This window comes from Campylobacter sp. IFREMER_LSEM_CL2090, assembly GCF_025771865.1.
Classification (GTDB): Bacteria; Campylobacterota; Campylobacteria; order Campylobacterales; family Campylobacteraceae; genus Campylobacter_D; species Campylobacter_D lari_D.
In genome coordinates this window covers 1-115,343 of sequence record NZ_JAKMRA010000006.1, presented here as the reverse complement: position 1 = coordinate 115,343, position 115,343 = coordinate 1, and the positions used below count along the sequence as shown (strand labels likewise).

General features: G+C 29.4%; 113 protein-coding genes, 1 tRNA gene and 2 pseudogenes (1 of these 116 running past the window's edge). 32 read left to right on the top strand and 84 right to left on the bottom strand.

The features are described 5' to 3' along the window. The 5 genes and pseudogenes from L8V85_RS05055 to L8V85_RS08410 all read left to right on the top strand — a co-directional run. Positions 1-554, top strand: the 3' portion of a protein-coding gene (locus tag L8V85_RS05055; RefSeq protein ID WP_263737597.1) for a dUTP diphosphatase. The gene continues 139 nt to the left of window position 1, outside the view; the window shows 554 of its 693 coding nt (coding positions 140-693); its start codon lies off the left edge, out of view; the stop codon is at positions 552-554. After that, entirely contained in the window at positions 551-1,261 is a 711-nt protein-coding gene (locus tag L8V85_RS05050; protein ID WP_263737596.1) for an EI24 domain-containing protein, read from the top strand. Before L8V85_RS05055 ends, L8V85_RS05050 begins: the two co-directional genes overlap by 4 nt. Continuing rightward, positions 1,254-1,658, top strand: a complete 405-nt coding sequence (locus tag L8V85_RS05045) for a hypothetical protein (protein WP_263662833.1) — start codon at positions 1,254-1,256, stop codon at positions 1,656-1,658. Before L8V85_RS05050 ends, L8V85_RS05045 begins: the two co-directional genes overlap by 8 nt. Positions 1,659-1,788: 130 nt before the next feature. Beyond that, positions 1,789-2,466 (top strand): annotated as a pseudogene (locus L8V85_RS08415) (cache domain-containing protein); the annotation flags it as partial. Positions 2,467-2,670: 204 nt separating this feature from the next. Beyond that, positions 2,671-3,786, top strand: a complete 1,116-nt coding sequence (locus L8V85_RS08410) for a methyl-accepting chemotaxis protein (protein WP_404842194.1) — start codon at positions 2,671-2,673, stop codon at positions 3,784-3,786. A gap of 24 nt (positions 3,787-3,810) precedes the next feature. On the opposite strand, the gene fldA is transcribed toward L8V85_RS08410, so the two are convergent. The 5 genes from fldA to L8V85_RS05015 form a co-directional block, all read right to left on the bottom strand. Beyond that, positions 3,811-4,302, bottom strand: coding sequence for a flavodoxin FldA (fldA, locus tag L8V85_RS05035; RefSeq protein ID WP_263737594.1), 492 nt, complete (start codon positions 4,300-4,302; stop codon positions 3,811-3,813). After that, positions 4,303-4,995, bottom strand: a complete 693-nt coding sequence (locus tag L8V85_RS05030; RefSeq protein WP_133319366.1) for a hypothetical protein — start codon at positions 4,993-4,995, stop codon at positions 4,303-4,305. Position 4,996: 1 nt separating this feature from the next. Beyond that, a complete protein-coding gene (locus tag L8V85_RS05025; protein ID WP_133319367.1) occupies positions 4,997-5,314 on the bottom strand; it encodes a DUF2325 domain-containing protein in 318 nt (105 codons plus the stop codon). An 86-nt stretch (positions 5,315-5,400) separates the two neighbouring features. Continuing rightward, positions 5,401-6,534 carry a tRNA pseudouridine(13) synthase TruD gene (gene truD, locus L8V85_RS05020; protein WP_263661159.1) on the bottom strand — a complete coding sequence of 378 codons (1,134 nt, stop codon included), beginning with the start codon at positions 6,532-6,534 and terminating at the stop codon, positions 5,401-5,403. Beyond that, on the bottom strand, positions 6,503-7,324 hold the full coding sequence (locus tag L8V85_RS05015) for a thiamine-phosphate kinase (RefSeq protein WP_263661058.1): 822 nt from the start codon (positions 7,322-7,324) through the stop codon (positions 6,503-6,505). The genes truD and L8V85_RS05015 overlap by 32 nt, the downstream gene beginning before the upstream one ends. Positions 7,325-7,421: 97 nt before the next feature. On the opposite strand from L8V85_RS05015, the gene L8V85_RS05010 reads away from it, so the two are divergent. From L8V85_RS05010 to L8V85_RS04960, 11 genes are read left to right on the top strand one after another with little or no spacing between them, the layout of a single operon-like run. Next, positions 7,422-8,060, top strand: coding sequence for a DUF5644 domain-containing protein (locus L8V85_RS05010; RefSeq protein WP_133319369.1), 639 nt, complete (start codon positions 7,422-7,424; stop codon positions 8,058-8,060). A gap of 9 nt (positions 8,061-8,069) precedes the next feature. Continuing rightward, the gene (locus L8V85_RS05005; protein ID WP_220566453.1) at positions 8,070-8,774 is read left to right on the top strand and encodes a hypothetical protein; all 705 of its coding nucleotides are present in this window, start codon (positions 8,070-8,072) and stop codon (positions 8,772-8,774) included. Next, positions 8,758-9,153, top strand: a complete 396-nt coding sequence (locus tag L8V85_RS05000) for an ornithine carbamoyltransferase (RefSeq protein ID WP_133319371.1) — start codon at positions 8,758-8,760, stop codon at positions 9,151-9,153. Before L8V85_RS05005 ends, L8V85_RS05000 begins: the two co-directional genes overlap by 17 nt. Continuing rightward, positions 9,146-9,802: an RsmD family RNA methyltransferase gene (locus tag L8V85_RS04995; protein WP_133319372.1), complete on the top strand. Its 657-nt coding sequence runs from the start codon at positions 9,146-9,148 to the stop codon at positions 9,800-9,802. Before L8V85_RS05000 ends, L8V85_RS04995 begins: the two co-directional genes overlap by 8 nt. Positions 9,803-9,860: 58 nt before the next feature. Further along, entirely contained in the window at positions 9,861-10,907 is a 1,047-nt protein-coding gene (locus L8V85_RS04990; protein WP_220566452.1) for a flagellar basal body P-ring protein FlgI, read from the top strand. Continuing rightward, on the top strand, positions 10,907-11,272 hold the full coding sequence (locus L8V85_RS04985; protein ID WP_263737593.1) for a rod-binding protein: 366 nt from the start codon (positions 10,907-10,909) through the stop codon (positions 11,270-11,272). The genes L8V85_RS04990 and L8V85_RS04985 overlap by 1 nt, the downstream gene beginning before the upstream one ends. Positions 11,273-11,332: 60 nt before the next feature. Further along, positions 11,333-11,539 carry a flagellar biosynthesis anti-sigma factor FlgM gene (locus L8V85_RS04980; RefSeq protein ID WP_133319374.1) on the top strand — a complete coding sequence of 69 codons (207 nt, stop codon included), beginning with the start codon at positions 11,333-11,335 and terminating at the stop codon, positions 11,537-11,539. A gap of 42 nt (positions 11,540-11,581) precedes the next feature. Next, positions 11,582-12,016: a flagellar export chaperone FlgN gene (flgN, locus tag L8V85_RS04975; protein WP_133319375.1), complete on the top strand. Its 435-nt coding sequence runs from the start codon at positions 11,582-11,584 to the stop codon at positions 12,014-12,016. A gap of 10 nt (positions 12,017-12,026) precedes the next feature. Beyond that, positions 12,027-13,856, top strand: a complete 1,830-nt coding sequence (gene flgK / locus L8V85_RS04970; RefSeq protein WP_263664621.1) for a flagellar hook-associated protein FlgK — start codon at positions 12,027-12,029, stop codon at positions 13,854-13,856. Next, positions 13,856-14,605 (top strand): TIGR02757 family protein, encoded by a 750-nt coding sequence (locus L8V85_RS04965; protein ID WP_263737592.1) that lies wholly within the window; start codon positions 13,856-13,858, stop codon positions 14,603-14,605. The genes flgK and L8V85_RS04965 overlap by 1 nt, the downstream gene beginning before the upstream one ends. Further along, the gene (locus tag L8V85_RS04960; protein WP_263664623.1) at positions 14,590-15,342 is read left to right on the top strand and encodes a TSUP family transporter; all 753 of its coding nucleotides are present in this window, start codon (positions 14,590-14,592) and stop codon (positions 15,340-15,342) included. Before L8V85_RS04965 ends, L8V85_RS04960 begins: the two co-directional genes overlap by 16 nt. On the opposite strand, the gene L8V85_RS04955 is transcribed toward L8V85_RS04960, so the two are convergent. From L8V85_RS04955 to rplM, 10 genes are all read right to left on the bottom strand, one after another. Then, positions 15,339-16,499, bottom strand: a complete 1,161-nt coding sequence (locus L8V85_RS04955) for a type II secretion system F family protein (RefSeq protein ID WP_263660514.1) — start codon at positions 16,497-16,499, stop codon at positions 15,339-15,341. The genes L8V85_RS04960 and L8V85_RS04955 overlap by 4 nt on opposite strands. After that, positions 16,496-18,013: a GspE/PulE family protein gene (locus L8V85_RS04950; RefSeq protein WP_263665554.1), complete on the bottom strand. Its 1,518-nt coding sequence runs from the start codon at positions 18,011-18,013 to the stop codon at positions 16,496-16,498. The genes L8V85_RS04955 and L8V85_RS04950 overlap by 4 nt, the downstream gene beginning before the upstream one ends. After that, positions 18,006-18,335, bottom strand: a complete 330-nt coding sequence (locus L8V85_RS04945) for a CDC27 family protein (RefSeq protein ID WP_263660516.1) — start codon at positions 18,333-18,335, stop codon at positions 18,006-18,008. The genes L8V85_RS04950 and L8V85_RS04945 overlap by 8 nt, the downstream gene beginning before the upstream one ends. After that, positions 18,316-19,707: a pilus (MSHA type) biogenesis protein MshL gene (gene mshL, locus L8V85_RS04940; protein WP_263664625.1), complete on the bottom strand. Its 1,392-nt coding sequence runs from the start codon at positions 19,705-19,707 to the stop codon at positions 18,316-18,318. Before mshL ends, L8V85_RS04945 begins: the two co-directional genes overlap by 20 nt. Further along, positions 19,679-20,002: a hypothetical protein gene (locus L8V85_RS04935; protein WP_263660518.1), complete on the bottom strand. Its 324-nt coding sequence runs from the start codon at positions 20,000-20,002 to the stop codon at positions 19,679-19,681. The genes mshL and L8V85_RS04935 overlap by 29 nt, the downstream gene beginning before the upstream one ends. Positions 20,003-20,004: 2 nt before the next feature. Beyond that, positions 20,005-23,559: a pyruvate:ferredoxin (flavodoxin) oxidoreductase gene (gene nifJ / locus L8V85_RS04930; RefSeq protein ID WP_263737591.1), complete on the bottom strand. Its 3,555-nt coding sequence runs from the start codon at positions 23,557-23,559 to the stop codon at positions 20,005-20,007. 117 nt (positions 23,560-23,676) lie between these two features. Then, positions 23,677-24,321, bottom strand: coding sequence for an HAD family hydrolase (locus tag L8V85_RS04925; protein ID WP_263737590.1), 645 nt, complete (start codon positions 24,319-24,321; stop codon positions 23,677-23,679). A 3-nt stretch (positions 24,322-24,324) separates the two neighbouring features. Then, on the bottom strand, positions 24,325-25,311 hold the full coding sequence (locus L8V85_RS04920; protein WP_263737589.1) for an OmpA family protein: 987 nt from the start codon (positions 25,309-25,311) through the stop codon (positions 24,325-24,327). A 245-nt stretch (positions 25,312-25,556) separates the two neighbouring features. Then, positions 25,557-25,946, bottom strand: a complete 390-nt coding sequence (gene rpsI, locus L8V85_RS04915) for a 30S ribosomal protein S9 (RefSeq protein ID WP_039617655.1) — start codon at positions 25,944-25,946, stop codon at positions 25,557-25,559. A 2-nt stretch (positions 25,947-25,948) separates the two neighbouring features. Further along, positions 25,949-26,374 (bottom strand): 50S ribosomal protein L13, encoded by a 426-nt coding sequence (gene rplM / locus L8V85_RS04910; protein WP_039617653.1) that lies wholly within the window; start codon positions 26,372-26,374, stop codon positions 25,949-25,951. 173 nt (positions 26,375-26,547) lie between these two features. On the opposite strand from rplM, the gene L8V85_RS04905 reads away from it, so the two are divergent. Both L8V85_RS04905 and L8V85_RS04900 read left to right on the top strand, forming a co-directional pair. Beyond that, on the top strand, positions 26,548-27,075 hold the full coding sequence (locus L8V85_RS04905; protein WP_263737588.1) for a WG repeat-containing protein: 528 nt from the start codon (positions 26,548-26,550) through the stop codon (positions 27,073-27,075). Beyond that, positions 26,997-27,473: a WG repeat-containing protein gene (locus L8V85_RS04900; protein ID WP_263737587.1), complete on the top strand. Its 477-nt coding sequence runs from the start codon at positions 26,997-26,999 to the stop codon at positions 27,471-27,473. The genes L8V85_RS04905 and L8V85_RS04900 overlap by 79 nt, the downstream gene beginning before the upstream one ends. Here the strand turns inward: L8V85_RS04900 and L8V85_RS04895 are convergent. The 16 genes from L8V85_RS04895 to L8V85_RS04815 form a co-directional block, all read right to left on the bottom strand. Next, positions 27,470-30,214: a RecB-like helicase gene (locus tag L8V85_RS04895; RefSeq protein WP_263737586.1), complete on the bottom strand. Its 2,745-nt coding sequence runs from the start codon at positions 30,212-30,214 to the stop codon at positions 27,470-27,472. The genes L8V85_RS04900 and L8V85_RS04895 overlap by 4 nt on opposite strands. Continuing rightward, positions 30,211-32,598, bottom strand: a complete 2,388-nt coding sequence (locus tag L8V85_RS04890; protein WP_263737585.1) for a PD-(D/E)XK nuclease family protein — start codon at positions 32,596-32,598, stop codon at positions 30,211-30,213. Before L8V85_RS04890 ends, L8V85_RS04895 begins: the two co-directional genes overlap by 4 nt. Continuing rightward, the gene (locus L8V85_RS04885; RefSeq protein WP_263676374.1) at positions 32,598-33,110 is read right to left on the bottom strand and encodes a FixH family protein; all 513 of its coding nucleotides are present in this window, start codon (positions 33,108-33,110) and stop codon (positions 32,598-32,600) included. The genes L8V85_RS04890 and L8V85_RS04885 overlap by 1 nt, the downstream gene beginning before the upstream one ends. A 2-nt stretch (positions 33,111-33,112) precedes the next feature. Next, complete coding sequence (locus L8V85_RS04880; protein WP_261529512.1) at positions 33,113-33,688, bottom strand: hypothetical protein; 576 nt, start codon at positions 33,686-33,688, stop codon at positions 33,113-33,115. A 100-nt stretch (positions 33,689-33,788) separates the two neighbouring features. Then, positions 33,789-34,001, bottom strand: coding sequence for a DUF4006 family protein (locus tag L8V85_RS04870; protein ID WP_133319393.1), 213 nt, complete (start codon positions 33,999-34,001; stop codon positions 33,789-33,791). Further along, on the bottom strand, positions 34,001-34,879 hold the full coding sequence (gene ccoP, locus L8V85_RS04865) for a cytochrome-c oxidase, cbb3-type subunit III (protein ID WP_133319394.1): 879 nt from the start codon (positions 34,877-34,879) through the stop codon (positions 34,001-34,003). The genes L8V85_RS04870 and ccoP overlap by 1 nt, the downstream gene beginning before the upstream one ends. Next, positions 34,879-35,082 (bottom strand): cytochrome c oxidase, cbb3-type, CcoQ subunit, encoded by a 204-nt coding sequence (locus tag L8V85_RS04860; RefSeq protein WP_133319395.1) that lies wholly within the window; start codon positions 35,080-35,082, stop codon positions 34,879-34,881. Before L8V85_RS04860 ends, ccoP begins: the two co-directional genes overlap by 1 nt. An 8-nt stretch (positions 35,083-35,090) precedes the next feature. Continuing rightward, positions 35,091-35,756 carry a cytochrome-c oxidase, cbb3-type subunit II gene (ccoO, locus tag L8V85_RS04855; protein WP_087700416.1) on the bottom strand — a complete coding sequence of 222 codons (666 nt, stop codon included), beginning with the start codon at positions 35,754-35,756 and terminating at the stop codon, positions 35,091-35,093. An 11-nt stretch (positions 35,757-35,767) separates the two neighbouring features. Next, positions 35,768-37,234: a cytochrome-c oxidase, cbb3-type subunit I gene (gene ccoN, locus L8V85_RS04850; RefSeq protein ID WP_039617631.1), complete on the bottom strand. Its 1,467-nt coding sequence runs from the start codon at positions 37,232-37,234 to the stop codon at positions 35,768-35,770. A 108-nt stretch (positions 37,235-37,342) separates the two neighbouring features. Further along, positions 37,343-38,005, bottom strand: coding sequence for a sulfite exporter TauE/SafE family protein (locus tag L8V85_RS04845; protein ID WP_263664633.1), 663 nt, complete (start codon positions 38,003-38,005; stop codon positions 37,343-37,345). Continuing rightward, complete coding sequence (carA, locus tag L8V85_RS04840; protein WP_263737584.1) at positions 38,002-39,120, bottom strand: glutamine-hydrolyzing carbamoyl-phosphate synthase small subunit; 1,119 nt, start codon at positions 39,118-39,120, stop codon at positions 38,002-38,004. The genes L8V85_RS04845 and carA overlap by 4 nt, the downstream gene beginning before the upstream one ends. Beyond that, positions 39,117-39,668 carry a DUF507 family protein gene (locus L8V85_RS04835; protein WP_263737583.1) on the bottom strand — a complete coding sequence of 184 codons (552 nt, stop codon included), beginning with the start codon at positions 39,666-39,668 and terminating at the stop codon, positions 39,117-39,119. The genes carA and L8V85_RS04835 overlap by 4 nt, the downstream gene beginning before the upstream one ends. A 63-nt stretch (positions 39,669-39,731) precedes the next feature. Further along, a complete protein-coding gene (locus L8V85_RS04830) occupies positions 39,732-40,250 on the bottom strand; it encodes a MotE family protein (RefSeq protein ID WP_165955271.1) in 519 nt (172 codons plus the stop codon). Then, positions 40,247-40,666: a flagellar FliJ family protein gene (locus L8V85_RS04825; RefSeq protein WP_263737582.1), complete on the bottom strand. Its 420-nt coding sequence runs from the start codon at positions 40,664-40,666 to the stop codon at positions 40,247-40,249. Before L8V85_RS04825 ends, L8V85_RS04830 begins: the two co-directional genes overlap by 4 nt. After that, on the bottom strand, positions 40,663-41,913 hold the full coding sequence (locus tag L8V85_RS04820; RefSeq protein WP_133319402.1) for an adenylosuccinate synthase: 1,251 nt from the start codon (positions 41,911-41,913) through the stop codon (positions 40,663-40,665). Before L8V85_RS04820 ends, L8V85_RS04825 begins: the two co-directional genes overlap by 4 nt. 26 nt (positions 41,914-41,939) lie before the next feature. Further along, positions 41,940-42,037, bottom strand: a tRNA-Sec gene (locus tag L8V85_RS04815). Positions 42,038-42,192: 155 nt separating this feature from the next. Here L8V85_RS04815 and yedE point away from each other — a divergent pair. Both yedE and yedF (L8V85_RS04805) read left to right on the top strand, forming a co-directional pair. Next, complete coding sequence (yedE, locus tag L8V85_RS04810) at positions 42,193-43,401, top strand: selenium metabolism membrane protein YedE/FdhT (protein ID WP_263737581.1); 1,209 nt, start codon at positions 42,193-42,195, stop codon at positions 43,399-43,401. Continuing rightward, a complete protein-coding gene (gene yedF, locus L8V85_RS04805) occupies positions 43,398-43,625 on the top strand; it encodes a sulfurtransferase-like selenium metabolism protein YedF (protein WP_133319404.1) in 228 nt (75 codons plus the stop codon). Before yedE ends, yedF (L8V85_RS04805) begins: the two co-directional genes overlap by 4 nt. 21 nt (positions 43,626-43,646) lie before the next feature. Here yedF (L8V85_RS04805) and L8V85_RS04800 read toward each other — a convergent pair whose 3' ends face one another. Together L8V85_RS04800 and L8V85_RS04795 are read right to left on the bottom strand one after the other, a co-directional pair. Further along, on the bottom strand, positions 43,647-44,774 hold the full coding sequence (locus L8V85_RS04800; protein WP_263737580.1) for a mandelate racemase/muconate lactonizing enzyme family protein: 1,128 nt from the start codon (positions 44,772-44,774) through the stop codon (positions 43,647-43,649). Beyond that, positions 44,761-46,272, bottom strand: a complete 1,512-nt coding sequence (locus L8V85_RS04795) for a BCCT family transporter (RefSeq protein ID WP_220566432.1) — start codon at positions 46,270-46,272, stop codon at positions 44,761-44,763. Before L8V85_RS04795 ends, L8V85_RS04800 begins: the two co-directional genes overlap by 14 nt. A gap of 255 nt (positions 46,273-46,527) precedes the next feature. Here L8V85_RS04795 and L8V85_RS04790 point away from each other — a divergent pair, with 255 nt between their 5' ends. Genes L8V85_RS04790 through L8V85_RS04780 form a run of 3 tightly spaced genes read left to right on the top strand, consistent with a single transcriptional unit; the run spans position 46,528 to position 48,588 of the window. Then, positions 46,528-47,400, top strand: coding sequence for a formimidoylglutamase (locus tag L8V85_RS04790; protein WP_263661071.1), 873 nt, complete (start codon positions 46,528-46,530; stop codon positions 47,398-47,400). Further along, positions 47,397-47,759: a sodium/glutamate symporter gene (locus tag L8V85_RS04785; RefSeq protein WP_263737579.1), complete on the top strand. Its 363-nt coding sequence runs from the start codon at positions 47,397-47,399 to the stop codon at positions 47,757-47,759. Before L8V85_RS04790 ends, L8V85_RS04785 begins: the two co-directional genes overlap by 4 nt. Further along, entirely contained in the window at positions 47,701-48,588 is an 888-nt protein-coding gene (locus L8V85_RS04780) for a sodium/glutamate symporter (RefSeq protein WP_263737578.1), read from the top strand. The genes L8V85_RS04785 and L8V85_RS04780 overlap by 59 nt, the downstream gene beginning before the upstream one ends. 24 nt (positions 48,589-48,612) lie before the next feature. Here L8V85_RS04780 and putP read toward each other — a convergent pair whose 3' ends face one another. The 11 genes from putP to nspC all read right to left on the bottom strand — a co-directional run bounded on the left by putP (position 48,613) and on the right by nspC (position 62,953). After that, positions 48,613-50,094, bottom strand: coding sequence for a sodium/proline symporter PutP (putP, locus tag L8V85_RS04775; protein ID WP_263737577.1), 1,482 nt, complete (start codon positions 50,092-50,094; stop codon positions 48,613-48,615). A gap of 12 nt (positions 50,095-50,106) precedes the next feature. After that, on the bottom strand, positions 50,107-53,604 hold the full coding sequence (locus tag L8V85_RS04770; RefSeq protein WP_263737576.1) for a bifunctional proline dehydrogenase/L-glutamate gamma-semialdehyde dehydrogenase: 3,498 nt from the start codon (positions 53,602-53,604) through the stop codon (positions 50,107-50,109). A 138-nt stretch (positions 53,605-53,742) separates the two neighbouring features. Further along, positions 53,743-54,774: a selenide, water dikinase SelD gene (gene selD, locus L8V85_RS04765; RefSeq protein WP_263669697.1), complete on the bottom strand. Its 1,032-nt coding sequence runs from the start codon at positions 54,772-54,774 to the stop codon at positions 53,743-53,745. Continuing rightward, positions 54,771-55,349: a sulfurtransferase-like selenium metabolism protein YedF gene (gene yedF / locus L8V85_RS04760; protein WP_263737575.1), complete on the bottom strand. Its 579-nt coding sequence runs from the start codon at positions 55,347-55,349 to the stop codon at positions 54,771-54,773. Before yedF (L8V85_RS04760) ends, selD begins: the two co-directional genes overlap by 4 nt. Positions 55,350-55,397: 48 nt before the next feature. Beyond that, positions 55,398-56,126, bottom strand: coding sequence for a winged helix-turn-helix domain-containing protein (locus L8V85_RS04755; protein ID WP_263709310.1), 729 nt, complete (start codon positions 56,124-56,126; stop codon positions 55,398-55,400). A 55-nt stretch (positions 56,127-56,181) separates the two neighbouring features. Next, positions 56,182-56,751: a formate dehydrogenase FDH3 subunit beta gene (fdh3B, locus tag L8V85_RS04750; protein ID WP_133319414.1), complete on the bottom strand. Its 570-nt coding sequence runs from the start codon at positions 56,749-56,751 to the stop codon at positions 56,182-56,184. 10 nt (positions 56,752-56,761) lie between these two features. Then, positions 56,762-59,584, bottom strand: coding sequence for a formate dehydrogenase subunit alpha (locus tag L8V85_RS04745; protein ID WP_263725941.1), 2,823 nt, complete (start codon positions 59,582-59,584; stop codon positions 56,762-56,764). Between the two features lie 16 nt (positions 59,585-59,600). Further along, entirely contained in the window at positions 59,601-59,804 is a 204-nt protein-coding gene (locus L8V85_RS04740; protein ID WP_263737574.1) for a twin-arginine translocation signal domain-containing protein, read from the bottom strand. Between the two features lie 175 nt (positions 59,805-59,979). Next, positions 59,980-60,660 (bottom strand): molecular chaperone, encoded by a 681-nt coding sequence (locus L8V85_RS04735; protein WP_263737573.1) that lies wholly within the window; start codon positions 60,658-60,660, stop codon positions 59,980-59,982. 63 nt (positions 60,661-60,723) lie between these two features. Beyond that, a complete protein-coding gene (locus L8V85_RS04730) occupies positions 60,724-61,653 on the bottom strand; it encodes a formate dehydrogenase subunit gamma (protein ID WP_039627999.1) in 930 nt (309 codons plus the stop codon). Positions 61,654-61,789: 136 nt separating this feature from the next. Then, the gene (gene nspC / locus L8V85_RS04725; protein ID WP_263737572.1) at positions 61,790-62,953 is read right to left on the bottom strand and encodes a carboxynorspermidine decarboxylase; all 1,164 of its coding nucleotides are present in this window, start codon (positions 62,951-62,953) and stop codon (positions 61,790-61,792) included. A gap of 145 nt (positions 62,954-63,098) precedes the next feature. Between nspC and L8V85_RS04720 the strand changes: the two genes are divergently transcribed. Genes L8V85_RS04720 through L8V85_RS04705 form a run of 4 tightly spaced genes read left to right on the top strand, consistent with a single transcriptional unit; the run spans position 63,099 to position 66,509 of the window. Then, complete coding sequence (locus tag L8V85_RS04720) at positions 63,099-64,643, top strand: multicopper oxidase family protein (protein WP_263737571.1); 1,545 nt, start codon at positions 63,099-63,101, stop codon at positions 64,641-64,643. A gap of 11 nt (positions 64,644-64,654) precedes the next feature. Continuing rightward, positions 64,655-64,876, top strand: coding sequence for a MoaD/ThiS family protein (locus tag L8V85_RS04715; protein WP_263665582.1), 222 nt, complete (start codon positions 64,655-64,657; stop codon positions 64,874-64,876). 3 nt (positions 64,877-64,879) lie between these two features. Further along, entirely contained in the window at positions 64,880-65,326 is a 447-nt protein-coding gene (locus L8V85_RS04710) for a molybdopterin synthase catalytic subunit (protein ID WP_263737570.1), read from the top strand. 1 nt (position 65,327) lies between these two features. Beyond that, the gene (locus tag L8V85_RS04705; RefSeq protein WP_263737569.1) at positions 65,328-66,509 is read left to right on the top strand and encodes a molybdopterin molybdotransferase MoeA; all 1,182 of its coding nucleotides are present in this window, start codon (positions 65,328-65,330) and stop codon (positions 66,507-66,509) included. Here L8V85_RS04705 and L8V85_RS04700 read toward each other — a convergent pair. Both L8V85_RS04700 and L8V85_RS04695 read right to left on the bottom strand, forming a co-directional pair. Further along, positions 66,498-66,707, bottom strand: a complete 210-nt coding sequence (locus tag L8V85_RS04700; RefSeq protein ID WP_263737568.1) for a hypothetical protein — start codon at positions 66,705-66,707, stop codon at positions 66,498-66,500. The genes L8V85_RS04705 and L8V85_RS04700 overlap by 12 nt on opposite strands. Positions 66,708-66,789: 82 nt before the next feature. Beyond that, on the bottom strand, positions 66,790-67,860 hold the full coding sequence (locus tag L8V85_RS04695) for a Fic family protein (protein WP_263676359.1): 1,071 nt from the start codon (positions 67,858-67,860) through the stop codon (positions 66,790-66,792). Positions 67,861-68,040: 180 nt separating this feature from the next. Here L8V85_RS04695 and L8V85_RS04690 point away from each other — a divergent pair, with 180 nt between their 5' ends. Next, on the top strand, positions 68,041-69,123 hold the full coding sequence (locus L8V85_RS04690) for an NAD(P)-dependent alcohol dehydrogenase (protein ID WP_263737567.1): 1,083 nt from the start codon (positions 68,041-68,043) through the stop codon (positions 69,121-69,123). Here the strand turns inward: L8V85_RS04690 and L8V85_RS04685 are convergent. From L8V85_RS04685 to L8V85_RS04670, 4 genes are all read right to left on the bottom strand, one after another. Next, the gene (locus L8V85_RS04685; protein WP_263665587.1) at positions 69,120-69,572 is read right to left on the bottom strand and encodes a lipocalin family protein; all 453 of its coding nucleotides are present in this window, start codon (positions 69,570-69,572) and stop codon (positions 69,120-69,122) included. The genes L8V85_RS04690 and L8V85_RS04685 overlap by 4 nt on opposite strands. Further along, the gene (gene rrpA, locus L8V85_RS04680; protein WP_263737566.1) at positions 69,569-69,898 is read right to left on the bottom strand and encodes a MarR family transcription factor RrpA; all 330 of its coding nucleotides are present in this window, start codon (positions 69,896-69,898) and stop codon (positions 69,569-69,571) included. Before rrpA ends, L8V85_RS04685 begins: the two co-directional genes overlap by 4 nt. 226 nt (positions 69,899-70,124) lie before the next feature. Beyond that, positions 70,125-71,846 (bottom strand): GMC family oxidoreductase, encoded by a 1,722-nt coding sequence (locus tag L8V85_RS04675; RefSeq protein WP_263737565.1) that lies wholly within the window; start codon positions 71,844-71,846, stop codon positions 70,125-70,127. 3 nt (positions 71,847-71,849) lie between these two features. Then, positions 71,850-72,578, bottom strand: coding sequence for a gluconate 2-dehydrogenase subunit 3 family protein (locus L8V85_RS04670; protein ID WP_039625404.1), 729 nt, complete (start codon positions 72,576-72,578; stop codon positions 71,850-71,852). Between the two features lie 234 nt (positions 72,579-72,812). Between L8V85_RS04670 and L8V85_RS04665 the strand changes: the two genes are divergently transcribed. Further along, complete coding sequence (locus L8V85_RS04665) at positions 72,813-73,397, top strand: NAD(P)H-dependent oxidoreductase (protein WP_133319433.1); 585 nt, start codon at positions 72,813-72,815, stop codon at positions 73,395-73,397. On the opposite strand, the gene L8V85_RS04660 is transcribed toward L8V85_RS04665, so the two are convergent. The 6 genes from L8V85_RS04660 to lgt form a co-directional block, all read right to left on the bottom strand. After that, on the bottom strand, positions 73,387-75,204 hold the full coding sequence (locus tag L8V85_RS04660) for a dynamin family protein (RefSeq protein WP_263737564.1): 1,818 nt from the start codon (positions 75,202-75,204) through the stop codon (positions 73,387-73,389). The genes L8V85_RS04665 and L8V85_RS04660 overlap by 11 nt on opposite strands. Next, a complete protein-coding gene (locus L8V85_RS04655) occupies positions 75,194-77,419 on the bottom strand; it encodes a dynamin family protein (RefSeq protein ID WP_263737563.1) in 2,226 nt (741 codons plus the stop codon). Before L8V85_RS04655 ends, L8V85_RS04660 begins: the two co-directional genes overlap by 11 nt. Further along, positions 77,397-78,122, bottom strand: a complete 726-nt coding sequence (locus tag L8V85_RS04650; protein WP_012661078.1) for a fumarate reductase iron-sulfur subunit — start codon at positions 78,120-78,122, stop codon at positions 77,397-77,399. The genes L8V85_RS04655 and L8V85_RS04650 overlap by 23 nt, the downstream gene beginning before the upstream one ends. Further along, positions 78,115-80,106 carry a fumarate reductase flavoprotein subunit gene (locus tag L8V85_RS04645; protein ID WP_220566271.1) on the bottom strand — a complete coding sequence of 664 codons (1,992 nt, stop codon included), beginning with the start codon at positions 80,104-80,106 and terminating at the stop codon, positions 78,115-78,117. The genes L8V85_RS04650 and L8V85_RS04645 overlap by 8 nt, the downstream gene beginning before the upstream one ends. Beyond that, a complete protein-coding gene (locus tag L8V85_RS04640) occupies positions 80,090-80,869 on the bottom strand; it encodes a fumarate reductase cytochrome b subunit (protein WP_070255907.1) in 780 nt (259 codons plus the stop codon). Before L8V85_RS04640 ends, L8V85_RS04645 begins: the two co-directional genes overlap by 17 nt. A gap of 77 nt (positions 80,870-80,946) precedes the next feature. Further along, the gene (gene lgt / locus L8V85_RS04635; protein ID WP_263664654.1) at positions 80,947-81,762 is read right to left on the bottom strand and encodes a prolipoprotein diacylglyceryl transferase; all 816 of its coding nucleotides are present in this window, start codon (positions 81,760-81,762) and stop codon (positions 80,947-80,949) included. 72 nt (positions 81,763-81,834) lie between these two features. Between lgt and L8V85_RS04630 the strand changes: the two genes are divergently transcribed. Further along, positions 81,835-82,632, top strand: a complete 798-nt coding sequence (locus L8V85_RS04630) for a membrane lipoprotein lipid attachment site-containing protein (protein WP_263737562.1) — start codon at positions 81,835-81,837, stop codon at positions 82,630-82,632. On the opposite strand, the gene L8V85_RS04625 is transcribed toward L8V85_RS04630, so the two are convergent. From L8V85_RS04625 to L8V85_RS04600, 6 genes are read right to left on the bottom strand one after another with little or no spacing between them, the layout of a single operon-like run. Further along, positions 82,619-83,158 carry a hypothetical protein gene (locus L8V85_RS04625; protein ID WP_070255897.1) on the bottom strand — a complete coding sequence of 180 codons (540 nt, stop codon included), beginning with the start codon at positions 83,156-83,158 and terminating at the stop codon, positions 82,619-82,621. The genes L8V85_RS04630 and L8V85_RS04625 overlap by 14 nt on opposite strands. Beyond that, complete coding sequence (locus tag L8V85_RS04620) at positions 83,142-83,696, bottom strand: hypothetical protein (RefSeq protein WP_220566268.1); 555 nt, start codon at positions 83,694-83,696, stop codon at positions 83,142-83,144. Before L8V85_RS04620 ends, L8V85_RS04625 begins: the two co-directional genes overlap by 17 nt. After that, complete coding sequence (locus L8V85_RS04615) at positions 83,693-84,658, bottom strand: hypothetical protein (protein WP_263737561.1); 966 nt, start codon at positions 84,656-84,658, stop codon at positions 83,693-83,695. The genes L8V85_RS04620 and L8V85_RS04615 overlap by 4 nt, the downstream gene beginning before the upstream one ends. Positions 84,659-84,663: 5 nt before the next feature. Further along, positions 84,664-85,287 (bottom strand): lysophospholipid acyltransferase family protein, encoded by a 624-nt coding sequence (locus L8V85_RS04610; RefSeq protein WP_263676352.1) that lies wholly within the window; start codon positions 85,285-85,287, stop codon positions 84,664-84,666. Further along, on the bottom strand, positions 85,271-86,569 hold the full coding sequence (miaB, locus tag L8V85_RS04605) for a tRNA (N6-isopentenyl adenosine(37)-C2)-methylthiotransferase MiaB (RefSeq protein WP_263737560.1): 1,299 nt from the start codon (positions 86,567-86,569) through the stop codon (positions 85,271-85,273). The genes L8V85_RS04610 and miaB overlap by 17 nt, the downstream gene beginning before the upstream one ends. Beyond that, complete coding sequence (locus tag L8V85_RS04600; protein WP_070255886.1) at positions 86,566-86,808, bottom strand: HP0268 family nuclease; 243 nt, start codon at positions 86,806-86,808, stop codon at positions 86,566-86,568. The genes miaB and L8V85_RS04600 overlap by 4 nt, the downstream gene beginning before the upstream one ends. A gap of 123 nt (positions 86,809-86,931) precedes the next feature. On the opposite strand from L8V85_RS04600, the gene nusA reads away from it, so the two are divergent. Then, positions 86,932-88,023, top strand: coding sequence for a transcription termination factor NusA (gene nusA, locus L8V85_RS04595; RefSeq protein ID WP_070255882.1), 1,092 nt, complete (start codon positions 86,932-86,934; stop codon positions 88,021-88,023). Here nusA and L8V85_RS04590 read toward each other — a convergent pair. Genes L8V85_RS04590 through L8V85_RS04580 form a run of 3 tightly spaced genes read right to left on the bottom strand, consistent with a single transcriptional unit; the run spans position 88,020 to position 90,883 of the window. Beyond that, the gene (locus L8V85_RS04590) at positions 88,020-88,373 is read right to left on the bottom strand and encodes a membrane protein (protein WP_039627957.1); all 354 of its coding nucleotides are present in this window, start codon (positions 88,371-88,373) and stop codon (positions 88,020-88,022) included. The genes nusA and L8V85_RS04590 overlap by 4 nt on opposite strands. Beyond that, positions 88,370-89,743 carry a cytochrome P450 gene (locus L8V85_RS04585; protein WP_263737559.1) on the bottom strand — a complete coding sequence of 458 codons (1,374 nt, stop codon included), beginning with the start codon at positions 89,741-89,743 and terminating at the stop codon, positions 88,370-88,372. Before L8V85_RS04585 ends, L8V85_RS04590 begins: the two co-directional genes overlap by 4 nt. Before the next feature lie 9 nt (positions 89,744-89,752). Further along, the gene (locus tag L8V85_RS04580; RefSeq protein WP_263737558.1) at positions 89,753-90,883 is read right to left on the bottom strand and encodes a DUF829 domain-containing protein; all 1,131 of its coding nucleotides are present in this window, start codon (positions 90,881-90,883) and stop codon (positions 89,753-89,755) included. Between the two features lie 161 nt (positions 90,884-91,044). Between L8V85_RS04580 and L8V85_RS04575 the strand changes: the two genes are divergently transcribed. Then, positions 91,045-92,553, top strand: a complete 1,509-nt coding sequence (locus tag L8V85_RS04575) for a hypothetical protein (protein ID WP_263737557.1) — start codon at positions 91,045-91,047, stop codon at positions 92,551-92,553. Here L8V85_RS04575 and L8V85_RS04570 read toward each other — a convergent pair. From L8V85_RS04570 to L8V85_RS04480, 19 genes and pseudogenes are all read right to left on the bottom strand, one after another. Further along, on the bottom strand, positions 92,550-93,728 hold the full coding sequence (locus L8V85_RS04570; RefSeq protein ID WP_263737556.1) for a capsule biosynthesis protein: 1,179 nt from the start codon (positions 93,726-93,728) through the stop codon (positions 92,550-92,552). The two genes, L8V85_RS04575 and L8V85_RS04570, sit on opposite strands and share 4 nt — an antisense overlap. Beyond that, a complete protein-coding gene (locus L8V85_RS04565) occupies positions 93,725-95,752 on the bottom strand; it encodes a capsular polysaccharide biosynthesis protein (protein WP_263737555.1) in 2,028 nt (675 codons plus the stop codon). Before L8V85_RS04565 ends, L8V85_RS04570 begins: the two co-directional genes overlap by 4 nt. Positions 95,753-95,822: 70 nt before the next feature. Continuing rightward, positions 95,823-97,364: a hypothetical protein gene (locus L8V85_RS04560; RefSeq protein WP_263737554.1), complete on the bottom strand. Its 1,542-nt coding sequence runs from the start codon at positions 97,362-97,364 to the stop codon at positions 95,823-95,825. 10 nt (positions 97,365-97,374) lie between these two features. Then, the gene (locus L8V85_RS04555; protein WP_263737553.1) at positions 97,375-98,811 is read right to left on the bottom strand and encodes a hypothetical protein; all 1,437 of its coding nucleotides are present in this window, start codon (positions 98,809-98,811) and stop codon (positions 97,375-97,377) included. Continuing rightward, positions 98,812-99,393, bottom strand: coding sequence for an adenylyl-sulfate kinase (gene cysC, locus L8V85_RS04550; RefSeq protein WP_263737552.1), 582 nt, complete (start codon positions 99,391-99,393; stop codon positions 98,812-98,814). It lies immediately after the preceding gene. A gap of 8 nt (positions 99,394-99,401) precedes the next feature. Then, on the bottom strand, positions 99,402-101,117 hold the full coding sequence (locus tag L8V85_RS04545) for an SLC13 family permease (protein ID WP_263737551.1): 1,716 nt from the start codon (positions 101,115-101,117) through the stop codon (positions 99,402-99,404). Continuing rightward, on the bottom strand, positions 101,114-102,538 hold the full coding sequence (cysN, locus tag L8V85_RS04540; protein WP_263737550.1) for a sulfate adenylyltransferase subunit CysN: 1,425 nt from the start codon (positions 102,536-102,538) through the stop codon (positions 101,114-101,116). The genes L8V85_RS04545 and cysN overlap by 4 nt, the downstream gene beginning before the upstream one ends. Beyond that, positions 102,538-103,431: a sulfate adenylyltransferase subunit CysD gene (cysD, locus tag L8V85_RS04535; protein ID WP_263737549.1), complete on the bottom strand. Its 894-nt coding sequence runs from the start codon at positions 103,429-103,431 to the stop codon at positions 102,538-102,540. Before cysD ends, cysN begins: the two co-directional genes overlap by 1 nt. Positions 103,432-103,434: 3 nt before the next feature. Further along, positions 103,435-104,178 carry a 3'(2'),5'-bisphosphate nucleotidase CysQ gene (cysQ, locus tag L8V85_RS04530; RefSeq protein ID WP_263737548.1) on the bottom strand — a complete coding sequence of 248 codons (744 nt, stop codon included), beginning with the start codon at positions 104,176-104,178 and terminating at the stop codon, positions 103,435-103,437. Next, on the bottom strand, positions 104,171-104,932 hold the full coding sequence (locus L8V85_RS04525) for a hypothetical protein (protein WP_263737547.1): 762 nt from the start codon (positions 104,930-104,932) through the stop codon (positions 104,171-104,173). Before L8V85_RS04525 ends, cysQ begins: the two co-directional genes overlap by 8 nt. A gap of 18 nt (positions 104,933-104,950) precedes the next feature. Next, on the bottom strand, positions 104,951-106,273 hold the full coding sequence (locus L8V85_RS04520; RefSeq protein WP_263666036.1) for a hypothetical protein: 1,323 nt from the start codon (positions 106,271-106,273) through the stop codon (positions 104,951-104,953). Positions 106,274-106,352: 79 nt separating this feature from the next. Continuing rightward, entirely contained in the window at positions 106,353-107,492 is a 1,140-nt protein-coding gene (gmd, locus tag L8V85_RS04515; protein ID WP_263666035.1) for a GDP-mannose 4,6-dehydratase, read from the bottom strand. Beyond that, positions 107,493-108,860, bottom strand: coding sequence for a mannose-1-phosphate guanylyltransferase/mannose-6-phosphate isomerase (locus tag L8V85_RS04510; protein WP_263666034.1), 1,368 nt, complete (start codon positions 108,858-108,860; stop codon positions 107,493-107,495). Further along, a complete protein-coding gene (locus tag L8V85_RS04505; protein WP_263666033.1) occupies positions 108,853-110,103 on the bottom strand; it encodes a protoporphyrinogen/coproporphyrinogen oxidase in 1,251 nt (416 codons plus the stop codon). The genes L8V85_RS04510 and L8V85_RS04505 overlap by 8 nt, the downstream gene beginning before the upstream one ends. Before the next feature lie 40 nt (positions 110,104-110,143). After that, positions 110,144-111,178: an NAD-dependent epimerase/dehydratase family protein gene (locus L8V85_RS04500; protein WP_263666032.1), complete on the bottom strand. Its 1,035-nt coding sequence runs from the start codon at positions 111,176-111,178 to the stop codon at positions 110,144-110,146. A 3-nt stretch (positions 111,179-111,181) separates the two neighbouring features. Beyond that, positions 111,182-111,724, bottom strand: coding sequence for a dTDP-4-dehydrorhamnose 3,5-epimerase family protein (locus L8V85_RS04495; RefSeq protein ID WP_263737546.1), 543 nt, complete (start codon positions 111,722-111,724; stop codon positions 111,182-111,184). Then, positions 111,724-112,983, bottom strand: coding sequence for a protoporphyrinogen/coproporphyrinogen oxidase (locus tag L8V85_RS04490; RefSeq protein ID WP_263737545.1), 1,260 nt, complete (start codon positions 112,981-112,983; stop codon positions 111,724-111,726). The genes L8V85_RS04495 and L8V85_RS04490 overlap by 1 nt, the downstream gene beginning before the upstream one ends. Then, positions 112,980-115,184 (bottom strand): hypothetical protein, encoded by a 2,205-nt coding sequence (locus tag L8V85_RS04485; protein ID WP_263737544.1) that lies wholly within the window; start codon positions 115,182-115,184, stop codon positions 112,980-112,982. Before L8V85_RS04485 ends, L8V85_RS04490 begins: the two co-directional genes overlap by 4 nt. A gap of 2 nt (positions 115,185-115,186) precedes the next feature. Further along, positions 115,187-115,343 (bottom strand): annotated as a pseudogene (locus L8V85_RS04480) (alpha-2,3-sialyltransferase); the annotation flags it as partial.

Here is a 115,343-nt window from a genome sequence, read left to right as displayed (position 1 = left end):
GTGCTGAACTTATTGATTCTTTTGCTTGGAAGCATTGGAAAAGTATACACACTCCTGCAAACTGGGATAATGTATGTATTGAAATAGTAGATATATGGCATTTTATCTTGAGTTTAATTTTAGAAGAATACAAAGAAAAACAAATTAATGATAAAAATTTCATAGCAGAAGAAGTTTCTTCTGTAAGTTTTTTTGATGATTTTTGCAAAGAAACTTCTAATCCAAACGAAGCAGATATTTATGGAATTTTAAATGATATTGAGCTTATTATCCATAAATGCAGTGGATTTGATTATGATTTAGGTGAGCTTTTAAGTGTCTATTTTATTCTAGCTAGAAAATGTGGCTTAAATTTCTTTAAACTTTACAAAACATATATTGGAAAAAATATTTTAAATCAATTCAGACAAGAAAATGGCTATAAAGAAGGTACATATAAAAAAACATGGAATGGTGTAGAAGATAATGAAGTTTTAAATCAAATTTTAAAAGAAACCTTAGATTATAAAGAAATTTACCAAAAACTTCAAAATTATTACGATGAATTAAAATGAATATTTTATATCTAAGCTTGCAAAATTTTTTTAGTAAACCTTTTTTAAAATTTTCTTTTTTGCCTTTTTTTGTTAGTTTAATTATTTTAGCCTTGCTTGTATTCTACACCTATGATATCTTTTTTTCTTATATTGAAGATGTCATTAGCGGAACTTTCATGGCTTGGTTTTTTAGCTTTTCCATAGTACAATTTTCACTTACATTTTTGAGCGCCATAGGTGGATTTTTCATAGTAGTTTTTGCCTCAGTATTTTTATCCATGCTAATTATTTCTTTTTTAACGCCTTATATAGTAAAAAAAATAAATCAAAAATACTACAACTATTCCATACAAAAAGAAGTAAATTCTTTAGAAGTTTTACTCAAAACATTTAAATTTATATTGACTTTTTGCGTATTATTTATAATCGCTACTTTTTTACTAATCATACCTTTTATAAGTATTGTGATTTATTATGGAGTTTTTTATTATTTATTTCATAAACTTTTACTCTTAGATGTATTAAGCAATGTCTTGGATAAAAATTCTTTTGATAATTTTTATAAGAACTCTTCACCTTTGAACTTTAAAATAAGTACTTTAATATTTTTTATTTTATCAAGCATTCCTTTACTTGGACTATTTTTACAAGTATTTTATATAATTTTTTTAACTCATTTAAGTTACCAAAAGATCTTAAATTTAGAAGCTAAAAATAATGGATGAGAGAATTAAAAAATTCATTCATTCTCAAAAACTCTTAACCTTGAGCGTGCAAGATAATGATGAAATATATTGCGCAAGTTGCTATTATACTTTTGATGATAAAAATCTTGCATTGATTTTTGCTAGCGAAGAACATACTAGACACATTCAGCTTTCTTATAAAAATCCAAAAGTAGGAGTTAATATAGCACTAGATACAAATATTATCAATCTTATTAAAGGAGTGCAAATTAAAGCTATTTTTAGAAAAGCTACCGCAGAACAAGAAAAAATATATTATGAAAAATTTCCCTTTGCAAAACTTGCAAAAGCTTGTATTTTTGCTCTAAATATACAATGGGCAAAATATACCGATAATAAAATTCTACTTTCTAAAAAATTAGAATTTTTTATTTAAAAATATCCTAAAAATATAATATTTTTTAATAAAAATTAATTTTTTTATAATTTTTTAAATATTTTTTTAATAAAATCATACAAACCATCATAATCATGAAGTCAAATATTGACTTTGTCAAGGAGAAAAAATGCTCTCTTCTATTAAGAAATACCTACTGGGTAATTTTTCCAACAAAATAGCTTTCTTAGTTTGTATTTTTGTTGTAGTTTTGCTATGTGTTTTAGGTTTTTTTAATTATGTTAAATCTAAATCCAATAGCCATACACTGTTAGTTCAGTTTCAACAAAAGGTTGCTTTTGATGTGAGTAAAAGATTTGATTTATACGCAAGCGATAGACGCAATGTGATCAATTCTTTAACAAAATACATCAAAGAAAATAAAAATAATCTAAATTCAACACAATATACTAGTTTATTAAATTCTATAGGAAATTCTTTGGGTTTTGATTTAACCTATGTGGGTTTTGAAGATGGAACTATATTTAGATCAAATGGCAATAATCAAACTCCAGAAAGTGGTTATGATCCTAGATCTAGAGGATGGTATAAAGAAGCCAAGGAAAAAAGAGAATTAATTATCACAGATCCTTACATATCATCTAGTATGCAAAAACCAACCATTTCTTATGCTAGTCCTATTATAGACAATGGAAAAGTTATAGGTGTAGTTGCTGCTGATTATGATTTGAAAAAATTCTCAGAAGAAGTTTTGGCTATAGGTAAAACACCTTATTCACATGCTGCTGTTTTAGCTGATGATGGAACTTATCTTTTTCATACCGATTCTTCCAAAATCTTAACCTCAACTAATACTAGTAAAGATATTATTTCAAATTATTTTAAAACAACTGAAGGTGCAAACAAAGGTCTTTCTAGGGATATTTTCAAAATTCAAACTAAAGAAGAAGGGATCAAAGCTTTAATTTGTAATGGTAGTATCAATCCAAAATATACTATTTGCTCTATAGCTGATTATGATTTTTACAGCGATACAGCTAAACAAACATTGATGGAACAAATTATTATTTCCTTAATTGCTATTTTTATTACTTTGATTTTTATTAGAATAATCATTTCTTATAATCTTAAGCCAATTGCTATTATATCTTCAGGCTTGCATAATTTCTTTAACTATTTAAATCATAAAGACATTCATTCACACCCTATTAAACTAAAAACTCAAGATGAATTTGGAAAAATGGCTGATGAGATTAATGAAAATATTAATATTATCAAAGAGGCTTTAAGTAAAGATGCAAAAGCTATTGAAGAATCTGTAAATGTTGCTAGAAAAATAGAAACAGGTGAGCTTAATTTACACATTAGCTCTCATGCTAACAATCCACAAATTCAAGAACTCATAGATGTTTTAAATAAAATGCTTGATACTTTACAACAAAAAATTGGTAATAATTTAAACGAAATTCAAGCGGTATTTGATAGTTATAAACAATTAGATTTTACTGCAGCTATTAATACCCCAAAAGGCGATGTTGAAAAAGCAATCAATGCCCTTGGGAATGAAATCAAAAACATGCTTTCAAAATCACTAAACCAAGGTGAATTATTAAATCAAAAAGCTGAAGCACTCAAACAAAGTATGCATGAACTTACAAATGATGCCACACATCAAACCTCATCATTACAAGAAAGCGCAAGAGCTTTAGAGCAAATGAATTCAACTATGAGTGAAATTTCTATCAAAGCACAAGATGTAGTTAAACAAAGTAATGATATTAAAAGTGTTACCACTATGATTTCAGATATTGCTGATCAAATTAATCTACTTGCATTAAATGCAGCTATTGAAGCAGCTCGTGCAGGAGAACATGGTCGTGGCTTTGCTGTTGTTGCTGATGAAGTTAGAAACTTAGCAGAAAGAACTCAAAAGTCTTTAGGTGAGATTGAAGCTAATACTAATATCTTAGCCCAGTCTATAAATGATATGGGTGAAGCTATAAAGGAAGAAGCTAATGATATTAGCCAAATTAATGAGTCAGTGGCTACTATAGAAAAACTTACACAACAAAATTCTCAAACAGCAATACATACAAATGCTATTGCAAATGAAGTAGATTCTTTAGCACAAGATATATTAAGTGAAACAAAAAAAAGGAAATTTTAAAAGATGCCTTTTTGGCATCTAGATTTAAGAAAAAGAAGGTTTAATTTGTTCTAACCAAGCATCAATTCTACTTTCGGTTAAATCCTCATGGTTATCATTATCTAATGCAAGCCCTACAAATTTATCTCCTTCTACCGCATCACTTGATTCAAAAGTATAACCACCTGTAGAAACTGAACCTACTAAATTTGCACCTGCTGCTTTTAAAGCCTGAGCAAGTTTTCCCATAGCACTACAATATGTATCTGAGTAGCTTTCACTATCTCCCATACCAAAAACTGCAACGGTTTTTCCACTAAGATTTAAAACTGAAAAATCAAAACTATCCCAATCATCTTGAAAATCTCCACTTCCCCAAGTAGAAGTTCCGCAGATTAATTTATCATAAGAATTGATTTTTTCTGCATTAATATCTGCAATATTTAACACATCTGAAATTCCTAATTTTTGAGCGATCATATTTGCCGCACCTTCGGTATTTCCCATAGAGCTACCATAAATTACTGCTACTGACATTTAACATCTCCTTAAAATTTGATTATTAATAGTATAGGGAACTAATTTTAGCAAAGTTTTGTTATTTTCACATAAATTATGTCTTATTTCTTTATGTTGAGTAAAATTTTTATTTCTTGGATACACAATATAAAATATTTCAAAAACATTTTTTTTGATAATTTGCAAAGCTAAATTTATATCCTTTTTATTATCTTCAAAAAAAGAAGGCATAATAGCCATTTTATCATTGATAATAATGATATTTTCTTGAATATCTACCCTAGCCTTTACATTGCTTTTACAAATTTTATCATACACAAAAGACTCAAAAGCCACCTGTGGATCTAAGATAAAATTTGATGACATAAAAACATTTTGTATTAATCTAGCTAAAGCATATTTTGGCATCTTTGCTTCAAGCTGTAATTTATTTAAATTTCCTTCTTTATATGCTTTGATGATTTTATGAGAATATGGACAAAATTGTTTTATTTTACTAAATTTCAAAACCCTTTCTGTGATCATATTTTGGATTTTTAACTCAAAAATATTTCTTAAACTAGTAGCTTTTTTTGCATAAATATAAGGTATTTTTAGATCATTTTCCACCAAAGAATTATACAAATTCAAAAAAATAAAATTAATATTTTCTTGTTCTAAATCTCTAAATATTTTAGGTACCAAATCCTCTTTGTTATTAAAACCAAACATATTATGCCTTTTTTGTACATTCATAAGTTTGTTCAAGACCAAAAACCTTGCAATATTCGCAATATACACAACTCACACTGCGTTTAGCACAAACCAAAGGTATATTGCGTTTTTTTGCCTCTGTTTTAATTTTTTTCATGGTGTTGTGATTTAAAAAACTAGTAAGCATGACTATGCATTCAGTATTTTGTGGAATGGGTTTTCTATTTACCCTATTTTCATTTCTAGCATCCCAATGCTCTATACTTTTTGCGCCTAAATTTGTCAAAACTGCCTTAATTGGAGTAATTTCATCTGCACCTATAACCAAAACTGACATTGAGCTTTCCTTTTATAAAAATGATAATTGTTATTATAATTTATAAAAGATAAATTTTAACTGATACTCAATATCAATTTTTAAAATTATGTATTATAGGTTTGATCAAAAATATCTGCGTGTAAAATCTCTTCTAAAACCACTGTAGCATATGAACCTTTTTGCAAGAAAAATTCTAAAGTAAAATGAGCTTTTTCTTCATCATAATAACTTTTACAATCTTGCAAATAAGACCACATAAAGCGTCTTGAACCTTGCATTTTATCTTTAAACTCATATGCAAAAGAAAAAATCTCATCTTCTAATTTTTTAGCTAGACCTTCATTTGTTTCATAAGCTTTAGAGCCTATTAAAAGCCCCATAGAACTAATATCTTTTTGATTAAATCTTTCTACTTCACTTGACAAATCTTCACATACAAAGCATTTACCAAAAGGATAATGCCCTAAAACTTCACCTTTTAAAATCTTAAAAAACTGCTTTTGATTTTTTAAACTTTTGATTTCATCTTTATCTAAATCATAAATTTGTTTTATTTCTTTTTCACTAAAATCATTGATAAAATGTGATAATTCCACCCTTTTACTCAAATATCTGTTAAAAAGTTCGCTTTGAAAGGCAGAAATTAAAAATTCTTGTATTTTTTTATTTTTGATTTTTTTACCTTTTAAAATTTCTAGTCCTTGTAAAAAATTATCTTGAAATTTACCAAAACGCTGATATCCAAAATAATTAGCAAAACCTTGTTCTTGGATATTTTTGAAAGCTTGTTCTATTTTTAAAGCATCTACTTTTGAAACTTTTTTTAATCTTATAAAAAATGAATTTCCTTTTAAATGCCCTATTCTAAGTTTATTATCATGATAAAAACTTTCTAAAATTTTCATCTTATCATGTTTAAAATTTTTTAAGCCCTCTTCAAATTTTTTAGGCATAGAAATATATTGAAAAGTTAAGCCTTGTTTATCTTTTAAACCACTATAACCAAAATCTCTCATTTTAACACCGCTTTGCTCACTTAAAATTCTCAAAGCTTCACTGGTGCTTAGATCTTTTTTTTGTATATGTAAAATAAGATGTTCACCTTTACCACTAAATTCATACAAAGGCTTTTCTCTTACTACAAAATCATTACTATTTTTTGAAAAATACACATTTATCGGGCTGTGTTTTAAAGTATATAAGGGCTTAAAAATGATGTTCTCTTCCATAAAATTTATACCTTCCTGTTGTTGTTTTTGCAAAAATATTTAGTTTAATTCTATGTTTTTTAGCCATATTTTGTATAAATACTTTATGTTTTTTATCAAAAGCAAATAAAATTTCATACTCTTCTGCACTATTTAAGCTAAATTTATCTAATTTTTTAAGAAATTTTATACCAAGTTGATTTATAAAGAGTATTCTCGATAGATCCTTATTTAAACCATCTGAAATATCCATACTTACTCTGACTTTTTTTGCTATATCATAAAAAAATTTCTGCCTTAAATTTGGTTTTATAAAACGATGTTTAGAATGTAATTTTCCACCGCGAAATAGTATATTTAAACCTTTTAAACTCTCACCTAATTTCCCACTAAAAGCGAGCAAATCTCCCTTTTTTAAACCTTTTCTAAAAATAGCCCTTTTATTCACTTTAGAAATAATAGTTATACTAATATTAATTTTCCTATCTGCTATAGTATCTCCGCCTATAATTTGCACCCCAAATTCTTTTGCGCTATCTAGCAAGCCTTTTTGCAAAGCTTTAACTTGTTTCATTTCTAAACATTTTGGTAAAGAAAGCCCCAAAAGAGCGTATTTTGGTGTAGCATTCATAGCAATTGCATCAGAAATATTAACGAGCATAGCTTTTGCGCCAATTTGCTCTAAACTCATCCAAGAGCGTTTAAAATGCACATCCTCACAAAATAAATCTTTAGAATAGCAATATCCATCGATGATTGCTCCATCATCTCCGTTGATAGAATTTGCAAAAGCATTTATAATAAATTTTTCTTTATCCATGTGAATATTTTATACAAAAAGCTTTTAATTTTATATAATAATCAAATTTTTATAAGTTTAAAATGTATATAATCAAAAATAATACCAAGGATAAAAAATGCAAATAACTTTAAGAATTTTTCGTTTTGATAAAGATAGTGATTATTTAGCTTATTATAAACCATATGTTTATGATAGTAAAAATTTTAAAAGTGTTTATGATATTTTAAGTCAGATTAAAAAAGATGATATATATTTTGATTTTGAAGAAAATCCAGAAAGTTGTATTAAAGTTAATCAAGTTACCATTAGACAAAGAAGAGATTTAAGTAATATTATTGAAAGATTTGGAAAAGAACTCATCATAGAACCACTCGATACTAAAAGAGCTATTAAAGACTTAATCATGGATAAGAGTGATTTTTTAGAAAAACTTGAGCTTTTTAAAGGACTTATTGACATACATGATATAGAGCTTTACAAGCAATATGACTTTTTATATTATACAAGCGAAGTAAGAGAATTTCTACCTGAATATTTAGGAGATAGTTTCTTTATATTTGCCTATAAAATGCTACTTAAATATCCAGAAAAAACTCCACAATTTTTAAAATTGATAGCAGATGAAGAAAAAGGAATTTATTATCATACTAAATTCAAAAATTTTATTTCATCTAATGAGCTTGACTATGAATCTTACATCAAAGAATTAAAAGTTATGCTTGTAAAATCAGGTCTTGCAAGAAGTATTTTTTAAGGAATTAAAATGTATAAAATTTATACCAATAGCAATAATGATTTATTTTGTTATTTTGATATTATCAAAAATGTCTTAGATACAGTCGGTGTTGAAAGCACATTATGTGAAAAACCTTTGGGTAAAAATTATTTTATTATTGACTATGATCCTAAAGATATTTTAGATGAATATTCTAGAATGATGGATGAGAATAATATCTTAGCTTGCGAATATAGCTCTTATGAAATTATGAGTAAAATCGATAAGATTAAATACGCTCCAGAGTTTTTTTTAAAATACTTAAAAACAGAACACATTAAATATTTTTTTGATAAATTTAACATAGGTGTATATCAAGGATTTTCCCATGCTAATTGCTCTTTAGAACTTGCTAAGATTCTTAAAGCAAATATAATTGATTTTGAAAGAAAATATAAGAGTTGTGGCTATGGGTTCTTAAGTTTAAATGCGCAATTAGCTTATAAAAGTGCAGCAGCAATCATTTTAGATGCTTATGATAGTGGTTGTGATTTTTTAGTTGTAGAAGATTTTTATTCTTTTTATATGTTTGATAAGTGTTCTAAAGAATTACAAGCAATTTCAAATAGAAATTTTGAAGATTTTTATATTTTAAGTTTCGCAGAGCTTGCAAATTTAGCTCTAGGTATAGTACCATACACTTTAAAAAAACACAAATTAAAAGTGAGTTTAGTCAATGAAAATCGCTCTTGAATGCAAGGATTTAATTTTAGAAAAAACTTTAGAAATTGCTTTAAAAGATTTTTTAGTTTTAAAAAAAGATTGTGATTTTTTAGTCTGTGATGAAAAAATCAACACACAAAAGCCACAATTTATCATCAACAAAAAATCAAATTTCTTAACTCACCCTTTTAACATAGAAGAGTTGCTATGTGCTTTAAATGATTTCAATGCAAGCTTGCAAAATATTGCCTATAAAATAGCAATGCGTGAGAAAAAAATTATGAATCAAAAATGTGAAGCCATTTTAGAACAACTACGCCAAGAAAGTCATGAAAAAATCGATGCAATATTTGATCTTTATAAAACAGAGTTAAAAAATCTTATCAAAGAAGAAAGTAATAATGCATAAAACACAAGAATATCAAAGCGTAAGAGATTTTTTAAAAAATTACAAAGAGGATAAAAAAACAAGCTCAAAAAAACAAGCTCAAAAAATTTACACCACCATAGAAAGTGGAATTTATAAGGGTAAAAAAATTTTACTTCCTAGCCTAGATACCACAAGAAGCACTAAAAGCATAGTAAAATCATGTGTTTTTAATGTTTTGCGTTTTTCTTTGCAAGATAAGGTTTTTATAGAGGCCTTTGGAGGAAGTGCTTTAATGGCATTAGAAGCAAGAAGCAATGGTTGTTTAAAAAGTTATGCCATAGAAAAAGATAAAAAGGCTTATGAAATAGCTTTAAAAAACGCTTCTGGTGTTGATCAAAATACTCTTTGTTTTAATGATGATACTTTTAAAAAAACTCCTCAAATTATTCAAAATTCCAAAGAAGATATTATTTTATATCTTGATCCTCCATTTGATATTAGAGAAGGTTTTTTTGATATTTATGAAAAAACTTTAAAATTGATAGAAAATATACAAAATTCAAATGTAAAAATCATTATCATTGAACACCACAGCACTTTTAAAACTCCAACTAAAATACAAGATTATGAGAAAACTAAAGAAAAAAAATTTGGCTCAACCACTCTAAGTTTTTACTCCTTTATATAAATTTGGAACTTTTTTTGCTTTAATTTTATGAAAATAGCATAGATTAAAGGAAGAATCGATGAGAATATTATTATTTTGCTTGGTATTAAATCTAAGCGTTTTTGCAGCTACTATTAAAGAACTTACCAATGTAGTGGGTGTTAGAGATAACCAACTTATAGGATATGGTTTGGTTGTTGGCTTAAACGGAAGTGGAGATGGTACAAGTAGTGAATTTACTCTACAATCTATTTCAAATATGCTTCAAGGTATGAATGTAAAAGTTAGCCCAGGTGATATAAAATCAAAAAATACAGCAGCAGTAATGGTAACAGCAAAACTTCCTGCTTTTGCAAGAAGTGGGGATAAGCTTGATGTAAGTGTGGCTTCTTTAGGTGATGCAAAATCTTTACAAGGTGGAACCTTACTTATGACGGCTCTAAAAGGGGTTGATGGAGAGATTTATGCAGTAGCTCAAGGTTCATTAGCTATAGGTGGACTTAGCCCAAGACCGGGTGCAGCAGGAACACACTCAACCTCAGCAAATGTTATTAATGGCGCTGTGGTAGAAAGAGAAATTCCACAAAACTTTAACCAAAGCGAAGATTTGATTTTAAGCTTAAAAGAAGCAGATTTTAAAACAGCTAATAATATAGAAAGAGTTTTAAATACTATTTTTGACACAGATATAGCAAAAGCTTTAGATTCTAGAACTATAAAATTAACAAAACCTGAAGAATTTTCTCATGTTGAATTTATGGCAAGAGTATTAGAACAAGATATAGCTTATACCCCAGAAAGCAAAGTAATCATTGATGAAAGAACAGGAACTATCGTTGCGGGAGTAAATATAGAAGTTGAACCTATATTAATTACTCATAAAGATATTACTATAAAAATCGATCCAAACAATACCGTAGCTTTAGGACAAAATGAAATCGATATGAAAGATGGTGGTATTTTAGACCCTGTATCTAATACTTTAAAAATCACAAACAATAAAACAACAGTAGCAAACATAGCTAGAATGTTAAATAAACTTGGAGCAGCACCAAATGATATCATAGCTATTATGCAAAATCTAAAAAGAGCTGGTGCAATCAGCGCTGAATTAGAGGTGATATGATGAGAGTTGATAATTATTTAGCGAGCAAAAATTACAGCAGTGAGCTTTATGAAAACATTACCAAGCATAATAATAGCTATAAGGCTGCTAAAAACTATGCAGATAGTGCTTTTAAAAATGATTTAACTCATATACAAGCATTAAATGATGAAGATAAAGCTTTAAAAGAACAAACCGATGCTTTTGAAGCTTTCTTAATCAAAAGTGTTTTGGATATTTCTTTAAAACAAGAAAGTTCTTTATTTGGAAAAGATGCAAGTGATGAAATTTATTCATCTATGTATAATGATACTATGAGTAAAGCATTAAGTGGTGGTTTAGGTTTTTCAAAATTATTATTTGATTATTTAAAAGAAAGGCGTTAAGTTATTTTTTTAAGTGTCGATATGGTTCTTAGAGTTTTTCAATAGAACTGGAGGCTTAAAATGATAAACCCTATACATCAAAGCTATGTGGCTCAAGTTGCTACTAGCGATATAAATAAAACAGAAAACAAAGAAAATAACAAGGCAAAAGAAACTCAAAAGGTAGAAGAAAATAAGGCATCTTTTATTGCTTCACAAATAAAGAATGGCGAGTATAAAATAGACTTGCAAGCCACTTCAAAAGCAATAGTAGATTCTTTATTATAATTTTTATCCTTTTTTGGGTTAGTGCCTAAGAAAGGATAAAAAATGGTTAAACAACACTTAGACAAAACAAATTCTATTTTAGAAAAACTCATCAATCTTACTTTAGAAGATATAGCTCAAATTCAAGCTGCTAATCACCAACATGTTAGCAAAAGCGTAGAAGAAAAAACTAAACTTGTGAATGATTTTCAAATTGCTAAAAAAAATCTTGATAAGGCTTTAGTAGAACTTAGCAATCAAGGAAACAATAAGGGTTTAGACGAACTTTTAGATGATGAAGATAAAGAAAAACTTGCTCTTTTAAAGCAAAATTTAAACACCTTACATCAAAAAAATAAAGAATATGCTAAATTGGCTCTTATTATTAAAAATTTTTACGACAATCTTTTAAATACAATGTTTGAACAAAATGGAACAAATAATGCTTATGGGGATAATAAGACAATTCCAGATTCATTATTTAAGATCAATGTTTAAAGGCTAAGTCATGGGAATTTTTGATAGTTTATATACAGGGGTTAGTGGTATAAGAGCTGCTGAACTTCAAATCAATACCACAGGTAACAATATCTCTAATGCAAATGCAGTATTTTATACTAGACAAAGAGCGGTGCAAAGTTCAGGTATGTCTCTTGATAGAGGTGGCTTACACCTAGGAACAGGTACGCAAATTGATACTATTAAAAGATTGCATGATGAGCATTCTTATTATGAGCTAAAAAACGCCACTACTCAACAAAACTATACAAATTATTTAGGACAAATTTTACAAGAAGCAAGTCAAAGATTTCCTGATATGCAAGGAACTGGTATTTTACAGGATTATAAAAATTACTATGATGCGTGGAATAATTTTGCTTCCAACCCAAGCGATGGGGCAAGTAAAATAGATCTTGTTAATAGTGCAAACACATTAGCCCAGAACATACAAAAAACATTACAAGATCTTAGCAAAATGCAACAAACAGTTAATGAGCAAATTCAACAAACCGTAGATGAGATTAATAACATTGGTCAAGAAATTGCAAATATTAATAAACAACTTGAAAATGAAGAAGTTTTACCTACCGATAATGCAAATCAACTAAGAGATAAAAGAGATGAGCTCGAACTTAGACTTTCAAAGTTAGTTAATGCTGTTGCTTGGAAAGGAACAAGCTCTCAAGATAGTACTTTAGAATCTACCATGACTGATTCTGGAAGATATTATGATTTAAGTATTCAAGGCTTTAGTATAGTAAATGGCTCTAGCTTTCACCCTTTAAAATTAGATAATAACAACCCTAATGGTTTTTATCAAATTTATTATGAAGTAAATGATGAAAATCGCTATGATTTAACAAGCAAAATTTCAGGCGGACAGCTTGGTGCTCAACTTGATCTTAGAGGTAGAAATTATGATGGCAATCATGATACTTACAGCGATGGAAAATTACAAGAGTATAAAGATATGCTCAATACCTTTACAAAAACACTCATAACTCAAACTAATAATGTCTATGCTCAAGCAGCAACCGATAAAGTAAATTCAGATGATTTAAAAGGTTTAAAATCTGATACTTCTTTAATGAGTTATGATAAAAACATCCAAGCAGGAAGCTTTGACATCACAGTTTATGATGAAAAAGGTGAGCCGGTTGCTACTAGAACTATAAAAATAGATGTTAATACCACTATAGAAGATGTTATTAAACAAATCAATGCAGATGTTGATGATAATAAAGATGGTGTTAGCGGTAATGATTTAAATGATTATTTTCAAGCCTTTTATCATTATGATGGAAAAAGTGATAGTGGAAATTTCCAAATCAATGGCTTAAAAAAAGGTTATAAAATAGCTTTTAAAGACAATGGCACAAATTTCCCAGGCGCTTTAAATGTATCTTCATTTTTTAATGGTCAAGATGCAAGTAGCATTAATGTAAATTCAAGCATTAGAAATGATCCAAATAGCTTAAAAGCTAGTTCAAACGGAGTTGATGGAAATAACGATGTAGCTAATGCTATGTTGCAACTTCAAAATCAAAAAGTAAATTTTTATAATAAAGATGGTACAGTAGATACTATGACTTTGGATGGATATTATAGAAAATTTACAGGCCAAATTGCTTCAGATGCTGAAAGCAATGGCTTTGCGCATGCGACTAATATGACGGTATTTAATACAGCTTATGCAGAATACCAATCAAAAAGTGGTGTAAATACCAATGAAGAATTAGCAGCACTCATACAATATCAAGCAAGTTATGGCGCTGCAGCTAAAATCGTAACTACCGTTGATCAAATGCTTGAAACCTTACTTGGTTTAAAATCTTAATGCAAATTAAAGCTCTTTTAGATGAAGCAATTTTAAGCAAAAACACTCAAAAAGAGCTTTTTTCTCATCCTGATCCTTTGCAAATTGCAAGTGTTTATAAAGATGAAAATATAGCCTTGCTTTGTGCTTTATTTGCCTATGGGAATGCTAAAAATATTGTAAATTTTTTAAATAAACTTGATTTTTCCTTGCTTGAAAGAAACGATGAGATTATTAAAAAAGAATGCAAAAATCTAAAATACCGCTTTCAAAACTCTCAAGATATAGCTCAAATTTTTATCACACTCAAGCGCTTAAAAAATGAAGATAGTATAGAAAATATTTTTACCAAAACTTATCAAAAAGAGCAAAACATAACACAAGCAATAAAAGCTTTCATAGAAACAATTTACAAGCTTAATCCTTATAAAAGTTATGGTTATGAATTTTTCTTTTCAAAAGAATTTAACATTCCAAAAGGTCCTTTAAAAAGATATAATATGTATCTTAGGTGGATGGTAAGAAAAGATGAATTAGATTTAGGTTTGTTTAAAAATATCGATAAAAAAGACTTACTCATACCCTTAGATACTCATACTCATAAAGTTTCATTAAAACTTAAGCTTTTAAAGCGTAAGATTTATGATTTTAAAAGTGTTTTAGAACTTACGCAAAGTCTTAAAAAATTCGATCCTGCTGATCCTATAAAATATGATTTTGCTCTATATAGAATCGGACAAAACAAGGAAAGCTTATGGAGCTTGAATTAACTTATTATGTGATTTTATTCTTTGTTGCTGCTTTTGCAGGTTGTGTTGATGCGATTGTAGGTGGTGGTGGGCTTATTACCATACCTGCTTTATTTGCTTGTGGTATTCCTCCTCATTTAGCCCTAGCTACTAATAAACTTCAAAGTACCTTTGGATCACTCACTGCGGTTTTAGCTTATAGAAAATCTATGCATATAGAAAAGATAGCTTTGGGAATTTTATTTACTGCTATTGGAGCTGCCATTGGAACTTATGCAGTCTTACTAATAGATCAAAATGCTGTTAAAATCATTGTATTAATTTGCCTTGTTTTAATCTTTTTTTACACTATTTTCAAGCCTGATTTAGGCCATGTACATAATAAAGCTAAAATGCGCACTACAAGCTTTCAAATTATCTTTGGCTTGCTACTTGGTTTTTATGATGGTTTTTTAGGACCTGGTACTGGATCTTTTTGGATTTTTGCTTGCGTGATATTTCTTGGTTTTAGCATGAAAAATGCAAGCATTAATACTAAAATCTTAAATTTTACTAGCAATGTAGTAGCTTTAGGGGTATTTTTATACTCTTATGAGGTGCTTTGGAAAGTTGGTATTTTAATGGGTATAGGCCAAATTTTAGGTGCTTTTATAGGATCAAAACTAGTCTTAAAAACACAAGGAACTTTTATCAAAAAACTCTTTTTGATTATGGTTGCTTTAACTATAGCTAAGGTTGCTTATGATTATCTTGCTTAAATTTCTTGACTAATTTGCCACATAGGTAAAAATACACCCAAGGCTAAAACTAAAATCAAACTCGCCATAAAAATTGTCATCAAAGGCTCCAAAACACTCAAAAGCTTTTGAGTATAATTTTCTTTTTTATACTCATAAAACAAAGCAAGCTCATAAGTACTTTCATCTAATTTAGAACTTTTTAAAGCTAAATTTAACATTCTTATCACAAAAGGCTCAAAAAGCTTTGTGTTAGAAAAAGCTTGAGCTAAATCAAGTCCTGATTCAAATGAAGTCTTTATAATAAACATTTTGTTTTTAAAGAATTGATTTTCTATACCTTCACAAGCAAGTTCAAAAGCTCTTTTTATATCCACCCCTGCTTTTAATAAATATGAAAAAATTAAGAAAAAACAAAATTTATCTTGATAAAATATTATTTTTCCAAAAATGGGAGAATAAAAAAGAATTCTATGAAAAAACAAAGACTTCCTAAAAGAATAAGTAAGTATTATAAAAAATCCTATATTTAATAAAATAATCATATAAAAATGACTAAAAAAATCAGCTATAATAAAAAGAATTTGAGTGATTTTTGGCAAATCCAATTCAAGTTGTAAAAATAAAGTTTTAAATTCAGGCAAAACTAAAGTTATAAGAATAAAAAAAGCAAAAATAATACACATAAAAACGAAAAGTGGATAAGCTATAGCCTTTTTTAACTGCTTAAAACTATGAAGATTTTTTTCTTTTAAACTAATAATAATATCAAGAGCCTTATGTAAATCTTCTCTGCCATCACAAATTTTTAAAATAGCACATTCTCTAGAATTTAAAATATCTTTAAAGGCTTCATTATAAGAACTTCCATTATTGAGTTTATTATAAATTGTATTAAAAATTTTAATATTTTGTTTTTCATAGCTTGATTTTAAAAATTCTAAAATTGCTTCCTGTAAGCTTAATCCTGCCTTTAAGATCATATTTAAATCCTTAAGAATGAAAATAAGCTCTTCTTCTTTGATTTTATGTTTTATCGGTTTGAAATATTCTTCAACACTAATAATATTTACAAATGACTTTAACGCAAAATTTCTAGCTTCATATAAATTTCTAGCCCTTATTATATATTGTTTTTGCTCTTTATTTAATACATAAAAAATAACAAATTTTTTCAAAAACTAATCTTTCTTAACTCATCTATACTTGTTAAGCCAAGTTTCGCCTTTTCTAAAGCATCCATACCTAAAGTCAAAAAACCTTTTTTTAAAGCGTATGCTGAAATATTTTCATAATTTTCATTATTTTCTATCATATTTTTTAAATTATGATCTAAAAATAAAAATTCAGCTACCATCAAACGCCCTTTATATCCACTATACATACACTCAACACAACCTTTTGCTTTGTAAAATTTTCCTTCAAAAACTTGATTTTGAAAGTAAAATTTTTCCTTGTTAGGTTCTTTACATTCACATAGTTTTCTTACTAATCGTTGAGCTATAATTAAATTAAGAGAATGAGCTATTAAGTATTCTCTTGCACCCATATGCTTCATTCTAAAAATAGCTTCTATAGCGCCATTAGTGTGTAGGGTACTTAAAACTAAATGTCCGCTTAAAGAAGCTTTTAAAACTATATCCAAACTATCCTCATCTCTAATTTCACCTATCATAATCACATCAGGATCGTGTCTTAAAACTGCTCTTAAAGCTTTATGAAAATCAAATCCAGCTTTAGAATTTAAAAGAATTTGTTGAGCATATTTAAGTTTATATTCTATAGGATCTTCTAAGGTGATGATTTTTTTACTTTGTTCAATTTCATTTAAAATAGCATGCATAAAAGTACTTTTACCACTCCCTGTTGGCCCACAAAACAAAATCAGACCATAAGGTGCATTCGTGTATATTTTCAGCTGAATTAAATTTTCTTCTTTGATAAAAAGTTTATCAAGTTTTAAAACATATCCATCTTGTTTTAAAATTCTAAACACTATGCTTTGTCCAAATAATAAAGGCATAATTGAAACTCTAAAATCATATTTTTGCTCTAAAATGATTTTAGAAAAACTCCCATCTTGAGCTTGTCTTTGTTCAGCTACATTAAGCAAAGCAATAATTTTTACATGCATCAATAAGGCTTGGTATGATTTTGCATCAAAACTATGTATATATTTTAACTCTCCATCTATTCTAAATCTTACATATACTTCATTTTCTAAAGGCTCTAAATGGATATCACTTGCTCTTAAAAAACAAGCATAAGTTAAAATTAAATTCAAAAACTGCTCTAATAAAAACTCATCTTTATTTTCATCACTTTTCAAACTAAGCTCTAATCTATTAAGATGATTTTGAAATTTAATTAAAAATTTAACCCTTTCTAGCAAAAATTCAAATTGCGTAAAAACACAAAGAAAAATCTTGATAGTTTTAAAACGATATAAATTTTGTATTTTTTCCAAAACATTCTCTTCCAATGGTTTAAAGGAAGCTATATGGATATTTTCATCATCTTCATAAAAACAAAAAATATCATGTTGTTCTATTAAAGAAAAAGGCAAAATGTGAAGATATTTTTCAAAATCAAAAGTTTGATTTAAATTTAAAAATTCCATTTTGTATTGAGAAGCAATTTCTTTTAAAGAATACTCACTTAAGTTTTTTAATTTTTGATGTGTATCACTCAAAATAAATCTCCAAAAGCTTTTCGTATTCTTTTTTAGCTATTAAAGCATCTTCATATCTTCCGAGTTTTATTTTAGCATTAATAAAAACAAGCCAAGCTTCTTTTTGCAATAAATCAAAATCATTGGCTTCCATAGCCCAAAAAACTGCTTGTTTGTATTCTTTATTTTGATAAAAATATTTTGCTAAATTTAAAGCATTTTCATAGTTTGGTTGATTAATGAATTTTTCATAAAATATGTTTTGATCGAAACTATTGTTTTGAATTTCTATAGCATTTAAAAAAGAAAAACATATTAAGATTTTAAAACATATCATCTTCATGCTGAAAACCTAGGTCTTTTAAACTTAAAATTTTATTATTAGTTTTTACTAAACTTGGTTTGATAATAAAAACTATTTCGCTAATATCTTCATAATTTTGTTTTCCTTGAAATAAAGCTCCAAAAAGTGGAATTTTAGATAAAATGCTTATTTCATTATGATTATTAATGGTATTTTTACTAATCAATCCGCCTAAAATTAAAGTTTGCCCATCATCAACTTCAACTACAGTAGAAAGCTTTTTTTGTATAGTATCTGGCGCTATATTTCTTGGTTTGCTTTGTCTATGATTATCAAAACTATATTTAAAATCACTCAAGCTTGGATTAATCCTAAGCATAATTTTATGATCATCTGAAATTTCAGGCAATATATTAAGTAAAATTCCTACAAAAATAGAATAATTATTATATATTTCACTAACTATTGTACCATTTTCTGTTCCTTTAGAACTTTCTTTTACTTGATAATTTATTGTATCGCCTATAGAAATAATAGCTTGCTGATTGTTTAAAGCCATAAGTTTTGGGTTAGAAAGTATAGTTGTTTTACCATTTTCTTGTAATAAATTTAAAATAGCTTTAGTTTCAATATTTGCTTTTAAGTTAATATTTCTAACACCATCTTTATTAATTATAAAATCATTATCATCACCATTAAGTTTAAAAGCAAGTTCTTGCCAATTAATTCCACTTGAATGATTTTTGTTTAAATGCACAGCAACAATACTTACATCAATTAAAACTTGTTTTTTAAGTCTTTTATTTAAGTCATCTAAATATTTTCCAACTCTTGCAAGTTCATATGGAGTTGCATTTAAAGTAATAATTCCTGCATTAGTATTGACAATAGGTTTAGTTGTATTTTCATCCAACAAAGCTTGAATTTCTTCTGAAATTTTCTCCCAAAAATCAAATTTATCAGTACTAATAACTAAATTATCTACTTCTTTATAATTATCATAATCTCCTTGTTTTGGTCTAGAATCCACTGAAGCTTTAGTAATACTTTGTCCTTCTCTAATAGAACTTATATAATGCACTTTAAAAGTTTTAACTTGTTTTCCATAAATTTTTAAAGCATTTTTATCGTATTCATAAGCAAGATTGTTTTCCACCAATAAAAGCTTAAAAATCTCTCTTAAAGACATTTTCTTTATATGTAAATAATTTTGAGCATGCATTAATTTTTCTTGAGCAAAAATATCTTTGATAATAATACTAAAATCACACTCTCTTCCGAGTTCATTTAAAATTTCAAGCAAAGAAGTTTTGTTTTCTACTCTTATATTAAAAAAATGCTGATTACACTGCATGGCAAATACATTTGTAAAAAACAAAAAATTAATACATAAAAATACTATTTTTTTCATACAAATTTAAAACCATTATTTTTTCTTCCTTTTTTAATACAACTTGAGAATTTCTAATTTCAACTATTTTAAAACCATCAATATAATCATTTAAAGCATACCACTTATCATTAATCTTAATCTTATTTGAAACAATAGCTTGCAAAGAAAAATTAGATTTTATATTTGTAGTCTTTTTAAAAAAAGGATCTTGAATTGAAATTAAATTATCAACATAACAATTTTGATTTAAAAATGGATAATTAACACCAAAAGCATTAATTACCCATAAAACAAGAATAAAAATTCGAAACAAAATTAATTTTCATTGCTAAAATCAGCACTTGCTAAACGCTTAAGCTGTCTGTAACGACGTTGTGCCTCTGCTTTATTTTTTTCAAATAATTCTTTTGCTTGCTCAGGATTTGATTTTTTCAAAGAATTATAACGAACTTCATTCATTAAAAAGCTTTCATATAAATCCCAATCAGGTTCTTTTGAAGAAATTATTAAAGGATTTTTACCTTCAGCTTCTAAACGCGGATCATAAATATAAGTTGGCCAATATCCACATTTTGTAGCTAACTCTGCTTGATTTCCTGAATTTCCAAGTCCACCTTTAATACCATGAGCTATACAAGGAGAATAAGCAATAATCAAAGAAGGTCCATCATAAGCTTCTGCCGCCATTACAGCTTTTAACAATTGTGCATAATTTGCATTAGAATTTACTTGAGCCACAAAAATATAACCATAAGTCATAGCAATTTGACCAAGATCTTTTTTCTGCACTGGCTTACCTGCTGCAGCAAACTGTGCTACCGAACCTGTTCTTGAAGATTTTGAGCTCTGGCCGCCTGTGTTAGAATACACTTCAGTATCAAGCACTAAAATATTTACATTCTCACCGCTTGCCAAAACATGATCAAGCCCACCATAACCTATATCATAAGCCCAGCCATCACCACCAAAAATCCAATGTGATTTTTTACTTAAATAGCTTTTAAGTTCTAAAATATCATTAACTGCTTTGATTTGCTTATTTTCTTCTAACAATGGAACTAATTTATCTCTTAATTCCAAAGAAACTTTAGAATCTTCTTTATTTGCAATCCACTCTTTATATAATGCAGAAAGTGCGTTAGGTACTTCTTGCATACTTTCATTCATTATGTGTTCTATTTTATGTCTTGTAGTTTCAGTTGCTATTTTCATACCAAGACCAAATTCAGCATTATCTTCAAATAAAGAATTGCCCCAAGCAGGTCCATGACCATTTTTATTGCTTTTTCTATATGGAGTTGAAGGAGCTGAGCCACCATAAATAGAACTACAACCAGTTGCATTAGCAACAATCATTCTTTCACCAAATAATCTAGTAATTAAAGTAATATAAGGAGTTTCTCCACACCCTGGACATGCTCCATGAAATTCAAATAAAGGTTGAGCAAATTGGATGCCTTTGGTATTTTCTCTATTTAAAATATTATCTTTATAACTTACTTTTTTGAATAAATAATCTGCATTTTCTTGCTCACCATGATCAAGCTCTTCACCTAGTGGTACCATCACTAAAGATTTTTCTTTGGTAGGACACTCATGCACACAAAGCTCACAACCTGTACAATCAAGCGGCGAAACTTGAATTTTGAAATTTAATTTTTGCTCTTTCACGCCTTTTGCATTTAAGCTGTGCTCTTTTACACCTGCTGGAGCATTGTTTAATTCTTCTTCATCAATCAAGAAAGGTCTGATAACTGCATGAGGGCATACTGAAGCACATTGATTACACTGAATACAATTAGTTTCTATCCATCTTGGCACCATAACACCAACGCCTCTTTTTTCATACTCAGTAGTACCATGCTCAAAACTACCATCTTCATAGCCCAAAAATGCCGAAACTGGTAAATCATCGCCCTTAGCTGCATTCATAGGTTTTGCGATTTTTTCAACAAATTCAGTGCCTTTATAAGCTATAGTTTCTTCTTTTGCTTCATTAGCTAAATTTACCCAAGAAGGATCAATATCAACTTTTACAAGTCCATCTGCACCTACATCAATAGCTTTATAATTCATTTCAACTATAGCATCACCTTTTTTACTATATGATTTATAAGCTAATTCTTTCATATATTTTTGCGCATCTTCAAAAGGAATGATATTAGCAAGTTTGAAAAATGCTGATTGCATAATCGTGTTTGTTCTACTACCTAGTCCTATCTCTCTAGCAAGTTTTGTAGCATTAATGATATAAAAATTAATTTCTTTTTGTGCTAAAACTCTTTTTACTGCATTTGGAATTTTTTCAATAGTTTCTTGCGCACTCCAAATACTATTTAAAAGGAAAGTTCCTCCTTTTCTAATACCTGCTAAAACATCATAAATTTCTAAATACGCAGCCACCGAGCATGCTACGAAATGTGGTGTAGAAACTAAATAAGTTGAAGTAATAGGTTTTTTAGAAAATCTTAAATGGCTTCTTGTATAACCACCTGATTTCTTAGAATCATAAGCAAAATAAGCTTGCGCGTAAAAGTCTGTTTTATCTCCTATAATTTTAATAGAGTTTTTATTTGCACCTACAGTGCCATCGGCACCAAGTCCATAAAATAAACACTCTATAGTACTTTCATCACCCAAAGAAATTTTCTCTCCCACAGGCAATGAAGTAAAGGTTACATCATCATTAATTCCTATGGTAAAACCATCTTTTGGATTTGCTTGATTTAGATTTTCAAAAACTGCTATTAACTGAGCAGGATCCACATCTTTTGAAGAAAGTCCATATCTACCACCAACGATTAAAGGTGCTTTTTCTTTTCCATAATATGCACTTTTTAAATCTAAATAAAGTGGTTCTCCTAAACTTCCTGGCTCTTTAGTTCTATCTAAAACAGCAATTTTTTCAACACTTTGAGGCATTACATCAAATAAATATTTTAAACTAAATGGTCTATATAAATGAACTTTTAAAACCCCTACTTTTTCACCTTTGCTATTCAAATAATCTACAACTTCTTTTAAAGCTTCAGTCACTGAACCCATTGCTACAACAACACGCGTTGCATTTTTATCCCCATAATACACAAAAGGTCTATATTCTCTTCCTGTAATTTTTGAAATTTCCTGCATATATTCATTAACAATATCAGGAACAGCTTCATAATATTTATTTGCCAACTCTCTTGTTTGAAAATAAATATCATCATTTTGAGCCGTACCTCTTGTTTTTGGATTTTCTGGATTTAGACAGGAATTTCTAAATTCCAATAAAGCCTCACGATCCAATAAGCGATCAAAATGTGCATAATCCATTACTTCAATTTTTTGGATTTCATGAGAGGTTCTAAAACCATCAAAAAAATGCATAAAAGGCACTCTACCTTTGATAGCTGCTAGGTGTGCAACACCTGCTAAATCCATACTTTCTTGCACAGAATGCGAACAAAGCATAGCAAAACCTGTTTGTCTTGCAGCATAAATATCTTGATGATCTCCAAAAATAGATAGCGCTTGAGATGCTAAAGCTCTAGCTGCCACATGAATTACTCCAGGCAAAAGTTGACCTGCAATTTTATACATATTTGGTATTTTTAGCAAAAGTCCTTGAGAAGCGGTATAAGTCGTGGTTAAAGAACCTGCTTGTAAAGACCCATGAACTGTCCCTGCTGCACCTGCTTCACTTTGCATTTCTACAACTTTAACTGGCACTCCAAAAAGATTTTTTTTGCTTTGAGAAGCCCATATGTCAGTATAATCAGCCATAGGAGAGCTTGGAGTGATAGGATAAATTCCAGCAACCTCTGTAAATGCATAAGCAGCGTAAGCTGCTGCTTCATTACCATCCATCGTTTTCATTATTTTACTCATTTAATCTATCCTTATAATTAAATAATTACTTAAAGTCAATAACTACTTTATCTTTAATTATCTTAAACAATAATAAAAATTTTTTATTATTTATAGGTATAGAGTTTAAATGGGAAATTATCGGATATTTCTTATATATTTTATGGCTTCATAGGTATTTTTAAAAAGCGGAATTTCAAATTTAGCTAAACTTTCTTTACTTTCATAACCACTACTTACAGCCACAGGAATAATATTGGCATTTTGAGCAGCTTTTATATCTAAATGAGTATCACCTACCATAAAAGCATTTTCTTTGTTTTTAGAAAGTTTCTTCAAAGCTAATAAAATAGGCTCAGCATCTGGCTTTGGACAAGTTACATCGTCTCTACCTATAATAACTTTAAAATGCTCTCCTATACCTAAATGATCAAGTAAAGGTTTAGAAAATTTAGAACTTTTAGTCGTAACAACAGCTAAATCAGCAAATAAACTAGCCTCATATACACTTTCTTTTGCCAAAGGAAGTAAAGAAGTTTGTTCTATATAGATTTTTTGATATACTTTTCTATAAGCATTAACATATTCACTTGTTTTCTCTTTTGCCACACCAAGCTTTTCAAAAGCTACATCCAAAGGAAAACCTATCAAAGCCTTAATAGCTTCATGATCTCTTAAAGGCTCATTAAAAGCTTTAAAAGCAGCATCAAATCCATCTAAAATGGCACTTGTAGAATCTATCAAAGTGCCATCTAAATCAAATAAAATTGTCTTTTTTGGCAAAATTTATTCTTTAATAAAAAATTTTGCTTCAACGCGTCTATTTTGCGCACGACCTTCTTTGGTATCATTGCTTACTTTTGGCTTTTCAAAACCATAGCCTTTAGTTACAATTTTTTCTTTAGCAACACCTGTTTTTTCAAGTTCCTTCGCTACGGCATTAGCACGCTCTAATGATAATTTTTGATTATAAGCCTTAGGACCTGTACTATCTGTATGGCCTTCTAAAATAGTATAGTATTGAGGATTTTCTTCTAAGATCTTACCCACTTCTTGAATTTTTTGAGCAAATTCTGGATTTATATTAGTCTGATCAAAACCAAAATGTCCCTCAAGGGCTATTGTTTTTTCACAACCTATATGATCAAGCAAAGCACCTTTTCTTGGTTCTGAACATGTTTTATCGATTTGTTTTACTTGTGGCTTTTCTTCAATTTGTTTTGTTTCAACATTAGGAGTTTTTGGAGCTTTATTGCCAAAATAAAAACTTAAACCAACACTAGAAATTAAATTATGTTCGCCATTGTTGAATTTAATTTGATCTCTTGCTTCAAGTCTTAAAGCTAAATCTTCTCCAAGCGCGAATTTAAAACCTGCACCATATTGAGCAAACATACCACTTTTATTTTCATAAGCCCCATGACTTAAATACTCATAACCTGTTCCTAATAATCCATATAAATACACATGATTAGCTAAATCAATTCCTTTAATAGCATTCACATAAAATCTCGAAACACTAGTATTTATATGTGTATTATCATTTGGATTATTATATTTTGCATTATCATAATACTCTAAACCAAGTTCAGCTTGATCTATCCATAAATCATCATAGTGATAGCCAAATCTTAAGCCAACTCCACCATAATTTTTAAGATCTAAATTTCCTTCTGGTGTTGTATAGTTAAAGGTCGGGGTTATTTCTATTTTGCTAGTATCAAAAGCAAATAAAACACTAGCTAAACTAACTAAGCTTATAATTTTTTTCATAACAATCCTTATAAAATAAATTGAGCGATTATATAAAAAAGAAGATTAAAATAAAATAAGCCCCTTTGGGTAAGGGGCTTAAATTTACTACAAAAAGGAGGTTTCCCTGATCGGACCTTGGAATTATAAATATTTATTCTAAACAAAAAATCCTTTGATTTTAAATAAAATAAAAATATATGAAAAAAATATGATTTTTTTTAAAAAAAATAGAGAAAATGGATCCAAAATGGATCCAAAAAATATTAGCGTTTAGAGAATTGTGGGCTTCTTCTTGCTTTTCTGCGACCGTATTTTTTACGTTCAACAGTTCTGCTATCTCTAGTAAGAAGTCCTTTTGGTTTTAATAATGCTCTAAAATCCGCATCCATAGCAGCTAAAGCTCTTGAAATACCATGTCTTAAAGCTTCAGCTTGAGCACTGTAACCACCACCTAAAGTTGTTGCTTTAATGTCCATAGAAGTTTCTTGTTTAGTTACTAATAAAGGCTGAACTACTTTTAATTTTATAGCTTCATGTCCGCCAAGCCAAGTGTTTAAATCCATACCATTAACGATGATTTTACCACTACCAGCTTTTACCCAAACTTTAGCTACAGCGGTTTTTCTTTTACCTGTTGCGTATGTTGTTGCCATGATTATTTTCCTTTATTAGCAATTTGAGCAGTATGAGGATGTTCGCTACCTGCATAAATTTTTAATTTTTTAAGCATAGCTCTACCTAGGTTTGTTTTAGGTAGCATACCACGAACTGCTAATTTATATAATTTAACTGGATTTTTTTCTAATAAATCACCAAATTTTTCACTTTTTACGCTTCCAAAATACCCTGAATGTCTGTGGTATAGTTTATCTTCTGCTTTATTTGCACCTGTGAAAACTGCTTTAGAAGCATTGATAATGATTACATAATCTCCACAGTCAACATTTGGAGTATAGCAAGGTTTATTTTTACCTCTTAAAATAGTCGCTACTTCTGTTAAAAGACGACCAAAACGCTTTCCTTCAGCGTCTAAAACGATCCATTCGCGTTTTACTTCGTTTGGCTTTGTTATCTTTGTCATCATCTTACCTTTGCCAAAAATTTTTTTAAAAATGAGATTATAATTATTTTAGCTTAATTAGTACTTAATTTAAGAATACTTAAAGTTTAAATGATATCTTTTTTATATTGTAACTTATTCTTATAATAGTTTATATTACAATTGTAATATAAAATACTTTATAAGGCGAAATAATGTTAAATTTATTTGCTAAACATAAAATAAAATTTGCTATTGCTTTTGTACTACCTATTTTAGCTTTTGGTTTTAATATTTATTATAATACAAATAAAAGTGAAATTCATACAACTAACCCAAACAAACAAAATAACAAATATGAAATTTTAAAAGAAAAGTGCAACAGTGGGGATATTAAGGCGTGCTTAGATTCCTATCCTCTTAAATATAAAAAGCCCATACAAGCTAAATTAAATGGAAAATGGGGATTTATAGATAAAAACGGGGAAATAATAATAAATCCTATATTTGATAATGTTTCTAATTTTAAGGAAAATCTAGCAAGTGTTAATTTAAACGGAAAATGGGGTTTTATCAATGAAAGCGGAAAATTTATTACAGAACCTATATTTAATTATGCTTGGAATTTTAAAGAAAATTTTGCAAGTATTAGATTAAAGGAAAAATGGGGATTTATAAACAAGAATGGAAATATAGCCATAAAGCCTATTTTGATTACACTCTCGATTTTAATGAAAATCTAGCAGGCGCTAAATTAAATGGAAAATGGGGTTTTATAGATAAAAGTGGAAAAATTATATTAGATCCTATTTTTGATTATACTCTTGGTTTTAGTGAAAATATTGCAGGTATTAATTTAAACGAAAAGTGGGGATTTGCTAATAAAAACGGGGAGATAATAATAAATCCTATATTTGACAATATTTCTAATTTTAAGGAAAATCTAGCAAGTGTTAGTTTAAACGGAAAATGGGGTTTTATAGATAAAAATGGAAAATTTGCAATAGAAGCTAATTTTGATAAAGTTTATAGTTTCAACCAAGGAATTGCAAAAGTCAAGTTAAATGAAAAATGGGGACTTATGGATAAAAATAGAAATTTTATAGTAGAACCTATATTTGATGATATAGATTATTATTAAACCTCCACTATTTCCACTTTATCCTTTAAAACATATACCAAAAAAGCCTTAGTGGAAGTCTTGGCTAAGATTTTTTCTATGGCTTCTTTGTAAAGTAAAACTTGCTTTTTATGCTCGTTTAAATTTAAACCCGTTTTATAGTCTATAATGATAGCTTCATTATCATCAAATGCAAGCATATCAAGCTGTTTTTGCTCACCTTTATAAGTGATGATTTGCTCTTTTAGTAGCTTTTTACCCGCTAAAAGCGCGTTAAAGCTCTCATCTTTTAAAAGCATAGTAAGTCTTTTAAAAAGCTCATTAAAACCTTCATCATCTAAGTAAAAACGATATTTTTTATACACCATTTGCTTGCAAAATTCAAAATTGCTTTTAGTGTTAAAATCAAAATATTGCAAAAACTCATGCAAAGCCAAACCAAAATGTATTTGTGCGCTTGAAAGATGACTTTTTACTTTAACTTCTTGCAAATTTACCTTTTGAAATTCTTCAAAGTTTTCTATTTGTTCTAAATTTTCTAAAGGCTCATTTGTTTTTGAAAGCTGTTCTTCTATAATACCTATTTGTTTTTCTTCATAGTCTTGAAAATAACTCTTAAAGGTTTTAAAACTCTCATCATTTTTTATAATAAAAAGAGAGTTTTTAGCTCTAGTAAGCGCTACATATAGACAATTTATCTCATCTTCTGCTTGAAGTTTTTCTCTTTTAGCTAAAAAGGTATTATAGTTTTCATCTTCAAGATATTTTCTAGCACTGTGTCGGTATTTTACTTCCCAACCTTGCTCTAAATCATACTCAAACATTAAAGTTTCATTATCCGGAGCTTTTTTACTAAGTCTATCAAGTACGATTAAATTTTCAAATTCAAGCCCCTTAGATTTATGCACAGTCATAATACTTACTCCATCATCTTGAACTTGTAAAGACTTTAACTCGCATGGAGCAAACAAAAAATCAAAAAAATTATCAAAAGCACTTGCATACTCTAAATATGCAATGAGATTAACATCACTTAAGTCAAGTTTTAAAACATGTACTAGGTATTTTAAAATCTCACCTACACTTCGGTTTAAATCAAGCGTTATAAACTCAAGCTCTTTTTCTAAAATACTACTTGCAAAGTACAAACTAAACTCATCTTTAAGTACACAAGCCTTTGCATACTCAAAAAGCACTCTTACGCTAATACAATCCATCAAAGCTACATTGCTTTGCGTATAGGCTTTAATGTCATTTTCTTCAAGAAATTCTTTCATTAAAGTAGCGTCTTTGTTAATCCATACCAAAATGCAAATTTCACCGAGCTTTACGCCTTTTTCTAAAAGCTTTTGGATGATCTTTAAAACCTCTTTGCCACTTGCTTCATGTAAAGAACTTTTTGGTAGGATATGATTTTGCAAAACTTCCACATATCCACCTTCTTTAATGCTTTTTTGCAAAGTAAAGCTAGGATTTAAAAAGCTATCAAAAAATTTATCTTTAAAGACTTCATTTACATAATCAACAATGATCTTTTTACTACGATAATTAGTATCTAAATGCTCTAATTTAATTTGTGGAAAATCTTTTAAAAGTTTATCAAAAAGCTCTTTTTTACCCCCTCTAAAACCATATATGCTTTGCTTTTTATCCCCCACATAAAAAAAGCTTCTGTTTTTTTTCACTCCCTCACCTGAAACAAGTTCAGCGATAATAGGTTTTAAAATTTGATACTGCAAAACATTAGTATCTTGAAATTCATCAATTAATAAATGCGAAATATAACCATCAAGTCTAAAATAAATTAAATCTTTATTAGTTTCATCACTAATTAACTCATAAGTTTTTAAAGCTATATCTGAAAAAGTTAATGCATTTTGCTTAGCATTGTTTTCATTTCTTGCTTCTTTAAAATGCGCTAAAAGCTTTGCAAGCATACTAATGCGGTAATTTTCCATTTGAGTAAAATACTCTTTTGCACTTTGTAAAAACTCTGCTCTTTTTTGTAAAAATTCGCTATCGATGACTTTTATAAAATATTTTTTATCTAAATCACAAATAATAGGTTTAGCAAAGAAATCTTCTATGTTTTCAAATTCAAAATTTTTTTGATAGTTTTTATCTGTGCTTAAATTTCTTGCATAAGTTATAAACTCACTTAAGCTTTTTTCTAAAAAAGTTTTATTTGGAAAATGTGCATTTTGTATAGAATTTATCTCACAAGATCTTTCATACAAGCTTTCAAGATTTTGCAAAAAATCACTTTTACTTTTTGTTTGGACAATGTAATAAGCTAAAGCTCTTAATTCTTCTTCGTCTAATTTAGAAATGAAATTTTTATAACTATCTTGACTTTCTATAATGTCAAAATCACTCATAAGACCTAAATTTAAAGCAAAAGAGCGAATGATTTGTGAAAAAAAGCTGTCAAAAGTGTAAATATTAAGCTTGGATCTTAAAAACTCATCTTTGTATTTTTCTCTTAAAGCTATAAGCTCATCTTTGCTTTTACCTAGCATTTTCATAAGCTCATTACACTCCGCTTTATTCTCTCCATTTTCAAGCACATCAAATTCTAAAAAGGTTTTAAAAACTCTTTCTTTCATTTCGCTTGTAGCTTTATTAGTAAAAGTAAGGGCTAAAATTTCATTAATCTTAGCTCCCATTAAAACCAAAGCTACAAAACGTACACTTAATGCAAAAGTTTTTCCACTTCCTGCACTAGCTTCTAAAGCTAAAAAAGGCTCAAAATGATAACTCAAAGCTTAAACTCCTTTTTATAAAGCATAGTATAAGGGCTGTAAGTATTGTCGTTTTTTTGATTAAAAAATTCTTTTTCCAAAGGCTCTTTAGCAAGCTCATTAAGCAAGTCTTTCAGTTCTTGCACGCTCTTACTTTTAGCATTTTCATGTATGATTTTGATATTTTTTAGATCATAAAAGCAAGCTTTTGTATTTAATAAGGTATTTTGATTTTCTAATAAAAACTTATAAAAAGCAAGTTGATAAGATTTTTCATCTGCCTTACCACTTTTATAATCTATAATCAATCTTTCATTGCCATTATTATCTACTCTATCTAAAAAGCCTATGGCGTGAATTTTCACTCCATTTTCTGCAATAAATTCTTTTCTTGGTGGATTAAATTCACATTTTTCTACCACATAACCTTGCTTAAAATGCTCATTTTCAAGTGTTTGGAATTCTTTAAATATAGTTTGTATTAAAGCTAAATTTAGCGCATCAACTCGGTATTGTTTAATGCTTTTTATCACTTGCATAAAAACTTCATAATCAAAATGATTTTTAGATTTTTGTGTATAATAAAGTTCTAAAGCCTTATGGATAAAACTCCCCAACTCATTTGCTCTAAGTGTATCATCTAAAGTCTTTGGCTCTTTTAATCTTAAAACATATTTATAATAATAATCCAAACCATAATGCACAAGAAGATGAAATCTTGAAAAAGAAAGATCACTTTGAAAATAATCGTGCTTTGCTTTAATACTTACAATAGGCTCAAGATTAAAAGTACATGGATAAGTTTGAAAATATTTCACATAAGCATTATTACTATAAGTCTTGTCTTCATAAAATGGAAGTTCAAGTTCGTTTAAAAATCTTGATTTGATTTTTTCTTCATTTTCCACATAAGAAATTCCAACTAATTTTGCCTTGGCTATTAAAGTATAATAATAATGTCTTTGTAAATTTTCTCTTTGAGCATGAGTGATAAGTCCTGCTTTTTTGCGAATTTCATTGTTTAAAAATAACTCGCTTGAAACTCTTTTTGGGATAAATTCATCATTAAAATCAACTATAATTACCCCGTCATATCTAAGTCCCCTACTTTCTAAAAGTCCCATTACAGTAACTTCACCACCACCAACACTGCTTAATTTTATACCATCAATTTGCATGAAAAATAATTCTAAAATTTGCACAAAGCTTAACTCGTGTGTTTTTACAAGCTCTTTGATAAAAATAAGCTCTTGATGTATATAATTTTTTAATTCCTCATCACTATCTTCTAGCAAATTAAAAATAAAATTCTCAAAAAAATCAAAAGAAATATTTTCATCAAAAAACTTTTTAAACTCTGTAAAATCAACACTAGAAGAAAAAAAGTGTAAATTACACAAATGTTTGTTTAAATTACACCTTTCATAAAATTCTTCATTTTCTTCATACTCGAACTCATCATCTTTAGCACTTTCATACAAAGACTTTAATCTATGATAAAAAAGTGTATTTTTAATACTTTCTCCACTTGCATAATTTAAAACATTGTTTTTATCATAAAGTCTTAAAATATCTACAAAATTCTCATCAGGTGTAATCACTACAATATCTTTTGCGCTTATACCGGATTTTAAAAAAGAATTAATTTTTTCAAAAACAAAAGCAGCTTGCAAAGATCTTAAATGAAAACTTTTATAACTAATTTTACTTTCTTTAAAAAAGCACTCTTCTTTTAAAATTGTTTTTTGATTTAAATCAAACAAATAAGCATAATTTGCCTTAAGAGAAAGTCCTTGTAAAAAGCTAAGAGTATTTAAAAAATCTTTATTAAATTTAGTGCAATTAAACTGCACTTTAAGAGGAATTGTTTCCTTAACTTTTAACAAAAGCTCTACTTCAAAGGCATTTAAAAAACCTTGAAAATCAAAAATAATCTCATCATAATTTTTTAAAAAATCACTATTAATTTCATAATCTAGCGGCAAAGAAATATCATCATATAGATTTTGCTCTTTTAACAAGGTAAGATAATTTTTAAAAAGTTCTTCTAAAATTTGCAAATGTTCATCATACTGAGCGTAAGCATCATGAAATTTTAATGAGTTGATATCTTTTTTTTCCAAACTAAGCTCTTTAAAGAAACTAAATAAATAAGCATTATTTTTTAAGAAAGCAAAAAAATTACTCGGTATTTTTAAGCTTTGCTCTAAATTTTTAGTTTGCTCACAAGCCTTTTTCATCAAAAGTAAACACTCATAGTGTGTTGCTTGAAAATGCGGAGAAAAAACTAACTTTTGTATAAATTCGGCTATACTCATAGCCGGTTCTACTAAACTATCAACCTGTAGTTTTTTCTCATAATACTTTCTTAAAGCTCTTAGTGAGCTAAATACAAAAAGTTTCATTATTTAGTCTGCAAAAAGAATTTAAAAAACCCTACACTATTTTCATCTTGAGTGATTTTTAAAAGTATTTGCCAAACACCTTTTTCTTTGATATTAAAATCAAACACCAAATCACTTCCTTCTAATCTTACTTGCAAATTCTCATCATTTACATTTGTATGTGGACGCGAAAGTAAAGTTTGGATTTGAAGCTTACTTAAATCATAATCTTTTAAATTTTCAATTGTAATCCTAAGCTCATTTTGTCCTTCATTGATATAATAAACTTGATTTTTCTTATGCATAAAGCTTTCTTTGTCTTTAATGCTTAGCTTAAAATTTTCATCAAAAGTCTTTTGTCTGTTTTGAATTTCATTATAATTTAACTCTACATTTTGATAAGAATCAAAATAAAAATTATCTTCATACACAGGAGCCTTGCTTGCAATAAAAATCGTAACAATACAAGCTATAACAATAAGCCCCAAAGAAATCAAAATACCATAAGGCCAAAATGTTTTCTTATTTTCCATTTTTATTTTCTCCTTTTGATTTTTCTTTGAACTAGCATTAAAATTGCAACACATAAAAATCCATAGATTAAAATTCTCATGATATTTAAAGTATCACGATTTGAATTTCCATAAAAAGGTTTTATATTAAAATAATTTGCTACTTGATCGGCTATATCTGCATAACCATTTAAAATAGCTGCATTATAAATATCTTTTTGTTTAGGATTTGCAAGTATAGGTAAAATTGTTCCTTTTTCAGGATAAGGACTCAAAACACCTTCTTTATCAAAAAAAGCCAAAGCATCATCGCTTGCAAGTATATCTACCTTATGTGAAGCTTTAGAAAATACAAGTAAAATATATGGCTTACTTAAATTAGCTTCATAATTTTTTAAACTTTCAAAATCTTTTTTATCACTTAATGCTAAAGCGATATTTACTCCAGTTAATTCATAAATTTGTCTAGAACTTGTAGTGATATTTTGTTCTATCGCAGTGTTTAAGATATTATCATTTAACAATATTTCAGCATGTAAAAAATTAGCAAAACAAATAAAAATGGCGGCTAAAAAACCGCCTTTAAATATATTTTTCATCCTATAAAAAGATGATTTGCAGTTAAAACCGACCAAGCAGTGATTCCAGCCGCTACAACTAAACCGGCTATGATTAAATACTCAAGAACTTTTGCCATAATCATTCCTTTATAATGATATGTTCTTCTCTTTTAGAGTCAAACATTTTAATTTGTTCTGCATTTTCTATTTTATAAGGTTTTTGCATAACATCTTGTTGTGTTTTTAGACCCAAAATAGTTAATCCTGCTAAAATCGATAATAATAAAATAGTTGCTATTAACATTCCGCTAACGCCTGAAAGTGAAAATACACATCTGTTTGAATTTTCCATTATTCGCCCCTTGAAAGAGAAATCACATATTCGCCAACTGCTTCTTTTTGAAGCTCATTTAACAAGCCATTGTTAAAATGAGGCATTACACCTATACTACCTGCTTTACCACGATTTAAAACATCTACTACAAATTCTGCACTACCATATTTTGTTAAATCTGGAGCCACTAATTGACCATCAATAGTTCCTTTTCCATCTTCACCATGGCATACTGTACAAGTGACAAATAATTCTTTTCCTTTTGCTACAAGTTGAGGATTTTCAGTTTTTTTAATTGCTGAAATTTCAGAAGCAACATAAGCAGCAATTGCAGGAATATCAGCTTCATCTATACCATTATCTGCTGCACTTAACATCTCACCCATAGGATAATTTAAGCCCTTAGAACCTTTAGTAATTACTTCTATAAGCCCCTCTTCTGAACCCCAAACATTAAGATTTTGAGCTTTTCCATTGATACCATCACCTGTAATACCATGACAAGAAGAGCATTGAACTAAAAAGATATTTTTACCCATTTCTTGCTTATCTTCATTGCTTAAATTTGCAAATTTTTGTGCAAATTTCTCATTATGCGCTTGTACTTCTTTATTATATTGACCAATTTGAGAATAACTATTTAAAGGATACCCCCAAAGAAAATACCATATACACCATACTATAGCTAAGAAAAATACCACAGCCCAGCCAAGTGGTATAGGATTTTTATATTCACCTATACCATCCCAACTATGTTCACTTAGCTCACCCTGACTTTTTTCTTCTTTCATACTTTTAAACAATTTTCCTACCACAACAAGCGTAATCAATATGATAAGAATTGCTCCAATAAAAGATAATAAATTAACATTATCTTGTAAGTTCAACCATTGCATTAAGCACTCCTTTTATTTTGCTCTAAAACACGATCGCCAATTTCATCATGTAATGCTAAATCAGCATATTTTTCATAGTTTCTTCTACCTGTTTTTTCAGATCTATACAAATGAAACCAATAAGAATACAAAACTACCACTAAGAATACTACAAGGGCAAAAAAGCCATAAGCTTGCAACTCTCTTATTAGTTCTAAATCCATAATTTTTCCTATTTTAAGCTATTAAGATACGCAATCAAAGCGACAATTTCTCTAATTTCACCTCTAGCAAACGCATCTTTAACATCTTGATTTTTCATTTGATCTACTATAGCTTGGGCTTCTGCTTTAACTTCTGCTTGAGCTTCTTCCCAAGTACCAAGTTTTGTACCATTTTCAACATCATAAGGAACATTGAAAACTTTTTTTACAGTTAGTGCTTCTGCATAAGCTGTTTCTATATTTGCATTATTGCTAAACATATGTTTGTAAGCTGGCATAATAGAACCAGGAACAACTGAAACTGGATCCCACATGTGATTTTCATGCCAATCTGTAGTTCTAAAATTACCTATACGCAATAAATCAGGTCCAGTTCTTTTTGAACCCCATAAAAATGGTCTATCATAAGCATATTCACCGCTAACTGAATACATACCATAACGATCTGTTTCTGATTTAAAAGGACGAATAAGTTGTGAATGACATGCATTGCAACTTTCTTTAATATAAGCATGGCGTCCTGCAAGTTGTAAAACCGTATAAGGCTTTTTACCTTCAATTGGTCTTGCATTTTGAGCAAAATCAGGTAAAACTTCCACAATACCTGCATATGCGATCACTATAAATACTGCCACAGCAAAAAAGAATGGATTTTTTTCTAACCAACTAAACATATTTTTCCTCCTTATGCTGCCATAGGTGAAGCACTTTTTGGCTCTTTATCAAGCACTCTACCCACTGAAATTGATTTATAAATATTATAAACAAACATGAAAAATCCTACTAAGTACAACAAGCCACCTACAGCTCTAATCCAATAATAAGGAATAATAGCTTCAACAGTATCAATGAAAGTATAAAGTAAGTTACCATACTCATCTGTAGCTCTCCACATCATACCTTGAGTAATACCTGCTATCCACATAGAACTAAAATACAATACTATACCTGTAGTTTGGATCCAAAATTGAGCTTCCATTAGCGATTTACTATATAATTCTCTTTTAAACATTCTAGGCACCATGTGATAAAGCGCAGCCATAGTCATAAAGCCAACCCAACCTAAAGTACCATCATGAACATGTCCTGGAATCCAATCTGTAAAGTGTGCTAATGCATTAACTGATTTAATAGAAAGAATAGGGCCTTCCAAAGTTGAGAACATATAGAAAGTTGAAGCTAAAATCATAAATTTGATTAATGGGCTTTCTCTTAATTGACTCCACTCACCTTTCATAGTAAGTAAGATATTAATTGCTGAACCCCAAGAAGGTAAAATAAGAACGATTGAAAAAACTGAACCCATAGTTTGCATCCAATCAGGCACTGTAGAATAAATCAAGTGGTGTCCACCTGCCCATAAATAAACAAACATTAAGCCCCAAAATGCAAATAAAGATAATTTGTATGAGAAAATTGGTTGTCCACTTTCTTTTGGTAGAAAATAATAAATTTGAGCGATAATACCAACAGTGAATACAAATGCAACTGCATTGTGTCCATACCACCATTGAACTAATGCATCATTTGTCCCTGCATACATAGAAACACTATGCCACCAATCACCCATTCCACTCACAAAATAAGTAGGCACAGCCATATTGTTAAATAAATAAAGCATTGCTATACCTAGGAAAGTAGCTATATAATACCAAAGTGAAACATATAAAGTTTTTTCACGGCGAATTCCAATAAGCCCAAAAATACTTACACCCCATAAAACCCAAACTAAAACTACCAATATATCAAGTGGCCATTCAAGCTCTGCGTATTCCTTTGAAGTGCTAACACCTGCAAACAAAGTAATAACAGCTATAATCATAGTGATCATGTAAAGCCAAAAATGCAATTTACCAATGAACATTAAAAAGCTTGATTCTGCCATACTAACTTTTAGCACACGCTGACCAATATAATACCAAGTAGCCCAAATTCCTGAGAGCATAAAACCAAAAATTACACCTGAAGTGTGCAATGGTCTAAGTCTTGAAAAAGTACCATACTCACCGGCTAAATAATTTAAATCTGGATAAGCCATCTGAAAGGCAATAAGCGTTCCAATAGCCATACCAATAACACCAAACAATAAGGTAGCAAACATAAAATATTTAGCAACCGTATAGTCATAGTTTAATGCATTTCCTGGGTGCATTTCCTCTCCTTAAGTTTTTTTCTGCAATTATGCGATCTTTATATTATACGATACCTAATATCTTTTTTAGCTTAAACTATATCTAATTATTTATTATTTATTAATAAATTATCGCGTAAAAACAAAGCCTATATAAGAAAAATACACACCATAACAAAAAATTAAAATATAGGAAATTAAACTAGCTATTTTTTGAAATTTTTCATTTAATGTTTTAGAAAAATACGCAAGAAATATCAATGCTGGTAAAGTTGAAAAACCAAAAACAAGCATAATTAAAGCCGACAAATACACACTTTGCATACTCATTCCAAAGGCTATATAAAAATACACCAAACCACAAGGCATAAAGCCATTTAAAAATCCTAAAAAAAGAGTACTCTTGAAAGATTTTTGTTGAATCAATCTAGAGATGTTTTTTTTAATTACGCATTCAAAAAATAAAGAATTTTCAAAAAAACTTAGAAATTTTCCTTTAAAAATCAAAGCAAGTGCTAATGCTATCATAAAAATTCCAATTATAAAAAACATTATGCCTTTTGAAAATTCACTAAATGAAAGCAAGCTTCCAAAAACTCCAAAAAATATACCCAAGCAAACATAAGCAAAAATTCGAGATAGATGATATGAGAAAATTAAAAGAAAAAAAGGGAGTTTAATTTGCTTTGAAAGCTGAGTATAAGCTAAAACAAAACCTCCGCACATTCCATAACAATGCCCAAAACTAGAAAGAAAAGCTATACTTGCTAAAGCAATAAAATCTAAACTCACAAAAGCTCTAAAAATTCTTTAAAAATATACTTGCTCTCATGTGGCCCTGAAGAACTTTCTGGGTGATGTTGCACCGATATAATAGGATAATTTTTATATCTCACACCCTCTACATTATCACCAAACAAATTTCTATGAGTAATAGTTGCGACCTCTGCTATTTCTTCAGGAATATTATAATTATGATTTTGTGCTGTAATTTCTACTGTGTTATTAGTAAGGTTAATAACAGGATGATTTGCTCCATGTTGGCCGAATTTCATTTTATAAGTTTCATAACCAAAAGCATTACTTAAAAGTTGATGTCCCAAACAAATACCAAGCATAGGAATTTTAGCTTCTGCTAGTTTTTTAATCTCTGCGATTTCATCTTTTAAAATTTTTGGCTCACCTGGTCCATTGGATAAAAATACCCCATGAATTTTACCTTTTTGATATAAATCAATCAAATCTTTTGCCTTGGTATTATAAGGAAAAACTTCCACCTCAAGTCCAACACTTACAAGCTCATTTAAAATATTTTCTTTTACACCATAATCAATCACAGCTACTTTTTTACCATTTGCTTTTGCATTCTCATAAGCTTTGTTGCTATGATCCCAAGCACCTTTACTATGTTTATAAGAGCTTTTAGTGCTAACCTGTGCTACATAATTTACCTCATCAATTTTAGCACTAGAAAGAAGCATTTTTTTAAGCTCTTCTTTGTCCTTAATTTCAGTAGATATTACCGCTCTCAAATTTCCTTGATCTCTGATCATTTTAACTAAAAATCTAGTATCAATTTCACAAAGCCCTATTTTTTCATGCTTTTTCAAATAAGCACTTAAAGAATCATTGGCTCTAAAATTAGAATAATCTTCATTTAATTCTCTTATAATCATTCCGCTAGCAAATACATTTTTACTTTCATTATCTTCATCATTAATACCAACTATACCAATTTCTGGCATTGAAAATACTACAAACTGACCTGCATATGATGGATCAGAAATAATTTCTTGATAGCCTGTTAAAGAAGTATTAAAAACAAGCTCTCCAAAAAAAGTTCCACTTTGTCCAAAAGCCTTTGCGCTTAAAAAAACATCATTCTCTATATAAATATATGCTTTCATAAAAGTCCCTTTTTTCTAAGCTCTTCTTGATATAGCTTTTCAAATACCAATTCATATTCTTCAGAACCTGGAATAAGTTTTCTTTTATAATTTGAAATTTTTTCATAGACTAAATCTTCTAAATTTTCATACTCTTTTAAATAAGACATAATACTTGAAAAAATGAGATTTTTCACGCGATTTTCTGATATATTGTAGTTTATCAAATCTTCTTCCACTAAATTTTCTAAAATTTTATGAGAAAGATTATTGTATCTATCTTCACTATCAAGCATAAATTTAAACTCATTTGCTAGTTTTTTCTTAATCATCCAAAACATACTTTTTCTATCTATTTGCATAAACTCAATTTCATCTTCTTGGCTTTCTAAAATTTCTTTTGCTTTTTCATCAAGTTTACGCTCATTTAAAACATCTATTTCTATAATTTCTTTTGCTGTTTTTAAAAGTTTTTGACTATCATCTTTAATTTTAACAAAAGAAGAATGCATTAAATCAAGTATTATTTTATTTGCTATATAAGGTATATGAGCTGGTTTGATACGCATTTATTCACCTTTTTATTTTTATTTTGAAATAATACTAAAAAAAAGGTAAAAACTGCTTAAAACTTACTGCGAACTTGCATTTTGATCTAAATTTTTCAAAAGTAGTGTTAAATCGGAAGCTTTTTTTGGATCCATCTTGGCCATAATGGATGAAATTTTTCTAGGATCTAGCGAAAGTAGAATTTTTGAAGCCTCATCCGGTTCCATTTCGCTTAATATACCTGCCACGGCCACATCTTTCATTTTAGCATAAATTTCTGTGATACGCCCCATAGTTTTATCATTAATAACTTGAAGATTTTGTTTAGTCGCTTCTAATATACGCTCATTTTGCTCTTTTAAACTTTTTATTTGCTCTAAACTTGCATTAACATCAGCTTCTTTTTGCTCCAAAGCTTGCATTTTTTCTTTTTGCAAAGCTTCAAAAGAAGCTCTATAAGCCTCTAAACTTTGTCTTGCTTCATCATATTCTCTAATTTGCTCTTGCATTTGCTCTTTTCTTGCTTCAAAATACTGCTCGCAATTTTGCTGTGCATTTACAAAATTTAAGAAAATCAATAAAAATATTATTTTTTTCATCATTTATCCTTATTAAAATGTCTTGTTATAGCAAGTTCATCTATAAATTTTTCTTCTTCTTTTTGTAAGGCTTTTTGGATTTTTTTTAATTCTTCATTTTCTAAAACCTTAATTTTTTCAAATTCCAAATGAGCCTTTTTGTATAAATGTTGATGATGTGCAAGTTCTTTTTTAGTTAGGTCTAATTTTTGTTTAATTCTTTGCTTACCCTCTCTTGCAATCTCTTGCATTTTTAAAGACGATCTTAACAAAGCTACTGAACCTTTATCAGCCAAAGTCAAGCTTTCGCATGTTTTTAAAGCTTCTTTAAATTCTTCTTCACACAACAAAAGCTTTTGTCTTATTCTAGTCAAATTTGCCTCTGCTTTATCAAGCTGTTGTTTTCTAAGCTTAATCACAGAAGAATATTTGCTTTTCATAAAATGATAGTATCTTCTCTTTCAGGACTTGTGGAGATATAACCTACTCTAACGCCACTTAATTCTTCCAAACGCTTAATGTATTTTTTAGCATTTTCAGGTAGCAAATCATAATCTCTAATCCCTGCAACTTTATCCCAACCTTCCATTACTTCATAAATAGGTTTAGCGTTTTCTAAATCACAAGGTACATAGTCTATTTCTTGTCCTTTATATTCATATGCTTTACAAATTTTAACACTTTCAAAACCATCTAATACATCAAGTTTCATTAATGATAAAGTATCTAAGCCATTTAATCTTGCAGTATATCTTACCGCAACCGCATCAAACCAACCACATCTTCTTTTTCTACCTGTGCTTACTCCAATTTCTTTACCAATAAGTCCTATTTTTTCACCATCTTCGCCTAAATCCTCACTTGGAAAAGCTCCATTTCCCACTCTTGTTGTGTAAGCTTTTACTATGCCTATAACTTTTCCAATTTCTTTTGGATTTAATCCCAAACCACTTAAAGCTCCAGCTGAAATAGTCGTTGAACTAGTTACATAAGGATAAGTTCCATGATCAATATCAAGCATAGAACCTTGCGCGCCTTCTAACAATACTTTTTTATCCTCATCTAAAGCTTTCCAAAGCATTCTTGTAGTATCTGTAATATATGGCGCTAGCACTTCTTTAAAGCGTTTTAAATCTTTTAAAATTTCATCATAACTAGGCATTGCAATACCTAAAACATCAAAATAAGTTTTTTTAAGTTCAAAATCTTTCATTAAATTTTCACAAAGCTTTTCAGGCTCTAGCAATTCCCCTACTCTATGTCCATTACGACTTATTTTATCTTCATAGCTTGGCCCTATACCTTTGCCTGTTGTTCCTATAGCTTTATCGCCTTTAAGTCTTTCTCTTGCTTGATCAATCAAAGCATGATGATTTAAATTTAAATGAGCTCTATCGCTTATAAATAATCTTCCTTCTAAATTTTCAAATTGAGCCATTTCACTAATTAATACATCAGGATTAACTACAACTCCATTACCTATAACATTAATACATTGCTTATTTAAAACACCTGATGGCATTAAATGTAAAGCATATCTTATACCATCAACCCATATAGTGTGACCTGCATTATGTCCACCTGCACTTCTGCAAACATAATCATAATTTTCACATAGTTTATCAACTATCTTACCCTTACCCTCATCACCCCATTGGATACCAACGACAATATCTGCTTTACTCATAAAAAAACTCCATTTTGACTTAAATTTGGCGAGAAGGTGAGAGAATCGAACTCCCCAAAAAGTAGTCAACTACCCTTTCATCTGATTTGAAGTCAGTGGCCATCACCAGATAAGCTAACCTTCCAAAAATGATATTATATCTTAATATTTTTAATTGAAACAAAAATTAAACATATGAAATTATAAGCGTGTAAAAATACTTTGAAATATTATATTTTTTAGTTATAATGTTTGTTTTTCAGTGTCAAGTTTTGACAATTACAATTTTTGGATATATCAATGCATTCTTTCAAACAATCTTTTTTTATAAATTTTTGGGATAATTCCAAAGGCATGATTATACTTGGAATTTTAAGTGCTATTTATTTTGGAATTTTTGGCAGTGTTTGGGCTGTTACAGGTGAAATGACACGCTGGGGTGGAGAAATTTTAGAATTTTTTGGTATGGATTTAAGCTCCTACACTTACTACCAAAAGCAAAATTTAAGTGGCAGTCCCTTAACAAGAATTGATGGTATCATGCTCATAGGTATGTTTATAGGATGCTTAATAGCTGCATTTTTAGCAAATAAATTTAAATGGCGTTTGCCTGCTAGCAAAATTCGAATTTTTCAAGCTATTATAGGAGGAATTTTATCAGGCTTTGGTGCAAGACTTGCTTTTGGTTGTAATTTAGCAAATTTCTTTACAGGTTTACCTTATTTTTCCTTACATACTTGGGTTTTTACTTTATTTATGATTTTAGGAATTTATCTAGGTGTTAAGGTTTGCAATCTTGCCTTATTTAAGCCAAAAGCAAGGTTACAACGCGTTTGCAAAGAAAATCAAAAATTAAAAACACAAAATAAAATTTCAAAAATATATTTTTACATAGGACTTGGTATATTTATAATTTTTATAACTTATGTTGTATTTATACTACAAAAACAAAATATTGATATTAAAAACAAAGAAAACTTTTTTCCTTTAGCGTTAATATTTGGTTTTGTTTTTGGTTTTATCATTTCTAGGGCTCAAATTTGCTTCACTTCTTGCTTTAGAGATTTATTTTTATTTGGTAGAGACAATGCTATAAAAGGCGCTTTAATAGGTATGATCATAGCTTGTTTAATAGCTTTTGCTTTTATATTACAAGGGCATACTAGTAAAGTAATAGAAATATCACCAAACCTTGCTATAGGTGCTTTTTTATTTGGATTTGGAATAGTTTTTGCCGGAGGATGCGAGTGTGGTTGGATGTATAGAGCTTGCGAGGGACAAAGTCATTTTATTATAGTGGGTATTGCCAATATCATCGGTACTATGATCTTAGCTTTAAATTATGATCATTTCCCAAAAATACTAACAAATAGTATAAAAATTCATCTTTTAAATGATTTTGGTTATTTTAATGGCTTATTAATCAATTTAGCTTTGTTTGCTATTTTATTTTTGTTTGTTTTAAAATTTAAAAGATTATTCTTCCAACACAACAAAGGAAAATTATGATTATTCATTATAGTTTAAATTTAGAAGGTGAGGCATGCCCATATCCTGCTATAGCTACCATTGATGCATTAAAAGAATTAAAATCAGGTGAGGTCTTAGAAATTTTATGTGATTGCCCACAAAGTATTAATTCTATACCTCAAGATGCGAAAAATCGCGGATTTGAAATTTTAGAGATAGATCAAGATGGACCAACGCTTAGATTTTTAATTCAAAAACCTTAAAAATTAGATTTGAGTATTTACTCAAATCTTTATATTTATACGATATTTTTCTATTAAATTTTCATCCAATATCACTCCTATACCCACAGCATCATTGACTTCAACTATACCATCTTTGCAAGGGATTAAATTTTTCACCAAATGAGTAAAAAGCACACTTGTTGATTGAGAATACTCTATCAAATTACAATATTTAGTACTTGCTAGAAACTGCACCGTAGCAGCAAGTAAAATTCCTGTAGAAAAACCATGCGGGACTAAATCACAACCATATTTTAAAGATATTTTTTCAATTTCTAACATAGTGTCAAAACCACCGCATCTAGTAATATCAGGTTGCACAATAGAAACTTTTGACTTTTTAATAAAATTTTCAAACTCATTTAGCGTGTAAAAACTCTCTCCACCCGTAATCTTACAAGGTAAGTGTTCGCTAAGTCTTGCATAATCATAAAAATTATTTGCACCAACTGGTTCTTCTATCCACTCTAAGTTATATTCTTCAATTTCCAAAAATCTTTCTCTTGCATAAGAAAAATTTTTCCAAAGCCCTACTAAGTCAATACTAAGTTTAATATCATCACCCACTGCACCTCTAATATTCTTGATAATCTCTTTATCAGCTAATGCATTATTACCAAAGCCTGCACCACCAAATTTTAATAGTTTAAAACCTTCTTCTTTTAAGTATTTTACTCTAGAAATATTTTCTTCCATATTTTTACTCGGAATAAAAGTAGCGTATGCATTTAAAAAGTCTTTTCTTTTTCCACCAAGTATAGTAGCTACACTTACACCATAAATTTTTCCAAGTAAATCATATAAAGCAATATTTATTGCACTTAAAGCACAAATTAATGCTCCGCTAAGTCCATAATACGCACTTCCCTCAATCAAATCATCCATAATCTTCTTAATATTTCTTGGATCTTGTCCTATTAAAATTTCACTTAAATTTCTACAAGATCCATGAGTACTAGGCTGCTCAAACATTATCTTTAAAACTGCTGCAGCACTATCACTTTCCCCTATTCCATAAAGATTATTATCTGTATAAATTCTTAATATAAAGGCATCTTCACCCCACTCACAAGACTCATCAAAAGTTTTTGTCCTTAACCATATAGGTTCAACCTTAGTAATTTTCATTATCCATCCTTTTTATCCATTTAATAAGCCCATAAAAGCTAATAGCAAGTATTACCAAAAAAGGAGCAGCACTCAAAACAACTGCAACTTTTAAGGTATTTAAATCTGCATTTATATAAAGCATTGCTAAAGGAATTAATCCAAGCATAATACACCAAAAAACTTTTAAATATTTACTAGGATTTTCACTATCTATTTTTGTGCTTACACAAGAAATAGTAAATGCAGTAGCATCCATATGAGAAGCCAAAAATACCATCATAAGAAGGAAATAAAAAAGAGCAAAAATAGTACCAAATGGTAGTGTTTTTATCAATGCTACCACTCCAGCTTCTCCAGCATTTGAACTAATAAAATTTGGAACATCTAAGATTCCACTTTGAAAAATATCTATTGCATATGAACTCAAAACTCCAAAGAAAAACCAAGTCCCAATACATCCACCCACAATAAGACCAAAAATTACTTGACGAATGGTCCTTCCTTTAGAAATTTTTGTCACAAAAATACTAACAGCAGGAGTGTAAGTAATCCAATAAAGCCAATAAAAAACTGTCCAATCAGAATTAAAGCTACTTACACCAGCAATATCATTATATAAGCTCATTGAAACATAATTACTAAAAAATACCCCTATACTATTTATTATATTATTTAATATAAATACACTATCTCCTAAAATAAATACCAATATTGCAAACACAAAACACAAGATACAAGATATTTTAGCAAGTTTTGCCATACCACTTGATAATCCAACAAAACTAGAAAAGGTAAAAACAGCTGTAACAATAGCTAAAAGAATAAATTTTAAATAAAAACCATCATTAATATCAAAAATTCCAGAAAGTCCAGCACTAATTGTAATTATAGAAAGGGTTGTAGTAAGCACAAGTCCACCAAAAGTACTAAATAAAAACACAACATCGATGATTTTATCAAGCACTATATTTTGATTAATATGCAAGATATTTGCTATTAAACTTGAAATTTTTAAATTTTTATTTTTAAAAATATAAAAATGAAAACACATTGCAATAGAACTTAAAGCATATACAGCCCAAGGCGTAATACCCCAATGCAAATACACAAAAGAAGTTGCACTTCTTAAAGCTTCTGTAGATTTTGGAGTAATATTTAATCCAGGTGCTAAATAATAATATGCCCATTCCATAAATGCCCAATACATAGTAGCAGATCCAAGTCCTGCACAAATAAACATAAAAATCCAAGCAGTATTTGAATAAGGATTTATCCCATCGCCTAATTTAATATTACCTATTTTAGAAAAAGCCAAGTAGAAAATAAAAACTACACAAATAAACTCAAAAAGTTGAACAAATGAGCCAAACATATGTGTAAGCTTACTAAAAAGAAAATTTGCTACTTCTAAAGCTTTACTAGGATTTATAAGTAAAATTACAATCACCATAAAAACCGCCAAGATAGATGTCACTATCAAAAATAAATCATAAGTTTTTTGATTATTTTTTTGCATAAATCTCCTTTTTGTTTCAAGTAGTAAATATATAGTATTTTCTTATTTTAAAATAAAACTTAAAGAAACTTTTATCATAAATGCATTAAAAGCCATACCTTAGTATTTTCAAATATTTTTTACTATAATAAAAAATTATTTAATCAATAAATTATTGCTACTAAAATACACAAATAAATAATGTTATTTCTCAAAATATAAAAATATTTAAAAAAATATCTTACATTGAAATTAAACACAAAAAAGGAGGAATACATGTGGCAAGGGAGAAATGATGGTGATGAAATTATCCATAAACGATTATTTAAATGTTTAAATCACTCTTCAAATAATAAATTATTAGGCTTTTGTTCATCATTGGGTGTGCAGAGAAATAATGGTAGAATTGGAAGTGAATTAGCACCAAAAATTATAAGAAAGAATATGGCAAATTTTGCTATACATGATGATTTTGATTTTGATGATTTAGGAGATATTGAAAATTTTGATACCCTAGAATTAGGCGATGAACTACTTTATCACAAGTGCTTAGAAATTTTACATAATAATCATTATGGTGTAATTTTAGGAGGTGGACACGAAACATCTTTAGCTTGTATTAAAGCACTTTTAGATTACAAAAAAAGTGTAGGAGTTATAAATTTTGATGCACATTTTGATGTAAGAATTCAGGAGTTACATACTTCTGGAAATTCTTTTTACAAAGCTTATGAATATGCAAAAGAAAATAATTATAATTTTTCTTATCTTTGCTTGGGTGCAAGTAAATTATCTAACACAAAAGCACTTTTTCAAACTATGGATAATATGAAAGCAAGTTATGTTTTAGATACTGAATTTGAAAAATGTATAGAAGTCATTAAAAACTTCTTAAAACAAAATGAAGTTGTTTATTTAAGTATTGATATGGATGTATTTTCACAAAGCATAGCTCCTGCTGTAAGCGCCCCTGCTGTTTTTGGTATCAATTTAAAAGAAATTTTAACTCCGATAAAAATTATTTTTGAAAGCAAAAAAGTTGCTTTAGCAGATATTTGTGAATTTAATCCTAAATTTGATATAGACAATCACACTGCAAAAATCGCTGCTTATCTAGCATATTTTTTATTAAGTAAAGGAATGATATGAAATTTGATAGTTTAAGTGTATTAGCTATTAGTATCGGGGTTTTATTGTTTGGTATGTTTTTGAAAAAACGTTTTTTAATCTTAGAAAAATTTTGCATTCCCGCACCAGTTATAGGTGGATTTTTAATCAGTATAATCATTTGGATTTTAAGTTTTATTGAGATTAAAGTTGATTTTGATACAAGTTTACAAACTCCTTTAATGGTAGCTTTTTTTACCGTAATAGGATTAAGTGGAAGTTTTAAAACTCTTAAAAGTAGGAGGAAAAGTACTTTTAATCTATCTAGGTTGTTGCTGGTTTATGGCTTTAATGCAAAATTTTATCGGCATTTCCATGATAAGTTTATTCGATTTAAATAAACTATATGGAATTTTATGTGGTGCTGTTTCTTTGGAAGGAGGACATGGAAATGCTATAGCTTTTGGAGGTATGGTTGAAAAATTAAGTGGCTTAAATAACGCTAAAGTTTTAGCAGTGGCAGCGGCAACCTTTGGACTGATTTCAGGGTCTTTGCTCGGAGGTCCTGTAGCAAAATATCTTATAAATAAACACAAATTAAAAATCACAACTAATCAAGATATTAAAGATATAGATCCTCTAAAGCATGAAATTCACAATGCAAATTATAAAGATTTTTTAAAATCTTTATTTTTAATATTATGTATTATGTGTATTGGATTTTTTTTAAGTTCCAAATTTACACAATATAGCGGCTATTCTTTGCCTAGTTATGTTGGTGCTATGCTTGTTGCTATTGTTGTAAGAAATATTAATGATTCTTTTAATATTTTCAAGCTAAATCAATATACAATAGATACTATAAGTGAATTAAGCCTTGGTATTTTTTTAACTATGGCTATGATAAATTTAAAAATAAACGAACTAAGTGCTGTTGCTACACCTCTTTTTATTACTTTGATTGTGCAAGTTTTAGCTTTACTATTCTTTGCAATTTTTATAGTTTTTAGATTATGCGGAAAAAATTATGATAGTGCGATTATGTGTGCCGGACTTATGGGACATGGTCTAGGTGCAACACCAAATGCAGTAGCAAATATGAATGCAGTTTGTTCTAGATATAATTTAACTTCAAGACAAGCTTTTTTAATAGTACCTTTATGCGGTGCTGTTTTAATTGATATTGTTGCAATACCTTTAAATACTTATTTGATTAATATTTTTTCATAGTTACTCTCGCATATTGCGAGAGTATTAGAGATGTTTTAGCATTGTTTCATAAGCTGCTTTAGTTCCTGGGCGAACTTTAGTTACCATGCTCACTAAAATAATCACAACAGAAGCAGCTAAAAATCCTGGAATGATTTCATAAATAGGAAAATCAAGCCACTCGGCTAAGAAATTTTTATATGCTACAACTACAACTGCACCGGTAATCATACCTGCAATAGCAGCATATCTAGTCATTTTTGACCAAAATAACGAAAAGAGCATTACAGAACCAAAACTTGCTCCAAACCCTGCCCAAGCATAAGCTACTATACTTAATACGCTTGAGTTTTTATCAGTAGAAATAATAAAAGCTATCACAGCTACTGCTAAAACACCAAATCTACCCAAAGTCATCACTGTTTTATTGGACGCTTCTTTGTTAAAAATTCTTTTATAAAAATCCTCTGCTATAGTTGAACTTGAAACAAGCAATTGCGAACTTGCTGTGCTCATAATGGCTGCCAAAATAGCACTTAATAAAACACCTGCTATCCAAGGATTGAAAAGCAATTGCGACATTACGATAAAAATCTTTTCAGGATCTTGCAAACTAAGCTCAAATTTACTCACATAAGCTATACCTAAAATACCTATCAAACAAGCTCCAATTAAAGATATAACCATCCAAGAAATTCCTACAAAAGTAGCAGTTGGAATATCTTTAGTTGATCTTATAGACATAAAACGCACCAAAATATGTGGCTGACCAAAATACCCAAGCCCCCAAGAAAGCGCTGAAACTATACCCAAAAAGCTTAATCCTTCCCCCATAGAAAAAGTATTTGGCTTAATTTCTTTGACTATATTAACAGCTTCACTAAAGCCACCCAAATGATAAATCATCACTATAGGTACGATAATCAAGGCACTCATCATTAATAAACCCTGAATCAAATCCGTCCAACAAACTGCCTTATATCCACCCAAAAATGTATAAGCAACTATAATCACAGTTCCTGTAGTAAGCGCATAATCATATTGGATTCCAAAAGTTGCTTCAAAAAGCTTTGCTCCACCTACAAGTCCTGAAGAAACATAAAAAGTAAAGAATATCAAAATAACAATAGCACAAACCACTCTTAATATATGCTTATCATCATCAAACCTTGTCTCAAAATAATCAGGTATGGTAATAGAATTTGCAATCACACTAGTATAAATTCTAAGTCTTTTTGCTACAAAAGCCCAGTTTAAAAATGCTCCTATACTAAGCCCTATTGCAATATAACTTTCAGCTAAACCACTTACATATAAAGCTCCTGGTAAACCCATTAAAAGCCAACCACTCATATCAGAAGCTCCAGCACTAAGTGCTGAAACTACCGGCCCCATAGAACGACCACCTAAAAAATAATCCTCTGAGTTTTTATTTTGTTTATAAAAATAAAATCCAATAAAAAGCATTAATGCTGAATATGCGACAAACATTATCGCAATTTGAGTATTAATGTGCACAACCTCCATTTTTTCTCCTTTTTATTTTAAAGCACGAATGCCTAAATTTCCATAACGGTGGAAAGATATACTTAAAGCTTTTTCATTATGATATAAAAGCAACTCAAAACGCCCATTCATTAAAGGCTTAGCATTGGCAATGATTTTTGCACAACTTGCTGCTTTTATGAAAATTTCATCATTAACATCTAATGGAGCAAAATAACGAATTCTTTCATAATCAGCTATTTTGCTAATGAAATTTTCTTTACTTTCTTTAAGGAATAAAGTTTTTGAACTAATTTTTTGATTAATCTTTTGCACAAGATCTATTTTCTCATGCTCATCATAACTTAAAATAAGATCAATATTTAGCACACTGGCTGCTAAAATAACCCCTAAAATATCTTTTAAACTATCATCTTTATGTACTCTATAAGCGATATTTTTAACCTTTGTATAAGAGAAAATATTATCCTCGCCTCTTATATTGACATAATCTTTTGCACTTGCAAATTCATGTTTTGCATGATAAGCATAGCTTCTTGCCATAGCTTTAATGACTTCAAAATCAGCTTTATCTTTTTCATTTAAATCCAAGCTTAAAGCATTTAAATTTGATACTAATTCATTATCTAAAACATTTTGATCAGCTTGACTTTGCTCTATATCTAAAAATTGAGTGATGTAATTATAAATTCCAACTTTTCTACCAAAACCAATGGCTGATTTTTTAATACCACCAAAAGGTTGTCTAAGAACTATAGCTCCTGTTGTTGGTTTATTGATGTAAATATTTCCTGCCTCTATGTGAGTGTGGAAGTATTCCCATTCTCTCTCATCTAAACTTTCAAATCCTGCTGTAAGTCCATAACCTGTAGAATTTACTATATCAATAGCTTCTTTTAAATCTTTTGCTTTCATTACAGTTAAAATTGGCGCAAAAAGCTCATTCATGTGTGTAAAATCACCTTTTTTTGTACCATATTTAATCCCTGGAGTTAAAAGATAAGGATTATCATCTACAAATTTAGGCTTTAAAGCCCAACTTTCATATGGAGCTAACTCATCTAATGCTTTTTGCAGTTTTACATCTGGTTTATCTGCTAAAGCTCCAAGTTTATTTTTAAATACAAATGGATTTCCAACCGCCATAGAACTAGCAGCATCTACTAAGGTCTTTTTAAATTCCTCATCTTCATAAACTTCTTCTTCCAAAACAAGTAAAGAAGTAGCAGAGCATTTTTGACCTGAATTTGAAAATGCTGAATGAATGATATTTTTAATCGCACTATCACGATCAGCAAATTTAGAAACAATAGTTGCATTTTTACCGCCTGTTTCAGCACTTAAAAGTAAGGTTGGATTAGCTTTGAGCATTGCATAAGCAGTTTCTTCTCCACCGGTTAATACTGAAAATTTCACACTTTGATCAACAAGCAAGTATTTTGATATATCACTACCTTTAGCAGGTAAGAAAATCAAAGCATCTTTTGGAATTCCCGCATCCCAAAAGCATTTACAAAGCATATAACCTGTTAGCATGGATAAAGATGATGGCTTATATATTACTTTATTACCTGCAGCCAAAGGTGCTGCTATGGTTCCTACTGAAATACCTACTGGAAAATTCCATGGTGCAATTACCACACCTATGCCTTTTGCTTTAAAAGTAGTATTTGGATTTTGCTCTTTTAGTTTTTCCAAAGAATGTGGGTAAAATTCTAAAAAGTCTATAGCCTCACTAACTTCAGGATCAATTTCTAAGAAAGTTTTTCCTACTTCTAAAGCTGCTATACCTATTAAATCTCCTCTACGATCTCTAACAAGTTGAGCAGTTTTTGCTAAAATTTTATAAATTTCATCATGACTTAAATCACTAAAATTTGAGCTCTTAGCTATATCTAAAGCATATTTAATCTCTTTTTGGCCTGCTAAATGTGCTTTACCTATAGTGCGATTTTTGATTTTATCTTTAACTTCTATTACTTGTAAATTTTCATTTTTAATTTCTTCTTTTGCAACCGGATACACATCGTAATTTTCTAAATTTTCATATTTAGTTCTTATATTTTTAACCCATTCTCTATTTGCTTTTAAGATAAAATCTGTATCAGGTTCATTTTTAAATTCTTTACTCTCATAAGAACTAATAGCCTTTGTCTCATTATTTCTATCTTGAGTTCTATGAGTAGAATTATCCAAACTAGCAACGCCTTCTAAAGATTTTATAAATAATTCTTTTTGCATTTGCCAATTTTTATCATTAATTTTAAGGTTGAAAAAATATCTCATGAAATTATCTTCACTAGTATTTTCATCAAGTCTTCTTACTAAGTAAGCAATGGCATTATTAAAATGCGCTTCATCACACACCGGTGCATAAAGTATAAGATCATGCATTTTAGAAAGCTCATAAGAGCATTGCAAGCTCATACCTTCAAGCATTTCAAAAGTAAAAGATGATAAAGCTCCTGCTTGTGAAATTCTAGTATAAGCATAAGCAATTTCAAATAAATTATGACTCGCAATACCTACATTAATATATTTATAATTATCGCCTTCTAAGACAAAATCAAGCATTTTCTTATAATTACTATCTGTGTCAATTTTTTTATAAAAAGTAGGTAGAGCCCAACCTCTTTGCGAAGCTATAGTTTCTTCACTTTCCATATTCGCTCCTTTAACAAAGCGAATTTTTATAGGCTTCATACCTTTTAAAACTCTTTCTTTTGAAAAAGCAAAAAGTTTTTTCAAATATTCATAAGAATCAGGAAGATAAGCTTGTAAAACGATACCTGCTTTAATATTATACTTTGCAATACTTTCCATAAAAGCTTCAACGGTTAATTCTAAATCTCTAAATTCCTCCATATCAAGATTGATAAATTTAGACACACCTTGCTTTTTTTCTTCTTCTAAAGCAAGAGCATATAATTTATCCAATCTTTTTACCACTTCATCTTTAGAGTATTCAAAATCAATAATATTAATTTGAGAAAAAATGGTAGTGATTTTAATTGAAATATAAGTAATATAGCTTGTTTTTAATGCTTCTTCATATTTTTTTACTCTATAAGCACTCTCAGCCTCACCCAAAACCTCTTCACCAATTAAATTTACATTTAAGGTAATTTTATCTTCATCTTTTCTTTTACGCATATGAGGCTCTAAAACACTAGGATTTGCATCTAAAACCATAGCTTTAGTATCTTCTCTTAAATGCTTAATGAAAAATGGTACACTAAGAGTTGGTGCAAATTTTCCAAAATTTAAAAATGAAAAAAGCAAAAATTTTTCAAAAGCACTAAAAAAATCTGCTATACCATATTTGTTTAAAGTATGCTCTATAAGCTCAAAACTCGCACTTTTATCTTTACATCTAAAAGAGCGATCTAAAAGTTCAATCAACATCACTTTATTTTTAGGATTGTTTAAAAGTTTTTGCATTTTGGCGTGAAATTCTTTTTCACTTTGAGAGATATTACTTTCTATTTTTCTTTGTAATTCTTCAGCTAATTGCAAAGCTTTTTGTATCATTTCTTCCTCCATTTAGTAATTAATATCTTTTATGATACAAAAATAGCCACAAAAATCAACATATATTTATTTATAATTTATTTTTTTATGTAAAAAAGTAACAAATATAAACATATATTTTTAATTGTAAATAAAATATTAGCGTAATAATAAATAATTATGAGTATTTCTTACACATCTAGCAATAATCTTTGCCTCTATATTGTAATCTTTCAAAATTTTCAAAGCCTCATTTGCATCTTTTTCACTCATTGCAGCTAAAAGTCCCCCTGAAGTTTGAGGATCAAAATACACTATATCTTCATCTTTTTCATTTAAATTATCAACCCAAATTTTTAGGCTATCTTTATTTTTATAAGCTCCTGCTGGGATTATCCCCATATTAGCCATTGGCAAAACTCCATCCATTAAAGGAATTTCATTTTTATACACTTCTATCATAATCTCTTCATTTAACATTTCTTTTAAATGCCCCAAAAGGCCAAAACCAGTAACATCACTTAAAGCACTAAGACTTTTAAACCCCTTTAAAATACGACTTGCGTAAAGATTTAAAAAACTCATTTGCTCTATTGCCTTTAAAATCTTTGCTTTTTCTAGCAAACCAGCCTTGATAGCAGTGCTAATAATGCCACTACCTATAGGCTTAGTAAGTAAAATAACATCACCATCTTTTGCACTATTATTAGCTATAAATTTCTTAGGATGAACTACACCTGTCACACTAAGACCAAAAATAAATTCATCATTTTCTATAGTATGGCCACCTACTAGCACAGCACCAGCTTCTTCAACCTTAGCTCTAGCACCTTCTAAAACTTCAAGTAAAATTTCATTGTTAAAATGACAAGTATCAAAGCCTACAATATTTAAGGCATTAATCACCTCAGCACCCATAGCAAATACATCACTTAAAGCATTGGCAGCAGCTATAACACCAAAATGATACGCACTATCAACCACAGGTGTGATAAAATCAAGTGTTTGCACTAAAGCTAAATCTTCATTTAGCTTATAAACACTTGCATCTTCGTTATTATCAATACCACTTAAAATGTTTTCATGCGGTTTTAAAATGCCAAGAATTTTGTCAAGACCCACCGAGTCTAGTTTGGCAGCTCAACCCGCAGCTTTTACATATTGAGTTAGTTTTTGGTCTTTATATATCATAAAGAAATAATCTTTGCCTTTCCAAAAAGTTCATTTAAAATTTCATAAGCATTACCTATTTTGCCTATTTTAAGCTCTTTAGTTTTACCAAAAAATTCCAAACATGCCCCACAACTATAAATTTCAACCCCTAAATTTTCAAGCTCTTTCATAGCTTCAAAAGCCATATGAGAACAATCAGTATTCATCAAAACACTATCATTAACACAAAGGATTTTTGCAGGTTTATTAGATAAATCTTTTAAGGTTTTTAAAAAACCTAGCATTAGATTTTTCCCAAGCTCCCCTTCACCTACTTTATCGCTTTTTAAAAACAACACATTATATTCTTGTAAATTTTGTTCTTGAATTTGAACTATATCACCATCTTTTATAATGCTAATAATACTTTCATCATTTACATCTTTCACACTAAAGTTCAAATTTAAAGATTTTAAAAACCTCATTACATTTTCTTTAGAAGCTTGAGAATTTAAAAGAATTTCTAAATTTTCATTTTCTTTTAACTCTTCTAAAGCCTTTTTTGTCTCTATCACAGGACGCGGACAAGCTAAATCTCTACAATCAATTTTCATTTTTTACCTTTTTTACTTAATGATATATTTTTATAACTTGTATTCAAATTAAGTTTTATCTTTTTCTTGATTTTTCTTGAAAAATAATTCTTTAAAGCGTTTATTAGTGTATTCTTCTACATCTTGTTGTAAAATTTTAAAATTTTGAATTAACTCATAAGCTCTTGGAGTAAGCTTACTACCAGCTTCACTTCCTCTTCCTTTTTTAGCAATGAGTAATTCTTCTTTCATATTTTTTTCTAAATCCTGTATATAAAGCCAAGCTTTTTTATAATTAATCCCTAATTGTTTAGCCGCTTGGGAAATACTTCCACATTCTCCAACTAATTCTAAAATATCTGTTTTCCCTTTACCAAAAAGTAATTCTCCATCAGGATTTTCTACCCAAATTTTGCTTTTTATATGAAATTTTTTACCTTTTTTTTCTTCAAAACAACCAAGTTCGCAGTATTTAACATCAATTTTATAAGTTTTAAGCGTAGCTCTCATATCAGCCATATTAAAGTTTTTAGCACATTCTAAAGCATCTTTACATGATATGCGACGCTTAGAATCTAGTTTTGTTTCTAATTTTTCTAAAATTTCACTTTTTGCTATATTTTTATTTAACTTTCCAAATTGACCTAACTCGCAATCTGAAATTTTTACATCCATTTTTTTTATACTAGCTTGAAAATCTTCTTTGGAGTATTGTTTTAAAAGCTCTAGTGCTTTTTTACAAGTAAGTTTATTATTTTCATCAAGATTTTTTTGAATTTGTAAATTTAATTCTTCCATGAATTAACCTTGGATTATAAGTAGTAAAAAAGGGTGCCTGTAAACACCCTTTGGGTTATTTTGCATCAAGTCCTAAATTTTGGCCCTTAAGCAAAACTCTTTTTCTATACATTGCACTAACTTCAGCTGCATCACCAACCAAAAGTGCATTTGTAGAACAAACCGCAGCACACATAGGCACTTTACCTTCTGCGATACGATTTTGTCCATAAAGTTCTCTTTCTTCATGAGAGTTAGTAGGTTCAGGACCACCTGCACACATAGTACATTTATCCATTTGACCTTTAATACCAAAAGCACCATCTCTTGGAAATTGTGGAGCACCAAAAGGACACGCATAAAGACAATACCCACAACCTATACAAGTTTTTTTATCATGTAAAACAATACCATCAGCTCTAATATAAAAGCATTTTACAGGACAAACTTGCTCACATGGAGCATCTGTGCAGTGTTGGCAGGCAAGAGTTGTTGAAAACTCTTTTCCTTCTATGCCTTCATTTAGAGTGATTACCTTTCTTCTATTAATCCCCACTGGCACTTCGTGCGCACTTGAACAAGCCACTTGACAAGCAAAGCAAGAAATACAGCGATTATTATCTACATAAAATTTCATTCTAGCCATAACTTACCCCTTAAGCCTTTTCAAGTCTGCAAAGTCCTGCATTAAATTCAGAAATTTGCGTATTTATATCAAAACCATAGTTAGTAACCGTGTTAGAACTTTCACCTATAGTATAAGGTCTAGTGCCTTCAGGATAATTATAACTTAAATCCACTCCTTGCATAATACCCGCAAAGTTATAAGGCAAGCAAATTCTATCCGGTGTAACAGAATGATTATGCACACATTTTACTTTAATCTTAGTACCTTGCGGTGAATGAATCCACATCATATCTCCATCATTTATACCATATTTTAAGGCAAGTTCAGGGTGAACATTAGCAAACATTTCAGGTGTGATTGCAGCAAGATATTTACTAGTTCTCTCAAGCATACCTGCACCACTTAAATTTACTAAACGCATACTTGAAATGATAGTTGGAAACTCTTTACTCCAATCTTTCTTTTGTTGCTCGCTGATAAATTTACTCTCAACTCTGAAATTTTTCTCTTGATCACCCCAAGTAGGATATTTTTTAACCAAATCCCAACGAGGTGAGTGAATAGGCTCTCTATGTAACGGAATAGGATCTGCAAATTCCCAAACTTTCATTCTAGCTCTTGCATTACCTAAACAGCAAGCACTCTTTTCTCTACATTTTTCTAAAATAATACCTGAAATATCTGTACTCCAGCTAGCGCCCATTAATTCTTTTTCGCTATCACTTAGTTTGATATTAAATACTTTTTCAATATTTGCCTTAGTGATTTGTGGGTAACCACCTTTAACTTTACATCCTTTTGGAGTAAAGGCATCATCTGCTAATTGAGAATGTCCTTCATGCTCTAAACCAAAGCGGTTTCTAAAGCCCATACCGCCTTCTTCATAAGGCACATCAGTATTCCATAATATAGAAGTTCCCGGATGTTGTTCATCCCAACAAGGCCAAGGTAAGCCATAGTATTCACCTTTAACTTCACCACCAAGACCTCTTTGAGTATCAGGATCAAAATGTTCCCAATTTTGTTGGTGTTTTCTTAAGCGTTCAGCTGAAATACCTCTTAAACCTATACTTAAAAGACCATTACTCATTTCTCTTGTAGCATCATCAGGCCATATAAAATTATCATCATTATCATCTCTTGTTTGCACAAGCTTATGATCTTTCAATTCCATTTTCATACCGCGAGTGTATTCTTTATAAAAACCGAATTTTTTAGCAAAAGCAAACATAATCTCTTGATCTTCTTTGCTTTCATAAATTGGTTTTACTACTTGAGAACGCCATTGCATAGCACGATTAGTCGCAGTGACATAACCTTCTGTTTCAAATTGAGTACAAGCAGGGATAATATAAATACCATCAGAACGATCTGCTAAAACTGCTACTTCATTTACAAAAGGTTCAGCGATTACAATCATATCAAGTTTTTTAAGCGCTTCTTGAATTTTTACCGTATGCGCCATAGAAGTAATACCCGTTCCTTGCACCCAAAGCACACGGATAGGTGAGTTAGAATAAGTTTTTTCTTCATGTAAAACGCCTTGCCACCATTTTGCTAGTGAAAAACCTTTTTCATGCATCCATTCTTTAGAATAAAATCTTGAATTTAAATATTCTCTATCTACATTCCAAAAATTAGCAAAATGATTCCACGCATTATCATCAAGCCCATAATAAGCTGGTAAAGTATCAGCCAAACAGCCCATATCAGTAGCACCTTGAACATTATCATGACCTCTAATGATGTTTGTTCCTGCACCTGGTTTGCCTATATTACCAAGAACGAGTTGTAAGATAGCTAGAATTCTTGTGTTGGAGCTACCTACCGAGTGTTGAGTAATACCTAAAGCCCAAAATAGCGTAGCAGGTTTGATTGTAGCTAGCATTCTTGTAATTTTTTCAAGTTGAGCAGCTGGAACGCCTGTTACATCTTCTACAACTTCAGGAGTCCATTTAGCAGCCTCTGCTTTTATTTCTTCAACACCATAAGTTCTAGTTTTGATTAATTCTTTATCTTCCCAACCGTTTTTGAAGATCAAATGAAGCATACCATAAACTAAAGCTATATCTGTGCCTGGACGAATTCTTACATATTCATCAGCATGTACTGCAGTTTTTGTAAATACAGGATCTACAACTACCAATTTAGCATTATTACGATCTTTTGCTTGTAATAAGTGTTTAAATCCGATAGGATTTGCCACAGCAGTATTTGCACCAAAAATAATCATCATTTTTGAGTGTTTAGTCACATCACCAAAATGATTTGTCATAGCGCCATAACCCCATGTATTCGCCACACCGGCGACTGTTGCGCTGTGTCAAATTCTAGCAACGTGGTCTATATTGTTAGTACCCCAAAATGCTGCAAATTTTCTAAAATAATAAGCTTGTTGGTTATTAAATTTAGCCGAACCTAAAAACATAACACTATCAGGTCCATTTTCTTTACGGATTTCAAGCATTTTATCGCCAATTTCATTGATAGCTTGCTCCCAAGTTAAACGCACCCATTTGCCATTTTCTTTTTTCATAGGATATTTAATACGCTGTTTTGATTTAGTAAGATCGATTTGATCTATCCCTTTACAGCAGTGTGATCCTTGAGAAATAGGATGTTCTATAGCGTTTTCTTGACGCACCCAAACTCCATCTTGTACTTCTGCTTTAATTCCACAGCCTGCACTACAGATACTACAGATTGTTCTAACAATCTTAGAATCTGGATAAGGATTTGCTACTTCTTGTTCACTTGCAGCTCTAATAGCTTTGTTTTCACTACCAAAAGCCGCAGTTCCAAGACCAGCAATACCAGCAAGCTTAAGAAAATTTCTTCTTGCTAATGCCATCTTCTTCCTTTCTTAATTAATAAGCTATTTTGTAGTATTTTTCCCAATGCATAGTTTTTTTATAAAGCACTTCTTTTTTAGCACTTTTTCCTAAAACTACGGTATTTTGCTCTTGGTAATCATCTTTAGCTAAAGCATTCACACTTGCCCCAGCTACTACCCCTAAAGCACCAATTTTCAAAGATTTTTTTAAAAAATCCCTTCTTTGATTGGCCTCCATGTTCTCTCCTTTGAAATAAAAGTAAAGAATAACTATAAATACTTATTTTCAAAGTATTTATACACTTAACAAAATAAATTTTGCATATTTTCACTTAAGATTTTATTTAATTTCTATTTTCATAAAAAGATGATTTTTATAATATGTATTTTGGTAACAAAATACATATTAATTTTTATAATTTACTAAGTTCTTCTATATTTGTTTTGCTAAATTTAGTAGGAAGTCTTGGCTCATAAGGAAGTCTTTGTAAAGCCTCATCTGCTATACTTTTACCTTCTTTTTTTATAGGTGCTTGTACTTCCAAATAAGCTCTTTCATTTGCAAAAAAGACTTTCATAATATTGGCAATAGCAATGTAAAAATTTGAGTTTTTGTGGATTTGTAATTTTTCTATAAACTCATCTATTACAGGGTTTATCACAAAACGAAATAATTGCTGTGCAACTTTTAAATCATGCTCAATAATACTTGCCATAAAAGCAAACAAAAAGCCAAATTCATCTTCACTTTGCCTACAATCTTCTTTTTTTCTAAATTTGGTTTTTCTAATGATTTCACAGGCTTGAAGCTTCATTTTGCCATCATCCCTACCCTCATCATAAAAAGAAGCACTAATAGGCACATTCACATAAGAAAAATCAAAAAACACTCCATTTTGTTCTTCTTTAAAACTTGCAAAATCACATGCGCTAAGTTGTTCAAAATCAGACTTTAAACTATCATCTAAAGGACATTGAGCTAAAACTAAAACTTGCTCATGCCAAATTTTAAATTCATTTTCATCAATAAAATTAAAAGCTTTTGAGAAAAATTCATAAAAATATTTACGCGAAAGATCAATATCTTGTATCATTAATTTTCCTTGTTATTTTTATTTGATTATAACAAGGAAAATTTAAAAAAATCAAGTGAGATTTTAAAATTTTGTTTTAGAATCGTAAGTAAACGATGGATTGATTTGTTTTTTATCGCTTAGTTCTTTATACCAATAAGAATGTAAAATATAAACTTCCTCTTCTTCTTTATAACCACTAATCATAGAGTGGATACTTCCTTTAATAGCAAATACGGCCATATAAATATGAATAGCAAAAAATACTGCACATAAAATACCCAAAATATTATGGATGATAGCTGAAGCTCTTAAAATATCTATATGAGAAATTCCAAAAATAGATTGCAAAGAAGTAGAATTAAAATCAAGGAAAAACATAAACGCACCAGTGATTATCATCAAAAAGCCACCAAAAACAGCTATATAATACCAAGATTTTTGACCAAAGTTAAACTTACCCGCAGGCACAGGTTTTTTCTCTTTGCTTAAATATCCACCTACTATCATCATCCATCTTAAATCATAACTTGCAGGAAGCATTCTTTTAATCCAACACAAAAGCATAGGAATGATGGAAATGATAAATAAAATAGTAGCAATACCATGTAAGTTTTTACACATTCTTACAAAAAATCCACCGCCAAAATACGATCCAAAAATCATAATAAGTCCGGTTGGTACAAGGATAATCCAAGAGATTGCTGCTACAAAATGAAACAATCTTTCAAATACTGAAAAAGCGTAAATTTTCTTACCATCATGAGAAAATTTCTTTGGACCTATGACCATATAATGCAAAGCAAAAGCTGAAATTACGACTATAAGTATAATCAAAACAGCACTTGCAATATACTCACCTTGCAGTTTAGTCCACAAAGCACCAAAATTTTGATAACTTTCTATATTCATCACTCTTTGCACATCCCAAATTTGAGTATTTTTAACTTCAAAATTTTCTTGAGCAAATAGAAAGTTAAAACAGGCTAAAAGAGCTAGTATAACTCTATGCATAAATTACTCCTAAACATTACACGCTAGAAAAAGCTTAGCATTGTAGTTTTGTTAATTTTCAGTTTTCATTTTTATTTTAAAAAAAGTTTTATTTAAAAAACATAAATTTGCAAAAAACTACAAAAAAACTCAATTTTTAGTTTCTTTTTGAATAATTTTCATAACAAAACTCTCTTACCATAGATAAATTTTCATTCTTATCTAAGAACATTAAATTTGGAAGTCTTACTCCATTAAAAGTAGTGTTTTTAACTATGGAATAATGAATTTGATCTAAAAATACTATTTTTTGTCCTATTTTTAACTCTTGATTAAAAGCATACTCACCCATGATATCCCCTGCTAAGCAAGTATTGCCACCAAGTAAATAAGCAAATTCGTTTTCTTTTAACTCGCTGTAATTTTGTCCATCACGACTTGATAAAATTCTAGCATTTAAAACCTCGCTTGTATAAGGCATAATGATAGTATCTGGCATATGAGCTTCGCTTGAAGTATCTAGAATAGCTATTTTTTTCTCATTTTCTACTATATCTATTACACTTGCAACTAAAGTCCCACACTGCCAACCCACAGCCTCACCTGGCTCAAGATACACTTGCACACCGTATTTATCGCTAAATTTTTTACAAAGATCAATTAGTTTTTGCGTGTCATAACCTTCTTTAGTAATATGATGACCTCCACCAAAATTAACCCATTTTATATTTTTAATAAATTTTGAAAATTTAGCCTCAAAAGCATTTAACACAAGCTCTAAAGAATACGCACTTTCTTCACACAAAGCATGAAAATGAAGCCCACTTAAAGCGCTTAAATCTTCATTTTCAAAATCAATTGCACGAATTCCTAATCTTGAAAATCTGCCACAAGGATTATAAAGTTCTTTTGGGGCTACTGAAAGCTCTGGATTGCAACGCAAACCAAGAGACTTTTTACTTGCTTTGTCTTTAAATTTTTTAAACTGATTAAAAGAATTAAATACTATATGGTGTGAAAGATCTATGATTTCATCTATTTCATCATCTTTAAAAGCAGGTGAAAAAGTATGAATTTCTTTGTTCATATATTCTTTTGCAAATTTAGCTTCCCAAAGCCCACTGCAAGTACAACCTGATAGATACTCACCCACTATATCCATAGCACTTGAAAAAGCAAAACCCTTTAGAGCAAGCAAGACTTTTGCTCCACTTTGCTCACTCACTTTAGCCAAAAGCTCACAATTTTTTCTAAGCTTGTCTTCTTCTAAAATATAAGCAGGAGTTTGAAAGTCTTTATCTAAATGATTTTTAATTAGCATTATTTGTCCTTAATTTTTTGATTTAAAACCACTTGTATAACAAATCATATTAAAATTATATCTTGTTTTTATAATTTACAATCATTAATCAAACAATAGCTATAATCAAAATCCAAATCAAAATTAATTTAGGAGTAAAAATTTAATGGATAGAAGGTTATTTTTAAAATTTAATGCTTTAGGCTTAGCAAGTATTAGCAGCGCTTATGCAATGGGGGATCATTCTCATCATAATATACACTCAAAACATACACAAAAAGATACAAAAGAAATCGATACTTCTTTTATCAAACTAGAAAATCCAAACATTAAACTACTCGATGAAAAAGACTTTCCTAGCGGACAAACATTAGCAAATTTAAAACTTCTAAAAAACACAAGCACAAAGAAAAATTTCTTTAGATCAAGTATAGAAATCAAAGAAAGTCAAATAGAGCTTGTTAAAGGTAAAAAAACAAAATGCTTTACTTACAATGGCTCTATACCTGGACCTAAAATAGAAGTTTATGAAGGTGATACGGTTGAAATTTTGGTAAAAAATAGTTTAAAAGAGCCAACTACTATCCACTGGCATGGACTTGACATACCACCTGAGCAAGATGGCAACCCACACGATCCTATCATGCCTGGTAGAGAAAGAATTTATCGCTTTAAACTTGGAGAAAATTCAGCAGGAACCTACTGGTATCATCCACACCCACACTACACCACAGCAAAGCAAGTTTATAAAGGCTTAGCAGGGGTATTTGTAGTAAAAGCCAAAAAAGACGCGTTGTCGCATTTACAAGAACAAGATTGGGTGATTAGTGATTTGCGTTTAGATGAAAACGCACAAATTCCTGATAATAATTTATTTGATTGGCTAAATGGTAGAGAAGGAAATTTAGTTCTTATCAATGGACAATTAAAACCAAAAATAACACTTGACAAAGCTCAAAGAATTCGTATTTATAATTTTTGTGCGGCAAGATATTTAAATTTACGCATTAAAGGTGCTAAATTTATTTTAGTAGGAACTGATGGAGGACTTATAGAAAAAGGTGTTGAATTAGATGAATTATTTTTAAGTCCTGCTTCAAGAGTAGAAGTGCTAATCAAAGCAAGTAAGGGTGAATTTAAACTTGAAAGTACTTATTATGACCGCGATAAAATGCTTGTTAAAGAAGAACCTTACACTCTTATGTTAGCTAATCTTAAAGTAGAAAAAACTATAGAAAACATACCTGAAAAGCTACGAGAATTTCCACCTTTAAAAGAAGCTACAAGCTTTAAAGAAGTGATTATGAGCGAAGATCATATGCAAATGCATGGTATTAGTAAAAAAAGTGAAGAAGAAATCAAAAAAAGCCTTGCCTCTATGTTTTTAATCAATGGTAAAACATTTGATATGAATAGAACGGATTTAACCTCAAAATTAAATGAAGTAGAAGAATGGGTAATAAAAAACAAATCGCATATGGATCATCCTTTCCATATACATGGAACACAATTTGAACTCATATCTTCTAATTTTAAGGGTAAAATAACAAAAGCAAAATTCAGAGCATTGCAAGATACGATTAATGTAAGACCTGGAGAAGAATTGAAACTTAGAATGAGTCAAAAATTTACCGGTATTAGAATGTTTCACTGCCATATTTTAGAGCATGAAGATCTTGGAATGATGGGAATTTTAGAAATAAAAGAATAAAGGTAAAAAAAATGGTAAAAGTTGAATTTCTAGGGCCAATTAACAAAGAAAGCTTAGAACTAAATGTAAGCAATCTTAAAGAATTAAAAGCAATTTTAGGACAAGATGAAAGCTTAAAAGAATGGCTTGAACTTTGTGCAGTTGCTTTAAATGATGAAATGGTTTTTGATGATAAAACTACCTTAAAAGATGGGGATAAAATTTGCTTATTACCACCGGTTTGTGGAGGATGAGTTATGTTTGAATTACACCAAGGAGCCTTAGAAATTCCTAGCATTTATGCTAGATGGTATGAATATGCTAAAGATAAAAACTGCGGAGCTTTGATCACATTTTGCGGTATAGTGAGGGCTGAAGATGAGATTGAGGCTTTAAGTTTTGATATATATGAGCCTTTATTAAAAACTTGGTTTGAAAAATGGTGCCAAAAACTTGCAAATAAAAATGTAAGTTTGATGTTTGCTCACTCTATCGGCGAGGTTAAGGTGCATGAGAGTTCTTATTTTGCTGGGGTTTTAAGCAAGCAAAGAAAATTAGGACTTAAGTTAATTAATGATTTTGTAGAAGATTTTAAAGCAAGCGCACCTATATGGAAATATGATATCATTAATGGCGAAAAAATTTATGCCAAAGAACGCTCTTTGAAACTTCAAGGAGCAGGAATTTTAAGCACTAAGGACTAAAATGCTAACTTCTTATAGCCAAAGTTTAGACATACTTCATTCACACATACAAGCATATGAAAAGATAGAAAACATCGCTTTAACACAGTGCTTAGATAGAATTTTAGCCATAGATATCAAAGCTTCTACTAACAACCCTCAATTTCCTACTGCTTCTATGGATGGCTATGCGATTAAATTTAGCGAACAAGATGAGCCTTTGTCTATCATAGGCGAAGTGCCTGCCGGAATTTTCCCAAGCTTTAAAATACAAAATAAAGAATGTGTTAAAACCTTTACAGGCTCTTTGATGAGTGAAGGTTGTGATACCTTAGTGCCTGTGGAAAAAGTTGAGGTTAAAAACGGTGTGGTTTATATAAAAGAAAAAGTTCCACAAGGCTTTGCTGTGAGAAAGGTGGGCGAAAGCTACACCAAGGGCGAAATTTTACTCACTAAAGGCACAAAACTAGGTTATAGCGAAATAGCACTTTTGGCTGAGCTTGGATATTTTCACATTAGTGTTTTTGCTAAACCTATCATAGGCGTGCTAAGTAGCGGAAGTGAGATCAAAGACTTAGGCGAAAGCTTAGAACACCCTGCACAAATTCGTTCATCAAACCATGTAGCCATAGCTAATATGGCAAAAAAACTTGGTGCTGAAGCTAGAATTTTTCCACTTTTAAAAGATGATATGCAAAAAACCCCAAGTGTTTTAAAGCAAGCACTTAATGCGTGTGATATTTTAGTTACCACTGGTGGAGTTTCCATGGGGGATTTTGACTTTTTAAAGCAAGCTGTTAAAGAGTATGAAATCATCTTAGATAAAGTCGATGTAAAACCTGGCAAACACATCAAAATAGCCAAATTTGAAGATAAATTCATCTTTGCTCTACCGGGTTTTCCATACTCGGCTATGGTAATGTTTAATTTATATGTAAGAGAACTTTTAAATGCTTGGCTTTTACAAGAAAAAGACTATATATTTAAAGCATTTGCAAATACTGACTATAAGAAAAAAAGTTCACATTTAGAATTTGTAGCTTGTAATGTAGAATTTAAAGATGGAAAAATTTATGCCAATTTAAAAGGCAAAAAACAAGGCTCAAGTGCTATCATCAACAACCTTAACCACAAAGCTGCATTAATGATAGCACATGATGATATAAAAGAAAATGATTTAGTGGATATTGTTTTAATGCCTTGATTTTAAATGAGAGCTCATGATTCTCCCTTTTTCATCATAAACTTTAATCTTATCTCCCTCTTCCACGCTAACACTAGATGCTGTAAATCCTATTAAAATAGCATCTATTTTAGCGGGTATAAATTTAGAATACAACTGTTTATCGCCATCGTAAACTCTCAAAAAAGAACCATCAATTTTAGCTGAAGTAATAGCCATTTTCTTTCCTTATGTGCTAATTTATAGCATAATTATATCAAAACATAGAAACAATATATTACATATTGTAATTTTTACTCTATCAAAAAATCCCTTTTCTAAAAAGTCCTAAAAGTTTTGTATTAATGTAATAATTATTTCTACCTATTTTAACACATTCTAAAACCCCTAATTTTTCACAAATTTTAAGATATTTTGAAGCACTCTGTCTTGAAATATCTAGTTTTTTTATTAAAAAATCTATTTTTGTATAAGGGTGAGAAAACAAAAGTTCCACAAAATCTTTACTATAAAAATTTGTTTTATTTTGCAAAATATCACTTACATCGTTCATCATTTTTTCTATTATAATGATAGTTTCAATTGTCTTTATGGCAGTTTGCTCTACACCTTTTAGTATATATTCTATCCATTCTAAAACAGCACCTTCATCGCGTACTTTTTGCAAAAGAGTGTAATATTCATCTTTATTTTTAACTATATAAGCACTTAAATATAAAATAGGCAAATCCAAAAGCCCTTTATACACTAAATAAAGTATATTTATAATCCTACCTGTTCTACCATTTCCATCATAAAAAGGATGTATACTTTCAAATTGATAATGAATAATTGCCATTTTTACTAAAAAATCAAGTTCATCTAGAGTATCATCGTTAATGTATTGCTCTAAATTTTTCATAAGTTTTTGTATATCATCAAAATTTTGTGGTGGTATATGCTTGATTTCACCTGTAATAGGATTTTTGAGCATGGTTCCACTTTGTTTTCTAAAACCTGCATTATTCCCTTCTAACCTTTTTTGAATTTCTAAAATATGAGCATTTCTTAATAATTGCTCTTTTTTTAAAAGCTCATATCCTTTTTTTAAAGCATTTTCATAGTCTTTTACTTCTTTTGTTGCCCTTGTGAGTTTCTTTTCATCAATTTTAGATAAAAAAAGCTCATCGTGAGTAGTAATAATATTTTCTATCTCACTTGAATCTTTAGCTTCTTGCAAAATTAAAGCATTGATTAAAATATTTGGGTTTGGAATGCTTTTACTAAGTCCATTTAATTCGGCTAATTTTCTTGAAGCTTTGATGATAAGGTTATAAATATTTGCGTTTAATTTTATATCTAAAGGTAGTTTTGGCGGTATAAACTCTTTCATGTTTTTTCCATATGTTAAAATTTATAAAATTTTTTAACATTATAAAAAAATATGTTAAAAAAATCAAAAATTTTTAACATATTAATTCTACACACCTTTAGTATAGTATCTTACTTTATTTTCCCTATTGCAATAAAAACCTAGCTTTAATATAATTTCAAAAACCACAAAGGAGAGAAAATGGACTCAAAAATCTTTTTAGAAAATGGTCGTGTTAAAAGTAAAGGTTATGCTATGCTTAGCAAGGATTCTAAATTCACACCTTTTGAATTTACACGCCATAAAGTAGGTAAAAACGACATCTTAATCGCTATCAAGTACGCAGGAATTTGCCATAGCGACATACACACTGCAAGAAGCGAATGGGGCGAAGCAACCTACCCTTGTGTACCTGGGCATGAAATAGCAGGAGAAGTCATCGCAGTGGGTGAAAATGTGAGTAAATTTAAAGTAGGTGATTTTGCTGGGGTTGGGTGCATGGTCAACTCATGTGGGGAGTGCGAAGCATGCAAAAAATCTCAAGAGCAATTTTGCGAAAATGGTAAAACCATCTACACTTATAACTGCAAAGATGTATTTCATGATAATGAAAACACCTATGGAGGCTACTCAAACAACATCGTAGTAAGTGAAAAATTTGCTATCAATGTACCCAAAAATGCTCCACTTGAAAAGATAGCACCTTTACTTTGTGCAGGTATTACTACCTACTCACCGCTTAAATTTTCAAACATCAAAGAAGGCTCAAGTGTAGCCGTAGCAGGGTTTGGTGGGCTTGGTATGATGGCAGTAAAATATGCTGTAAAAATGGGGGCAAAAGTAAGTGTTTTTGCAAGAAATGAAAACAAAAAAGCGCAAGCTCTAGCTATGGGAGTGAGTAATTTTTATACTAGTACAGATAAAAGTGCGGTAAAAGAAAGATTTGACCTCATCATCTCTACTATACCAACCCCTTATGATCCGCTAGCTTATATAGATTTGTTAAAATTTGGTGGTGAGATGGCTATAGTAGGATTACCTCCGCATGAAGTAAGTCCTAGCATTAACATCATTCACTTTGTACATAAAGCAGGTAAAAAAGTATATGGCTCGCTTATTGGGGGCATTAAAGAAACTCAAGAAATGCTTGATTTTTCTTTAGAACATGGAATTTATCCTGAAATTGAACTCATCAAACCAAGCGAGATTGACAAAGCTTATGAAAACCTCACTTCAGGAAAAGCCAAATTCCGCTATGTAATCGATATGAGTGAGCAGGATTAATACTCATCAAAAATCACATCACTAGTATCAAAACCTCTTTGCTTGGCTATTTCAAGCAAAGAGTTTATTTGCTCTTTTGCTAAAATCTCTCTTGATAAAATCCAAAGATATTTTTTATCAGGACTACCTACGATAGAAACTTGATAATTTGTATCAATGTAAATAATCTCATAATTTGGCTTGTTAAAAACATTCATAAAAATACTAAATTTAACCGCTAAAGATCTTGGAGATTTTACCCTAGCTTTGCCATTTGCTTGAGAGATTTCTCCATTTTCTTTTGTGCATATATTTTTAACTTTGATTATAGGTGTAGAGCCTTCATACTCTAGCTCATATTCTGCCTTGGCACTTTTGCAAGTTTTTTGAAAAAAAGCAGGTTTTCTAGCCATTTCTAGCCATGTGCCCATGTATTTTTCTAAATTTATACCATCTAATAATTCTATCATTTTTCTTCCTTTTGGTTTACCTCACCCCAATCACACATTGCTTGTAAAATAGGGATTAAACTTTGACCTTTTTTAGCAAGGCGGTATTCTACTTTTGGAGGGATTTGTGGGTATTCTTTACGCGTGATTAAATCATCATTTTCAAGCTCTCTTAAAGTATGTGTTAAAGTCTTAAAAGAAATATTGCCAAGATATCTTTTAAGTTCATTATATCTTACTACTTCATAACGAAATAAACAATATAAAACACTCATCTTATACTTTCCCGAAATCAAAGATAAAGTATAATTAAATCCGCATTCCGTAAAATAGCACTTTTCTTCCATATACTTTCCTTTTATATAGCATCATGCTTTTTTATATTATAATCCAAAATCATTTTTTATCAAAATGAAAACAAATTAAAAATGGTTTCGATGTATTTCATCACAAATCTTATCATTGCTGCTATTGTTGGTGGGGCATGCAGGGCTGCGCTTCATTTATGGAAAAAGAAAAAAGAAAAAGATAGTAGTGAAAAATAATATGTGAAGCAAAATGCTTCACATATATCTATACTAATTGTCTATCATTTTTATGATATTTTAAAATACCCTCTGCACAACGATAAGCCAAAGCTCCAACTGTATCAGTAGGATTATATCCGCTATTGTGCTGAAAATTTCCTGCACCCACAACAAAAAGATTATCCATATCCCAATGTTGCAAATAAGTATTAACAACACTTGTTCGAGGATCAGCACCCATAGTAGTTCCACCCGTATTATGTGTAGATTGATAAGGCACAATACTATAATCTTTTAAATAAGTTCCTTTTTTAATTGATCTCACTCCTTGCATTTTTTTAGCTACTTCAGCTGTTTTATCTGTTATAAATTTATGCAAAGCACGATCTTGATCTGTAAAATTATAAGTAAGTCTTACAAGTGGCGTTCCAAAAGCATCTTTATAGGTTGGATCTAAACTCAAATAGTTACTTTTATGTGGTAAAGATGCGCCTTGCCCTCCCACTGTAATGGCTCTTGTAAAATTATAGTTTAAAGCTTTTTTAAATTCAGCTCCCCAACTTGGAGTTCCTTTTGGCAGAGGAGCTGATTGGATAGGGCGATTTCCAAGTTGCACACTATAAATCATAGCTCCGTGTAAAAACTTCTCTTTTGAGTGATCAAAATTATCCCCATTATAATCATCGCAAGTTGTACCCAAAGCACCTGAACCCATATATGTATTAAATTGCTCATCAAAAAATGCTGTTGTTCCCATATTGATTTGATAACAATAGTTTTTACCTAAAGTACCTTTGCCTGTATTTGGATCGTATTGCTCACCTATACCACTTACCATTAAAAGCTTAGCATTGTTAAACATATAGCTTGTAAGCACTACAATATCTGCTGGCTGAATATACTCTTTCATAGTTCTAGTATCTACAAACCTAACTCCTGTAGCTTTGCCATCTTTTTTTAGTATTTCTATAACATTACTATGAGTTCTTATAGTATATTTTCCTGTACTCATGGCTTTAGGTATGACAGTATTAATAGGACTAGCCTTAGCACCATACTCACAACCAAAACGCTCACAATAAGCACAATATTGACATGGGGCTAGATCTTGACCATCTGGATTAGTATAACCGCCTTTTGAATTAGCCGCAGGTAATCTAAATGGATGTAATTTCATTTCTTTTGCAGCTTTTTCGAAGCGTTTAAGCATTTTAGTATTTTCTAAAGGTTCTTGCGGATAAGGACTTGATCTAAACAAACCCATTTTTTCAGCAAGCGGGTTTTCTTCTCCACAAATTCCACAGATTTTTTCAAACTTATCATAATAAGGTTCCATATCTTTATAGGTTAAACCCCAATCTTGCAAAGTATAATCATCGCCTAATTTATTGCCATATCTTTCAAAACTTTTTGTTTTAATCTCAAAATCATAAGGTAAAAATCTAAAGGTCCAACCATTCCAATGAACCCCTGCACCACCAACATTACTTCCAAGTAAAAAAGATCCCATTTTTCTATATGGTAAGGCTAAACCATTGACATTATGGCGAAAAGTTACTGTATCTTTTGAACAATCTTGCATTAAACCATAGTTAATACCATATCTCCACTCATCATGAATCATTGCAAAATTTTCCGTAGTTTGCATCATACCACGCTCTAAGCTCAAGACAGTCAAGCCAGCCTTGGTAAGCTCTGCTGCAACTATACCACCTGTCCAACCAGCCCCTACTGTTACCACATCTACTTTTTTTAATACTTCTACCATAATTTATCCCTCCATATCAGCTAAGCTCATAGGCTCTATGTCAAAAAACTCATCGCTTGTAATCTTGTCAATATAACTCATTTGAGCACCAGGATATTGCATCATTCTCCATCCATTTTTATTATCATTACCACCATAAATTGGATCAGACAAAACTCCAGCTATTGTCATATCTCTTAAAAGAGTAAAAAATTCAGAAGATTTAAATCCTATGAAATCGATTTTATTTTTTTCTAAATCAACTAAAATTTTATCTTGATCAACTCCTTTTAAAGATGAAAAAGTTTTTTTATAGCGCTTTTGAGATATTATTTCCAAAGCTTTAACACCCTCTAAGAAAATCTCATTGCGTTTCATTGGGGTTTGATAACCTTGCTCGGCAATTCCTTCTATAAATGGTCCTTGTAAGTATTCTCTATCATTATAACCATAAGCTGAAGCTAATTGATTATCAATAAAATAAGGCACACCTAAGCCTATAGCACCATCACCTTGCTCATCTTTTGGATAAATTCTCTCACATGCTGCACTTAGATTATCAAAATCGGTCTGCACTTGAAAAAACATTTTTCCTCTTATTTTATTTGAGCTTCCTTGTGCTTTCTTGTGTGCATGAGTTAATTCTGCAGCATGCAATATAGCTCCACCACTCATAGTACTAGCAGCAACCACACCGCCACCCAAAAGACTTAATTTAAAAAAATTTCTACGATCAATGACATTATCTTGCATATCTTCCTCCTTTTTATTGACAATATCAAATCATATCAATTCTATTCCTTGATTTTTTAATATAGTCTTAAATAAAAAAAATAATACTATTTTTGTATTATTTTAAAAAAATCAATCATAAAAAGTAACATATTTGTTTTAAACTTTCTTATAATATAGTATCTTACATAAACTTCGGCATTGAAATATAGTTATAGTTAAATTATAATTTTAAAAAACATAAAAAGGAAAAATATGCAAAAAGTATTATTATTAAATGGTGCAAAAGAATTTGGACACTCCAAAGGAAGACTAAACACAAGCTTGCATGAGCTTGCACTTAAGACTTTACAAGAACTTGGTTTACAAACCCAACAAACACACATAGATCAAGGTTATAACACAAACGATGAGGTAGAAAAAATTCTAAATGCTGATGTTTTGATTTGGCAAATGCCTGGTTGGTGGATGGGAGAGCCTTGGATAGTGAAAAAATACATTGACGATGTTTTCACAGCAGGACATGGAGTGTTTTATAAAAACGATGGTAGAAGTCATAATGAACCTACTAAAAATTATGGCACAGGTGGGCTTTTAAAAAATAAAAAATACATGCTTTCGCTAACTTGGAATGCTCCAATGCAAGCTTTTGATGATGAGAATGAATTCTTTAATGGAGCCGGAGTTGATGGAGTGTATTTACACTTTCACAAAGCACATGAGTTTTTAGGAATGAGTGCTTTGCCTACTTTCATAGCAAACGATGTAATCAAAAATCCTCAAGTACAAGAATATTTCACAAATTATAAAGCGCACTTAGAAAAAATTTTTAAAGCTTAGAAATTTGGGATTTGATGCTAGAAATCATTGATTTTTTAGCCTCAAATTCACTTTTTAAATTCAAAATAATCTGTCTTTTAGTCTCAATAAAATCAACAAAACTTTGCATATAATTTTTATAAATTTTTAAAACTACAGGCTTATTTAAAAGCAAATCTTCAAATTCATATACATTAAGCTCGGTTAATACTCTTTGATGTACTTCACTTGCTTTAGGATGATACAAGCTAAACTCAGTGCTATCAAGCTCGTAAAATTCTTTACTTGCATTCATTTTAGTACTAAAAAATCCCAAAGTAAGTTTAGTAGCACTTTCATAATTTGCCAAAGCCTTTAGATTAAGCTTTTCTAAAAATAGATCAAGTTCAAGTTGGCTTTTAAACAATAATTGTTTAAAATCTTTTAAAAAAAGTTCTTCACTAGCACTAGCAAAGCTTCTAAAACTAGCAAATTCTTTTTCACTTTCTAAGGCATTTTCTTTTTGTAAATTTGAAAATTGAGCCTTAAAAAGCAAAATTTGCTCTTCTAAATGAGTAAAAAATAAGGAAAAATCATCTTTAATTTGACTAAATTCTAAAGCGATTTCATTTTTTAATATTTTAAATTCCTTATTCATTGCTTCAGAGTTATAAAACATAGCCAAAAACGCATCATCACTTGAAAGATATGGTGCTTTATAAGCAACTTTTTCATAAAGATTTTTCTTAAATAAACCCTTAGCTTCTTTATAATAACTACTATCTTTTTCTTTGATAAATTTTAAAATTTCTTGAGCAATTTTTTCTCCAACAAGTTTTAATTTATCTAAGCAATTATAATTTAAAATTTTGATTTTTTGCTCTAGCTTGCTTGTTTTGAAAGTTTGCAAAATAGTATTAAATTTAAGCTCTAATTGCTCTAGCGCATTTTGAAATAAATCATATTGATTTGACAAAAGCTCGCATAAATTACTAAGTTTTTCTTTAATAAAATCTTTTTTAATGCACTCATAATCAAGTTCTTTTAAATACTCATAAAGCAAAGGTAAATTTGACTTTTGCAAATCAAATTTTGCTTCTTTGCATGAAATTGCGATGATTTTTTCAAAATACTTATCAAAAACTAAATGTGCATAATTTAAAACATTTTCTAGCTCATCTTGACTTAACTTGTCTTTTTGATTAAGCACGCAAATTCCACCACGCTCTAAAAGCTTAGCATTTGCCTTTATAGCATCTTCTTCACTTTTTTTACCTGCATTATCAATCAAACTAAGCCAAATAGCACTATGCATAAAAGAAAGCTCTTTAAAAGTAGTTAGCGTATCGGTGGTGTTTGCATTTAAACCTGGGGTATCTATAAGTGTGATATCTTTTAAAAGTTCAATAGGCGCAAAAAGGTGCAAACTTTTAGTTTCTTTTAACTCATTTCTTTGATCGCTAAATTTAGAAAGTTCGTCTATATCAACAATCTCATCACTGCCATCTTCATATTCAACTCTTAAAAAATACTCCTTAGCATAGCGTAAAAAAGTAGGCTTAAAAGTCACTGGCACCACGCCTGTTGGCAGGCATTCTTTTTGTAAAATTAAATTTAAAAGCGTAGATTTACCACTAGAAAATTGCCCTATAATGGCCACATTAATGGCTCTTTTATAGCTAGCTATAATCATTTCAAGATCTTTTAAAAAGACATCATTTAAATGCAAACTCGGTTCTAAAAATGCATTTTTGATTGCTAAAATCTTTCCTTCAAAACTATCATCAAAGCTTTTACAATAAGCATTTTCATAAGCTTTTAAAAATTCATTAATCAAATCATTTTGCATTTAAAAGCTCCGTTTTTAAAGTCTTTAAACTTTGTAATTTTGTATTATTTTTTTCTAAAAGTTCTTTGGAGTTTTGCTCGTTTTGTTCTATTTGTAAAATCAAGTCTTTTAAGTCTTTGATTTGCTCTTCTTGTTCTTTTTCGTATAAATTTAAACTAAATTCTAAATTAGTAAAAAATTCTTGATTATTTTTTAAATCTAGAGCGATTTTTTCTATATTGAATGTTTGTAATTTTTCTAAAATTTGATTTTCTAAAGAGCTTTCTAATTTATAAATATCTTGCGTGGATTCTAAATTTTTTAAAAGTCCTGCTTTTAATGCCATAAAAAGATCATTGGTAAAAATGCTTTCTATTTTTGTTTCAACCTTACTTTTAAAATCATCACAATTTTGCTCTAAAATAGCTTTTAAAAAATCATATTTCACACTTAGTGTGGTTTTAAGCTCATTAATTTTATACTCACTTTGCTGTTTTAGCTCTCTTAAAAGATCAAAAATTCCATCTTTTAAAGTCATATCAATGATAGTATTTAGTCTTTGAGTGTTGTTTTTGATTTTATTATTTTGATTATATTTTAGCTCATCTATAAGTTTTTCTTTTAATTTCTTAGCTAGTAAATGCAAAAGTGTTAAAATCTCTTGAGTATTTTCATCTTTTGTGCTAAAAATAGCACTTAGCTCTGCTTTTACTTGCATTAATTTTTCTTTTTTTGCTTTAAAATCATTGATAATAGTTTGATTTTGCTTATCAAGCTCAAAGCTTTCATAATTTAGCATTTTATTAGAAAATTTAATTTTTTCTTCTATTTTTTCTAAATGTAATAATAATTCTTTTTTATAAGCACTTAGAGCAATTTTGTTTTTATCATATAAGCTTTTAGCTATAAGTTCTTCTAGTGTTAAAATATTACTTTGTTCTAAATTCCCACCTTTTTTTTGATAAAAATCATTAGCTAATTTTGAAGAAATACACACAAAATCTAAATTATCTAATAATTCTTGGCTAAGCTGCTTTTGTACTAAATTTTCTTTGAGTTTATTTTTAGTATAGCTAATTACTTCTTGCAAGTCTTTTTGACTAAGCAAGTCAGCCTTAGTAAGCACAATCAAAAGCTTACTTACCCTTGAAGTTAGCAAACATTCTATAATAAAATCACAATCTTTTTGACTAAGACTTTGAGAAGCATTCATAAGGTGAATTAAAAAGTCAGCCTTGCTTATATAATCTTTTGTTAAAAGTTCTCTTTGGATAATAACATCATCAAGTCCTGGAGTATCAACTATACAAACATTATCTTTTAAAAAATCAAGCGATGAAAAAAGCTCTATTTTTTTAATAAGTGCTGAGATTTTGTTTTTTGCGCTAGTATAATTTTTTAATTCTTCAATTTTTATTTCTATATTTTTATTTTCTTTTTCAAGATATTCATTTAGATTAAAATTTTGCTCGAGTTGTTTTATAAGTTCTTGCATGTCTTGATTATCTTTAGAGCTTTTTAAAATATCTTGCCATTCTTCATCATTCCAAAAATATATCTTAGCTTTTTGGTCTTTGCCGTATTTTAAAACACTCAAATTTGCAGTTTCAGGCACATTAGATACACCTAAAAAATCTTTTTTTAAAAGTGCATTTAGCATGCTTGATTTACCTGCATTTACCACACCCGTTACCGCGATAGAAAAATCAATATTACCAAATTTAACCAAAGCTTCTTGTAAGAGTTTTTGAGCTTTTTCATCCTCGCAAAGCTCTTGTAAGTTTTGATTAATGAGATCTAGTGTTTGATGTGAGTTTTTAACTTCTTGCTTGTAATCTTTTTGAATAACTTTTTGCCTAGATACAAAAGCACATATTAAAGTATTATTGGTGATTTTTTGAAGTTTTTCCAAAGCTTTTAAAAGCTCGTTTTTGTCTAAAATTCCCAAATTTAAAGCATTAATAAAACAAACCTGTGCATACTGTATACCATAAAGATCTAAGCGTAAATTTAAACTTTTCATCAAATTTTTAAATTCATTTAAAGCGCTAAATCTTTCATAATTATCAAGATTAGTACTTAAAAGAATTGCTGCTTTTTGAGCATCAATTAAACTTTCATCAAAAAGTGTATTTGTATCAAGATAAACACTATGATTTTGCCAAATTTGTTTTAGTAAGGTTTTAAGTGCCCCCTTTTCTTGGGGGCTAGGATTATTTGTTTCTTTGAGCGACAAGCTGTCTTCTCATATAAGCAATTTTACTTTGTAAAGGTAGTTCTTTTGGACAATTATCTTCACATGCAAGTAAAGACATACATCCAAATACACCATCATCATCGCCCACTAATTCATAAAAATCCTCTATAGTTCTGTGATCATGTGGATCTTGTAAATATCTAGCTGTTCTTAAAAGCCCAGTAGCTGCGATAAAGTCAGGTCTCATCAACTTAGTCGCACAAGAAGCAACACAAATTCCACACTCTATACAACGATCAAGTTCAAAAGTCTCATCAGCAACTTCTGGCTCAATACGCTCTTCAAGTTTAGAAATATCTGTTTCTTTTTCATTATGCACCCAGCTTTCAACGCGCTTACACATACCATCAAACCACTCACCTGTATTAACACTCAAATCTTTAATATGTCTAAATGCAGGCAAAGGCATAAGCTCTATAACGCCATCTGGATAGTCTTTTGTCAATGTTTTACAAGCAAGTTTTGGCTTACCATTGATCATCATAGCACAGCTTCCACAAATCCCTGCTCTACATACAAAGTCAAAACTCAAATCCGCATCCATTTTTTCTCTGATTTGAGTTAAGCACACAAAAATCGTCATAAATGGAGTTTCTTCAAGCTCATAAGTAACAAAATGAGGCTTAGAAATTTTACTTAATGGATTATATTTAAATGCTCTTATTGTTAATTTTCTACTCATAATCAACTCCTATTCTTTGATTTGGCGCTTTAAATTTAGCTTGCAATTCATAAGGCATTAAAGCATGTTGAATTTCATATCTACCTTTGCCTTCTGCTTCCATTTTTTCACGGATCGCATCAACCTCAGCTTGGCGTTTTTCACTTAATGGGTTTTCAATGATATTTCCTTTAGCACCATAACCTCTAAATGCAGGTGGGATTTCCATTTTCATAATGTCAAGATCTTCATACTCAACTCTAGGCATACTTTCACCTTCTACCCAGTAAGTATTTGTTCTTTTCATCCAATTTAAATCATCTCTTTTTGGATAATCTTCTCTATAATGAGCCCCACGGCTTTCTGTTCTTAAAAGTGCACCATAAGCAACACATAAAGCAATTTTTAGCATTCTTGGAACTCTGTAAGCTTCTTCAAGCTCTGGATTTGCACATTTTAATTCTTTATCATGCACTTTTAGATCAAGTGATTTATGATATAACTCTTCAAGTTCTTTAACCGCTTCTTCAAGACCTTGACCTGTTCTAAAGATAGCTACTTTTTCCCACATAATGTCTTTCATTCTGTTTTTGATTTCAAATACATCATGTTTTCCTTCTTTACTTACAAGAGATTTTAAATAATCATACTCTTTAGAAAGGAAAGATTTAACGATGTTTGTATCAATTTCTGAACCATTTTCTTTACAATATTGTGCAAAATAATCCCCTACGATCATACCTGCAACAACAGTTTCTGAACATGAATTTCCACCCAAGCGGTTAAATCCGTGCATGTCCCAACAAGCTGCTTCACCACATGCAAAAAGACCATTTAGCCATTGACTTTCACCGGTTGGTTTTGTTCTAATACCACCCATTGAGTAATGTTGCATAGGTAAAACTGGTGCCCAGCCTTTTGGACCCTCATCAGCAGGATCAATACCATTAAATGTTTTACAAATATCTTGAACATCGCGAAGATTTTTTTCAACATGAGCACGACCAAGGATAGAAATATCAAGCCATAAATGATCTCCATAAGGGCTTTTTACCCCTTTTCCTTTTCTAATATGCTCCATCATTCTACGACTTACAACATCCCTACTTGCAAGTTCTTTTTTCTCAGGCTCATAATCAGGCATAAAGCGGTAACCATCAACATCTCTTAAGATACCACCATCACCTCTACAACCTTCAGTTAGTAAGATACCACTTGGCACGATTGGAGTTGGATGAAATTGCACTGCTTCCATATTTGAAAGTCTACAAAGTCCAGTTTCAAGTGCAATAGCAGCTCCTGTTCCCTCACAAATAACAGCATTTGTAGTTTGTTTATAAATTCTACCATAACCACCTGTTGCAATCATAGTTCCTCTAGCAACATAAGCAATTAATTCTCCATTAGTTAAATCTCTAGCAATAGCTCCTAAACATTTTTTACCATCATGAATTAATCTTACTGCTTCCATTCTATCAATGATTTTAACTTGATGTTTAATCGCTTCATTTGCCACACCATATAACATACAATGCCCTGTTGCATCAGCTATATAACATGTTCTCCATTTTTTAGTACCACCAAAGTCTCTTGCATTTATAAGACCATGCGCTTCTTCTTTTTCTTCGATAGTAGTTTTTTGAGCGTTTATAACAACAGTTCTAGGTCCTTTTGTAACTCTAGTCCAAGGCACACCCCAAGCAGCAAGCTCACGAACCGCTTTTGGAGCAGTTTGCGCAAACATTCTAGCTACTTCTTGATCACAGCCCCAGTCAGATCCTTTTACTGTGTCAGCAAAATGCACATCTTCATTATCACCTTCGCCTTTTACACTATTTCCTAAACTTGCTTGCATACCACCTTGTACAGCAGCTGAGTGAGATCTTTTAACTGGACAAATACTTAATAAAGTTACACTCTGACCACTTTTTGCAACTTCAATAGCAGCTCTTAAACCTGCAAGACCACCACCAATAACTAAAGCATCACTATATTGTATGTTCATATTTAGCTCCATCATAAGTTTTTACTATTTGTGCTACAGAGTTGTTTTGGTAATTATTAAGACCTATTTTTGCAAAAGCAGCTAAGCTTAATACACCTAAAACTAAGAAGAAAATACTAATAAACCATTTTGCTTTTTTAAGTTTTTTACGACTTTCTTTTGCATCTTTACCTTCAAACCAACCCCATTTTACACATAATCTATATAAACCAATACTTCCATGCAACTCAACACAGATTAATAAGGCAATATAAAATAACCACATAAAATGACTTACCACTCTATCGCCTGACATATCAGCACTGATTTTATCTGCATTAGTTATAACAAAAATCAAATGCGCTGAACCTAGGAAAAACATTACAAAACCAGTTGCAGCTTGAACCCACCATAAAGAAGAATCACCATGATTCATATATTTTAAGTGTGTTCTACAAAGTTGATATTGTCTAAAATTGATAGGAAATTTTCTCATTGCAAGACCTGCATGCACAAAGAAAATCACTAAAACACAGGCGGCTAAAAAAGAAGTGATGTAGCTCATCATAGGGCTATCAATGATAAATTTTAGTTCCAAAAAGTGAACTACTGAATCAAAAAAATCATCACTAACCAAAATGGTAGAAACGAAAAACATATGTGCCCACATAAACAAGCCTAAAATCAAGCCTGTTGCACTTTGAATATAGTCAAGTTTTGCTGGCATTTTGCTTTTTTTGCCATCAACACTCTTGCCTAAAAAACCTTCAATGAGTTGGCTCATATTTACTCCTTTAAAAAGTTGATAATTTATAATATCGGAGCAATTATAGAACTTTTATTCTTAAAAAAAATAAAAATTTATAAATTTTTTTTAATATTTCTTAAATAAAAAGATAAAATTAGTCCTAATAAAAACATTATAATACTTAAAATTTGGCCCATACTCATACCAAAAGCAACAAAGCCTATACCAAAGTCAGGCTCTCTATAAAACTCACAAACAAAACGCGCTAAAGCATAAAAAATTGTATAATAAGCAATAAGCTCTCCATTGTATTTTTTATATTTTTTTATCAATAATAAAATGATAAAAACTATAAAACCTTCTAAAAATGCTTCATAAAGTTGCGAAGGATGACGCAATATCCCATCTACATAAATACCCCAAGGTACATCCGTAGCTCTACCAAATAGCTCTTGATTTAAAAAATTTCCAATACGCCCAAAAATATAACCACATGGCACACTAATAGCAACCAAATCTAAATATTTCCATAAATTTTGTTTATTTTTTTTACAAAAAGCATAAGTTGCTATTAAAAATCCTATAACAGCGCCATGATAACTCATACCTCTAATTCCTACAAATTCTCCATTATAAAAAGGATTAAAAATTTGCCAAGGATGCGTAAGATACCATAAAGTATTTGCATCATAAATTAAAATATAACCCAATCTTGCACCTAAAATTACACCAATTTCAACCCATATAAAATAACTATCAAGCATAGCTTTTGAAATTCCCATATTGTCTTTAATAGCATAGTATTTTGCAACCATTAAAGCAACAAGTAAGGCTAATACATACATAATACCATACCAATGCACTTTTAAACCAAAAATTTCAAAAGCCACTACATCAAAATTTGCATAAATATTTTGCCAAAATTCCATAAAAAAGCCTTTATAATAAAACACATAATATAGCAAAAAATTGTATAATTATAAAAATAACAAGGAGAGAAAATGAAAAAAATATTATTATTTTTTAGCATAATTTTATTTTTAAGTGCTTGCACTGGTAATCAAAAAACTTATTATATTTCTATGCCAAGTTTTAAAAGTTCTTTTGAAGAACATAACAATACAAAAGAAAATAGCCCAAAAGTTAAAATCAATGAAATAGAAATTATTAAAAATACTTTTTATAGTTCTTATTTTGAACAATCTACCCTAAATCAAAGAATCAATAAAAGCCTAGAATTACTAAAAAAACAGCTATTTAAAGATAGTAAAGCACTATTAGAAAGCAAAGGATATACTATAGATAATGAAAATCCTGATTATGTTTTTAATATTACCATCAGTGCTAACTTATATGAGGATAAAGTTACAAGAAATTCAAGTCTTGGAGGCGATAGTGTAGAATCTTCTTTTATGATTATTTTAGAAGCTCAAAGTCATTTAAATAATTTGCATCAAGAAGATACTTTCCAAAGCACAACAAGTTCAGCAAAATTAAATGATCCTATTATTTTAAACTATCCTATAAAAGGTCAAGCAAGTATAGAAAGTTTTAGACAAGTTTATAGTGCTGTCCCAACCCAAGTAAATGAAAGTCTTGCAGCTAGTGCTTTGGAAATTGATAAAGTTTTTATTGCTTTTTACAAAGAAATCACTTCTAGTTTAAAAACCAATATAAAAGAAAACAAGGAAGAATCAAAAGCACAAGAAAATTTAGAAGCTCAAGATATAAAACAAGATAGTAAAAAGGAAGAAAAAATCTCTCCTTATCAAAATAATGAAGTAATTATTTTTGAATAGCTAAAGCATGAAACACTTTGATTCTAAATTTAAGATCAATGTGTTTTTCTTCTGATTTAAATTCAACAGGCGTACTTATTTCTATTAAATTTTTATATCTTTGTAAATCATTTAAAAAAGAATAAAAAGCTTGTGGATTTTTCATCTTTACGCTAACTCCAAATTGATATTTTAAATATTCTTGTCTTTTTTTAATAGGAATAAGATTTATTTTGACATCATCAAAATAATTTTTCATAAAATCCATTAATTCTTTTTGAGAAAATTCCGCATTGATTTGAGCTAAATTTTGCGCGTTTGTACTTTGAAAATCTCTAATAACCTTTTCCAAAGCTTGTAATTCATTTAATGCTTTGGTATTTTGAATTTGTTGAGCGGCTAATCTGGAATGTTCGATTTTATAATCCTTCAAAAAAGGTACAATTAAGAATAAAATCAATATTGCACAAAGTGCAACAAATGAAAAAGAATAAATCAATATCTTTAATATATCAGCTTCTTCTAAGCTCTTATCTTTTTTGTTCATACATTTCCTCTGGTATAGTAATATTTACACTAACAAAGCGATACCACCCATTTTCTAATTGATAATAGCTTGTTTGAGAATTTGAAAAAATACTTCTTAATGGGGCTTCTAACAACAAAGCAAACATTTCTTTAGTAGGTGTAATACCTCTTAAAATAAGCGACCTATCTTCCATTAAAACCTCATCTAAAGATATATTTTTAGGCACTAAAGTAAAAAGGTTTTGAATACTTTTTAATAAAACTTTATTTTTACCATTCTCTCGTTCTTGTTCTAAATCCCCTAAAATCATTTCTGCTTTATTATTTTGTCTTACTAATTCTTGATATTTAAGTTTATTGGAATTAATTTGAGCTATGATTTGAGCCAATTCTTTTTTCTTATCATCAAGTTGCACAGATGCATAGTAGCTTTTAAAAACAACAACAATAAACACCACAAAAATCAAAGACACACTAATACTAGTAAAATAAATCCAAATTCTAGTAAAAAGATTAAAAACTGGTTTTATCTTCGGCTTTATTAAACTATATCTCATAGCTTCAAATCCTTAACTACAAGCTCATTCATCAAATTTAAAGTATCTATAAGCTCTACTTTTGGCTTTATAAAAAGCTCATTTTCTAAATAATCTAGCGAGGTTGCACTAAAACTTTCCTCATCAAAAATTACAATTTCTTCTAAAAAACTATTATCATACAAAGGATTATGATAAAATTCTTTTACACTTGAAATGATGTATTCTATCATTTTCATATCTGAACTAAAATTTTCTAAAGATTCCATAGGAAGCTGTTCTTCATTCTCATCTAAATCTTCAAGCTTATCAAGTTCTTTACTCATCTCTTCTAAACTTTTTAAATCATAATTTTGCTCATTTTCTTCCTCTTGGCTTTCATCATCAATTTGCAAATCAAATTCTTCCTTAATATCATCAAAAAAATCAACTTCGTCATAATTTTGACTAGCTATATTAAAATAACTTCCAAATAATATAATCTCATTTTTACAAATTAACATCGCAACAAAATCATGATATCTATACACATAAAGGCCTATTTTTTCTTCAAAACCTCTATTTGCTATACAATGATAAAGCAAAGAAAAAGGTGAGTAAAGCAAATCTAAACCACCAAAAGCCTCATAATCTTCTTTGTAAGAACTCAAAGATTGATTGGAAATATACAACAAAGCATTATTAAAAGGAATACATTTAACATTATTTGCTTCTACTCCAAAATTAGAAAGCTCTTTAAAATTTGAACTTGGCACAACGCCTTGAGCAATAGGTGTAAAAAAAGTACAAATATAATAAATTTGAAAGTCTTTACTTAAATTTTTAACATATTCTATTGCTTTTTCTTTATCTTCAAAACTTTTTTCAAAAGTATCGACTGGTTGAGATTTTTTCCAAGTATGACATCTTATAATGTATTGTTTTTCATCATAACAAATACAAATTAAAAGCTGTAAAATATACTTTCTAAAAAAAGATAACATGGTGTTTATCCTTTATCTATTTGACTTATCATATCAAATTTTTCTTTTATCAATACTTTAGCTTCTTCTAAATTCAAATTTTGTATTTTGATTTCTTCACTTAATCTATAAGTAATCTTAGAAAAAGGCTTAGGTAAAATCATTTTATCCCAACTTTTAAATTCCCAAAAAGAACTTGCTTCATAATTTAGCAAAAAAAGTGGAGCATTTTTTTTAAAAGCTATCATCACAGAACCATCTGAAACACTATGATAAGGTCCTCTTGGCCCATCTGGAGTGATAATCACATCATCGCCTTGATCTAAAATTTTAAAAGATTGTTTCAATAAAGCCAAGGCACCTTTGCTTGTGCTACCTCTTAAAGTATCCAAACCAAAAAAAGCAATATTTCTAGCAATGATTTCTCCATCTTTATGATGTGAAATCATCACATAAGCTTTTTTTCCTTTAATACCCATTTTACGATAAGCAAAAGGCATTAGAGCAAGACGCCCATGCCAAAAAAGTATCACACATGATCTTTTTGGAAGCTTTTGCCCTAAATAAACCTTTCTACAAGTTAAAAAAATTAGCCATTGTAATAAAAAAATTCCAAAAGCTAAAAGATTAATCTTAAAGGATTTCGCCATTTAACACCATACGCCTAGGATTGGTGATTTTTACTTTTTTCATTTGTCCTAATAACTCTTCACTGCCTTTAACTTGAATCAAAAAGTTATTATCACTTCTACCTGCTACAAAACCTTCACTTCTTAATTCTTCAAATAAAATTTCAAATTCTTTATCTTTTTGTTTTACAATAATTTCATCTAAAATTTCTGTATGTCTTGCTTGTAAAACACTCAAGCGTTTTGAAGCTACATCATCAGGAATTTGATTTGGCATAGTTGCAGCTTTAGTTAATGGTCTTTTAGAGTATTTAAAAGAAAACATTTGCTCAAATCGCACTTTTTCAAGTACATCCATAGTATCTTCAAAATCTTTATCACTCTCACCTGGAAAAGCCACAATCACATCAGTAGAAATACTCACATCTTTACACATAGAACGAAGTTTCAATGCTCTATCTAAATACCACTCTTTAGTATAACCGCGTTTCATAGCTTTTAAAATTTCACTTGAACCACTTTGTAAAGGCATATGCATAGACTTACATACTTTAGAATTTTTAGAAAAAATCTCTAAAAATCTATCATCCATATGCAATGGATGTGGGCTTGTAAAGCGGATACGCTCTAAACCTTCAATTTCACTTAACTTTTCCAAAAGATCTGAAAAATTAATCTTTTCATGAGCATTAGAAAATCTTTTGCCGTAATTGTTAACATTTTGTCCTAGTAAAAAAATCTCTTTAGCACCCTTAGAAACAGCTTTCAATGCTTCATTTTTAATAATCTCAAAAGGTATAGAAATTTCATCTCCTCTTGTGTGAGGCACTATACAATAAGTACAATGTTTATCACAACCTATGGAGATATTAATATAGGTCTTATAAAGGCTATTTCTAAAATCTGCAAAAGCATAATTACTCTCATCAAAATCTATATCATTACCTAAAAATTTTGGAGTATTTACAGCCTTTGTGATTTTAGAAACATTTCTAGCGCCCAAAACAAAATCCACACTAGGAGCACGCTTAAAAATCTCATCTCCCAAATGTGAAGCAGTGCAACCACAAACTCCTATTTTAGCACCATTTTTTTTGATTTTTTCAAAACTTCCAACTTCTGAAAAAAGCTTATGTACAGGCTTTTCACGCACCGAGCAAGTATTGATTAAAATCAAATCTGCTTCTTTTGCATCTTGAGTTAATTCATAATTTTCTTTTTCTTTAAGTTCAGCTATCATATGCTCTGAATCACGCACATTCATAGCACAACCTAAAGTTTGTATAAAAAGTTTTTTACTCAAAGAATATGTACCTCATACATAAAATCTGCATCATCTAAACCATATTTGATTGTTCTATGATAAACACATTTTCCTTTTTTTTCAAAATGCTCTACTAAAGCGATTAATTGCTTATGGGCATTGTCTTTATCAAAATAGAAAAATTTTTGACCTTCTTTATCCACAGCCTTTTCAATACTTTCTAAACTTATACTTTTTGGCTTTTCATCAACAGAGGTTCTTGCTATTTTTAAGTCCATATCATCATCCTCAAGTTTTTTTAATCTGAAATTATAGCAAATTTTACTTTTAATTAAACTTATTAAAGATATAATTTTATTCTTCAAACTTTTAAAATCCAAAATTAAGGTTGTATTGTCATTATGGAAAAAATCACAGATATAATTGAATCCATTGCTAATGAGAAAAATTTACAAATAGAAGATGTAAGAGAAAGAGTTAAAAAAGCACTTATTAATACTGCTAAGAAAATTTATGGTGATAAATACGAATTTTTTGTTGATTCGGGTAAAAATTTGCAACTTTATCAAAAAATCATCGTAGTAGCTGATAATGATGAAAGATTAGAAAATGAAAATGAGCATTTTATCGCTTTAAGTAAAGCAAGGTCTGAAGCTAAAGATGTAGAAATTGGCGATGAGCTAACTTATGAATGTTCTTTGGAAAATTTAGGCCGTACTGCTGTAAATATCTTACATAAAGAATTAGAATATAACATTCAAAAACTCTTAGAAGAAAAAATCTATGAAAAATACCAAAAAATGGTAGGACATATGGTTTTTGGTAGCGTAGTAAGAGTAGATAGTGAAGAAAATACTTATGTGGAAATTGATGAGTTTCGTGCATATTTGCCTAGAAAAAATCGTATCAAAGGTGAAAAATTTAAAGTAGGCGATGTGATTAAAGCTGTTATTAGACATGTATATATTGATAAATCGGGTATGAGAATGGAACTTAGTAGAACTAGCCCTAAATTTCTAGAAGCTTTATTAAAAGCTGAAGTTCCTGAAATCAAAGATGGCCTTATAAATATTTATGCAAGTGCAAGAATTCCAGGCGAGAGAGCAAAAATCATCTTGCAAGCTAATAGCCCGAGTGTTGATGCAGTAGGAGCAACTGTGGGTATAAAAGGAGTTAGAATCAATGCTGTAAGCAAAGAATTAAAAAATGAAAATATTGACTGCATTGAGTATTCTAATGAAATGGCAATTTTAATCACAAGAAGCCTAGCTCCAGCCATTATAAACTCAGTTAGTATCGAAGATAAAAAAGCTATTGTAACGCTAAATAGCGAACAAAAAAGCAAAGCCATAGGAAAAAGTGGTATTAATATACGCCTAGCTAGCATGCTTCTTGGATATGAGATAGAACTTAATGAAGTAAATAATGAAGATAAAACTAATAACCAAGAAGAAGCGTTTAAAAACCTTAAAGCTTTATTTGGAGAAAATTAAAGCTGCTTACCGACAGTTTGCTCGGTAAGCTTTCTTTCTAAAACTAAATCCACTATAGGTTGTTCTCTTTTATTTGCCTTTTGGCAGTGATTTTTATCAAAAAAATCTGTGATTTTAATAACTATTTTAGCCCATCTTTTATCACGCTCTCTCCAAGCATGGGATGATAAAGACTCCCAAGCATAACCATTAAACAAAGTAGCATTGACAAAATGATCAAGCGCTCTCACACCTTGTCTAACCCTAGCAGGATTACCAAAAGTACCCACTATAACAATAAAAAGATAACTAATCACCGCCAAAGGAACGATAGCGCAAAGTAGTATAGTTCCTGCTAATTTTTCTTTCATTTTTGCCTTTTTATAAATCTTATATTCATACCATTTGCCGATCTTATAGTAAGTCTTCCTACTATATCAGGTATAAAATTTTCTTCTAATTCTAACTTATAAGTCCTTAAAATATTAGCTAAAATCAAAACAGCCTCTTGCATAGCAAAACCCTGCCCTATACACACACGCTCTCCCATACCAAAAGGCATATAAGTGTCTTTTTTAATCTTGCTTTTATCTTCATGGCGACTTGGATCAAACTCATGTGGATTTTCCCAAAAACTATCATGTCTATGAATAAGCCATGGAGCTACCACTACACCTGAACCTTTTTTAATAAGCTTATCTCTCATTTTGTTATCATTTCTTGCTTCTCTAGCAAAAAAGCCAACTGGTGGATAAAGTCTTAAGCTTTCTTTAAACACATTTGTAAGATATTTCATTGCTCTAATATGTTCTATTTTAAACTCTTCATCACCCGCAACTTGCATGATTTCTTCATAAGCTTTTTGTTGCTCATTTGGAGAAATACTTAAAATATATAGTGTCCAAGTTAGTGAACTTGCAGTGGTTTCATGGCCTGCTAAGAAAAGCATGGCAACTTGGTCTAAAATTTCATTAAAAGAAAATCTCTCATTAGTATCTGCATCTACCACCATAAGCAATGATGATAAAATATCTTCATATTTTCCTTGATCATTTAGGGCATTATCATATCTTGGCTTTATAATATCTGATAAAACCTTGCGTATAACTCCACCTGCTTTAAGTCTTTTTCTCTCACCTAAAAGATTTGAAAGCCAAGTTGGGAAGCGAAACATTCTTCGCATAGCTGTTTTAACTGTTTCTTCTTGCACAGTTACAAAAGCATCTAAAACAAGTTTACCTTTTTGCTCATCAAGTTTTGATGACATGATAGTTCTAAAAATCACATCTGCAGTCACAAAAGTCATAGCTTCATCTACTTCTATAATCGCTTTATCTTCATACTTTGCAAATCTTGCCATCATATCAGAAGCCGCTTCACTCATCAAATTAAAAACCTTAGAAATCCTTGTCATTTCAAAAGAAGGTCTTAAAAGTTCTCTTTGCTTTTCCCATACTCTATCATTAGTTGTAAAAATACTTATACCTAAAAGTGGTTCTAAAAGCTCATGCAAAAGTTGACTTTTTGGATATTCTCTAACCTCATCTACCATAATGCGTCTAACTTCTTTTGGATCATTTACTACATATAGATCAAATCCAGGCATTTTTACTCTACCCATCATCATCTTATAGCTTCGCTCATAAAGTCCATCAAGCCAAGATCTTCTTTTTAGTAAAAAAGTAGTTAATGTAGAAGCTTTATTTTTATAAGGCTTTGGATGAAAAGGACACTGACCCATGTTTTCCTCCTATTTGATTTTTTCTTCTAATTTATTTTTACCTATGATAAATTCAAAAAAGTTATACACCCCTTGAATTTGCGTGGCAAATAAATATAAAAAATGTGCTTTGTATTTATCTTTTTTGATTTTTTTATAATCTTTGCTTTTATATAAGGTATGAAATTTAGCCGAAAGGTATTTTGGACTAAATTGTGCTTTTACTCCGCTTGTGCGTATAAAATCAACTTGTGCAAAACAAGCTCCATCAATAATAGAAGTAAAATCATACCATATTAAATTTTTACTTCCTAAATACTCTAAATCTTTTCTAAACCCAAAAGATCTTTTTTGATAGCTTACTAAAGGTATACACTCACCTAAAGTTAAAACCTTTAAATTTTCAAAAGAAATATTTTCTTTTTCGCATTTTCTAAGCACTTTTGCTAAAACATTTATACAAAGTACTGTTCCTACACTATGTGCGCTTAAGATGAGCTCATAGTTTTTATCATTTACATTTTCTTTTAGTTTTTCAAAAACAACTCTAGCAAAATCATCCATTCTTAACTCAAGCGCACCTTGAGAATTTTTCTCCCAGTTTGCACAAAAAGAACAAATTCTAGCTATCCAAAAAACAGCTAATTTCTTGCCTAATTTATAAAGCATTTTTGGCAAAAATACTAATGATAAAATAAAGGCTAAAATTCTCAAAACAATATGAAAATTTTGCAAATAAAATAAGCTTCCAAAAGCACAAAATAAAGTAAAAATCAAACTCAAAAGTACATAAAAAAATGGATAATAGCCTGTGATAAGTTGATGTGGGGATTCTTTACCAAATTTTAAAAAAAGTCCTGTGATGGTATAAATTCTAAAAAAACTATAACAATCGCTCAAAGCATCTTTTATACCTTCTGACCAGTTTTTTTTAACTATATCATTCCAGCTTAAAAAGGTGTAAGAAGTACTTATATATGGGGTTTGAATTTGCCAAAAAGGATAAATATTAACTTGAGCTTTTGATAAAGTATAATCATAATTTAAAAGTTTATTTTGCTCGGCTAAATTTTTTTTAAACATAGCATAATAATGCCTATATCCTCTAGGATCATAACCAGCTATATAAAAAACATCTCTTTTTTGACACAATTTATCCATTAAAATCCCAAATAAACTCAAAATGAATTTAAAAATATAGCTAAAGTTGTTATCTTTGTCAAATGCTTATTTAAAGGCAAAATAAGGGGTTTTTGCTCTGAAATTATTCATTAAAAAATATTTTATAAAATAAATAAAAATTTATAAACAAGAAAGAACTTATGGATGTAATCTTACTAGGTGGTAGCAATAGTGTAGTTAAAAATGGTCTTAGAATAGGTCTTGAAAATAAAGACATTACACTACATAATTACGCTTTGGGACTTAGCACTTCTTTACAAAATCTTTATGAGTTAATACGCCATAAAGATACTATAAATAAAAGTGATTTTCTCATTAGTGAATCAAATATCAATGATTATTTAAGCCCTATGAGTTTAAATATTATACTTAGAAATATTGATTATTTTTACGAAGAACTTTACAAAGCAAACAAAATTATCATAGTGCTTATACTCCCCATACCAGCTTGTAATGATAAATCAAAAGCCATCAATGAAGCTCATAGGAAAAATTGTGCTTATTATGGTTTTAATCTAATCGATGTAGATCTTTACTACCAAAAAAATAATCTTTATGATTTTGATCAAAACTATAAATTCCACCCTATGCCACTAGCTATGCAAGAGCTTGGTAAAAACATCATTAAAAATTTACACAGGTTTAAAAAATCTAAAGAAAATATCATTTGCTCAAAAAGAAAATTTCATATCTTTACGCCCTCAAATTCAACTAAAATAGAGCATAAAAACTCATTTTTTTGCGAAAAAACTACAAAAATTAAAGCTAGTGAAAAAATCATTCTTCCAAAAGAGTTCAAAAATTATCAAATCTTAGGTATACACACTTGGAATCACGCCAGTTCATTAACCCATGCTATATCATCTATAAGCATTGAAAACTCATCTTTTAAATTAATAAAAAATTTTGGACTTATCAATACTTTTCAAGATATACAAAATGAAAAAGCAATTTGTGATGAGCAAACCTTTTTGTACATCAATACACAAATTATCAAGCAAAGTGAGGAAAGTTCGGGCTTAAGCATAGCAAATGAAAAAACACCAAGGCTTGATTATGTGGATTTAGTAGGAATTTTACTTTTAGAAAATGATAATGATAAAAAAATTGAATGTAAAAATTATCTTGTAAATACCCATGATTCTTTAATACCACCTATAGCATTTTATAAAGAATTAGCACTAGAATACTATGAACTAAAAAAACTTGATATGCAAACATTTTTACAAAGTCAAAATCATAATCTTTTGCGTTTTTTAAATCACAAAGGCTTAAAAAATGAATATGAGATGTTTATCCACCAAAACAATAGGCTTTATGGAGCTAGCTTAAGGATAAAAGAAAGACTAAGCTATAAGCTTGGAGAAGCTATCATGAAAAATAGCAAAAGTTATTTAGATTGCTTTAAAATACCTTTTGAATTAAGAAAAGTCAAAAAAGAGCATTTTAAAAATCAAAAAGATCAAAAAAATCTACCACCACTAAAAGCCTATGCAGACTACAAACACGCTCAAATAGCCAAAACACACTTGCCTTATCTTTTAGGCAATGCGCTTTTGCAAGCTTCAAGAACTCCCTTTAAAATAGGCTATTTAAGCTTGCCTTTTAAGCTAAAAAAGATTGCAAAAAACTATAAAAAGAAATTTTAATCTAAACTAGTATTTTTGAAAAAATTTCCATTGATTTGGGTTTTATATATCACATAATTTCTAAATTTAGCGTGCAAAACAGCATCAGGCTTATATGCTCTGCATTCTTTCCAAAAAGTATGCAAGCTTTTTTGATAAGTCAAACCTTCAACATCATAAAAGGCTTTTCCCATAACTTTTAAAGGACTATTATGATATAAAGCAGAAAGTCCTACTGTGCTATTTATCACTATAGTACCCCTTGCATTGATTAAGAGCGTAGGTAAGTGTAAGTCATGTACATATAAAATTCTACCCTCGACATTGTATTTTAAGCTCAAATCTTCTATAAGTTTAGTATAGTCCCTATAGCCACGATCCATAGGATGGTGTTTAAAAACTAGGTATGACTTTGCTTTAGCATGATTAGCAAAAGAGATGATCACTTCTTCTATAAATTTTTCTGTAGTTTTTTTATAATGATGGGAGAGTTGAGTATCATTATGCACTTGTAAAATAGCTAAAAAATACTTTTGTTTTAGAGAAAGAATTTTTTCATTTAAACTTTTTTCTGTAATTTTGTATTTATTTTTTCTATATACTGAACAAAGCCAAGGTAAAAAGTCAAATAGTTTTAAACTTCTATGATGTAAAGAATTATTAAAATACCAAGAAAATAAAAAAGCAAAAAGCCAGTATAAAAATGAAGAAAAAGCCATATTTTTAAAAGTGCTTGAGAAAGTTTTAAATTTAAAATCTTTATCAAATTTTTTCTGACTTAGATAAAATTCTTTTTCTCTTGGTAAAGTGGAGTTTGCATTTACTCCATCCTTTTCAAAAGTAATGAAGTTTGGTCTTATATAACCTTCTTCAAAAATCCATACTTCAATACCCATTTGCTTAGCAACATTAATGGCTATTTCATGAACTTTTCTACAATCATTATACATAATGATAACTTGAATTTGTTTTTCTTCAAAAAGCTTTTTATAAAAGTCTTCAAGCTCGGCTAAGCTTTTAGTATAGTTAATGCTTTTAAAAGGATAAAAGAAAAAATCTCCACCATTAAAATTTACTTTATAAACCTTAGCTTTTGGAATTTTTGTAGCAATTTTACGAAAAAACCCTCCCACAGGTCCTTGGAGTAATAAAACATTTTTACCAGAAAATTTTTTTAACTTTTTACTTAAATTCATCTAATCAAAATAAATTCTACTAATCTTCTTATTTTTCTTAATATATAAATTCTTATATCCATAAACCAACGCAAATAAAATTTAGAAAAATAATCTTTTTGCATTTTTAACATTATATCTAATGCAAGCTCAACTTCACATAAATTTTTACTTTTTGGATGGATGTATCTTGGATAAAGGATCAAAACCCCAGCAACAAGCTCTTCTAAGCTAAGCACTCTTGTGCGTCTTGGAATTTTATGTAAATCGCTTGTCAAACCCCAACCTGCATAAAAAGGCTTACCATACACCACTACTTTTTTACCACGCAAAAGAGCGTCAAAACCACTTGTGGAGGTTATAGTATGTACTTCATCACTCGCATTGATAGCACTATCTATACTGACATTTTCTATAATCTCATCGCAATATTTTAAAATAATACTTTTATCTTTTAAACCCTTACGGTTACCGCTTAAAACATCAGGATGAGGTTTAAAAACTAAGAAGGCGTTTTCATTGGCCTTTCTTACACTTTGTAAAAGTTTTAAGGTATCATAACCTGCACCACCTAAGATCATAGAAGCATCATCTTCTACTTGAGCTGGGATTAAGATGATTTTTTTGTTGGTATTAAAATTTAATTTTTCATGTTTTAAACCATTATACTTTGAAAATTTATTGTGTGTAATGGTAGTGATGAGTTTTTTAGCTCTTTGTTTTAAGCTTTCATCAAATTCATGATTTTGCAAAATATCTTCTAAATCGCTTGGCTTGCTTGGATCAACATACAAACCTTTACTATCTATTATCAAAGAAAAAGGGCGTGTAAGATCTGAACCTAAAAAAACAGAGCGCAAAAAGCCATCTTCTACTAAGAAAATCTCATTATTAAAATCTTTAGCCAATAAAGCTTTATCATACTTTTTACCCCAGATGAAAATTTTATTTTCAGGATTTAATTTAGCTTTGTAAAGTTCATCAAGTGAGTTTAAAAAAATGATTTTATTATTCTTGGCTTTAAAAAATGGCTTCATAAACCAACGCTTCCATAAAGTAAAACCTAAAAAATACAAAGTATTAGAATTAACTTGTTCTATCTTTTTATATTTTGCTAGGGTATGAACAGTATCAAAAATATCGCTTTTTTGATTTAAGTAAGGATTAAAATACTCACTATATAAAATATAAGTAGCATAAAAAACCTCTTCTAAACTTCTTTTTTTTAGCCTTCTTTTGCACGCTTGCTTATCTTGAGTTAAACCCCAACCTGCATAAAAAGGCACGCCATAACACACGCATTCTCGCCCTAACATCAAAGCTTCAAAACCCATACCAGAAGTTTTAGTATAAATTTTATCAAAATAAGATAAAAGCTCTATGGGATTATAATTTTCTTTTATAATTACACATTTGCTTGGTAAATCTTGTACATCAAAATCGCTTTGTTTTTTGCCACTTAGTACATCAGGATGAATTTTAATATATATTTTAGCATTTGGATTTTCTTTGATAGCATCATTTATGATATCTTGAGTTGAAAAATTATCAGCTAAGCCAAATTTAAGAGAAGCGTCATTTGCTACTTGAGTGATGATTAATACGCGTTCTTCATTAGAACCAAAAAGCTCTTTTGGCACGCAAAGATTATTATTATACTTGCTAAGCTTTTCTTTTTTTATAAGTTCTATAGCTTTTTTTGATTGTTCTAATTCTTTGGTGCTAAACTCACAAGTATTCAAAATATTTTCAAGCTTAGATGGTGCAGTCGCATCATAGTAAATTCCCACATCATCTTTGATGATAGAAAAACTTGGACTATTTTCTACACCTAAATTTAATGAGCGCAAAAAGCCATCTTCTAAAAGTAAAAATTTTACATCATATTTTTTAGCTAGCTCTACAGCTTTTAAACCTGACTTTTTTCTACCCCAGCCCACAAAAACATCTTCTTTTGTGATATTTTTATAGATACAATATGGAGCTGTTTTATAAAATTTTTTAACATTTTCTTTTAATCTTTTAGATGTGGTATAAAATCTCATAATCTCTCTTTAATTAAAAGAAAGATTATATCAAATTTTATTCTTATACTCTCTTTTTAACTTCCCAACTTCAAATAGCAGTTTGAGATACCCCCCCCCCATACCAAGTTTTATTAGCTTGTATAAGAGCCTCTCCTAGTTTATAAGAAAGATGATTTTTAAGTTTTAAAGATTCTTTATAATCAGGATAAGATTCTAAAGGAGGTAGTTTCAAAGAAGGATCTTTTTTTATTTTTTCTTGATAGATTTTTTGTTCTTGTTTGTGTTTATCTTTTATATAAGATAATACAAAAGGCATTCTTATATAACCTAGTACAGATTTTGAATTTACTATCATAGCTTGACCTAGTTTATAGGAGAGTTGATTTTGAATTCTTTGTTTTGCTGTACCATATTTGGTTTGGAAGGATAGTTTAGATTGGGTTTGGTTGAGTTGGGTTGATTTTTCTTGTATATTACTTTGTAATTGATTGATATGATTTGTATTAGAATTTATAATATTATCTTTTTCTTTTATAGTTTGATTAAGAGCATTACTTAAGTTTTGGATTTGAGTGGTTTGGTTTGCTACAAGTTGAGTTTTGGTTTTAACAATATCAGCTATAAATTCAGCTATCCTATCCCAATATTCTGGTTTCATTTCTTTGAGTTCGTAATTTTCTTTATAATTACTTAAATCTTTTTTAGGAAATAATCTTTCTTTGTGAGGAAAGAATTCTTTTCTTACCCATTCATTTGACTCTTCGAAATAATCTATGTAAGATTGTACCACTTCTTTTGGAGGTTGAAATTTGAGATGAGAATTATTAGAATTTTGAAAATACTTTGTAATAAATTTTGTTACCCCTCCTCTTAAATGATTTATTTTATTATCAATTCGCCATGGTAAATACTGGTTAATTCTTTTTAATAATTCCACTCCTATTAAATCTAAACTTTCATTTTGTTTTGGAGGTATAACAAATTCATTATCCCATTTTAAGCCTATACTGTGTACAAAATCTTTTAGTAAATCTCCTTGATAAAATTCGTTTTTATCAAATAATCTTACAATAATATTTTCTTTACTAAAAATTTCTTGCCACCTACATAGAAGTTCTTTATAATTACCCAAATATTCGAATTCTTTACAAGGTTTTAAACCAAAATCTTGCTTTCCAGATTTTATTTTCGTGCTGTATGAGGATATAGCCATATTTCCATTTTCTCTTAAATAAACCATTACTATTATTTTTTGAAAACCTAAATATTGTAAAATTTTTTTACATTTTTTGAGTTCTTGAATATCATATAATCTTGATGATAAATGTTCTGAGGAAATAATTAATTTTTGGTGACTAGCTTCCCTTAATTCTTTTTTTAAGTCAAAAAAAATCTTCTTCTTATGATTTTTAAAATCATATTTTGTATAAATTTTTCTACTAATGCAATACTCATCACTTCTTATATCATTATAAGCTAAAAAAGTAAAATTCCATTGACTACCATTATTGCCAAGAGAGCTAGAATACACAACTCTTTGTTTTTGTAATAAATCTTTATTATTTCTTAAAAATGTCTGTATACTAGTAGTTCCTGTTTTTTCAGTTCCTATATGCACATAAGCAATCATTATTATCTTTCTAATTCAACTTTTTAAACTCTCTCTTCAACTTCCCAATCTCAAACCACATCTTAACATATCCACCTTTATACCAAGTTTTATTAGCTTGTATAAGAGCTTGTCCTAGTTTATAAGAAAGATGATTTTTAAGTTTTAAAGCTTCTTTATAATCAGGATAAGATTCTAAAGGAGGTAGTTTCAAAGAAGGATCTTTTTTTATTTTTTCTTGATAGATTTTTTGTTCTTGTTTGTGTTTATCTTTTATATAAGATAATACAAAAGGCATTCTTATATAACCTAGTACAGATTTTGAATTTACTATCATAGCTTGACCTAGTTTATAGGAGAGTTGATTTTGAATTCTTGTTTTAGCTGTGCCGTACTTGGTTTGAAATGACAATTGATTATTTAATAACTGAATTTGAGTTAAATTATCTTGAATAGTTTGATTTTTACTTGAAACAATATCAGCTATAAATTCAGCTATTTTATCCCAATATTCTGGTTTCATTTCTTTGAGTTCGTAATTTTCTTTATAATTACTTAAATCTTTTTTAGGAAATAATCTTTCTTTGTGAGGAAAGAATTCTTTTCTTACCCATTCATTGGATTCTTCAAAATAATCTATATAAGATTGTATTATTTCTTTTGGAGGTTGGAATTTGAGATGGGGATATTGATTTCCATTTGTGCAATTTCTATCAAAATATTCAACTACATCAAAATATCTACTTTTATACATAAAAGGATTTAGCCTATTAATCCTACATAAAAGCTCAAATCCTATTAAATCCAAAGTTTCATTTTCTTTTATTGGAATTTGAAATTTATCATCCCATTGTAAACCTATATTATAAACAAAGTCTTTTAACAAATCTCCTTGGTAAAATTCATTTCTGTCAAATAGTCTTACGATTAAATTTTCTTTGTCAAAAACCCCTCCCCACCATTGTAGTATTTGTCGATAATTGCTCAAAATTTTTGATTTTTCATTTTGATAAGGATATAAAAAATGATAATCTAAATGAGTATTGTCTTTAATAGCTTGTGAACACATAGATGTAAATAATTCAGCAATATCTCTTAAATATATAATGATTTTTATATTATCAAAAATACACATTAGGAAATCATAAAAATATTTTATTTTTTGTTGAGAATTCAATAACCATTGTATATTTTCCATAGAAATAATAATCTTATTATAACTACACATCTTAATTTCATTACTTAAATACTTCAACTCTCTAGAAAGTATTTTCAAATCATCTATCTTATTTAACAAAGTATTAAATTTATGTGCAAAAGGATTATGATCATTTAATCTACCGGTATTTTTTATACTAATGGGATAATAATAGTTTTGCTTTTGTAGTAAACTACGATTTAAATATAAAAAATTCTGTATACTTGAAGTCCCTGTTTTCATAGTTCCTATATGCACATAAGCAGTCATTTACACTTTCCCATCTAAAAATCTCAAAATCATATCCACATTCTCATTAAGATCTTCTTTTGTTATGTGTATATGTGGGTTTTTAGGTTTTTCATAAGGGCTATCTATACCTGTGAAATTTTTAATCTCTCCATTTCTTGCTTTTTTATAAAGTCCTTTTGAATCTCTTTTTTCACAAATTTCCAAAGGTGTATCAACAAATATTTCTATATATTCATCATCATCTAAAAGATTTTTTATAAGCTTTCTATCTTTTTCAAAAGGTGATATAAAAGCGCAAAGTACTATCATACCAGCATCTACAAAAAGCTTACATACTTCTCCTATACGTCTTATATTTTCTACTCTTGAAACCTCATCAAAACCCAAATCTTTATTAAGTCCATGACGCACATTATCTCCATCTAAAAGATAAGTATGAAAACCTTGCTCAAAAAGTTTTTTTTCAACCGCATTAGCCAAAGTAGATTTACCACTACCACTAAGCCCACTAAACCACAAAACACATGGTTTTTGATTTTTAAGTTTAGCTCTTTGAGTTTTTGTAATGCTACTTGTATGCCAAGTTAAATTTTTACTCATTTTTTTCCTTAAAAACTAAAAAATACCGGGGTTATAGTTAAAACAATAGCTGAATAAGTCAAAGAAACTATCCATCCTATTTTTATAAAATCAGTAGTTTTATACCCACAAATTGAACCTACCATCAAGTGAGTTTGATAACCATGTGGCATTAAAAAAGCACAACTTGCCCCATAAGCAACCGCTAATATAAACGGAGTTGGATTAACTTCAAGCGCTAAAGCAGTACTATAAGCAATAGGAAAAGCCAAAGCTGCGGCAGCGTTATTGGTAATGATTTCAGTTAAAAGCAAAGTTAGAAGATAAATTCCCACAAAACTACCATATAATCCATATACCCCAAAAGTTCCTATAATAAACCCAGCCAAATCTTTAGCTAAACCACTATCAACTAAAACTTTAGTTATAGCTAAAGAAGATCCTACTATGATAAAAATTTCCAAAGGAAAGCGTCTTTTTACCTCATCAAAACTTATGATTTTAAATATAAACAAGCAAGCTAGAAACACTAATAACGCTTTAAGCAAAGATACTAATTCTAAAGCAGATAAAGCAATGATGGCTAAAAACACAAAAATCACTATAAAACTTTGAATATTGCTTAACTTTTGATTTTGCATAATATTTGAGATAATGTAAAAGTTTTTATTGATATTATCTCTTGAGTGAAAGTCCTTACCTACACTTAAAATAAGCCTATCTCCAGCTTGTAATAAACTTTGGCCAATTTTTGAAATATTTTTTGAACCTCTTTTTAAGGCTACAATCCCTGCATCAAATTTAGCTCTAAAGTTTGCTTCCTTAACACTTTTTCCTATCAAATTTGACTCAGAATTTATAACAACATCTACTAAATTTAATGTTTCTAATTTCAAATCTTGTGAGCCAATTTGCAAGCCATCAAATTTTTTCAAAGCCTCTAAATGTGTAATATCTCCACTAAAAACTAACACATCACTTTCTTTGATAAGCTCATTATGACTAACAGGGGCGATAAGCTCATCTTTTCTTTGAATTTCAAGTAAAAACAAAAACTCCAAATTCCTTAAGCCATTTTCTTGTATAGTTTTCCCCACTAATGAGCTATTTTTCAATACTTTGGCATTAATTAAATACTCATTAATAACATTTTCTCTTTCTTTATACTCAGGCAATAAAAAGTTAAAAATCAAAAGTACTATAAGCACGCCAATACTTATACAAAAACCCACCGCAAAAAAATCAAAAATCTTTAAACTTTCCAAACCATTTTGCACTACAAAAGAATTGACTATCAAATTAGTTGAAGTACCTATCAAAGTCATCGTTCCACCAACTATGGAAAAATATGAAAGTGGGATGAGTAGTTTAGAAGGAACTTGAAATTTGTTATTTTTTATAATACTCATAAAACTTGCCACTACTGCAGTATTATTTAAAAAAGCTGAAATACTAGCTGTAACAACTCCAAGCTTTAAAAGTGATAGATGATAATTTTTACCTATGATGAATTTAGAACACCAACTTATCACAACGCTTTTTTCTATAGCTAGTGAAACTAACAAAAGCAAAACAAGCACTATCAAAGATTCGCTCGTATAAGAGCTAAGCCAAGTACTTAAATTTAAATACCCCAAAAGATAATAAAGCACAGCTACACTACCAAATAAAATAAAAGGTTTAATTTTATTGCTAATTAACAAAATAAGCAAGATTAAAATACTTAATGCGACAATAATTTTCATATTTTTTTACATCCCCATTCAGGATAGTTTTTTCTAATATAAGCATTAAGTTCTATTTCTGCTTGAGTGTAAATTCTACTCTTTTCTTCGCTTGCTAAAATTTCTTCTACCATACCCGCTGCTAAGGTTTCATTAGAGTATTTATCTATGATGATAAAACTTCCTAAAGTTTTATTGTCCTTGTAAGCTTTAAGGGCTGTTTTTTTATTAAGCTTTAAGATGCATTTAGCAATATCATTGAGTTTTAATTCATCGCTTTGAAATTCTTTGAAAGTATTAATGTCTTTTTTAAAATCAATTTTTTCAAATACTACATTAGTAGTTAAATTTGCTATTTTGATAAGATAGTTTTCATTTAAATTAAATTTAACCTCACTCATCCATATCACCATAGCTTTAAAAGAATTTGAAATTTCTATACTATGATTTTTAGAAGCTATTACATCGCCTCTTGAAATGTCTATCTCATCTTCTAAAGTTAAAGTTATAGCACTTGGAAAGCTAACATTTTTAGCACTTTGAACCTTTTCATTTTTATCAGGTATATTTAGGCTTTTAATACTAGGTGTGATGATTTGTTTTATTTTACTTGTTTTTAAAGAAGGTAAAATCACAACTTCATCTTTGATATTTATACTACCACTAGCAATATTTCCACAAAAACCTCTAAAATTTAAATGAGGGCGATTGACATATTGTACACTCATGATAAACTCATCGCTTAAACTAGTAGCAATAGGCAAAGTATCTAAAAGCTCAGATAAGGTTTTTCCACTATACCAAGGCATATTAATGCTTTTAGAAGCTATGTTGTCTCCATCTAATGCACATATAGGAACAAAGTGGGTTTTAATATGTTCATGATTTTTTAAGCATGGTAAAATTTCTTGATAATTTTTGCAGATTGTATTAAAAACTTCTTGATTATAATCAATCAAATCCATTTTATTCACAGCAATAATAAATTGTTTTATACCAAGCAAACTCGCTATATAAGAATGCCTTTTAGTTTGAGTTAAAACCCCTTTTCTAGCATCTATAAGTATGATGGCAATATCAGCTGTACTAGCACCTGTTGCCATGTTTCTAGTGTATTGCTCATGGCCTGGAGTATCTGCTATGATGAATTTTCTTTTTTCACTTGTGAAAAATCTATATGCTACATCTATAGTTATACCTTGCTCTCTCTCGCTTGCAAGACCATCTACTAAAAGCGCAAAATCAAGCTTTTCTCCTGCATTGCCAAGCTTTTTACTATCTTTTTCTAAAGATAAAATTTGATCTTCAAAAAGCATTTTTGCATCATAAAGCATTCTACCTATAAGGGTAGATTTGCCATCATCTACACTACCGCAAGTGATAAATCTACAAAGCTCTTTATTTTCATGTTCTTTTAGGTATTTTTCTACATTCGTTTTCATTAAAAATACCCCTCTTTTTTCTTTTTTTCCATACTTGCTTCTTCATCAGTGTCTATAAGCCTACCTTGTCTTTCACTTGTTTTAGAAAGTAAAAGTTCTTCGATGATTTCTAAAACATTGCTAGCGCTTGAATTTATAGATCCTGTTAGCGGATAGCAACCTAGGGTTCTAAAACGAACTAATTCTTCTTTAGCATTTTTAGCAAGTTCTTTTGGCATACGCTCATCATCAACTAAAATTTTAGCCCCCATGTACTCCACAACCGGTCGCTTTTTAGCAAAATAAAGACTTGGCAAAGGAATATTTTCTTTGTAAATATACTGCCATATATCAAGCTCAGTCCAATTACTCAGCGGGAAAACTCTTATGGATTCACCTTTTTTATGACGACCATTGTAGATATCCCATAATTCCGGGCGTTGATTTTTTGGATCCCATGAGTGATTTTCATCACGGAAAGAATAAATTCTTTCCTTTGCACGCGATTTTTCTTCATCTCTTCTTGCACCACCAAATACCGCATCAAACTGATATAAATCAAGCATTTGTTTTAAACCTTGTGTTTTAGCAATATCTGTATGCATGGATGAGCCATGCGTAAATGGAGAAAGGGTTAATTCCTTGATTTTAGGGTTTTGATAGACTATAAGCTCCATACCAAGCTCTTTAGCGCGTTTGTCTCTAAATTCTATCATCTCTTTAAATTTCCATGTGGTATCTACATGCACCAAAGGAAGTGGAGGTAAGCTTGGGTAAAATGCTTTTTGTAAAAGATGAAGCATAACCGAACTATCTTTACCTATACTATAAAGCATAGCTGGTTTTTCAAACTCAGCTATCACTTCACGGATAATATGAATAGACTCTGATTCTAAATATTCTAAATGGGTCATTTTTTACTCTACTATAAAATATGGATTTAATAAATTTTCTTTATTATACACTAAAGGTTTTTTGGTATAAAAATCATAAGTCATTTTCCCAACCTCTCTGACTATAGCATCAGCAGCAGCTACATCCCACTCCATAGTAGGAGCTAATCTTGGGTAAATATCTGCTTCATTACTAGCTACCAAACATAGCTTTAAAGAACTTCCCATGGAGATAAACTCTTTTTGCTTGGTTGTTGGAATGTTATCTATAAAATCTTTTGTTTGTTCATTTAAGTGTGATTTACTAGCTACAATTTTATAAAAATCATCATTTCTTTGCAAGGGTAGCTTTATACCATTTTTAAAAGCGCCTTCACCTTTTTTAGCACTATATAGCAGATCCAATGCTGGAGCATAAACTACACCTAAAACCGGAGTATCTTTACAAATCAAAGCTATATTTATAGTAAATTCTCCATTTTTATTAATAAACTCTTTAGTACCATCGATTGGATCTATACACCAAAAATATTCCCAATTTTTTCTTTCTTCATAAGGTATAGTTTTATTTTCTTCTGAAAGTATAGGGATATTAAATTTAACAAGCTCTTTGTAAATAATCTCATTTGAGATGATATCTGCTTCACTTAAAGGAGAATTATCATCTTTATAAGAAATTTTAAAATCTTTATTATAAATTTCTAAGACATTTTTACCTGCTTTTATGGCTATGGATGTTATGTCTTTTAAGTTAATCTGACTAAACATGATTAACCTTTTCTTTAAATTTTCTTTTTAACTTCCTAATTTCAAATAGCAGTTTGATATACCCCCCCCCATACCAAGTTTTATTAGCTTGTATAAGAGCTTGTCCTAATTTATAAGTAAAACACTCCTTTTCCTTTAAGGCTTCTTTATAGTCAGGATAGCTTTCTAAAGGAGGTAATACCAATGATGGATCTTTTTTTATTTTTTCCTGATAGATTTTTTGTTCTCGTATATGCTTGTCAAATATATATGATAATATAAAAGGCATTCTTATATAACCTAAAAAAGATTTTGAATTTACTATTATAGCTTGACCTAATTTATAAGAGAGATGGTTATGAATACGGAATGTTGCAGATTGAGAATATACAATTTGCACTCGCTTAATAATTGGTTTTGGTTTATTAATTTTTTGTTCTTTTAATTTTATTTTTAATTTTTTATAAACAATATCTTGTTCTAGATTTAATATTCTTAGTTTTTTCTCCTGAATATCATATGAGTTTAAAATTATTTTTAAATTATTTTTTTCTTGATTTAATTTCTGGTTTTCTTGAAGAAGATTATTTTTTTCTTGATTTAATTTCTGGTTTTCTTGAAGAAGATTATTTTTTTCTTGATTTAATTTCTGGTTTTCTTGAAGAAGATTATTTTTTTCTTGATTTAATTTCTGGTTTTCTTGAAGAAGATTATCTATTTTAAAAGATTTATACAAATTTCTATTGTATATTTGTTCTAATAAATTATTTACCATCGTATTTTCTTTCATTGGCTATTTATTTTTTGTAAAGTAAAAATATATCTGTTGTGATACATATTTTGCAAAATAAAAAGGATTTATAGAATAATCTGATCTACAATATATTTTTCCAGGATTAACTGTTTTGACATGTTCAATTGGAAAAAAATTTAAATATAAAATTTCCTCATCTTGTTTTTTAATATCATAGTTCTCAACACTACCATAACAAACCCCATATTTTTTAGCAATATAACACGGATAAAGCATATCAGTATTCATATTTCCGATATAAAAATCAACACAATGAGCTATGTTGATTTTTTCCGCAGATGAAAATCCAAATATATTAAAACTTTTAATTTTTAAATTTTTACTCAAAGAATGTATATAAAACATCTCATCCATATTTATCAAACCATAAGCTTCCTTTCCATGATACAAACTAGAGGTTAGACTATCTAGCACAATACATACTTTATCACCATACATTTTTCTTAAACTCTCTGATAATTCAATAATGCCTTGCTCTTGTTCTATCCATTTTCTACCCTGTCTCGCAACACTAATCCAAATTTTATATTTATATTTTATAATTTCTTGCATGACAGAATTTCTAAACTCCGAAGAATTTCTTAGAGAAATATTTTTTAACCAAAAATAAAATTTTTCCTTCATATTAAATGTGCATTCATCTTTAGTAATAAAATTTCTAATAGGTCTCCATACTACAAAATCATTCTCTATAATAAATTGATTCGCTACATCATCACTTATAAATTCATATGTAGTAATATCATCATAGTTTAAATCTATATATTCGTTTTTAACTAAAGAAAGAATAGATATTGTCCTATCTTTCATAATTTTATTTTTTATAATAAAAAATTTACATAAAAAGTCTTGAAAATAATGCCATGGCCTAGGATAACTATTAAGAAAAAGTATTTTTCGCGAAGTTTCTAGTTTTTCATAATTATATATAAAAATTTTATAAAAATCTATATTATTATCATATAGAAAGCTAATTTTCATTTTTAATGTATTTAAAGCATTTTCTACTTGCTCCTCAGAAATTTTAGATAAGATGTTTATCTTATTAGATCCAATGTCAATTACCATATCAATAGAAAATTTTTGAACTAATATAAAAATTTTTTGATTTACTTTTAGAAATAAAAAAACATATTCATCAGATACCAAACTAGTAATAATATAAAACTTCTTATCTTCAATATCATTTTTACCAAATTTCAGTAATTTAAGTAAACACTCATAATTTAAATACCGATATAGTCCTCCACCAATTTGAATATTATATTTTTCTATATTAAACTCTATATTACATGTATGCATTATCACATCTTTATCAATTTTATTTACTTTTTTAGAATATTAATGTTGCTTTATAATTTGTTATAAAAAATATTATGGATTACTCATAATACCTCATTATTTTATATCCACCTTCTTTGAGAAAGACATCTTTATTCATGAGTTTCAAATCATTTTTCATCATATCATTAACTAAATTTTTAAGATCATATTCCCTATTCCAACCTAGTTCTTTTTCAGCCTTAGAAGGATCACCTAAAAGCAAATCAACTTCGGTAGGTCTAAAATATCTAGGATTTACTTTTACTACTACTTGGCCTTTTCGAAGATGGTTAAAATTTAAAGAAAGCTCTTTAACTCTTTGTTGATCAAAATCTTCTATAAAACCCTCTTCATCTATCCCATTTCCTTTAAAATTTAGTTTTATCCCACAGTATTCAAAAGCAAGCTTGACAAAGTCTCTTACTGTAGTAGTTTTTCCAGTAGCTATAACCCAATCATCAGCTTTTTCGTGCTGAAGTATCATCCACATCATTTTTACATAATCTTTTGCATGCCCCCAATCCCTTTTAGCATCTAAATTACCAAGATAAAGTATATCATCTAAATTTAAAGCTATTTTTGCAGCCGCGCGGGTGATTTTTCTAGTTACAAATGTTTCCCCTCTAACAGGACTTTCATGATTAAATAAAATTCCATTACATGCAAACATATTATAAGCTTCTCTGTAATTTACTGTAATCCAATATGCATACATTTTTGCTACCGCATAAGGACTTCTTGGGTAAAATGGAGTTTTTTCGCTTTGTGGGGTTTCTTGTACTTTTCCAAAAAGCTCTGAAGTAGAGGCTTGATAAATTTTAGTTTTTTGAATTAAATTTAAAAACCTTACCGCATCAAGTATTCTAAGAGTTCCTATACCATCAGCATTTGCTGTATATTCAGGTGTTTCAAAGCTAACATGTACATGACTCATAGCAGCAAGATTATAAATCTCATCTGGTTTAATCTCAGCTATTATTCTAGTCAAATTCATAGAATCAGTCATATCGCCATAGTGCAAATAAAAATCATTTTTTTTATCATGATATCCTTCAAATAAATGATCTATCCTATCTGTATTAAATAAAGAAGATCTTCTTTTTATACCATGTACTTCATAGCCTTTGTTGAGTAAAAATTCAGACAAATAAGCTCCATCTTGTCCAGTAACTCCAGTTATTAATGCCACTTTTTTCATTTATATCCTTTTATAATCATCTTCTAATCTTACTATATCATCTTCACCTGTGTATTCACCTACTTGAGCTTCTATGATTACAACAGGAATTTTACCATAATTACTTAAACGATGTTTTTGTCCCATTTTTATATAGATTGACTCATTAGGTCTTACTAAATTTTCCACTCCATCTATTTCTACACTTGCTGTGCCACTTAAAACTATCCAATGTTCGTTTCTGTGAAAATGTTTTTGCAAGGAAAGTCTTTTGCCGGGTTTAACTTCTATGCGTTTGATTTTATATCCTTTTTCATCTTCAAGTATAGTAAAACTTCCCCAAGGTCTATGCGTACAAAGATGATTTTTACTTAGATTTTCATTTTCTTTAATAGCTTCATAAATTTGCTTTACTTTTTGAGATGATGATTTTTTGCCAATTAAAAGTGCATCTTGAGTGTCTATGATAAATATATCATCAAGATCAATTGTAGATATAAATTTCTTTTTATCACTTGCATAGCAAAAAATATTATTAGAATCTAAAAATTTAGCATTCGCATTGGTATAATTTTTGCCATTATTAAACTCTTTAGCTAAACTTTCAAAGCTTCCTACATCACTCCAAGAAATGTCACTAGATATTACTTTTACCTTGTTTGATTTTTCCATTAAGGCATAATCTATGCTTAGTTCTGGAATTTTCTCCATGTCTGCTGATTTGATTTTGATAAAATCATTTTGTATTAAAGCATTTTTATGTGCTTTTAAACAAAAATCATATATTTTTTTTGAATAAGCTTGCATTTGCTCTAAGAAAAAACCAACTTTAAACATAAACATACCTGAATTCCATAAATAACTTCCATCTTCTAAAAATTCTTTTGCTTTTTTTAAATTTGGTTTTTCTATAAAAGCTTCAACATCATGAGTATTTTTAGATTTAATGTAACCATATCCAGTATGTGGGCTATCAGGTTTTATACCAAAAGTAACAAGGTAATTATCATTTACAAATTCTAAAGCTTTAGTTATTGCTTCTCGATATTTTTTTTCATTTTTGATTAAATGATCACTTGGTGTAATTAAAACTATCTCTTCTTTAGGTAAAGATAAACAAGCTAAAGTAATAGCTGCTGCGGTATTTTTTGCTAGTGGCTCTAAAATAAATTTAGTTCTATTTGTATTTGAAATTTGATCAAGAGCTAGAAAATACTGCTCTTCGTTGCATACTATTAAAGTATTAAAGCAAAATTTGGAATTTCTTTGCAAAGCTAACTCAAACAAAGATTTATCATCAAATAATTTCAAAAATTGTTTTGGCATTAGTGTTCTGCTAAGTGGCCAAAGTCTTGTACCGCTACCACCACAAAGAAGGATATTAGTCATGATAATACTCATTTATTATTTTTTTTGCTAAATCTATGGATCTTTTTATACAAACATCCATATTATAATATTCCCATTCACCAAATCTACCATGAGAAATCAATCCAATAAAATTTAAATATTCTAAAGCATTTTTCTTAGATTTCACATAATTTAAATCAAATAAAGGATAAGCATGCTCTGTGATATTATGTGAAACAATTGAATCTAAAAATTCTATTTTTTTTCCTTCTTCTTCAAAAATTTCAATAGGATGTTCTCCTATTATCTCAGTTATACAACAATTTTTATAAGGATACATAAATCTACCTGTATTTATAATTCTATGGATTTTGAAATCTTTATTTGGAATATATGCCCATGTTGGAATAAACTCGGAATTCATTTTCCATAAAACATTACTAACTCTATTAAATTTTAATTTTTCAAAATATCCCAAAATATTATTGGGAATATCTTTTAAAATTTTAGGAATCAAATCCAATGGGCTAGTATTTATTAAGAGATCATATTTTTTTTCACCATTAATAATCCATTGGTTACTTTCTTTTTTAACATCTTTTACTTCGTAATTTATAATAATATCAACTCCTTCTCCTATAGCCTCTATAAAGGTGTTTTGATTGTTTGATTTAGGATAATAAAAGCTAGCATGGGACATTTTATCTGTTGTTTTATCAATCAAAGATTTATAAAAACTCTCTTTTGTTGGAACAGGAAGCTTCATTTGTCTTTCATCTTCTATCCACACATTGTCCATATTTTTCGGAGCTATACCCCAAATTTTAGTATTGTACGGTATAAAATACTCTTTTGCTAAAGTTGGTCCAAAATGATTTATAAACCATTCTTCAAGATTTTTCCCTTTTTCGTAAGAAGCATTAAACATTTCATTAGTTATTCTAAAAGCCAAATTTGGATCAAAATTATTTATTTCTCTAATTGAGAATTCTATAGGATAAGTGATCCAATTTTCTTTAAATAAAATTTCAGCTTTTCTAGGCAAATAATTCCATTTATCTTTACTTAATACGACATTAAAAACAAAATCTAGAACATCACCAAATTTAGAATTAAAACAATGTCCACCATTGACATGATACGCACCACCATTAACATCTCTCGTTCTAGCAATACCACCTACTACATTATATTTTTCTAGAACTTCAACTTCAAATTTATCTTTTAAGAGCCTTGCAACAGACATACCAGATATACCAGCACCAATTATTCCTATCTTCATTATTATTCCTTTAAAACTATTTATTAGCAAATATAATACTTTATTTTAGCAATAAATATTGCTCATACATCATCTTAATACCTTCTTCAAGTTCTATTTTATGCTTCCAACCAAAAGAATGAATTTTAGAACAATCAAGTAGTCTATTCATAGAGCTATCTGGTTTGCTTATATCAAATTTTATTTCACCTTGGTATTGTGTAATTTGCTTTATTAAATAAGCTAATTCTGCAATAGATAAATCACTACCTGTGCCCACATTAATATGTGTATTTTTTATATTATTTTTAGATAGATCACTAAAATTAATATTATTCATTATATATATACAAACATCTGCTAAATCTTCTGAATGTATAAATTCTCTCCTAGTCTTACCTGCACCCCAAAGCTCTATATGTTCTTCATGAATTCCATTGGTATTAAGATAATTTATCGCCTCATCTTGATCTTGCAAGTTAAGATCTAATAAAATTTCACCATACCTCTTTTCATTAAGAAGTTTTGCTAAATGAAATTTTCTAAGCATCGCTGGTAACACCCTGGCTGTTTTTAAGTCATAATCAGCTGTTTTTCCATATAAATTAGTCAATGCAACTGAAATAAAATTAGTATTATATTGTAAATTATAAAATTCACACATTCTAACTCCAGCAATCTTTGCTAAAGCATATGGCTCAGCATTATATTCTAACTCACTTGTAAGCAAACTTTCTTCTTTAATAGGATTGTTTGCATGTTGAGGATACATCCAAGAGCTACCAAAAAAAATTAATTTTTTTACATTTAGACTATACGAATTGAAAAATATATTATTCTGAATTGTTAAATTTTCATATAAAATATCAGCTGGAGCTTTTGCGCCCAAAGCACTCATTTTTGCCGCTGCAAAAAAAACATATTCTGGTTGATTATTATCAAAAAAATTTTTTACAGCACTAAAATCAAGTAAGTTTAATTCTTCTCTTGTTGCATATATTAGATTATTATAACCTAGTTTTTGTAATTTTTCCATTATGGCGCTTCCAGCAGATCCGCGGTGCCCTACTATATAAATCTTAGAATTTTTTTCCATAAATCACCCCTTGCTTACAGCTAAAATATCTCTTTCTGAAAGGATTGGAGATTTTGTTGGCCAATCAACTCCTATTCTCTCATCGTTCCAAGCATAAGTGAATTGGTCATTTGCATCAACATATTCTCCTTTATATGCACATTTGTAATAATACACTGCACTTTCACTACTTACATAATGTGCATTTCCAAATCCAGCTGGAACTAAGATAATTTTTTGGTTATCTTGATTTATTATAAATTTTTCATGTTTTAAATAAGTAGGTGAATCTTGCCTACAATCAACCACAACCTGATGGATTTCTCCATAAACACAAGTAGCTAGTTTATATGTTTTATGATCCCCGTGTATACCTCTTATAACATTATGTCTAGAGTGAATAAATTTATCATGTATAAATTGAAGATTATCTGGCAAAAGTCTATCTATAGTTTCACTTGTAAAAGCTGTCCATATTTCTCCTCGTAAATCTCTAAATTTATTAGGAACTATTATATATACTCCTTTTAAAACTTTTGATTCTTGTATGTTAAATTCTATTGCCATTATTTTCCTTTATATTTTTCTTTTATACTTTTAGCTAGATCAATAGATCTCTTAATACATACATCCATATTATAATACTCCCATTCGCCAAATCTACCATGCGAGAAAATTCCAAGTGAATTCAAATATGAAATTGCACCTGTTTTTGCTTGAGTATAGTTTAGGTCAAAAAAAACATAAGCATGTTCTGTAACATTATAATCAAGTGGTTTTTTCAAAAATGGTATTTTTTGCCCTTCTCGTACTAGTTTATCATAAGCAATTTCACCTATCGCCTCTGTTGTACAAAATTTTCCTTTTGGTTGCACTATAGAGCCAGTGTTGGAAATTCTATGGAAACCTATACTTGAATCTGGAATATAGCCCCAAGTAATATCTAAACTTCCATCTGTTTCCCAAAAAATATTTGTAACTTTATTGTATTTAAGTTTTTTAAAGCAACTTAAAGCTTCAGCAGGAATATCCTTTAAAATTTTAGGTACAAGATCTAATGGACTTGTATTTATCAGTATATCATATTTTTTTTCACCATTAATAACCCATTGGTTGTTTTCTTTTTTAAGCTCTTTTACCTCATAATTCGTAAGAATATTTACATTTTCCCCTATAGCTTCTATAAAAGTATTTTGATTATTTGTTTTTGGATAATAAAAAGCAGCGTGAGACATTTTATCAGTTGTTTTATCAACCAATGACTTATAAAAACTTTCTTTTGTCGGGACAGGAAGCTTCATTTGCTTTTCATCTTCTATCCATACATTGTCCATATTTTTTGGCGCTATACCCCAAATTTTAGTATTATACGGTATAAAATACTCTTTTGCCAAAGTTGGACCAAAATGATTAATAAACCACTCTTCGAGATTGTTTCCTTTTTTATATGAAGCATTAAACATTTCATTCGTTATTTGAAAAGCCAAATTTGTATCAAAATTATCTATCTCTTTAATTGAGAATTCTATAGGATATGTAATCCAATTTTCTTTAAACAAAATTTCAGCTTTTCTAGGCAAATAGTTCCATTTATCTTTACTTAATACAGTATTAAAAACAAAATCCAAAACATCATCGAATTTAGAATTAAAACAATGTCCGCCATTTACATGGTATGGCTTACCATCAACATCTTTTGTCTTAGCAATACCGCCCACAACATTAGATTTTTCTAAAACCTCTACTTCGAAGTCATCTTTTAGAAGTCTTGCAGCAGACATACCAGATATACCAGCACCAATTATTCCTATTTTTTTATCGCTCATCTTAATTCCTTTTTATTCTCCATTACCCTCCCAATCTCAAACCACATCTTAACATATCCACCCTTATACCAAGTTTTATTAGCTTGTATAAGAGCTTGTCCTAGTTTATAAGAAAGATGATTTTTAAGTTTTAAAGATTCTTTATAATCAGGATAAGATTCTAAAGGAGGTAGTTTCAAAGAAGGATCTTTTTTTATTTTTTCTTGATAGATTTTTTGTTCTTGTTTGTGTTTATCTTTTATATAAGATAATACAAAAGGCATTCTTATATAACCTAGTACAGATTTTGAATTTACTATCATAGCTTGACCTAGTTTATAGGAGAGTTGATTTTGAATTCTTTGTTTTGCTGTACCATATTTGGTTTGGAAGGATAGTTTAGATTGGGTTTGGTTGAGTTGTTGAGTTGTAAAATCATTTTTCATTATAACACAACAAATACGATCTAAAAATTTAGATCTTTCAACTTCATTTTTGACCATATGAAAATTTTTCAATAAATCTCTAGTTAATTTAAAAAATATTTCTGAGTTTAAACTGCCAATTATTCTATTATAACATACTACTGATTTTTCATAGTCTTCATGATGAAAATAAACCATACTTGCAAGCAAAAACGAAAAATCATATTTTTTATTTTGCGAGTTCATTATTTCAGTAATAATATCTTTATAAATACTCAATGGTTCTTTTTGAATAAAATTAAGTATATTTTGCGGATATTTTCTAAATAAGAAGCAAATATACTTTTCCGCCTGATGCTTTTTTCTTTTTTTTAATAAAATAAAAAATAAAAAAAGTTGATAAGTAATATTTGTCTTATCAAGACTCAATGACTTTCTTATATAAAAATATAATTCATTTTCATTAACTTTATTTTCCACTCCCAACATAAATAAAACATAATAAGATGCTGCTAATTGGTAATCATGCACCACAATCTTACCTATATTGCTTTTTATATACTCATAATAATCCTTTTTACTATAAAAATCATATATATGTCTCAGATGGTTATCTTCAGAAACCAAGTAAGGTAGTATACCAAAAGTAGATTTTGTACTATAAATTACAGTTGATTTTGAGCGGAAATAAAGCTCAAAAAACATTTGTTCGATATTATTTTTAAAAGTATATTTCTTTATAAAATCATTCATAGAATATAATTTAAATTTTTTTGATTGTTGGCTATAGTATTTTTTAAGGGAATCTAACAACTCTAAATCATCTCCACAAATTAAGACATTCTGAAAATCTAATTCATGATCTATGATCGCCAATGCCATTTCCACTGTAACTATATGTCGATATTTATAATTTCTCAACATTACAAATCTAAAATCACTGTAGCACATATCAGCGCATCTTATATGTATTGATATAAATTCCCCTATTCGTTCTGCTTCATCTATACCTTTTTGAATACTATCATTAAAATCTGATGAAAATTGAATTTCTTTCCAAGCTCCTCTAAGTCCTGCTAAATATTCTCCATCTTGCAGACCATTTAAATATATGTCAATAAAACCGCCTCCAACATACCAACCAAAATCATGTGAATAAGGTTTCTCTAACAATCTATTTATAGGCATTTTATTTGCAACTTTATACTGAAATATACTACCAGGATGAGTTTTTAACAATTTTGTATATGAATATTTCTCGATAAAAATACTTTCAAAAATCTCTTCTTCTAATGGTAAAGATGGCATTATAGCCTTATGCTGAACATTATCATCTTTTTTTATATGAAACAAAGCATTCCACACAAAACCGAATTTACATCGAAATTTTTTTGATAACCATATAGCATTTAGTAAAGCGAAAATTCTAGAACCAAATGCATCACTTCTAGCTGCGACAAATAACAATGGAAATTTTCTTATATAAAAATTTACTTGTTTTAAATCTTCTTTTTTAATACAAATTTTTAAATATCTAAGTGATATTTTTTCTGACAATACAAAAGTAATAATATTATCTTTTATTTCACATAATTCACTGTCAAAAGCATAAAATTTTAAATTATCGCTAGAATATTCTATATTTTTTATATCAATTTTATTATTTAATTTTAAATATATACATTCTAACTTAATTTCTTTTTGTAAATCAAAAAAATATGAATTATTTTCATAGTTTTTGCATATAGAGCTATCACTTTTTAAAATGTCAATTAAATCATCTTCTTTCCATATCATATCTAACCCTTTTTTACTCTCCCAATCTCAAACCACATCTTAACATATCCACCCTTATACCAAGTTTTATTAGCTTGTATAAGAGCTTGTCCTAGTTTATAAGAAAGATGATTTTTAAGTTTTAAAGCTTCTTTATAATCAGGATAAGATTCTAAAGGA

Bases quoted from the DNA above. Each gene is read 5' to 3' on its own strand.
- L8V85_RS04880 (WP_261529512.1), bottom strand. From the start codon at position 33,688: ATGAAAAATATATTTAAAGGCGGTTTTTTAGCCGCCATTTTTATTTGT.
- L8V85_RS04525 (WP_263737547.1), bottom strand. From the start codon at position 104,932: ATGGTAAATAATTTATTAGAACAAATATACAATAGAAATTTGTATAAA.
- L8V85_RS04920 (WP_263737589.1), bottom strand. From the start codon at position 25,311: ATGAAAAAAATTATAAGCTTAGTTAGTTTAGCTAGTGTTTTATTTGCT.
- L8V85_RS04640 (WP_070255907.1), bottom strand. From the start codon at position 80,869: ATGAGCCAACTCATTGAAGGTTTTTTAGGCAAGAGTGTTGATGGCAAA.
- L8V85_RS04980 (WP_133319374.1), top strand. From the start codon at position 11,333: ATGATAAACCCTATACATCAAAGCTATGTGGCTCAAGTTGCTACTAGC.
- L8V85_RS04720 (WP_263737571.1), top strand. From the start codon at position 63,099: ATGGATAGAAGGTTATTTTTAAAATTTAATGCTTTAGGCTTAGCAAGT.
- L8V85_RS04820 (WP_133319402.1), bottom strand. From the start codon at position 41,913: ATGAGTAAAGCAGATATTGTCGTTGGTATCCAATGGGGTGATGAGGGT.
- L8V85_RS04585 (WP_263737559.1), bottom strand. From the start codon at position 89,743: ATGGGTCAGTGTCCTTTTCATCCAAAGCCTTATAAAAATAAAGCTTCT.
- cysQ (WP_263737548.1), bottom strand. From the start codon at position 104,178: ATGTTTAGTCAGATTAACTTAAAAGACATAACATCCATAGCCATAAAA.
- L8V85_RS05015 (WP_263661058.1), bottom strand. From the start codon at position 7,324: ATGGATAAAGAAAAATTTATTATAAATGCTTTTGCAAATTCTATCAAC.
- L8V85_RS04500 (WP_263666032.1), bottom strand. From the start codon at position 111,178: ATGGAAAAAAATTCTAAGATTTATATAGTAGGGCACCGCGGATCTGCT.
- L8V85_RS04600 (WP_070255886.1), bottom strand. From the start codon at position 86,808: ATGGACTTAAAAATAGCAAGAACCTCTGTTGATGAAAAGCCAAAAAGT.
- L8V85_RS04900 (WP_263737587.1), top strand. From the start codon at position 26,997: ATGGGGATTTATAAACAAGAATGGAAATATAGCCATAAAGCCTATTTT.
- L8V85_RS04870 (WP_133319393.1), bottom strand. From the start codon at position 34,001: ATGGAAAATTCAAACAGATGTGTATTTTCACTTTCAGGCGTTAGCGGA.
- L8V85_RS04835 (WP_263737583.1), bottom strand. From the start codon at position 39,668: ATGCGTATCAAACCAGCTCATATACCTTATATAGCAAATAAAATAATA.
- L8V85_RS04615 (WP_263737561.1), bottom strand. From the start codon at position 84,658: ATGTTATCTTTTTTTAGAAAGTATATTTTACAGCTTTTAATTTGTATT.
- L8V85_RS04645 (WP_220566271.1), bottom strand. From the start codon at position 80,106: ATGAACATACAATATAGTGATGCTTTAGTTATTGGTGGTGGTCTTGCA.
- rrpA (WP_263737566.1), bottom strand. From the start codon at position 69,898: ATGGAAGAAAAGTGCTATTTTACGGAATGCGGATTTAATTATACTTTA.
- L8V85_RS04575 (WP_263737557.1), top strand. From the start codon at position 91,045: ATGGATGTAATCTTACTAGGTGGTAGCAATAGTGTAGTTAAAAATGGT.
- L8V85_RS04625 (WP_070255897.1), bottom strand. From the start codon at position 83,158: ATGAACAAAAAAGATAAGAGCTTAGAAGAAGCTGATATATTAAAGATA.
- L8V85_RS04990 (WP_220566452.1), top strand. From the start codon at position 9,861: ATGAGAATATTATTATTTTGCTTGGTATTAAATCTAAGCGTTTTTGCA.
- L8V85_RS04670 (WP_039625404.1), bottom strand. From the start codon at position 72,578: ATGCAAGATAATGTCATTGATCGTAGAAATTTTTTTAAATTAAGTCTT.
- L8V85_RS04495 (WP_263737546.1), bottom strand. From the start codon at position 111,724: ATGGCAATAGAATTTAACATACAAGAATCAAAAGTTTTAAAAGGAGTA.
- flgK (WP_263664621.1), top strand. From the start codon at position 12,027: ATGGGAATTTTTGATAGTTTATATACAGGGGTTAGTGGTATAAGAGCT.
- cysD (WP_263737549.1), bottom strand. From the start codon at position 103,431: ATGACCCATTTAGAATATTTAGAATCAGAGTCTATTCATATTATCCGT.
- rplM (WP_039617653.1), bottom strand. From the start codon at position 26,374: ATGACAAAGATAACAAAGCCAAACGAAGTAAAACGCGAATGGATCGTT.
- yedF (WP_133319404.1), top strand. From the start codon at position 43,398: ATGATTATTCATTATAGTTTAAATTTAGAAGGTGAGGCATGCCCATAT.
- L8V85_RS05025 (WP_133319367.1), bottom strand. From the start codon at position 5,314: ATGTCAGTTTTGGTTATAGGTGCAGATGAAATTACTCCAATTAAGGCA.
- L8V85_RS04490 (WP_263737545.1), bottom strand. From the start codon at position 112,983: ATGAGCGATAAAAAAATAGGAATAATTGGTGCTGGTATATCTGGTATG.
- L8V85_RS05005 (WP_220566453.1), top strand. From the start codon at position 8,070: ATGTATAAAATTTATACCAATAGCAATAATGATTTATTTTGTTATTTT.
- L8V85_RS04735 (WP_263737573.1), bottom strand. From the start codon at position 60,660: ATGATACAAGATATTGATCTTTCGCGTAAATATTTTTATGAATTTTTC.
- L8V85_RS04830 (WP_165955271.1), bottom strand. From the start codon at position 40,250: ATGATGAAAAAAATAATATTTTTATTGATTTTCTTAAATTTTGTAAAT.
- L8V85_RS04570 (WP_263737556.1), bottom strand. From the start codon at position 93,728: ATGAATTTAAGTAAAAAGTTAAAAAAATTTTCTGGTAAAAATGTTTTA.
- L8V85_RS04705 (WP_263737569.1), top strand. From the start codon at position 65,328: ATGCTAACTTCTTATAGCCAAAGTTTAGACATACTTCATTCACACATA.
- yedF (WP_263737575.1), bottom strand. From the start codon at position 55,349: ATGAAAATTGATTGTAGAGATTTAGCTTGTCCGCGTCCTGTGATAGAG.
- L8V85_RS04610 (WP_263676352.1), bottom strand. From the start codon at position 85,287: ATGGCGAAATCCTTTAAGATTAATCTTTTAGCTTTTGGAATTTTTTTA.
- L8V85_RS04770 (WP_263737576.1), bottom strand. From the start codon at position 53,604: ATGATACAAAAAGCTTTGCAATTAGCTGAAGAATTACAAAGAAAAATA.
- carA (WP_263737584.1), bottom strand. From the start codon at position 39,120: ATGAAAGCATATATTTATATAGAGAATGATGTTTTTTTAAGCGCAAAG.
- L8V85_RS05000 (WP_133319371.1), top strand. From the start codon at position 8,758: ATGAAAATCGCTCTTGAATGCAAGGATTTAATTTTAGAAAAAACTTTA.
- L8V85_RS04885 (WP_263676374.1), bottom strand. From the start codon at position 33,110: ATGGAAAATAAGAAAACATTTTGGCCTTATGGTATTTTGATTTCTTTG.
- yedE (WP_263737581.1), top strand. From the start codon at position 42,193: ATGCATTCTTTCAAACAATCTTTTTTTATAAATTTTTGGGATAATTCC.
- L8V85_RS05030 (WP_133319366.1), bottom strand. From the start codon at position 4,995: ATGTTTGGTTTTAATAACAAAGAGGATTTGGTACCTAAAATATTTAGA.
- L8V85_RS04675 (WP_263737565.1), bottom strand. From the start codon at position 71,846: ATGGTAGAAGTATTAAAAAAAGTAGATGTGGTAACAGTAGGGGCTGGT.
- L8V85_RS04710 (WP_263737570.1), top strand. From the start codon at position 64,880: ATGTTTGAATTACACCAAGGAGCCTTAGAAATTCCTAGCATTTATGCT.
- L8V85_RS04695 (WP_263676359.1), bottom strand. From the start codon at position 67,860: ATGAAAGAGTTTATACCGCCAAAACTACCTTTAGATATAAAATTAAAC.
- L8V85_RS04800 (WP_263737580.1), bottom strand. From the start codon at position 44,774: ATGAAAATTACTAAGGTTGAACCTATATGGTTAAGGACAAAAACTTTT.
- L8V85_RS04590 (WP_039627957.1), bottom strand. From the start codon at position 88,373: ATGAAAGAAAAATTAGCAGGAACTATACTACTTTGCGCTATCGTTCCT.
- L8V85_RS04825 (WP_263737582.1), bottom strand. From the start codon at position 40,666: ATGAAAAGCAAATATTCTTCTGTGATTAAGCTTAGAAAACAACAGCTT.
- L8V85_RS04945 (WP_263660516.1), bottom strand. From the start codon at position 18,335: ATGAAGATGATATGTTTTAAAATCTTAATATGTTTTTCTTTTTTAAAT.
- rpsI (WP_039617655.1), bottom strand. From the start codon at position 25,946: ATGGCAACAACATACGCAACAGGTAAAAGAAAAACCGCTGTAGCTAAA.
- L8V85_RS04740 (WP_263737574.1), bottom strand. From the start codon at position 59,804: ATGGAGGCCAATCAAAGAAGGGATTTTTTAAAAAAATCTTTGAAAATT.
- fldA (WP_263737594.1), bottom strand. From the start codon at position 4,302: ATGTCAGTAGCAGTAATTTATGGTAGCTCTATGGGAAATACCGAAGGT.
- L8V85_RS04560 (WP_263737554.1), bottom strand. From the start codon at position 97,364: ATGATTGCTTATGTGCATATAGGAACTGAAAAAACAGGAACTACTAGT.
- L8V85_RS04700 (WP_263737568.1), bottom strand. From the start codon at position 66,707: ATGGCTATTACTTCAGCTAAAATTGATGGTTCTTTTTTGAGAGTTTAC.
- L8V85_RS05050 (WP_263737596.1), top strand. From the start codon at position 551: ATGAATATTTTATATCTAAGCTTGCAAAATTTTTTTAGTAAACCTTTT.
- ccoO (WP_087700416.1), bottom strand. From the start codon at position 35,756: ATGTTTAGTTGGTTAGAAAAAAATCCATTCTTTTTTGCTGTGGCAGTA.
- L8V85_RS04520 (WP_263666036.1), bottom strand. From the start codon at position 106,273: ATGCATACATGTAATATAGAGTTTAATATAGAAAAATATAATATTCAA.
- L8V85_RS04620 (WP_220566268.1), bottom strand. From the start codon at position 83,696: ATGAGATATAGTTTAATAAAGCCGAAGATAAAACCAGTTTTTAATCTT.
- ccoN (WP_039617631.1), bottom strand. From the start codon at position 37,234: ATGCACCCAGGAAATGCATTAAACTATGACTATACGGTTGCTAAATAT.
- L8V85_RS04690 (WP_263737567.1), top strand. From the start codon at position 68,041: ATGGACTCAAAAATCTTTTTAGAAAATGGTCGTGTTAAAAGTAAAGGT.
- fdh3B (WP_133319414.1), bottom strand. From the start codon at position 56,751: ATGGCTAGAATGAAATTTTATGTAGATAATAATCGCTGTATTTCTTGC.
- L8V85_RS04545 (WP_263737551.1), bottom strand. From the start codon at position 101,117: ATGAAAATTATTGTCGCATTAAGTATTTTAATCTTGCTTATTTTGTTA.
- L8V85_RS04505 (WP_263666033.1), bottom strand. From the start codon at position 110,103: ATGAAGATAGGAATAATTGGTGCTGGTATATCTGGTATGTCTGTTGCA.
- L8V85_RS04905 (WP_263737588.1), top strand. From the start codon at position 26,548: ATGTTAAATTTATTTGCTAAACATAAAATAAAATTTGCTATTGCTTTT.
- L8V85_RS08410 (WP_404842194.1), top strand. From the start codon at position 2,671: ATGGAACAAATTATTATTTCCTTAATTGCTATTTTTATTACTTTGATT.
- L8V85_RS04555 (WP_263737553.1), bottom strand. From the start codon at position 98,811: ATGACTGCTTATGTGCATATAGGAACTATGAAAACAGGGACTTCAAGT.
- L8V85_RS04565 (WP_263737555.1), bottom strand. From the start codon at position 95,752: ATGAGATTTTATACCACATCTAAAAGATTAAAAGAAAATGTTAAAAAA.
- L8V85_RS04715 (WP_263665582.1), top strand. From the start codon at position 64,655: ATGGTAAAAGTTGAATTTCTAGGGCCAATTAACAAAGAAAGCTTAGAA.
- nifJ (WP_263737591.1), bottom strand. From the start codon at position 23,559: ATGAGTAAAATAATGAAAACGATGGATGGTAATGAAGCAGCAGCTTAC.
- nspC (WP_263737572.1), bottom strand. From the start codon at position 62,953: ATGCTAATTAAAAATCATTTAGATAAAGACTTTCAAACTCCTGCTTAT.
- ccoP (WP_133319394.1), bottom strand. From the start codon at position 34,879: ATGCAATGGTTGAACTTACAAGATAATGTTAATTTATTATCTTTTATT.
- L8V85_RS04730 (WP_039627999.1), bottom strand. From the start codon at position 61,653: ATGCATAGAGTTATACTAGCTCTTTTAGCCTGTTTTAACTTTCTATTT.
- L8V85_RS04510 (WP_263666034.1), bottom strand. From the start codon at position 108,860: ATGACTAATATCCTTCTTTGTGGTGGTAGCGGTACAAGACTTTGGCCA.
- L8V85_RS04795 (WP_220566432.1), bottom strand. From the start codon at position 46,272: ATGCAAAAAAATAATCAAAAAACTTATGATTTATTTTTGATAGTGACA.
- L8V85_RS04660 (WP_263737564.1), bottom strand. From the start codon at position 75,204: ATGCAAAATGATTTGATTAATGAATTTTTAAAAGCTTATGAAAATGCT.
- mshL (WP_263664625.1), bottom strand. From the start codon at position 19,707: ATGAAAAAAATAGTATTTTTATGTATTAATTTTTTGTTTTTTACAAAT.
- cysC (WP_263737552.1), bottom strand. From the start codon at position 99,393: ATGAGTAAAAATTTAACTTGGCATACAAGTAGCATTACAAAAACTCAA.
- nusA (WP_070255882.1), top strand. From the start codon at position 86,932: ATGGAAAAAATCACAGATATAATTGAATCCATTGCTAATGAGAAAAAT.
- L8V85_RS04780 (WP_263737578.1), top strand. From the start codon at position 47,701: ATGGCTTTAATGCAAAATTTTATCGGCATTTCCATGATAAGTTTATTC.
- L8V85_RS04860 (WP_133319395.1), bottom strand. From the start codon at position 35,082: ATGGATTTAGAACTAATAAGAGAGTTGCAAGCTTATGGCTTTTTTGCC.
- putP (WP_263737577.1), bottom strand. From the start codon at position 50,094: ATGGAGGTTGTGCACATTAATACTCAAATTGCGATAATGTTTGTCGCA.
- L8V85_RS04685 (WP_263665587.1), bottom strand. From the start codon at position 69,572: ATGATAGAATTATTAGATGGTATAAATTTAGAAAAATACATGGGCACA.
- L8V85_RS04965 (WP_263737592.1), top strand. From the start codon at position 13,856: ATGCAAATTAAAGCTCTTTTAGATGAAGCAATTTTAAGCAAAAACACT.
- flgN (WP_133319375.1), top strand. From the start codon at position 11,582: ATGGTTAAACAACACTTAGACAAAACAAATTCTATTTTAGAAAAACTC.
- L8V85_RS04890 (WP_263737585.1), bottom strand. From the start codon at position 32,598: ATGAAACTTTTTGTATTTAGCTCACTAAGAGCTTTAAGAAAGTATTAT.
- L8V85_RS04960 (WP_263664623.1), top strand. From the start codon at position 14,590: ATGGAGCTTGAATTAACTTATTATGTGATTTTATTCTTTGTTGCTGCT.
- L8V85_RS04630 (WP_263737562.1), top strand. From the start codon at position 81,835: ATGAAAAAAATATTATTATTTTTTAGCATAATTTTATTTTTAAGTGCT.
- lgt (WP_263664654.1), bottom strand. From the start codon at position 81,762: ATGGAATTTTGGCAAAATATTTATGCAAATTTTGATGTAGTGGCTTTT.
- L8V85_RS04665 (WP_133319433.1), top strand. From the start codon at position 72,813: ATGCAAAAAGTATTATTATTAAATGGTGCAAAAGAATTTGGACACTCC.
- L8V85_RS04485 (WP_263737544.1), bottom strand. From the start codon at position 115,184: ATGATATGGAAAGAAGATGATTTAATTGACATTTTAAAAAGTGATAGC.
- L8V85_RS04580 (WP_263737558.1), bottom strand. From the start codon at position 90,883: ATGGATAAATTGTGTCAAAAAAGAGATGTTTTTTATATAGCTGGTTAT.
- L8V85_RS04785 (WP_263737579.1), top strand. From the start codon at position 47,397: ATGAAATTTGATAGTTTAAGTGTATTAGCTATTAGTATCGGGGTTTTA.
- gmd (WP_263666035.1), bottom strand. From the start codon at position 107,492: ATGAAAAAAGTGGCATTAATAACTGGAGTTACTGGACAAGATGGAGCT.
- L8V85_RS04995 (WP_133319372.1), top strand. From the start codon at position 9,146: ATGCATAAAACACAAGAATATCAAAGCGTAAGAGATTTTTTAAAAAAT.
- L8V85_RS05010 (WP_133319369.1), top strand. From the start codon at position 7,422: ATGCAAATAACTTTAAGAATTTTTCGTTTTGATAAAGATAGTGATTAT.
- L8V85_RS04790 (WP_263661071.1), top strand. From the start codon at position 46,528: ATGTGGCAAGGGAGAAATGATGGTGATGAAATTATCCATAAACGATTA.
- L8V85_RS05045 (WP_263662833.1), top strand. From the start codon at position 1,254: ATGGATGAGAGAATTAAAAAATTCATTCATTCTCAAAAACTCTTAACC.
- L8V85_RS04755 (WP_263709310.1), bottom strand. From the start codon at position 56,126: ATGGAAGAATTAAATTTACAAATTCAAAAAAATCTTGATGAAAATAAT.
- L8V85_RS04650 (WP_012661078.1), bottom strand. From the start codon at position 78,122: ATGAGTAGAAAATTAACAATAAGAGCATTTAAATATAATCCATTAAGT.
- cysN (WP_263737550.1), bottom strand. From the start codon at position 102,538: ATGAAAACGAATGTAGAAAAATACCTAAAAGAACATGAAAATAAAGAG.
- L8V85_RS04985 (WP_263737593.1), top strand. From the start codon at position 10,907: ATGAGAGTTGATAATTATTTAGCGAGCAAAAATTACAGCAGTGAGCTT.